Genomic DNA, 115343 nt, shown 5'->3' on the forward strand with positions numbered 1-115343 from the left:
CGGGTCGCGGTCTTCGCCAGCGCCACCGAGTCCTTCGCCAAGGCCAACCTCAACCGCACCCTCGACGAGTCGCTCGCGGTGTTCGCACCGGTGGTGCGGCGCGCCAAGGACGAGGGCGTGCACGTGCGCGGCTATGTCTCGATGTGCTTCGGCGACCCCTGGGAGGGCCCGGTCCCCGCGCACCAGGTGGTGCGGGTCTGCCGGGCGCTGCGGGACATGGGCTGCGACGAGCTGAGCCTGGGCGACACCATCGGCGTCGCCACCCCCGGCCAGGTCCGCGCGCTGCTCTCCCTGCTCGCCGAGGAGGGCGTGCCGGCCGATGTGCTCGGCGTGCACTTCCACGACACCTACGGCCAGGCCCTCGCCAACACCTACGCCGCCCTCGAACACGGCGTCACCACCGTCGACGCCTCGGCCGGCGGGCTGGGCGGCTGCCCGTACGCCAAGTCCGCCACCGGCAACCTCGCCACCGAAGATCTCGTGTGGATGCTGTCGGGCCTCGGCATCGACACCGGGATCGACCTCGGCCGTCTCGTCGCCACAAGCGCCTGGATGGCCGAACGACTGGGCCGGCCCAGCCCGTCGAGAACCGTTCGCGCACTCGGTAAAACGACACAGCCCCACAAGGACCAGTGATCAGCATGGACCACCGTCTCTCCCCCGAACTGGAAGAACTCCGCCGCACGGTCGAGCAGTTCGCCCACGACGTCGTCGCCCCCAAGATCGGCGACTTCTACGAGCGGCACGAGTTCCCCTACGAGATCGTCCGCGAGATGGGCCGGATGGGCCTGTTCGGACTGCCGTTCCCCGAGGAGTACGGCGGCATGGGCGGGGACTACCTGGCCCTCGGCATCGTGCTGGAGGAGCTGGCGCGGGTCGACTCCTCCGTGGCGATCACCCTGGAGGCGGGCGTCTCGCTGGGTGCCATGCCGATCCATCTGTTCGGGACCGAGGAGCAGAAGCGCGAGTGGCTGCCGCGGCTGTGCGCCGGCGAGATCCTGGGCGCGTTCGGTCTGACCGAGCCGGACGGCGGCAGCGACGCGGGGGCCACCCGGACGACGGCCCGGCTCGACGCGGAGACGGACGAATGGGTGATCAACGGCACCAAGTGCTTCATCACCAACTCGGGCACGGACATCACCGGCCTGGTGACGGTCACCGCGGTCACCGGCCGGGGGCCCGACGGCCGGCCGCTGATCTCCGCGATCGTGGTGCCGTCCGGCACCCCGGGGTTCACGGTCGCGCAGCCGTACTCGAAGGTCGGCTGGAACGCCTCGGACACCCGTGAGCTGTCCTTCGCGGACGTGCGGGTCCCGGCCGCGAACCTGCTGGGCGAACAGGGCCGCGGGTACGCGCAGTTCCTGCGGATCCTCGACGAGGGCCGGATCGCGATCGCGGCGCTGGCGACCGGGCTCGCGCAGGGCTGTGTGGACGAGTCGGTGAAGTACGCGCGCGAGCGGCACGCGTTCGGGCGGCCGATCGGCGCCAACCAGGCCATCCAGTTCAAGATCGCCGACATGGAGATGAAGGCGCACACGGCCCGGCTGGCCTGGCGGGACGCGGCGAGCCGGCTGGTCGCGGGCGAGCCGTTCAAGAAGGAGGCGGCGCTCGCCAAGCTCTACTCGTCGACGATCGCCGTCGACAACGCCCGTGACGCCACCCAGGTGCACGGCGGGTACGGCTTCATGAACGAGTACCCGGTGGCCCGGATGTGGCGCGACTCCAAGATCCTGGAGATCGGCGAGGGCACGAGCGAGGTGCAGCGGATGCTGATCGCGCGGGAGTTGGGCCTGGTGGGCTGAGCCTCGCCGCCGCGCGGCCCGGGAGGGGTGGGCTCACTTCTCCCGGGTGAAGCGCACGCCGAGACCGCAGGGGACGTCGGGGTCGTTGGACGCGCACAGGGTCCTGCCGTCGTCCACGACCGCGAACTGGAGCGAGCAGTTCCAGTCCCAGTACTCGCGGGCCAGGCCGAGGCCGACCCAGGAGCCCGACTTCGCCGTCTTCGACATATGGCTTCCGTTGTCGTCACTGACGAAGAAGCCCCAGCCTCCGCCGGATTTCCCGGTGGGGCAGTCGACCGGGGCGAGCTTCTTGGAATCGAGGCCCGTCGCGGTGAATTCCCGGTCGGCGGAGAAGGAGATCCTTTCGCCGTCCGGTCCCTGCCAATTCCCCACGATGCGCTCTGCCGGGACCTTCGCCGTCTCCTCGGTGGTGGAGCACGCGGCCACCAGCAGCAGGGGAATCAGGGCGGCGGCGGCCCGGCGGCCGGTCTTCAGGGGGCTCTTGAACACGCTTGCATCCTAGGGGTGGGGTGTGACGGCCGTGGGGCCGGGGCCGGTGAGCGGCCCCGGCCCCACGGATTACCGGCGCGTGGGCGTTATTCGAGCCAATCCGAATAGTTCACGCACTCATTGACGGGCCACTTCTCCTCCCACGAGAAGTCCTCCGTCACGGCCGCGCCGAAGGTGTCCTCGAAGGCGGGGTTCCAGGACCGCGGAATGGCATGGGTCGCGGACCGCCAGTCGGAGATGTTGGTCGCGGTGAACTTCAGCGTGACCGTCTGCTCCTTCTTGTTGATCGACTTGATCCGGCCGGTGGCCGAGTAGGTGCCGAGGAACGCGTCCGCCTGGTTCTCCGTCCCGAGGCCGCCGTTGGTCAGGACGCCGAGGATGTCGTTCCCCGCCCCGCGCAGGGTGTTGAACTTGTACCAGGGGCTGCCCGGCTCGGGGCCCTTGTCCTGGTAGGAGAACTCCACGGCCTCCTTGGCCGCCGGGGCCTTCATCCCCTTGTCCCGGGCCTGGCCCACCAGCGTGGACCGCCACTCGCCGAACGTGTCGTCCTGCGCCAGGATCGAGGTGAACGCGTCGCCGCCCCGGAAGTCCTGGTGCTCGCGCAGCGGATAGCCGCCGCCCCACAGCCAGCCGAAGAACAGCCCCCGTGAGGACTCCCAGCGGTTGGCCGCCTTCGGATCGCTGACGATGCCCCAGTCGGGCAGCGTGGCGAGGAACTCCTCCCAGCTCTGGGAGGGCGGGTTGAACGGCAGGTCCCAGGACTTGGTGATGAAGTTGTACGTCGCGCCGGGCTTCCACTGGTTGAGGGGCTGGCCGGTCGCGCCGGACGAGGAGGTCGGGGCGCTGCCGCCGCCCGCGCCGATCGCGCTGATGGCCGCTCCGGCGATGCCGAGGATCGCGCCCACGGCACCGCCGATGATCGCGCCGATGGCCCCGATGATGCCGCCGAGACCGTCGGACATACCGGTCGGGTCGGAGTTGGTGACGGGGCTGTTGCTCGCGTAGGCGTAGCCGTTGAGGCTCTGCGGCTTGTCCGGTTCGAGCAGCGGGTCGACGCTCAGGAAGCGGCCGGTGGCCGGGTCGTACTGGCGGGCACCGAGCTGGGTCAGGCCGGTGGTCGTGTCGGACGGCTTGCCGAGGAAGCCCTTGTCGTCGGGCCAGCTGCCGCCCGCCGCGCCGCGCGAGGCACCGAACGGCTTGGTGTAGCGCTTGACGAAGACCAGGGTGTCCGAGGCGATCGCCAGACTGGCGGTGCCCTGGTGGTTGCCGGCCAGGAAGGTCAGCTTGGTGCCGGTCTCCCCGGCGGCGGAGGTGCGCACCGCGAGGGTCGTGGCGCCCGCCGTGTAGGTGCGGGCCCCCGAGAGGGCCTTGGTGGCGCCGCTGACCTTGAGCCGGACCTCGGTCACGCCCAGGTAGAGGACGGTCTCGCCGTCGGTGGTGGTGGGCCGCTTGATGAGCAGCTCACCGCCGGCGTCGTACAGGTAGCCGGTGCCGGTGGCGGGCTTGCCGGCCGCCGCCGGTTCGCTCGCGGTGGCGAGCTTGCCCTCGGTGTCCCAGGTCAGTGTCTGGGTGGCCTGGGTGCCGGGCCGGGTCCGGGTGTTGCCGTTCTCGTCGTAGGTATAGGCGGTGGTGGTCGAGCCGCTGACCGTGGAGGACAGCGCGTGCGGCTGACCCTTGTCGGTGCCGTACTTGTATTCGGTGGTGACGTCGGCGGCGGCGCTGTGCTCCACCTGCTGGGAGCGCAGGCCGGAGTCGTTGTACTGGTAGCTGGTCCAGTACGGCGCGGCCCCGCCCAGGTTGGCGGTGGTGCGGCCGGAGGCGGCGCAGTCGGCGGTCTTCGGGGTCCAGGCCTCGCTCAGGCGGCGGTAGCCGTCGTAGGCGAAGCACTGGTGGTCCTCCTTGCCGGCCCCGCCGAGGGTGGTGCCGTCGTGGACCGAGGTGATGTTGCCGGCGTCGTCCTGGGCGTACTTCAGCTCCTGGAGCATGTAGCCGTGCACGTCGTCGGTGACGTACGACCGGGTGAGGCGGCGGGTGCCGGCCTCGTAGTCGTGGTTGACGTACACCTTCTTCGCGGCGCTCGGGTCGGTGGCGAGCGTCAGCTGACGCAGGTCGCCGAGCGGGGAGTAGGCGACGCCCTGGAGGTAGCCGGTGGTGCCCTTGGCGGTCAGCACCTGGCCGAGCGTGTCATGGGTGTACGACACGGTCTCCGAGGGGAGTCCGGCCACGGCGGGCGCGCCGGCCTGCTTCACCGTGCCGTCGAGGTTGTAACCGGTGGAGAACGACAGGGTGCCGGGCACGCCGGCCGTGACCAGCGGGTCGTCGGAGGGCAGGATCAGCTGGTTGCCGGTGACCTTGTAGAGCGGGTCGTAGGCGGTGACCTTCTGGGTGTAGGCCTTGCCCGCCACTCCGCCGTCGTAGCGGACGGCCGTGTCCTGCTGGCCCTTGGCGAGGGTGTCGAAGGTCCAGGCCGCCAGCTTGTTGCCGTCGGTCTTGGACGTCTGCCACATCCCGGTCTTGCGGCCGAGGACGTCGTACTCGAAGAGCAGCACCTTGCCCGGCCGGCTGTCGGTGGACTTGACGGCCTGGTCCAGGTTGTTGTGCTCGGTCGTGGTGGTGCCCTTGTCGGGGTCGGTCACCGTCACCTGACGGCCGAAGAGGTCGTAGGTGTACGACCAGGTGGACTTGTCGTGGGCGGTGATGGTCTCCTGCCGGTCGGCGTCGTCGAAGGTGTAGCGGGTGGTCATGTAGTCCGTGCCGGTCGGCTTGTCGCCGGCGTAGTCACGGCGTTCCACGGTCTGGCCGAGCGCGTTGGTGACCACCGCGTTGGCCGTGCCGCCGGCCGGGGCGCTGGTGAGGACCGTGTCGCCCTGGTAGGTGGTGTCGACCGACCACTTGGCGACGCCGTAGGCCTTGGTGGTCGCCTTGGTGACACGGGCCATGCCGTCGTAGACGCTGTCGGTCTGCTTGGGCGCCTGGCCGCCGTCGATCTGCACGATCGTGCCGGACGGCGCGCTCGTGCTGTCCCAGATGTCGGCCTGGGCGGTCACGGCCAAGCCACGGCCGTCGTACAGGGTCTGGGCGATGATCCGCCCGCCCGCGGCCGAGGGTGCCTGCACCTGGCGGGTGCGCAGCAGCGAGTCGTAGATCTCGTAGGTGGTGTTGTACCCGGAGCCGTCGCCCTTGAGGGAGGCGCTGGAGACCCAGGGCAGGGCGTCGGACCTGACGCTGTACGCGTACACGTAGTTGGCGGTCTTGCCGAGTGCGCGGGAGCGGTTGGGCAGCCAGACGGAGGTGACCCGGCCGAGGCTGTCGTACACCGTCTCCGTCACCCGGCTGTTGGGGTCGGTGACCTTGAGGTCCGTGCCCAGGGCGAAGTCCTTGAGGGTGACGGTCCTGTACCCCTTGGCGTTGCCGACGGTCGTCTGGGTCAGCGGACCGGCGGCGACCGGGAGGTACTCGGTGGTCGACGTGGTGACGTTGTCGGTGTTCTTCAGCAGGGTGGGGCGGCCGAGCGTGTCGTACTCGGTGACGGCGTTCTGCTGCCACAGCGGCGCGTCGTCGCTGCCGTACCCCTTGGCGCGGCCGGTCCACCGGGCGTCGCCCTTGGTCGGCTTCTGGGTCGCGGACCAGGTGGTGGAATCGTACGAGGTCGCCGTGTCGGAGATGACGTCGCCGGGGCGGGTGTGGTCGGCCGGCAGGTCCAGGGCGGAGTCGGCGACGGAGCACGCCCGGCCGACGATCCGGGTCCGGGAGACCGTCGCGGTCAGGCCGGTCGCGTCGTTGCGGGCGTACCAGGTGCGGGTGCACTTCTCGTCGCCGGTGACGGCGTCGTCGCCGAGATCCTCGACGGTGGCGGCCATGCCGTACGCGTCGTAGGTGGTCCTCGTGGTGCGCACCCGGTCGGCCGGGGTGAGCTTGCTGGTGACGCGCGTGCGGGCGTGCGAGGCGCCGACCCGGACGAAGTACGCCTCGGTGTCGGCGTACGACTTGTGCTGGGTGGCCGTCCGCTGCGACCAGGGGTCGTTGACGGTGCCGGAGACCTCGGCGGCGCCGTCGTAGGAGACGCTCTCCCGGGTGAAGCCGGCGAACTGTTCGGAGTCGGTGATCTCGGCGGCCGCGATGCCGGTGACCTTGACGGTCCTGCGGGCGTCCGGGTCCAGGGTCTTGCCGTCGGCGGCGAGGACGCGGTCGCCGTTCATGCCGCGCAGGTAGACGGTGACCGTCTTGGTCCGGGTGCCGTTCGACGGGCCGGTGAGGTGGGTGACCTTCTCGTAGCCGCGCCACTCGGACCAGGTGCGCTCCTTGGCGGGGGTCAGCGGGTCCTCGTTGTAGTGCCAGGCGCCACCGCCGGAGTACTGGTAGGTGTGCTGCACCGCTTCGGAGCCGCCGAGCGGGTCGGTGGTGCGCACCGCGCTGACCGGGTACTTCTGGAACCAGTCGAGGATCGGCTCGTCCTGGCCGTAGGGCGACCAGTAGACCGGGAAGCAGCGCTTGGTGTTCTCGTCGGGGTCGGGCATGGTCTGCCCGGCCACGCAGTCGGCCGCGAGGTAGTCGACGACGGTCTGCGCGCCGGTCTCGGAGACGACCGTCTTCAGGCGCGGCCGCTCGAAGGACAGGATGTCGTCGCTCGGGCTGTCCACCCGGTTGGGCAGGAAGACGTGCGAGAACTTCACCGGGTCGAGCGCGAGGTCGGTGCCGCGCTTGCCGATGTGCTTGATCTGGTCGAGCCAGAGCGACTGATCGGTGGAGTCACCGGTGTCGCCGGGGTCGAGGTAGAGGTGCTTCAGCTCCCAGGTGTCGACCGGGGAGAAGGCGGGGGTGGCGGCGGCCGCGTCCCAGGCGTAGGTGGTGACGGAGGTCAGCCGCTTACGGGTGAAGAAGGACGGGCTGTCGAGGTAGGGGCACTTGTCGCCGTCCTTGCAGATCCGGTCGAAGGGCACGTCGGGCCAGTTGTCCCGGGTGTCCTCGGTGAGCGAGTCGCAGCCCGTGCCCGAGGCCACGCAGCGCTCCGCGTAGGAGAGGGCGACCTTGTGCGAGGCGGCCGGGGTCGCGCTGAACAGGGCGTCGGCACGCTGTCCGTAGCGGATCTCCTTGAGGTAGCCGCCGCGAATGTAGGAGGTGCCGGTGTCGTCGTCGCCGAGCTTGTCGTAGTTGTTGGTCTCGTCCTCGTACCAGTAGCTCTGCGCGTTGCCGTGGGTGTCCTCGACGTAGTCGAGGTTCCACCGCCAGGCCTGCTTCTTGGAGCGGTCGGCGAAGGCGCTGCCGGAGGAGTGGCCGGGCTCGCCCTCGTCGTCGCCGAAGACCGGTACGGTCCACACCGACTTGGTGCGTACGCCGTCGGCGGCGCCGTCGAGCTTGTTCAGGCCGAAGACGAACTTGGTGCCGTCGCCGGTGACGACGGTCCAGTACTCGCCGTTGTCGTCACCGTTGTCGGCGTCGGTGGAGCGGGTGACCTTGGAGGCGTCGTCGTTCTTCAGCCGCCACTCGCCGCTGGTGTCGTCCTTGACCAGTTCGGTGGCCTTGCCGTTGAGCACCAGGGAGGCGTTGTCGTATTTCCAGCACAGGTCGTCCTTGCCGTCCTGGCCGTCGTCGTCGCAGGAGCCGTACTTGCGCTCGATGTACGACGAGGTGATCTCGAAGCCCTCGCCGACCTGGGTTCCCTGGTTGTTGGTGGTGGAGGTACGGCCGTCCACGCTGCCGGAGTCGTAGGAGATCGCCAGCTCGACGCCCGGGCCGGCGGCCGGCTGGGGCGCCTTGAGCGGGTAGGTCCAGGTGAAGGTGCCGGAGCTGCCGCCGGCCTCCCAGGTGGAGGAGGCGGAGAGCGGGGTGGCCTTGTAGTCGCCGTCGGCGGAGGCGGTGCCGGCGACCAGGGCGAGCGTCATGGCCTGGCCGGACGCGGCGGCCGTCGCCGCCGGCTTCCCGGTGGCGGCCCCCGGCTTCTTCGCGAACGACAGGTCGGCCGTGATCCGTTCCTCGCCGCGGGAGTTGACGAAGCCGACCGGCGTCGCGGCGCGGCACTTCGCGCTCGCCGCGTCCTTCGCCGCGCAGTCTGGCAGGCGCAGCACCTGGAGCCGGCCGGCCCAGTCGCCGCCGTAGGCCGCGGCGAACGCCGAGTAGTCGATGCCGAGGCGGGCCCCGCCGCCGGCCGCGGGGCCGGTCACCTTCAGGACCACGCCCTTGACGCCGAGGCGCTCGGCGGCCCGCTGGTCCAGCACGTCGACCTGGACCGACCGGGCGCGCGGGGTGTTCTTCGCGGCCGGCGCGGCCAGGGTGACGGGGAGAGTGCCGGGTGCGGCCTTCGCCGTGCCGGACGCGGGCAGGGTGAGGCGGGCCGAGCCGCCCTTCGGCCAGGTGGTCCCGCGGGACTGGTCGGCTACCGCGCGGGCGGCGGCCGTCCGGTCGGCGTGGGCCGCGGTGCGCATGGCCTCGGCGGTCCCGGCGTCCTTCCTCGCCTTGAACGGCACGACCTTCTGGGCGCGTGGTGCGGACAGTTCGGGTCTGCCCAGCGGGTCGAGGTCGTCGGCCATCGCCGCCGCGGGGGCGAGCAGTCCGGGCAGCAGCCCGAGGCTCACGAGGGTGCTGACGCGCCGCAGCCAGGGCGCGTGGGCGGACGGTCTCCGGTCCGGCGCGGGCCGGGCCGGGGGTTGGGGTCGCATGAAGGATGAAGTCCCTTCGTCCGTGGGGGGATCCGGGAGGATCCCGGGAGGGATCTGAGCAGGAGCACGGGACGGGCACGGGCCGCCGGAACCGGTGGGAGCGCACGCGGCGGCCGCGTGTCGCGGGGCACGCCCGGGGGCGTGCGGCAAGGCCGAGGCGGCCCGGGGGCGGGAGTTCCCGCGGCCCCCGGGCCGGTCACTCGGTGTGCGGGTGGGTCGGCCGGGTCAGCCGCCGAGGACCTGGGAGCGGACCTGGTCGGCGCTCATCGCGCCGGTCCACACCCGCAGTTCCTCCAGGGCGCCGGGCAGGTGGTTACCGGTGCTGCCGCTCTTGCTGCCGCGGCCCGCGGAGAGGGTGCCGGTGCCCAGCTGGGCGGCGGTGAACCCGGAGGCGGTCTCGGCGGGCTGGTCGAACTCGCCGACGAAGAGGTGGAGCCGGCCGTAGCGGGTCTCGGTCTTCGTGACGTCGGCCGGGTCGGTCCACTCCCAGGACTCCTGGGCGTCGAAGACCCCGGTGACCTGGACCCAGGTGTCGGTCTCGGCGATGTCGCCGCCGGGCACCTCGGCGCTCTGGGTGACCTTGCCGTCGCTGCCGAGGGCGGTCCGGGTGAACTTCCACTGGTAGACGCCGTCGGCGGGCTTGACGACCCACAGCGCCCAGGAGGACTCACCGGCGGACGCCTGCTGGGCGGCGACCACGGCCTGGTAGCCCACCGGCTTGGCCGCCAGTTTCGCGGAGTCCAGCTGGACCCGGGCTGAGACGGTGAACGCCCCGCTCTCGTCGATCACCGGTCCGGTGGCCGTGGCGTGGCCGGCGGTGCCGTCCAGGACCAGGGCGTTGTTCTCGGCGTCCAGGGTCGCGCCGGAAGCCGACAGGGACAGGCTCCCCACCGGGTACCCGGTGAGCTCCTTGACCTGGGTGCCGGTGGAGGATCCGGCGTCCCAGTGGGCGACCAGCTCGTTGGCGGCGACGCCGTCCTCGAGGAGCTGCGCCTGCTGGGTGATCTCGTCGTGGGTCAGGACGCGCTGCCAGACGTTCACCTCGTCGAGGCGGCCGCGGAAGTGCTCGCCGTACGCGGCGCCGACCAGCGAGCGGCCGAACTGGAGGCCGCCGGAGGAGACCCACGGGGTGTAGGCGGTCGACAGGGAGTTGAGGACCACGGGCTGGCCCTGCGGACGGCCGTTGACGAACAGCTGGATGGTGTCGTTCGTCTTGTCGGCGTCGTTCTTGGAGTCGAACACACCGGCCAGGTGCGTCCAGACCTTCAGCGGCGGGTTGGCGGTGTCGGCGACCGACCGCAGATACGTCTGGCCTTCCTTGACGTCGGCCGCGGTGCGGTTGAACACCCACTTCTTGAGCGACGCCGAGTAGTACAGGGTGAACGCCGAGGCGTTGGTGCCCGGGGCCGCCATCACCACGTGCGTGGACGCGTTGTCCGTGAGGTACGCCCAGGTGGAGACGGTGAAGGAGTCCTTGGTGTTCACCGCGGGGGCCGCGGTGGCCGCGTACGCCTGCTGGTTGGCCGGGTCGGAGCTGTCGAGGAACAGCGAGTAGTCGGTGTCGCCGCGGCGGGCCAGGGAGGACCAGCCGGCGCCCGCGGTGTAGAGCGTGGCGTCGTGCCGGGTGCCCTCGGTGGCGGTGTCCTTGGCGACGGTCACGCCCGAGCCGGGCGCGGCATCGTCGAAGTGCCAGCTGCCCGAGGCGCCGGCCGCCGGAGCGACCTTGAAGCTGAGCTCGGCGGGGGTGCCCCAGCGGTTGCGGACGTCCTTGGCCTCCACGGAGAGCACCTGGGTACCGGAGAGGGAGGGCGTGACATTGGGCACGGTGACCGTGGTGCCGGTGACCGGCTTGGCCTCCTTGGCCGAGGTGGTCAGCAGCCGCCAGCGGTAGCCGGTGATGTCCTTGTCCACGGCGTTGGGCTTGAAGGTGAAGTTGCCCGGGACGCCCGGACCTCCCTTGCCCTCGCAGAGGTTGGTGGTGCACTCGGTGTACGGGGCGTTGGTGGTGATCGTCGGCGCCTTGGGCGCGGTCGAGTCGATCTTGAAGTAGCACCAGGAGGAGTACGAGGAGAACAGATCGCCGGACTTGCCGCCGTACGACCAGTGCGACTGGGTGCGCGAGCGCAGCCGGTACAGGCCGCCGTCGGCCCGGTTGGAGGTGCGCATCTTCTCCAGGGTGCCGTCCGGGTCCCAGCCGGAGTCGGGCCGGTAGCCCGTCCAGACCCCGTGCCAGGCGGCGTCGTCACCGCGCTCGACGACGTACTCGGCCTGGAGGGAGCCCTCTTCGTCGCCCATGTTGTGCTCGACCTTGGTCTGCACCCGGGCCTGCACCATCGGGTCGACGCGGGTGACGACCAGCGGGTCGGAGGAGGACGTCTTGCAGTAGGCGGTGGTGCCGTCGCCGGGGATCAGGCCGACGTCGGTGGGCACGCCCGGCTTGAAGGCGTAGTTGACCTTGAGCTCGGCGTTGTCGTCGAACCTCTTCCAGGCCTCCGGGTCGCCCTCGTCCTTGGCCCGCAGCATGAACGTCAGCCGGCTGATGCCGCCGTCGGCGAACTTGCGCACGGTGGAGGTGAGGTTCTCGTCGGTCTCGTCCGGGTTGTCGTTGAACTCGACCCACTGGTCGGGCTGTTCGGGGCTGCACTGAGAGCCGCGGCCGGCCGAGACGAGCCGGTCGCCCATCTGGTCGAGCTGCGTCGGCCCGGGCCACTTGGTGCCCTCGGAGATGTTGTTGGTGCGCTCCAGGTCGACCCACTTGGGGTCGCAAGCGAACGACCAGGTCTCGTAGGCCCGGAAGGTGGCGTCGAGGACGTACTTGCCCGCCAGCTTCGAGGGCGAGAACTCGAAGTACATGCGGTTGGTGTAGTTGCTGCCGCAGTAGTACGGGCCGGAGACGCTGCACCGTCCGACACCGTAGTCCCCGTTGAACATCCAGAACTTGTCGCCGTCCGAGGACAGCACGGTCCGCTCGGACACCCCGAGGCCCACCGACGGGTCGATGTAGACGGGGTAGACGGTGTCCTCGCCGCGCAGCAGGCCGAGGTCGGGCGTGACCGCGACGGTGTCGCTGTCGACCTGGACCGGCATCACCGCGCTGGCGTCGCCGGAGTGCGGCTGGGTGCCGTGTTCGACGGGGTCGGGGACCTCGGCCGGGGCGTCGGCGGCGGCGGTCATCAGCTGGGTGCTCGCGCCACCGGTGTCGTCGGTTCGGCTCGCGGAGTCCCACATCTGGCCGGCCGGGCCCTTGAAGACGGTGTTGCCGTCCGCGTCGACCGCGCGCAGTCCGCCGCCCGCGCCGGGGAGCACGTCCAGATCGGTGGCGGAGGCGGTGAGCGCGATGTGTTCCAGGGCCGGATCGGCGGCCGCTTGCGCGGACTTGACGACGAGCACCTCGCGGTAGCCCTCGGCGGTGGCGGTGAGTTCCAGGTCGACGCCGTCCAGGACGTCGGCGTAGACGGCCTTGTCGCCGTCGAGGCGCGGCTCGGGCAGTCGGCCGGGCCAGTCGAGGCGAAGGCTGCCCTGCTCGTTGCCGAGGCGGATCAGACCGGCGCCGCTGCCGCCGCCCGAGAAGGAGAGGTCGACGACGGCGCCCTTGGGGCCGACGGTTCCGTCGGGGCGGCGCTCCAGGGTGGTGTCCACGGCGTCCCAGGAGCCGTCGTCGCCCCGGACGCGCTGCGGGACCGCGGACTGAACGAGCGTGAAGCTGCCGTCCGGGTTGGCCATGGTGGTGGAGTACTCGGTGCGTTCACCGGTGACCTCGACCTGCTTCCCGCTGGCCGCCGCGCGTTCGGCGGCGGTGCGGTGGGTGGTGGCGGAGGAGGCGCTCGGCGCCTCGGCCGGTGCGGCCGAGGCGGTTGCTGCAAACGTCGGCAACGACGCGAGCAGGGCCATCGAGGTGATTCCGGTGGTGAACGCGGTGAGTGTGCCGAGTCTTCTTCTCCGGTGGCCCCGGGCCACGTTGCGCGATTCTTGGCGCACCTATCCCCCGCTTTCCTCATCCGATCTTCATATTTGCGGGGACAGTTAAGAGTGTTTGCGTTCCGTGATTCAAGTGTGCGGATGATCACGTTCGGACGAGCGCCCTCTTTGTGGGGCGAAAGGCGTGATTCGACCCCGCAACGAAAGGCGCGCGAAGGGCGAATGAAAGACGGGGGTGCACTCTCGTCCAGACAGGGGACAATTGCCCGCCAACTCCCCTTTTGCTTCAGCCGAATTCACCAAAGAGGGGGGCGGCACAGGCATCTCACAGGTTGTGGCTCACAGCATCCCGGGCCTGGACAAGATCTGAGGTTAGGCTAACCTACCTTCGACTTGTCCTGCGGTGATCCCGCACGTCCGAAAGCAGCCACCCTCATGTCCAACGCCAGAGCCAACCACCTCACCCGCCGCGGCATCCTCGCCGCCGGTGGCGCCCTCGGCCTCGGTGCCGTCCTCGCGGCCTGCGGGGACGACGACGCCAGCGGCAGTGGCTCGGAGTCGTCGGCGAGCGCCTCCGCCAAGTCCGGCCCCTGGACGTTCAAGGACGACCGCGGCACCACCGTGAAGCTCGACAAGATCCCGGCGAACATCGTCGCGTTCACCGGTGTCGGCGCCGCGCTCCACGACTACGGCATCCAGGTCAAGGGCGTCTTCGGCCCTACCAAGACCGCCGACGGCAAGGCCGACGTCCAGGCCGGCGACATGGACGTCACCAAGGTCGAGGTCATCGGCAACGTCTGGGACGAGTTCAACGTCGAGAAGTACGCCGCCCTCGCGCCCGACGTCCTCATCTCCACCATGTTCGACGGCGCCGGCACCCTCTGGTACGTCCCCGAGGCGTCCAAGGCCAAGATCGCCAAGCTCGCCCCGAGCGTCGGCGTCTCCGTCTACGACCGTCAGCTCACCGCCCCGCTGGAGCGGATGTGGGAGCTGGCCGAGTCCCTCGGCGCGGACATGAAGGCGGCCGCGGTCACCGACGCCAAGAAGCGCTTCGAGGAGGCCGCCACCCGGCTGCGCGCCGCGGCCAAGGCCAAGCCCGAGATCAAGGTGATGGCCGGCTCCGCGAGCGCCGAGCTGTTCTACGTCTCCGGCACCAACCTCTCCATCGACCTGGAGTACTTCAAGGCCCTCGGCGTGAACTTCGTCGAGCCGCCGGAGAGCGCCAAGGCCGAGGGCGGCGGCTGGTACGAGGCGCTGAGCTGGGAGAACGTCGACAAGTACGCGGCCGACATCATCATGATGGACGACCGTTCCTCGACCATCCAGCCGGCCGACATCACCGAGGCGACCTGGAAGAAGCTGCCCGCGGTGAAGGCCGGCCAGATCATCGCGCGCTCGCCCGAGCCGATCCTGTCGTACGACAAGTGCGTGCCGCTTCTGGAGAACCTCGCCGAGGCGCTCGAGAACGCGAAGAAGGTCGCCTGATCCAGGCGGCTCGTCGTCGTGGGGGAACCGCGCGCGGCCACCGGCCGGTCGCGCGGTTCCCCGCGCCCCCGAGTGAGCTGTCCCCCACGTCTTCTGGAGCCCCCGCATGGCCACCGCCGTCGCCGCGCCGTTCCGGTTCTTCTCCCTCCACGTCGCGCGGACCCTGCGGCTCTCGCCGTCGCTGGTCCGGGTCTCCTTCGCCGGGGAGGATCTGCGGCACTTCTTCTCCGACGGGCACGACCAGTCCCTGTCGCTGTTCCTGCCGCACCCGGGGCAGCACGAGCCGCGGGTGCCGGTGGAGCTGGGGGACGGCTGGTGGCAGGGCTGGCGTGAACTCCCCGACGACGTACGGGCGGTGATGCGCTCGTACACCCTGCGCGGTCTGCGGCGCGATCCCGACGAGATCGACATCGACTTCGTGCTGCACACCCCCGCGGGTCCCGCCTCGCGGTGGGCCGCGCGGGCCGGCGCCGGGGACCGCGTGCTGCTGCTCGGCCCGGCGATCGCCGACAACCGGGCCATCCGGTTCCGGCCGCCCGAGGACACCGATCTGGTGCTGCTGTGGGGCGACGCGACCGCGCTCCCGGCGATCGCGTCGGTCCTGGAGTCGCTCCCCGCCGGCCTGCGGGTCCGGGCCTGGCTCGAGGTGCACGACGCGCAGGACGTCCAGGAGTTGACGACCGCGGCGGACGCCCAGGTCACCTGGCTCGTCCGGCGGTCCGCCCTGGATCTGCTGCCCGGACTCCCCCTCCCGCCCGCCGCGCACCCGTACGTCTGGATCGCGGGCGAGTCCGGGTCCGTGAAGGCGCTGCGCCGGCACTTCGTCGGCGAGCGCGGTATCGACCGGCGACAGGTCACCTTCGTCGGCTACTGGCGGGAGGGCCTGACCGAGGAGCAACTCCGCGAACAGGAGTAACTCCCTTCCGCCCCAGGCATGTTGTCGACGTGATCACCGTCACGGCAGAGCCATGATTTGCTCCATGCAAATTAGGTTAGGCTAACCTAAGTTGAAGCCGAGGTTCCGCCCCTCGCCCGTCCCCGCACCGGACCGTCCCCACCGGAGGACCCCCACCATGCGCTCGCACCTGCTCAATGACACGACCGCGGAGCACTACCGCCGCTCCGTGACCGAAGGAGTCGAGCGGGTGGCGGCCAAACTCGCCGCCACCGACCGTCCGTTCACCGGCGTCACGGTCGACGCCCTCGCCCCCCGCATCGAACGGATCGACCTCGACAAGCCGCTGCACGACACCGCGGCGGTCCTCGACGAGCTGGAGGACGTCTACCTCCGCGACGCGATCTACTTCCACCACCCCCGCTACCTGGCCCACCTCAACTGCCCGGTCGTCATACCGGCGGTGCTCGGCGAGGCCGTCCTGTCCGCCGTCAACTCCTCCCTGGACACCTGGGACCAGTCGGCCGGCGGCACCCTCATCGAGCGCAAACTGGTCGACTGGACCACCGCCCGCATCGGCCTCGGCCCCGCCGCCGACGGCGTGTTCACCTCCGGCGGCACCCAGTCCAACCTCCAGGCGCTGCTGCTGGCCCGCGAGGAGGCGAAGGCCGAATCCCTGGCGGACCTGCGCATCTTCGCCTCCGAGGTCAGCCACTTCAGCGTGAAGAAGTCCGCGAAACTGCTCGGCCTGGGCCAGGACTCCGTGGTCTCCGTCCCCGTGGACCACGACAAGCGCATGCAGACCGTCGCGCTCGCCCGTGAGCTGGAGCGCTGCCGCGAGGCCGGTCTGACCCCGATGGCCGTCGTCGCCACCGCCGGCACCACCGACTTCGGCTCCATCGACCCGCTGCCCGAGATCGCCGAGCTGTGCTCCCAGTACGGCACCTGGATGCACGTGGACGCCGCCTACGGCTGCGGGCTGCTCGCCTCCGTGAAGTACCGGGACCGCATCGACGGCATCGAGCGAGCCGACTCCGTCACCGTCGACTACCACAAGTCCTTCTTCCAGCCGGTGAGTTCCTCCGCCGTGCTGGTCCGGGACGCGGCCACCCTGCGGCACGCCACCTACCACGCCGAGTACCTCAACCCGCGCCGGATGGTGCAGGAGCGCATCCCCAACCAGGTGGACAAGTCCCTTCAGACCACCCGCCGCTTCGACGCCCTCAAGCTCTGGATGACCCTGCGCACCATGGGCGCCGACGGCATCGGGCAGCTCTTCGACGAGGTCTGCGACCTGGCCGTCGAGGGCTGGCAGCTGCTGGCCGCCGACCCCCGCTTCGACGTCGTCGTCCAGCCGTCGCTCTCCACCCTGGTCTTCCGCTACATCCCGCCGGCCGTCACCGACCCGGCCGAGATCGACCGCGCCAACCTCTACGCCCGCAAGGCCCTGTTCGCCTCCGGCGACGCGGTGGTCGCGGGCACCAAGGTGGCCGGCCGCCACTACCTGAAGTTCACCCTGCTCAACCCCGAGACGACCCCGGCCGACATCGCCGCCGTCCTCGACCTGATCGCCGGCCACGCCGAGCAGTACCTGGGAGACTCCCTTGACCGCGCTTCCTGAGCCCCGCAGCAAGGCCTACGACTTCGTGGGCATCGGGCTCGGCCCCTTCAACCTCGGCCTCGCCTGCCTCACCGAGCCGATCGACGCGCTCGACGGCGTCTTCCTGGAGTCCAAGCCGGACTTCGAGTGGCACGCCGGCATGTTCCTCGACGGCGCCCACCTCCAGACGCCGTTCATGTCGGACCTGGTCACCCTCGCCGACCCGACCTCGCCGTACTCCTTCCTCAACTACCTGAAGGAGAAGGGCCGGCTGTACTCGTTCTACATCCGCGAGAACTTCTACCCGCTGCGGGTCGAGTACGACGACTACTGCCGCTGGGCGGCCGGCAAGCTGAGCAGCGTGCGCTTCTCGACGACGGTCGCGGAGGTGACGTACGACGAGACCGACGCGCTGTACGCCGTACGGACCACGGGCGGCGACGTCTACCGCGCCCGCCGGCTGGTCCTCGGCACCGGTACCAGCCCGTACGTCCCGGCGGCCTGCGCGGACCTCGGCGGGGACGTCCTGCACAACTCCCGCTACATGCAGCACCGGGCGGAGCTCCAGAAGAAGGACTCGATCACGATCGTCGGCTCCGGGCAGTCCGCCGCCGAGATCTACCTCGACCTCCTCGGCGAGATCGACGTCCGCGGCTACCGGCTGAACTGGGTCACCCGCTCCCCGCGCTTCTTCCCGCTGGAGTACACCAAGCTCACGCTGGAGATGACCTCGCCGGAGTACATCGACTACTTCCGCGCGCTGCCCGAGGACACCCGCTACCGGCTCACGGCCCAGCAGAAAGGCCTGTTCAAGGGCATCGACGGCGACCTGGTCAACGAGATCTTCGACCTGCTCTACCAGAAGAACCTCGGCGGCCCGGTGCCGACGCGGCTGCTCACCAACTCCTCGCTGAACGACGCGACGTACGACAACGGCACCTACACCCTCTCCTTCCGCCAGGAGGAGCAGGAGAAGGACTTCACCCTCGAATCCCAGGGTCTGGTGCTGGCCACCGGCTACCACTACGCCGAGCCCGCGTTCCTCGCGCCGATCCAGGACCGCCTGGTCCGTGACTCGCGGGGCAGCTTCGACGTCGCCCGCAACTACGCCATCGACGTCACGGGCCGGGGCGTCTTCCTCCAGAACGCCGGCGTGCACACGCACAGCATCACGTCCCCCGACCTCGGCATGGGCGCGTACCGCAACAGCTCCATCATCAGCGAGCTGCTCGGCAGCGAGTACTACCCGGTCGAGAAGACCATCGCGTTCCAGGAGTTCGCCGTATGACCTTCACCTTCCGCCCGCTGGACCCCCTCCAGGACGCCGAGCTGCTGCACAGCTGGGTCACGCACCCCAAAGCGGCCTACTGGATGATGCAGGGCGCCCACCTGGAGGACGTCGAGCGCGCCTACATGGAGATCGCCGCCGACGAGCACCACCACGCCCTGCTCGGGCTGCGCGACGGGGAGCCCGCCTTCCTGATGGAGTACTACGACCCCCGCCACCGCGAGCTGGTCGGTCTGTACGAGCCGCTGCCCGGTGACGTCGGCATGCACTTCCTGGTGCCGGCCACCGACACCCCCGTGCACGGATTCACCCGCTCCGTCATCACCGCGGTGATGGCCCACCTCTTCGACGACCCGGCCACCTCCCGGGTCGTCGTCGAGCCCGATGTCTCCAACAGGGCCGTCCACGCCCTGAACGAGGCCGTCGGGTTCGTGCCCGAGCGCGAGATCCAGAAGCCGGAGAAGATGGCGCTGCTCAGCTTCTGCACCCGGGAACAGTTCCTGAAGGCCGCGGGGGTGCCCGCATGAGCCTCGCCGACACCGTGGCCCACCTCTCCCCCGAGCGCTGGGAGCAGGCCAACCGGCAACTGGTCCGCAAAGCCCTCGCGGAGTTCGCCCACGAGCGCCTGATCACCCCGCAGAAGGAGGGCGAGCGGTACGTCGTCCGCAGCGACGACGGCCTGACGGCCTACCGCTTCACCGCCGTCCGCCGCGCCCTGGACCACTGGCAGGTGGACGCCGGCTCGATCACCCGTACCCGCGACGGGGCCGAACTCCCGCTCGCCGCACTGGACTTCTTCATCGAGCTGAAGCAGGCCCTCGGCCTGAGCGACGCGATCCTGCCGGTGTACCTGGAGGAGATCTCCTCCACCCTCTCCGGCACCTGCTACAAGCTCACCAAGCCGCCGATCACCTCGGCGGAGCTGGTGCGGAGCGGTTTCCAGGCCATCGAGACCGGGATGACCGAGGGCCACCCCTGCTTCGTCGCCAACAACGGCCGGCTCGGCTTCGGTGTCCACGAGTACCTGTCGTACGCCCCGGAGACGGCGAGCCCCGTCCGGCTGGTGTGGCTGGCCGCGCACCGGTCCCGGGCGGCGTTCACGGCGGGGGTCGGGATCGCGTACGAGTCCTTCGTGCGGGAGGAACTGGGCGAGGAGACGGTCGAGCGGTTCGACGCGGTCCTGCGCGGGCAGAACCTCGACCCCGCCGACTACCTCCTCATCCCCGTCCACCCCTGGCAGTGGTGGAACAAGCTCACCGTCACCTTCGCCGCCGAGATCGCGCGCAGGAACCTGGTGTGCCTGGGCGAGGGCGACGACGAGTACCTGGCCCAGCAGTCCATCCGCACCTTCTTCAACCGCTCGCACCCCGAGAAGCACTACGTGAAGACGGCCCTGTCCGTCCTCAACATGGGCTTCATGCGCGGCCTCTCGGCGGCGTACATGGAGGCGACCCCGGCGATCAACGACTGGCTGGCCCAGCTGATCGAGAACGACCCGGTGCTGAAGTCCACCGGTCTGTCGATCATCCGGGAGCGGGCGGCCGTCGGCTACCGGCACCTGGAGTACGAGGCGGCCACGGACCGCTACTCGCCGTACCGCAAGATGCTGGCCGCGCTGTGGCGGGAGAGCCCGGTCCCCTCCCTCGGGGACGGCGAGGCGCTCGCCACCATGGCCTCGCTGGTCCATGTGGACCACGAGGGGAGGTCGGTGGCCGGCGCGCTGGTCGAGCGGTCGGGCCTGGCCCCGACCGAGTGGCTGCGCACCTACCTCCAGGCCTACTACACGCCGCTGCTGCACAGCTTCTACGCCTACGACCTGGTGTTCATGCCGCACGGCGAGAACACGATCCTGGTCCTTCGGGACGGCGTGGTGCGGCGGGCGATCTACAAGGACATCGCCGAGGAGATCGCGGTCATGGACCCGGACGCGGTGCTGCCGCCCGAGGTCCGGCGGATCCGTGTCGAGGTCCCCGAGGACAAGAAGCTGCTGTCCATCTTCACGGACGTCTTCGACTGCTTCTTCCGCTTCCTCGCGGCCGCCCTGGCCGACGAGGGGATCCTGGCCGAGGACGACTTCTGGCGCACGGTCGCCGAGGTCACCCGCGCCTACCAGGAGGCGCACCCCGAGCTGGCCGAGAAGTTCCGCCAGTACGACATGTTCGCCCCCGAGTTCGCCCTGTCCTGCCTGAACCGGCTCCAGCTGCGCAACAACGAGCAGATGGTGGACCTGTCGGACCCGGCCGGCGCCCTCCAGCTGATCGGCACCCTGAAGAATCCCGTCGCAGGGTTCTGATCAAGACAGACGGGCTCCCCCGGGTACGGTCCCCGGGGGAGCCCGTCGTCGTCTTTGGAACAATCGTCCCATGGCGGAAATCCTTCAGAAGGACGGCACATGGGTCTTCGACGGGGACGCGCTGCGGCTGACACCCGGGCGGGACAAGGGCGTCGGACTGCTGCGCAGGGAACTGGGTGAACTGGTCGTCCCGCTCGGGGCGTTGGCCGGGATCTCGTTCGAACAGGGCAAGAAGACCGGGCGGCTGAGGCTGCGCCTGCGGGACGGCGCCGATCCGTTGCTGCACGCGACCGGCGGGCGGCTGACCGAGCCGCACGACCCGTACCAGCTGATCGTGGAGTCCGACCGGTACGGGGTCGCCGAGTACTTCGTGGACGAGGTGCGCCACGCGCTGATGCTGGACCAGGTGCCGGCCGGTCCGGTGGACGCGTATCTGCTGCCCGGGCCGGCCGTGCCGCTGGCCTGCTCCGCCGGGGACGGCACGGCCGGCTTCGACGGCGACCGGGTGCGCCTGGAGTGGAACTGGAAGACGGAGGACGCCAAGGCATCCGCCGGGGCCCGCACGATCGCCGTCGAGGAGATCACCGCGGTCGAGTGGCAGCCGGCCGTGGGCCTGGAGAACGGCCATCTGCGGTTCACCGTGCGGCACGCGCCCACGAAGGCCCCGCCGAAGTACGACCCGCACGCCGTGGAGCTGTGGGGCTTCAAGAAGGACCCGCTGATGGCACTGGTCGCGGCGGCCGTGCAGGCCCGGCTGCCGCACCCGGCCGCACCGCCCGAGGACGCCGTGCGGCCGCTGCCGGGTCCCGTGGCGGACGGGCCGCCGCCCGCGGCCGGCCACGACGCGCTGCTGCGGCGGCTGCGGGAGCTGGGCGAGCTGCACCGGGAGGGGATCCTGACGGACGACGAGTTCACGATGGCCAAACAGGCGGTCCTGCGACAGCTGTGAGGACCGCCTGCCCGTCACCCGCGCGCCCGCCTCCCGGGCGCGCGGTGGTGCCTACTTCGCCCTGCGCGCCACCGTGAAGTGGTCGATCCGGTCACCGGTCTCGGCGATGCCCTGGACCGTCAGGGTGGTGTGGTGGCCCTTCGGCGCGGGGGTGACGTCCACGCGCAGGAAGGAGTAGTTCAGGTAGCGGACGCGCGACCAGGTGACGGTCTCGTTCTGCTTGCCGCCCTTGAGGTTGACGAAGGAGGCCACGGACTCGACCTCGTTCTCGTGGCCCTCGTAGGAGTCCGGGGCGGTGAAGGAGTACAGGCTGCGGCCGGCCGCCCCCGCCGTCACATAGACGACCCCCTCGGTCTCCGGGTACGCCGTGCCGCCGATCGGGAGCTTCTTGGTGACCTGGCCGCCCTTGATCACGTCGGTGCGCTCGTACTGGTGGTTGTGGCCGTTGATGACCAGGTCCACCTGGTACGTGTCGAACAGCGGCACCCACTCCTGGCGCACACCGCCCTCCGAGGCGTGCGCGGTGGAGGTGCAGTAGGCGCAGTGGTGGAAGAAGACGACGACGAAGTCGATGTCCTTCGAGGCGCGGAACTTCTTCAGCTGCGCCTCGAGCCACGTGGTCTGGGTGCCGCCGGAGATGCCGAGGTTGGCCGGGATCTCGAAGGACACGTCGTTGGGGTCCAGCGAGATGATCGCCGTGTTCCCGTGGACGAAGGAGTAGACGCCCGGGAGGTTGGCCTTGTCGGGGCCGTTGTCCGGGAGGTTCCAGCGGGCCTCCTCGCCGCCGTAGCCGTTGGGCGAGTACCAGGCCTCCATGTCGTGGTTGCCGTACGACACCATCCACGGCACGGACTTGGCGACGGACTCGGTCTGGGCGAGGAACTGGTCCCAGGTGCGCGCGTCGAAGACGGTGTCGGAGGTCTTGCCCTGGCCGGCCGGGTCGGCGTAGGCGATGTCGCCGGCGTGCAGGTGGAAGGCCGGGTTCTGGCCGAGGATCAGGCTGTCGTTGGCCAGGGCGTGGTAGCTGACGCCCTGGTCGCCGAAGGCGGTGAAGGTGAAGGGCTCCTTGTGGGCGGGGGCGGTGGTGAAGGTGCCCAGGGTGCCCAGCAGGTGCGCCTCGGCCGGGTCGAAGCCCTGGTGGCCGACGCCGTAGTAGTACGTCCTGCCCGGCCGCAGGTGGGTGAGCGCGGCGTGCAGGTAGTACTGGGTGTGGTCGCCGCTCGCGCCGACACCGGCCGGGGTGTGGAGCGTGCGCACCTCCGCCTCGATCTTGCGGGAGAGGTCCCAGGGGTGGGCGCCGATCCGGATGAAGGGCTTCTGCACGGCGACCGGCACCTGCCACGAGACGGTGATCTCGGTGCGGGGGTCGTTGCCGTAGGCGAGGTGGCGGCCGAAGGGGGCGACGAACGCGCCGTCGACGCTCTCGGTGCGGGCGGCGGTGCCGGTGCCCGTGACGGTTCCGGGGACGGCCTGGGCGGTGGCGCCCGTGACGAAGGCGCCGCCCGCGACGGCGCCCAGGGTGACCGCCCCGCCCCTGATCATCGTCCGGCGGGAGAATCGTGCGCGCAGGTACTCGTGCTGCTCGGCCATGCTCATGCGCGCGGCGAGCTCGTCGGGTACGCCCATGCGAGGTGTGTCCATGACGTCTGAAACTCGTCGCCTCGGGCGACGGGGCGCAAGACGCCATATGGACGGTTCGCGAACAGGCGCTCATAACACATTCAATGTTGTCCCAAGGACCCTTAACAGGGTGCTGCCCGAAATCGGGCAGGATTCTTGCGAAACCGGCTTCGGTACCTCAGGATCTACCGGGTGCACGACGAACTCGTTGATCATCTGATGCGGTCCACGCCCCTCCAGCGGGGCGAGGCGCTGCGGGTGATCCAGGACGTGCTCGCCTATTTCGACGAGACGACCGAGGACTACGTCCGTCGCCGCCACCGCGAACTCCAGGCCCAGGGCCTGGTGAACGCGGAGATCTTCGAACGGATCGAGGCGGACCTGAAATACCGTGCGGTGGCCCCGCCCGAGCTCACGCTCCGGCAGCTGCGGCGCATCGTCTACGGGTGAATCACCCACGGGTGACCAGAAAGCTTGGGGATACGTATATATGTGCGGAATCGTCGGATACATCGGGAAGCGTGATGTGGCTCCGCTGCTGCTGGAGGGTCTCCAGCGGCTGGAGTACCGCGGCTACGACTCCGCGGGCATCGTCGTCACCTCCCCGAAGACCGCCGGCCTGAAGATGGTCAAGGCCAAGGGCCGGGTCCGTGACCTGGAGGCCAAGGTCCCGGCGCGATTCAAGGGCACCACCGGCATCGCCCACACCCGCTGGGCCACCCACGGCGCCCCCTCCGACGTGAACGCCCACCCGCACATGTCGGCCGACAACGACGTCGCCGTCGTGCACAACGGCATCATCGACAACGCCTCCGACCTGCGCCGCAAGCTGGAGGCGGACGGCGTCGAGTTCCTCTCCGAGACGGACACCGAGGTCCTCGTCCACCTCATCGCCCGCTCCCAGGCGGAGACCCTCGAGGAGAAGGTCCGCCAGGCCCTGCGGGTCGTCGAGGGCACGTACGGCATCGCCGTCATGCACGCCGACTTCTCGGACCGGATCGTCGTCGCCCGCAACGGCTCCCCGGTCGTCCTCGGCATCGGCGAGAAGGAGATGTTCGTCGCCTCGGACATCGCCGCGCTGGTCGCCCACACCCGCCAGATCGTCACGCTCGACGACGGCGAGATGGCCACCCTCAAGGCCGACGACTTCCGCACCTACACCACCGAGGGCACCCGCACGACGGCCGAGCCCACCACCGTGGAGTGGGAGGCCGCCTCGTACGACATGGGCGGCCACGACACCTACATGCACAAGGAGATCCACGAGCAGGCCGACGCCGTGGACCGCGTGCTGCGCGGCCGCATCGACGACCGCTTCTCCACCGTGCACCTCGGCGGGCTGAACCTGGACGCCCGGGAGGCCCGCCAGATCCGCCGGGTGAAGATCCTCGGCTGCGGCACCTCGTACCACGCGGGCATGATCGGCGCCCAGATGATCGAGGAGCTGGCCCGGATCCCCGCGGACGCCGAGCCGGCGTCGGAGTTCCGCTACCGCAACGCGGTCGTCGACCCCGACACCCTCTACATCGCCGTCTCCCAGTCGGGTGAGACCTACGACGTGCTGGCGGCCGTCCAGGAGCTGAAGCGCAAGGGCGCCCGGGTCCTCGGTGTCGTCAACGTGGTCGGCTCGGCGATCGCCCGCGAGGCGGACGGCGGCGTGTACGTGCACGCCGGTCCCGAGGTGTGCGTCGTCTCGACGAAGTGCTTCACCAACACCACCGTCGCCTTCGCGCTGCTCGCCCTGCACCTCGGCCGCACCCGCGACCTCTCGGTCCGCGACGGCAAGCGGATCATCGAGGGCCTGCGCAAGCTGCCCGGCCAGATCGCCGAGATCATGGAGCAGGAGGCGGAGATCCAGAAGCTGGCCGACGAGCTGGCCGAGGCCCGCTCGATGCTCTTCATCGGCCGCGTCCGGGGCTACCCGGTCGCCCGTGAGGCCTCCCTGAAGCTCAAGGAGGTCTCCTACATCCACGCCGAGGCGTACCCGGCCTCCGAACTGAAGCACGGCCCGCTGGCCCTCATCGAGCCCGCGCTGCCGACGGTCGCGATCGTCCCGAACGACGACCTGCTGGAGAAGAACCGCGCGGCCCTGGAGGAGATCAAGGCCCGCAGTGGCCGGATCATCGCGGTCGCGCACCAGGAGCAGGAGAAGGCCGACCGCACCATCCTGGTCCCGAAGAACGAGGACGAGCTGGACCCGATCCTCATGGGCATCCCGCTCCAGCTCCTCGCCTACTACACGGCGAAGGCCCTGGGCCGGGACATCGACAAGCCGCGCAACCTGGCGAAGTCGGTCACGGTCGAGTAGTTCCCCCCGGCCGGGGCACGCCCCGGCCGGCCGGACGCCAGAACGGACCCCTCGTGACGCCACCTGTCACGGGGGGTCCGCTCATGTCGCCGGGGGAGCCCAACTCCCCGGCCTCGGCTGCCGATCAGCCGGTGGCCGTCACACCCCGGCCGGCAGCCCGTCGCGGAAGTGCCGTGGGCCAGTGGGCCATCGCGGCCGTCGCCGCGTACCAGGCCGCCGCTCCCGCCGCCACGGCGAACCAGCCGCCGACCTGGGTGAGGGAGTCGCTGTCGGCGAAGCGGGCGACGGCCATCAGAACCAGCCCGACGAGGAACAACCCGTAGGTGCCGCGGGTGAGTTGGTCACCGCCGGCGGCGGTCAGGGAGAGCGCCACCAGGGCGAAGAGCAGCAGGAACAGCCCGGCCGCGTTGTCGGAGACCTGGTTCCCGGCCGAGACGGCCCAGGTGAACCAGAACGCGCCGAGGACGGTGTACGCGGTTCCGTCGGCCGTGTCGCGGTCGCGGAGGGCGAAGAGGCCGACGACGAACAGCGCGACGCCGCCGACGTAGTGGGCGATGGATACGGCGTCCGCCGCCGTCACGCCGTCGATCAGGTCGGTGTACCCGAGTCCGAACGCCAACAGGGTGATGCCCAGGGCGAGTCGGCCGACGACGGTGGTGGTGCTTCCCGCAGAGACGTCATTGTCCACGGCGGGCTCCCTTCATACGGTGATGCAGTGCGCGGTGACCGATATATGCCCTTCACAAGGGCACAAACACCTCCGCGCGCACAACGATTCGCACACCGGACCAAGGGAATTGAGGAAGCCTCAGGGAATCACGATGACGGGCCGCTTCGCCCGCTTGGCGAGCCGCCCCGCGACCGAGCCGAAGATGCGCCCCACGAGGCCGTGGGTGGAGCCGACGACGATCGCGTCGGCCTCGTACTCGCGCCCCACCTCTTCGAGCTCGTGACAGATGTCACCGCCGCGCTCGACCAGGATCCAGGGCACCTCGGCCAGGTACTCCGCGCAGGCCAGCTCCAGCCCGAGGACCTCGGTGCGGTGATCGGGCACGTCGACGAAGACCGGCGGCTCGCAGCCCGCCCACACGGTCGTGGGCAGCCGGTTGGCGACATGGACGATGATCAGGCCCGCGCGGGAACGGTGGGCCATGCCGATGGCGTACGCGAGGGCGCGCTCGCTGGAGGTGGAGCCGTCGAAACCGACGACCACGCCGTGCTTGAAGGCGGGATCGCAGGTGGGACGTGTCTCTTCCGCCGCCAGGGGCTCGGCCGCCGTGGGGTCGGCGACGGGCCGCTTGCGGCCTTCGGGTTCGAAGAATTCGTGACCGGCCATGGCTGTCTCAGCGAATCGATCCTTATGTGGGTTGAACGGCAGTGAGCGGCGGAGCTGTGTCCGGGAATTGTCTTCCCAACCCCATACCCCCAAGGGTACGGCGCCACGCCTCCACCGCCCAGATCCCGAGCATCCTCGGTGGGGGTTCCAGGGAGCATGCACGAGCGGACGCCCGTAACGCAATGGTTGCTGCCCCGTACAGGCGGTTTGCACAGGATGCCCTTACGCCGCCTCGACGGCGCCCTCGATCAGCCTCCCGGGCACCCGTGCGACCCTCCTCCCGACCCACCTCCCGCCGGCCTCCGGGCGGCGCCGCCGACCGCGCTCCCGCAATCCGGGACGACTCACCGAGTGACCGACTGCTCGAACACGCGTTGAACCCCGTGTGCCACCGCCTCGGGGAGGAGCCCGCCATATGCACACGCCCCGCACCGACCCCGAGAGCCGCCCCGGCGACGAACGGTCCACCGACCTGATCCGCTGGGCGGCCTTCAGCTGTGCGCTCGTCCCGGTGGTCCTCCTCTGGTACGGCACCTCGCCGGCCGGGGCAGCCGGCACCACCCTCGGCCTGGCCGCCGTCACGGCCGTCTGCCGGCTCCTGCTGCGCCGGTCCGAGCGGTACGCGGCCCGGTTGCTCACCGAGGCGCACGCGCCCTGCGCGGCCCACCGGGGGCGCCGTCAGAGCACCGGAACGGGGTCCCACCGTGGCGGTCGTCACTCCGGGGGAAACTCACCGGTCGGCTGACCGGTTTTCACGCACGCGCACGTTGGTTTTCAGCCAACTTCCGTTCCTTGCGCATCCCTTGCCGTAACCACCCCCCACCCCCCGTCCGACCTGCGAGGAAAGGGCCTCGGGGACCCTGCGCACCCTACGGGGATTGGCCACCGCGACGAGGCGCACTTCCCTGCACGGCCCACGAGTGCAACGCTTCGTGATCGAATGCTTCACGCCAAGTTGCCAAGTCGACAATCTGCCGGGTGCTGAACTGGCCACGCCGGCATCACGCGACACAGTAGATTCGATCTTGACTGTCTACGGCGGGGGACTCGTGCAGGACCGAGGGGAAACGTGCAGGAGCGACACAACCGAGGAGCCGCGACCACCGAGGGGGGCTTAGCAGTATGAGCCACGACTCCACTGCCGCGCCGGAAGCCGCGGCCCGGAAGCTTTCCGGGCGACGCCGCAAGGAGATCGTCGCGGTGCTGCTGTTCAGCGGCGGCCCCATCTTCGAGAGTTCCATTCCGCTGTCGGTGTTCGGGATTGACCGCCAGGACGCCGGCGTGCCGCGCTACCGCCTGTTGGTGTGCGGCGGCGAGGACGGCCCGCTGCGGACCACAGGGGGCCTGGAACTCACCGCGCCGCATGGCTTGGAAGCGATCTCGCGAGCGGGCACGGTCGTCGTACCGGCCTGGCGTTCGATCACTTCTCCGCCACCGGAGGACGCGCTCGACGCACTGCGGCGGGCGCATGAAGAGGGAGCCCGCATCGTGGGCCTGTGCACCGGCGCGTTCGTGCTGGCCGCCGCGGGTCTGCTGGACGGCCGCCCGGCCACCACCCACTGGATGTACGCACCGACGCTGGCCAAGCGCTACCCGTCGGTCCACGTGGATCCACGCGAACTGTTCGTCGACGACGGCGACGTCCTGACGTCGGCGGGCACGGCGGCCGGAATCGATCTCTGTCTCCACATCGTGCGGACGGACCACGGCAACGAGGCGGCGGGCGCACTGGCCCGGCGTCTGGTGGTCCCGCCGCGCCGGTCGGGCGGTCAGGAGCGCTACCTCGACCGGTCTTTACCCGAAGAGATCGGCGCCGACCCGCTGGCCGAGGTCGTCGCCTGGGCGCTGGAACACCTCCACGAGCAGTTCGACGTGGAGACACTGGCGGCACGCGCCTATATGAGCCGCCGTACGTTCGACCGCCGTTTCCGGTCACTCACCGGCAGCGCGCCGTTGCAGTGGCTGATCACCCAGCGGGTGCTCCAGGCGCAGCGGCTGCTGGAGACGTCCGACTACTCGGTGGACGAGGTCGCGGGGCGCTGCGGCTTCCGTTCGCCGGTGGCGCTGCGGGGGCACTTCCGGCGGCAGCTGGGCTCGTCGCCCGCGGCGTACCGGGCGGCGTACCGGGCGCGGCGTCCGCAGAGTGAGCGGACGGCGGACCCGGAGCCGTCGCCGCCGCCCGCTCCGGCGGGGCTGCATCAGGAAGCGCCGGGACCGGTGCCGCCGCAGCTGCGGCGGACCGCCGCGACGACCAGCGCGCTGGGCTCGTCGCCCGGCCTGTCGGATCACGCCCGCGAGGCGTACGCCGCCCGGGCCGGTGTGCCGGGGCAGCGCAGCGGACTGTAGGACTCCGGAAACCGGGGGCGGTGTGGGCGTCTTTTCGCCCCGCCGCCCTTTTCCGTTCCCCTCCGTCCCGGGCCCCCGGGGAGGTCCGCCCCTGCGCGGGGCACCGGAAAAGGGGACGTCAGCTTTAGGGTGGTCGCATGAACGATCGCATGGTGTGGATCGACTGCGAGATGACCGGCCTCTCGCTGTCCGACGACGCGCTCATCGAGGTGGCCGCCCTCGTCACCGACTCCGAGCTGAACATCCTCGGCGAGGGGGTGGACATCGTCATCCGGCCACCGGCCAGATCGCTGGAGACGATGCCGGACGTGGTGCGCCAGATGCACACCGCGTCCGGGCTGCTGGAGGAGCTGGCCGGCGGCACCACCCTCGCCGAGGCCGAGGAGCAGGTGCTGGCCTATGTCCGGGAGCATGTGAAGGAGCCCGGCAAGGCGCCGCTGTGCGGCAACTCCGTCGGCACGGACCGCGGCTTCCTCGCCCGGGACATGGCGTCCCTCGAGGACTACCTGCACTACCGGATCGTGGACGTCTCCTCGGTCAAGGAGCTGGCCCGCCGCTGGTACCCGCGGGCGTACTTCAACAGCCCCGAGAAGAACGGCAACCACCGCGCCCTCGCCGACATCCGCGAGTCGATCGCGGAGCTGCGCTACTACCGCGAGGCCATCTTCGTGCCGCAGCCCGGACCGGACTCCGACACCGCCCGGACCATCGCCGCGAAGCACGTCGTGACCGCCCGGTAAAAGGCGGGCGCGAGCACCCCTTCGGACCCTGTACACTTTTTCTCGGCCGGTCAGGAAGCCGCAAGGTTCCAGCGCCGGTCGTGGTGGGTGTAGCTCAGCTGGTAGAGCACCTGGTTGTGGTCCAGGATGCCGCGGGTTCGAGTCCCGTCACTCACCCTGAGTGATCAGGCGGTGACCTTCCGGAAGGAAGGTCACCGCCTGATCGTGTTTTCGGGAGCAGTCGTGCGCCTCGGACCGATCCGTACCGCCCGCCTCGACCTCCTTCCTCTGCGCGTCGAGCACGCCGAGGAGATGGCCGCGGTCCTCTCCGACCCCGCCCTGCACACCTTCGTCGGCGGCTCCCCCAGCACCCCCGACGCCCTGCGCACCCGCTACGCCCGGCTCGTCGCCGGCTCCCCCGACCCCGCCGTCTCCTGGTGCAACTGGGTGCTGCGGGCGCGGGACGACGGCCGGCTGGCCGGCACCGTCCAGGCCACCGTCGACGGACCCGGCCGGGACCGCGCCGAGATCGCCTGGGTCGTCGGTACGCCCTGGCAGGGGCGCGGTCTCGCGTCCGAGGCGGCCCGCGGGCTCGTCGCACGGCTGCGGGAGGAGGGGGTCCGGACGGTCGTCGCGCATGTGCATCCCGGACATCACGCGTCCGCCGCCGTGGCCCGGGCCGCCGGACTCGCGCCGACCGCGGAGATCCAGGACGGCGAGGTGCGGTGGCGGCTGGGGCCCGAGCAGCCCCGGTAAACGTGATGCTCGTCGTTCCTGTCCCGCTGACGGAGCCGATCGGCTTCCCTTAGGCTCTTGAGGCTGAGCGGAACGATCGCCACCGCACGACCGGCGGGGCAACCGACAGTACGCCGGTACGGTCGGTTCCGCCTGGACTGTCGAGGGGAACGGCATCAGTGATCTGCTACATACCGACCCCCGAGGACGTCGCGAGGATCCGTTTCTCGCTGTCGCCCCTCGGGGAGTGCGTGTACAGCATTCGGATGCTCTTCTCACCCGACCGCAGGCGCCGGCATCAGCACCAGCCCTGGGTCGACGACGTGTGGGCCCGGCTGAAGACCCTCGACATCCGCCCGCTGCGGGCCGTGATCCCGCCCACCGGTTACGTCCCCGACTTCCTCACCCCGGCCCCCGGCACCGGCCCGGCGAACGTCGCCGAGGAACTGGCCGTGGTGCGCGAGACCCCGCTGGAGCACTTCGTCGGGGAGGTCGCCTGGATGGCGAACGACCCCGGCACACCCGCCGACTGGCGCCGCGAGGCCGCTCCCCTGCACCGCCGGATGCTCGACGAACCGGCCTGGGCGATCGCGAAGATCACCCAACTGCTGGACGCCTACTGGAAGCTGGCCCTGGAGCCGTGCTGGCGGCATCTGCACAGCGGGCTCCAGTCCGACATCCGCTCCCGGATGCACGTCATCGAGGGCTCCGGCGCGGCCCCGATGTTCTCCTCCCTGCACGAGCGGGTCGGCTGGCGCAACGACCGGATCACCGTGCGCAGCGCCTACGACTTCCAGGAACAACTCGGCGGGGAGGGACTGGTCCTCGTGCCGAGCGTGTTCTGCGGGCCCGAGGTGCTGACCATGCTGCCGCCGCTCCAGCCGATGATCGTCTACCCCCGGCCGGAGGCGGCCGAGTTCTGGAACGGGCTGCGCTCGGACCGGCCGAGCCCGCTGGCCGCGCTGCTCGGCGGGGTCCGCGCCGCGGTGCTCCAGGCCCTGCTGGTGCCGTCCTCCACGAGCCGGCTCGCCGCCGAGGTGAACGTCACCCCGGGCGCGATCAGCCAGCACATCGCGGTGCTGCGCGACTGCAACCTCGTCACGAGCAAGCGGGTCGGGCGCAGTGTCGAGCACTCCCTGACGGAGGCCGGCGAGGGCCTCGTCCGGGGTGCCGTGGCCCCGTGGGGACGCGCGGCCTGAGCGTGGAACGCGCCCGCCGCGATCCCCGTCTTTAGCGCCAGCTAAAACCTTTGGCCTGGGCGACACCGTGTGTTTGGCTGTGCGCGCTGCGCGACGCCGTACGCCGCCACCTGCGCGTACCGCACCTCTCGACCGCGCGCTCTCCACCCCCACGATCCGGAAAGGGACCACCCTGGTGCCCGCAACACCCACCGAGGACAACCGCCCGCACGATGTCGTCGTCGTCGGAAACGGCTCGCTCGGCCTGTCCCTCGGCCTGACCCTCGCCCGCCGCGGCATACGCGTCGCCGTACTCGGCCGCCCGCACCGGCCCGGAGCCGCCTCGTCGGCCGCGGGCGCGATGATCGGCACCTTCGGCGAGGTCACCACGACCCTGCTGAAGAGCGAGTACGGCCGCACCAAGCTCGACTGGGCCTACCAGGCCAGCAAGTTGTGGCCCGAGTGGCTGGCGGGGCTCGCCCCGGACGGCGACGGCGACGGCAGCGACCTGCTGACCGCCGACGGCACCGTCGTCCTGCTCAACACCGTGGGCCTGCCGGAGATCGACACCCAGAACTACAAGGCGATCCGCACCGCGCTCGTCGAGTACGGCGAGAAGTACGAGGACGTCGACCCCGAGGACGTCGAGTGGCTGGACGCCGAGCCGACCGCCCGTCCGCTCCAGGCGATGTTCCTGCCGAACGAGCACGCGGTGAACTCCCATGAGCTGCTGGTGCGCCTGGAGCGGGCGTTCCTCGCCGCCGGCGGCACCCTGATCGCCGAACAAGCTACGCGTGTCGACCAGGGCGGCGGCCGGGTGCGCGGTGTCGAGCTGGAGTCCGGGACGGTGCTGAGCGCCGGCCAGGTGGTGCTCGCCGCCGGCGCGGCCACCCAGACGGTGCTGGACACCGTGCCCGAACTGGCCGCCCGCATCCCCCGGCTGATCAGCGGCTACGGCGTCTCGGCGCTGGTCGACACCGAGGACGGCACCTCGCCGCGCAGCGTCCTGCGCACCCCCAACCGGGCCTTCGCCTGCGGTCTGCACGTCGTGCCGCGCGGCTCCGGACAGGTCTACGTCGGCGCCACGAACATCATCTCCCCCGAACCCCGGGAGACCGCCCTCATCTCCGACGTGCTGTTCCTGCTGAACTGCGGCAACCGCCAGATCCGCCGCAACCTCGGCGAGAGCGGGCTGCGGAAGATCCAGGTCGGCAACCGGCCCGTCGCCCTGGACGGCATGCCGCTGCTCGGCGAGACCGGCCTCGACGGGCTGTGGATGATGACCGGCACCTACCGGGACGGCCTCACCCTCACCCCGCTGCTGGCCCGGGAGATGACCGCCGCCCTGCTCGGCGAGGAGACCTCCATCGACCTGGGCCTGTTCGGCCCGGTGCGCGCCCCGATCCAGCCGTTCAGCCGCGCCGAGATCGTGGAGACCACCGTCACCCACATGCTGGCGACCGGCTACGAGTCCGACTGGACCGTGCCCGTGGAGTGGCCCTTCACCATCGAGCACTACCTGCGCGTGGCGTACACCCGGATCGCGGACGAGTTCGACCCGGCCTTCACCCCGCCGCCGGAGCTGCTGGCCTCCTCGCGCATCCACCCCTCGCTGGCCCAGGCGCTGCGCGACTACTACGCGGCGAGCCACGCCGCGGCGGCCGGCTGACCTTCCGCCCGCGACTCCCCCACCCCCCACTCCCCGCACGGCACGGCGCGCACCGCACCCCGGTGCGCCCCGCGCCGCGTGTCGTTCGAAAGGACCGACCCACGGTGGTGGCACAGCCACTCGAAGAACTCCTCCTCCAGGACCTGCTCGAGGAATCGGAGCGCACCCTCACCACGAGCGGGGTGTGGAGTCCGCGGGCGGACGCCGAGGCGCTCGCCGCCCATGTCCTGGGGGTGCCCGCGGGCGCCCTCGACACGGGCCGCGCGGTGCCCGGCGACGCCGTGCGCGAGCTGCGCGCGCTGGTGGCCCGGCGGGCCGCGCGGATCCCGCTCGGGCACCTCACCGGCCGGGCCCGGCTCGGCGGCATCGAGGTCACGGTGACCGAGGACGTGTTCGTCCCGCGCTTCCCCACCGAACGCCTGCTGGCCTGGGGGCTGTCGGCGCTGGCCGGCACCCGGGCGCCGGTCGTGGTCGACCTGTGCACGGGCTCCGCGGCGCTCGCCCTGGCCCTGGCCCACGCCCGCCCCGACGCCGAGGTGCACGCCGTCGACCTGGACCCGGCGGCGCTGGCGTGCGCCCGGGGCAACGCCGCCGACCGGGCGGCGGCCGGCGACACCCCGGTCACCGTGCACGCGGGGGACGTCGGCGACCCGGGGCTGCTCGCGCACCTGGACGGCCGGGCCGACCTGGTGCTCGCCAACCCCCCGTACGTGCCGGTGGGCACCAAGCTGCTGCCGGAGTGGGGCGAGCACCACCCCCGGCAGGCGATCTTCGGCGGAACGGACGGGCTCGACGTGATCCGCAAGGTCGTCGGCCGCGCCGCCCGGCTGCTGCGGCCCGGGGGCGCCCTGGCGATCGAGCACGGCGACGCCCAGATCGACGTCCTCCCGGTCCTGCTCGCCGCGTCCGGTGCCTTCGACGACGCCGAGGGCCACCGCGACCAGGAGGACCGCCCCCGATACACCACGACATTCAGGAAGGCAGTGGCATGACGACGACCTCGACCGCCGAAGCCGGTCTGGCCGGCATGCGCGACGAACTCGACCGCACGGACCTGCGGTTGCTGGACACGCTCAGGGACCGCATCGAGATCTGCGTGCGGATCGCCGAGTACAAACGGGAGCACGCGGTACCGATGATGCAGCCGCACCGCATCGGCGTGGTCCAGGAGCGCGCGGCCCGCTTCGGTGCCGCGAACGGCATCGACGGGACGTTCCTGCGCCGGCTCTACGACCTGATCATCGAGGAGACCTGCCGCGTCGAGGACCTCGTCATCGACGGGCCGCCCACCGAGCGGCGGACGGGCGCGGACGAGCAGGCATGAGCGAGAACCCCGTACCCCACGCGGTGCGCCCCGTGCGCACGCTCCTCGTCGACAACTACGACTCCTTCACCTACAACCTCTACCAGCTGCTGGGCGAGGTGAACGGGCAGCCGCCGACCGTGGTGCGCAACGACGTCGACTGGGCCGCCCTGCACCCCGGGGACTACGACAACATCGTGATCTCCCCGGGCCCCGGACGCCCGGACCGGGAGCGGGACTTCGGCGTCAGCACCCGCGCGATCCGCGACTCCGGGCTGCCCGTGCTCGGGGTGTGCCTGGGTCACCAGGGCATCGCCGGACTGTTCGGCGGCACCGTGGAGCACGCGCCGGAGCCGATGCACGGCCGGGTCTCCCGGGTCCGCCACACCGGCCAGGACCTCTTCGCGGGGCTCCCCTCGCCGTTCTCCGTCGTGCGCTACCACTCGCTCGCGGTCACCGCGCTCTCCGACGAACTGGAGGGCGTCGCCTGGACCGAGGACGGCGTGCTGATGGGGTTGCGGCACCGCACCGAGCCGGTGTGGGGCGTGCAGTTCCACCCCGAGTCGATCTCCAGCGAGTACGGCCGCGAGCTGCTCGCCAACTTCCGCGACCTGAGCCTGTCCCGCCGCGAGCGCGCCGCGGCCCCGGCACCGGCCGCCTCCGCGCCGTACCACCTGCACGTGCGCCGGCTGGAGTGCGCGCCCGACACCGAGGCCGCCTACGGTGAGCTGTTCGCCCGGGGCCCGCACGGCTTCTGGCTGGACAGCGCCTCGCACGGCGACGGCGACGCCCGGTTCTCCGTGCTGGGCGACGGCTCGGGCCCCCACGCCGAGTACGTCACCTACCAGGTGGACACCCGCACCGTGCGGGTGGAGCGGGCCGGGCGGCCCGACGAGAGGCTGGCACAGGGCTTCTTCGACTACCTCGACGCGCAGGTGCGCGCCCGCGCCCTGCCCGTCGACGACACCCTGCCGTTCTCCTTCTCCCTCGGCTATGTCGGCTACCTGGGCTACGAGTTGAAGGCCGAGGCGGGTGCCAGCGCCGTGCACACCTCGCCCACGCCGGACGCGGCGCTGCTGTTCGCCGACCGCGCCGTCGTCGTCGACCACGCCGAGCACAGCACCTACCTGCTGGCCCTGGGCACCACGGCCGACGACCCGGACGCGGTGAAGTGGCTGGACGCCACCGCCGCCCGGCTGGAGCTGCTCCCCGCCGAGACGCCCCGGCAGCGCCGCCCGCTGACCTCCGCGCCCTCGCTCGCCGAAGCCGCGCTCACCCAGCGGCACGGCCGCGAGCAGTACCTGGAGCGCATCGGGGAGTGCCTGACGGAGATCCGCAACGGCGAGTCGTACGAGATCTGTCTCACCAACAGCTTCGCCACGGACACCGTCCTCGATCCGCTGCCCGCCTACCGGGTGCTGCGCGGCATCAGCCCCGTCCCGTACGGTGCGCTGCTCGACTTCCCCGGGGTGGCCGTGCTCAGCGCCTCCCCGGAGCGGTTCCTGACCATCGGCACCGACGGGGTCGCCGAGTCCAAGCCGATCAAGGGGACCCGGCCGCGCGGGGCGAGTGCCGAGGAGGACGCGGCGCTGCGCGAGGGGCTGCGGGCCAGCGAGAAGGACCGCGCCGAGAACCTGATGATCGTGGACCTGCTCCGCAACGACCTCAACACCGTGTGCGAGGTCGGCTCGGTCCATGTGCCGAAGCTCTTCGACGTCGAGACCTATCCGCCGGTGCACCAGCTGGTCAGCACCGTGCGCGGCACGCTGCGCCGGAACGTGTCGGCGGTGGACTGTGTGCGCGCCTGCTTCCCCGGCGGCTCGATGACCGGTGCGCCGAAGCTGCGCACCATGGAGATCATCGACCGGCTGGAGGAGGGCCCGCGCGGGGTGTACTCGGGGGCGCTGGGCTGGTTCTCGCTGAACGGCGCCGCGGACCTGAGCATCGTCATACGGACCCTGGTGGCCACCCCCGAGGGCTCGTCGTTCGGGGTCGGCGGGGCCGTGATCGCGCTGTCCGACCCGGTCGAGGAGTTCGAGGAGACCCTGGTGAAGTCCCGGGCGATGGCGGCCACGCTGACGGCCGGCGGGGCGGTGCGCGCATGAGCGGCCGTCAGGAACCGAGGCCGGCCGGCACCATCCGGCACGCCGTCGTCGCCGGGGGATCCGGTGCGGTGGGCGATCTGTTCACCGCGCTGCTCGCCGCGGCGGGCGCCGAGGTCAGGGTCGCCGACCCCCTGGCCCCGGCCGCCCTGCCGCCCGGCGCGCACTGGGTCGAGGGCGACATCACCGCACCCTCCGGCGCCCTGCGCGCCGAACTCGCCAGGACCGATCTGCTGCTGCTCGCCGTACCCGAGCCGGTGGCGCTGGGCGCGCTGCCCGCGCTGGACGGCGTGCTCGCCGAGGGCGCGCTGCTGGCGGACACGCTGTCGGTGAAGGGCCGGGTCGCGACCGCCGCCGGCCGGCTGCAGGGCCGCCGTCAGACGGTCGGGCTCAACCCGATGTTCGCGCCCTCCCTCGGGCTGCGGGGCCGGCCGGTCGCCGCCGTCGTGCTGCACGACGGCCCGCTGGTACGGGACCTGCTCGGCCTGGTCGCCGCCGGTGGCGGACGGGTGGTGGAGATGGACGCGGACCGGCACGACCGGCTGGCCGCCGCCTCCCAGGTCCTCACCCATGCCACCGTGCTCGCCTTCGGTCACGCGCTGGCCGAACTCGGCGCGGACATCGAGGAATTGGCCGCCGTCGCCCCGCCGCCGCACGCGGCACTGCTGGGGCTGCTCGCCCGGATCGCCTCCGGCACGCCCGAGGTGTACTGGGACATCCAGTCCGCCAACCCGCTCGCCGACCGGGCCCGGGAGGCTCTGGGGCACGGGGTGGACGGTCTGCGCAGGATCGTCGCCGACGGCGGCGAGGCCGACTTCGAGCGCTATCTGCACAACCTGTCCGATGTGTTCGGCACCCGGCTGCCGGACTTCCGGGACCTGTGCGCCGAGATGTTCGCGCACCTGCCGACACCCGCCGCGGCCACCGGGCCCGCCGGTCCCGCCGGGCCCACAGGCCCCGTTCCCGTTTCAGTCCCCGTTCCCGTCTCCGAGGAGAACCACGTATGACCGCCGACGCGCGAGCGGAAGCCGTCGCCCGGCCCGCCAACTGGGTCGCTGCCCGCATCGGAAAGACCACCGACTCCCTGGACCGCGCCTTCGACGAGGGGCTGACCGGGCATGTCATCACCGGGCGGGACGGCAAGGAGGTGGAGCTGGAGGACGGCAGCCGTGCCGTGGAGTTCGTCTCCTGCTCCTACCTGGGCCTGGAGCAGCACCCCGCGCTGGTCTCGGCCGCGCAGGAGGCGCTCGGCCGGTTCGGCGCGCACTTCTCCTCCTCCCGCAACCGGATGCGCCCGGTGTATCTCGGGCAGCTGGAGGAGTTGCTCGGCGAGATCTACGGCGGCCGCCCGGTCGTGCCGTTCACCTCGGTCGGCACGGTGCACCTCGGGGTGCTGCCGCTGCTCGGCACCTCGGCGCTGCCCGGCTGGCCGGTCTCCGCGCGGGGGCCGGTGTTCCTCGTCGAGAAGACCGCCCACGCCTCGATGCAGGTGCTGCGCGGCGTGCTGGAGCAGCTCGGCCCGGTGCACCGCTTCGACCTGGCCGACCCGGCGACCCTCGACGCCCGGCTCGCGGAGGCACGGGCGAGCGGCCGCACACCGATCGCCCTGGTCGACGGCGTGGGCTCGATGGGCGGTCTGATCGATGTCGTCTCCCTCGCCCGCACCCTGGCCTCGGCCGGCGGGCTGCTGTACGTCGACGACGCCCACGGCGTGTCCATCGACGGGCCGAACGGCGCCGGGTACGCCTACGAGGCGTTCGGCTCGGCCGGGCTGCCGGACAACGTGGTGCTGGTCGGCTCGCTGTCCAAGGCGTTCGGCGGCGCGGGCGGCTTCGTGGTGCTGCCCGGGCAGGACGACGTACGGGTGCTGCGCAAGTTCGCCAACCCGCTGGTCTTCGGGCACTCGATCATGCTGCCGCTGCTCGCCGCCGACGTCGCCGCCGCCCGGCTGCACCTGAGCGGCGAGGTGGCCGCGCTCCAGGAGCGGCTGTGGGCCAACGCCGAGCTGTTCGACAAGCTGACCGACGGCCGGCTCGTCAACGCCGGGCAGCGCTCCCCCATCCGCGGCGCGCTGTTCGCCACCGAGGCGTCGGCGTTCGAGGCGGCCCGGCGGCTGCGCCGGGCGGGGATCCTCGTGCTGCCCGCGTTCTTCCCGACCGTCGCCAAGGGCACCGGACTGATCCGCTTCGCGCTGTCGGCGACGCACGAACCCGCCCACCTGGAAACCGCGGTGGAGGGGCTCGGCGCCCTCGCACCGGGAGCCTGACCGCCATCAACGAACGGCGGCCCGCGCGGTTCGCGGGTCCGCGAGGAGTCTCATGATCAAGAGCCTGGTCCCCCCTCCCGGGCCCGCGCGCACGCTCGCCCTGGCCCAGCTCATCAGCCGGACCGGCGACGGCGCCTACTACGTGACCGCCGCCCTGTTCTTCACCCAGGTCGTCGGCCTGTCGGCGGCCCGGCTCGGGCTCGGGCTGACCATCGCCTGGACGGTGGCGCTGGTGCTCGGCGTGCCGCTCGGCCATGTCACCGACCGCCGGGGCGCCCGTGGCACCGCCGCCTTCTTCTTCCTCTGCGCGGCGGCGGCCGTCGGCTCGTACCTGGTCGTGCGCTCCTTCCCGCTGTTCGTGCTGGCGGCGAGCCTGTACGCGGTCGGCCAGCGCAGCGGCTCGGCGGCCCAGCAGGCGCTGCTCGCGGGCGTGGTGCCCAAGGAGCAGCTGACGAAGGTCCGCGCGTTCCTCCAGGCCTCGTACAACGCGGGCCTGTCGGTGGGCGCCGCGCTGGGTGGCATCGTGCTGCTCTTCGACACCCGCGAGGCGTATCTGGCGGCCTTCGCGCTCAACGCGTGCGGGTTCGCGGTGGCCTCCCTGGTGCTGATGCGGGCGCCCGCGGTCGCGCCCACGCCTGCGGCGCCCAAGGACGAGAAGGGCCGGTCGGTGTTCCAGGACCGTCCCTATGTCGCCGTCAGCCTGCTCAATCTGGTCCTGGTGCTGCATGTGCCGCTGATCGACGTGGCGCTGCCGCTGTGGATCGTCGGGCACACCGAGGCCCCGAAGTGGGTGCTGTCGGTGATGTTCGTGCTCAACACGCTGGCCGTGGTGGTCTTCCAGGTCCGGGTGGCCCGCGGGGTGACCGACCTGACGAGCGCCGCCCGGTACGTGGTGCGCGGCGGGCTGCTGCTCGGGGCCGGCTGTGTGGTGTTCGCCTTCTCCGGCAGCGGCGGCTCGGCGTGGTCGGCGGTGCTGCTGCTGATCGCCGCGGCCGGGGTGCAGACCGTCGGCGAGATGGCGCAGATGGCCGGCACCTGGGAGATCAGCTTCGGGCTGGCCCCCGACGGACGGCACGGCCAGTACCAGGCGTTCTTCGGGTCCGGTCTGACCGTGGCGGAGATCGTCGGCCCGCTGGCGCTGACCGGGCTCCTCGTCTACTGGGGCGCCCCCGGCTGGATCCTGCTCGGCGCGCTGTTCGCCGCCGCGGGCTTCGCGATGGTGCCGGTCGTGAAGTGGGGCGAGCGGCGGCTGGCCGCGACCACCGGGGCCGCCGGGGCGCCGGTCGCCGCCGAACAGCAGCCGGCCATGGACTGAGGGAGAGACACACGTGGGTGAGAACGTGCCCGCCCGGCCGCGAACCGTCCTGGTGATCGGCGGCCGGGTGGAGACCGTCCGCAAGGCCCGGGATCTGGGCCTGCGGGTCGTCAACGTGCAGCGGCCCGAGGAGTACCGGCCCGAGCACGCCGAACTCGTCGAGGCGGCCCTGCTCGTCGACTACACCGACTGGTCCGTGCTGGGCCCGCTGGTCACGGCCGCGCACCAGGTGTACGGCTTCGACGGCGTCGCCACCATCACCGAGCCCGGGGTCGAACCGGCCGCCCGGGTCGCCGAGGCGCTCGGCCTCGCGGGCAACAGCCCGCACTGCGCGCGGCTGATGCGCGACAAGGCCGCGATGCGCGCGCACCTGGCCGGGCGGCCCGGCGCGGTGGCGGCGGCCGTGGCCGGGGACCGCGCCGGTCTCGGCGCGTTCGGCGCCCGGCACGGCTACCCGTTCATCGTGAAGCCGGTGGACGCGGCCGCCAGCTTCGGGGTGCGCCGGGTCGACGGTCCGGACGCGATCGACGACGCCTGGGCGTCGATCGTCCGGCTGCGCGGCAGCACCGGGCATCCCTTCGCCACGTACTTCCCCGTCGGGGACTTCCTGATGGAGGAGTATCTGGAGGGGCCCGAGTACAGCGTGGAGTCGTTCACCTTCGACGGACGGCATCTGCTGCTCGCGGTCACCGAGAAGGCCACGCACACCACCTTCGTGGAGACCGGCCACGCCCTGCCGGCCCGGCTGGCCCCGGCCGACGACCACGCCGTACGCGCCTGTGCCGAGGAGTTCCTGGACACCGTCGGGCTGCGGGAGGGTGCCGCGCACACCGAGGTGAAGCTGACGCCCGGCGGGCCACGGGTGATCGAGTCCCACGGTCGGCCCGGCGGCGACCGGATCATGGAACTGGTGGACGCGGCGTACGGCTTCGACATCGAGTCGTTCACCGTCGGCTGGGCCGGCGGGGTGCTGACCGCCCCCGAGCGGGCGCCCTCGGCCCGTGCCGCCGCCGCGACCCGCTTCCTGACCTGCGAGCCGGGCCGGGTCACCGGAGTCCAGGGCGTGGACGAGGTGCGGGCGCACGAGGGCGTCATCGGGGTGGACGTCGCCGTTCCGGTGGGCGGGGCCGTCCGTCCGCTGGGCGCCAGCTGGGACCGCGTGGGCCAGGTGCTGGTCACGGCCTCCGACACCACGGCGGCGGTCACGCTGGCGGAACGGCTCGCCGAGAAGATCACGATCACGACCGGCCCGGACCCGGCCCCGGACCCCGACGGGACCTGACCCCGGATGCCGATCCCCTCCCGTCCTCCCCCCTCCCGTCCTCCCCCCTCCCACCTCCCACCTCCCACCTCCCACCTCCCTCCTCGCAGAAAGCGGCGCACCATGTCTGAACACGTCCTGGTCTTCGGCAACGGCTACGACATGCCGGGCCGGATCCGGGCCCGCGGCACGGACCGGGGCCTTGCGTTCACCACGAGCGTGCTGTGCCGGCCCGACCACCTGGCCAAGCTGGAGGAGGCCGACGGGCACGCCCGGATCGTCGCCGTCCGCGCGGACGCCCCGGTCGAGGAGTGGATCGCGCTCGCCCGGGCGATCCACGCCGCGCAGCCGGTGACCCGGATCGGCACCTTCGGCGACCAGTGCCAGGACACGGCCGCCGAGGTGGGCAAGGCGCTGGGCGTGCCCACCCACGACCCGGAGACGGTACGGCTGGTCTTCGACAAGTTCGCCATGCGGGGCCGGCTCGCCGAGGCGGGCGTGGAGAGCACCCCGGCCGCCGAGGTCGCCGACCCCGCCGCACTGTGCGCGTTCGCGGCGGCACACGGTTATCCCGTCGTCGTCAAGCCCCGCCGGGGCACGGCCAGTACGGGTGTCTCGGTGGTCCGCGCGGACGACGAGGCGCAGGCCGCGTTCGACCGCGCCCGGGGCACCGAAGCGGCCGCCGAGGTGGTGGCGGAGGTGTTCCTGACCGGCGAGCAGTACAGCGTGGAGGTGTTCTCGGAGGACGGCGCGCACGTGGTCGTCGCGATCACCCGCAAGTACTCCGACCCCGTCAGCCTGGTCGAGCTGGGCCATGTGATGCCGGCCCCGCTGGACGCCGTACGCGAGACGGAGATCCGGACGTACGTGACCTCGGCGCTCGACGCGCTGGGGGTGCGGTTCGGCCCCACGCACACGGAGGTGGTCCTGACGCCGGACGGGCCCCGGATCATCGAGACCCATCTGCGGGTCGGCGGCGACGAGATCTGGAACCTGGTGACCGACGCGACCGGCGTGGACCTGGTGGAGTACCAGCTGCGGCAGTGCGTGGGCGAGCGGGTCCTCGACGACGTCCGTGCCGTGCTGGCCGACCCCGGCCGGACCCGGCGCGCCGAGGCGATCTGGTTCGCCGCCGCGCCGGCCACCGGGGAGCTGGTCGAGATCACCGGCGCGCGGGGCCCGCACCCGGACGGGGTCACCGTCGACGTCCTCGCCCGGCCGGGCGCCGCGCTGAGCGGCCTGCACAGCTCCGACTCGCGCCCGGCCCAGGCCCGCGCCCACGCGGACACCCCTGAGAAAGCCCTCACGCTGGCCCGCGAGGCCATCGGCTCGCTGTCCTTCCTGACCCGGGTGACGGCGGAACCGGGCGAGCTGCTGTGAGGGGTGGGGCGGAACGGGCGCCGGGTGAGGGGCTGCCCGGCCTGGCCGACGGGCTCGACAGCCTGGACGACCAGATCATCGCGCTGCTGCTGCGCCGGGCCGAACTGGCCCGGGGTCACCGTTCGGCGCGCCGGACGGCGGGGCTGCCGGCCTCGGAACTGACCTGGGAGAACCGGGTCCTGGCCCGTTACGGCGCCCGGCTCGGCCGCCCCGGCACCGGCATCGGCCGCGCGGTCCTGGCCCTCACCGAACAGGACACCCCGACCGGGACGCCCGCTCCTCACTAGGGGGGAGGAACGGGAGTCCATCCCCCGGGGGGACGGGGGGTGGGGCCGCCGCGTCGCGGGAGGGGGAGACGCGGCCGCCCACCCCTCGGGGGAGGGACCGGGCGTCCATGCCTGCACAGGGGGAGGCATGGACGCCCGCTCTTCTTTCTCCGCGCATGACCGCGTGCGCCCCTGGAGGCCCTACGGGCAGACGACGCCACTGTGCGGACACGACCTAGGACGAGGTCCGGGCCACCAGTTCCGTCGCCAGGACGATCTGCCGGCGCTCCAGACCCCGGGACACCGCCGGGCGGCGGTCCGCGATCTCGGTGAGGAGGAGGTCCAGCATGCGGCGGCCCATCTCCTCGATGGGCTGGCGGACACTGGTCAGCGGCGGCTCCATGTGGCGGGCGATGGCCGAGTCGTCGTAGCCGACCAGCGCCACGTCCTCCGGGATGCGCAGGCCCGCCTCGCGCAGCGCCTGGCGGGCGCCGGCCGCCATCACGTCGGAGCCCGCGAAGACCGCGTCGAGGGACGGGTCGCGGGTGAGCAGCTCGGCCATCGCGCGCCGGCCGCCCTCCTCGGTGAAGTCACCGGGCTCGATGAGCCGCTCGTCGGCCGGGTACCCGGCGTCGCGCAGGGCGTCGCGGTAGCCGTCGACGCGGCGCTGGGCGCCGTACACGTCGAGGCGGCCGGTGATGTGCGCGATCCGCGTGCGGCCGTGGGCGAGGAGGTGCTCCACGGCCGAGCGGCCGCCGCCGTAGTTGTCGGAGTCGACCGAGGGCAGCGTCTCCGCGGCGGAGCGCGGGCCGCTGATCACCGCCGGGATCTCCAGCTGGGCCAGGAGGTCGGGCAGCGGGTCGTCGGCGTGCACGGAGACCAGCAGCACGCCGTCCACGCGGTGCGCCGCGAGGTACTGGGCCAGCCGCTGGCGTTCGCGATCGCTACCGGCGAAGATCAACAGCAACTGCATCTCGGTGTCGGCGAGTTCGGCGCCCACACCGCGCAGCATGTCCGAGAAGTACGGTTCCGCGAAGAACCGGGTCTCCGGCTCGGGGACGACGAGGGCGATCGCGTCGGTGCGGTTGGCGGCGAGCGCGCGGGCGGCGGTGTTGGGCACGTATCCGAGTTCCGCGACCGCCGCCTCCACGGCCGCGCGGGTCGCGTCGCTGACCCGGGGCGAGCCGTTGATCACGCGGGAGACCGTGCCGCGGCCTACACCGGCGCGGGCGGCCACCTCTTCGAGGGTGGGCCGGCCGCCGCTGCGGCCCCGCGCTCCGTGGGTTGCCATGGGCCCCGCCTTCCCGCCGTCGTCTTACTCTGGCCTGGAATCTAACAGTCCTCGCAGTTCGGGTGGCCGCCACCGACCACTGCTGTACCCGGCCCCGCCCGAGCGACCGTTCCCTACCGGATTGGGTCATATGTCGTTCGTGGGTCCGGGTTAGCTAACAGCCGGATAACTGAACGCGTCTCCTCGCGTCCCCACCCTTGACACCCCCGCCGGAACCGACGACTCTTCAACACATCACCTGTGGGAGCGCTCCCACGGTACCTGACACATACACATCCCGCACGTTCCCCGCCCGAGCCGCAGCGAGAAACTAACGGGCCCAACAATGCAGTTGGCCGGGGGGTCGGCACGTCAGGGCAACAGGAGGACGCAATGCGAGCACGTACCCGAACCGCCCGCCGGGTGGTGGTCCTGGCGGCCGTCGCGTCGCTGGGCGCCGGGCTGCTGGCCGGCTGTGCCGACGATGGCGGCGACGACGCTTCCGACGGCTCGTCGTCGGGCAGCGGCAAGGGCAAGACCACGATCACGCTCGGCCTTTTCGGTACGTTCGGCTTCAAGGAGGCCGGACTCTACGCCGAGTACGAGAAGCTCAACCCCAACATCAAGATCGCCGAGAACGTCACCGAGCGGAACGAGAACTACTACCCGGCGCTGGTCAACCACCTGACGACCAACAGCGGGCTCCAGGACATCCAGGCCGTCGAGGTCGGCAACATCGCCGAGGTCGTGACCACCCAGGCCGCCAAGCTCCAGGACCTGTCCAAGGTTTCGGGAGTGAACAAGAGCGACTGGCTGGACTCGAAGTGGGCGCAGGCCACCACCCAGGACGGCAAGACGATCGGTTTCGGCACCGACGTCGGCCCGATGGCCGTCTGCTACCGCAAGGACCTCTTCGAGGCGGCCGGCCTGCCCACCGACCGCGCCGAGGTCGCCAAGCTGTGGGCGGGCGACTGGAACAAGTTCGTCTCCGTCGGCGAGCGGTACAAGGCGAAGGCGCCCAAGGGCACCACCTTCATGGACTCCCCCGGCGGTCTGATCAACGCCATCCTCAGCAGTGAGGAGGAGAAGTTCTACGACTCCTCCGGCGAGGTCATCTACAAGACCAACCCGGCCGTGAAGGCCGCCTTCGACCTGACCGCGAAGGCCGCCGAGGAGGGGCTGGTCGGCGCGCAGACCCAGTTCCAGCCCGCCTGGGACACGACGATCGCGAACAGCAAGTTCGCCGCGATGGCGTGCCCGCCGTGGATGCTCGGCTACATCAAGGGCAAGTCGAAGCCGGACGCGGCCGGCAAGTGGGACGTGGCCGTCCCGCCGAAGTCCGGCAACTGGGGCGGCTCCTTCCTCGCCGTTCCCTCCAGCGGCAAGAACGTGAAGGAGGCCGAGAAGCTCGCGGCCTGGCTGACCGCTCCCGCGCAGCAGGCGAAGCTGTTCAAGGTGCAGGGTTCCTTCCCGAGCGCGCCGAGCACCTACACCCAGGCCGAGGTCACCGGCGCCAAGAACGAGATGACCGGTGACGCCCCGATCGGCACGATCTTCGCCGAGGCCGCCAAGTCCAGCCCCGTCCAGGTGATCGGCCCGAAGGACCAGATCATCCAGCAGGGCCTGACCGACAACGGCGTCATCCTCGTGACGAAGGGCAAGTCCGCGAAGGAAGCCTGGGAGACGGCCACCAAGACCATCGACAACAACCTGGACAAGTGACCCGTATGTCCACCCGTCACGACACCGCCGCGCCCCCCGCCAAGGAGGGGGGCGCGGCCCCGGGCCGCCCGCCCGCGGCCGCCGCGGAGGCGGACGCGCGGCGCCGGGCCCGGCTCTCGCGCCGCTGGCAGCGGGACATCCGCTGGAGCCCGTACGCCTTCGTCTCGCCGTTCTTCCTGCTCTTCCTCGCCTTCGGCCTGTTCCCGCTGGTCTACACCGGCTGGGCCTCGCTGCACCAGGTGGAGATGACCGCGCCCACCGACATGACGTGGGTCGGGATGCGCAACTACACGCGGATCTTCGACGACGACTTCTTCTGGAACGCGGCGAAGAACACGCTGACGATCGGGATCATCTCGACCGTGCCGCAGCTGCTGATGGCGATGGGCCTGGCGCACATCCTCAACTACAAGCTGCGTGCGTCGACCTTCTACCGGGTCGCGATGCTCGCGCCGTACGCGACGTCGATCGCCGCCGCCTCGCTCGTGTTCGTGCTGCTCTTCGGGCGCGACTACGGCATGATCAACTGGGCGCTGGACACGGTCGGGATCAGCCCGGTCGACTGGCAGAACGACAAGTGGCCTTCGCAGATCGCGGTGTCGTCGATCATCATCTGGCGGTGGACCGGCTACAACGCGCTGATCTATCTGGCGGCGATGCAGGCGATCCCGCAGGACCTGTACGAGTCGGCGGCGCTGGACGGCGCCAGCCGCTGGCAGCAGTTCCTCCATGTGACCCTGCCGTCGCTGCGGCCGACGATCCTCTTCACGGTCGTCGTCTCCACGATCGGCGCCAGCCAGGTCTTCGGCGAGCCGCTCCTCTTCGACGCCAACAAGGGCGCGTCGGGCGGCGCGGAGCACCAGTTCCAGACGCTGGGCCTGTACCTGTACGAGCAGGGCTGGGTGAACCAGCACCTGGGCCGGGCTTCCGCCATCGCCTGGACGATGTTCCTGATCCTGATCGTGATCGGCATCGTCAACTACGTCATCTCGCGCCGGCTGCGCGCCAGCAGTTAAGGAGGAGCAGCCGTGACGACGACGACTGTGACCAAGTCCGAGCCCCAGGACACGGTGCCGGCGGCCCGCAGGGTGCGCCGCCCGAAGTCCGAGCGCGCCGGCGGTCAGCTGCACGCCGGGCCGATCGCGTACGTGATCCTCGCCGTGTTCACCCTCGGCTCGCTGTTCCCGCTGGTGTGGACGGCGATCGCCGCGTCCCGCGACAACAACCGGCTGGCGCAGACGCCACCGCCGTTCTGGTTCGGCTCGAACCTCTTCAAGAACCTGGACATCGCCTGGAACGACGCCAATCTGGGCAAGGCCTTCGTCAACACGACGATCGTGGCCGGGACCTCGGCGGCGACGATCGTCTTCCTGTCCACGATCGCCGGGTTCGCCTTCGCCAAGCTGCGGTTCCGGGGCCGGGGCGCGGCGATGCTGATCGTGATCGGCACGATGATGGTGCCGCCGCAGCTGAGCATCATCCCGCTGTACATGATGGTGGCGAAGCTGGAGTGGACCGACCAGCTCCAGGCGGTGATCCTGCCTTCACTGGTGAGCGCGTTCGGTGTGTTCTTCATGCGGCAGTACCTGATCCAGGCGCTGCCGGACGAGATCATCGAGGCGGCCCGGGTGGACGGCGCGAGCAGCTGGCGCGTGGTGTGGCACGTGGTGTTCCCCACGGCGCGCCCCGCGATGGCGGTGCTCGGCATGCTGATGTTCGTGCAGACGTGGAACGACTTCCTGTGGCCGTTCCTGGTGCTGAGCCAGACCGGCAACCCGACGGTGCAGGTCGCGGTCGCGGGCCTCGGCCGCGGGTACACGCCCGACCAGTCGCTGATCATGGCGGGTGCGCTGCTGGGCACGCTGCCGCTGCTGCTGGTCTTCGCGATCTTCGGCAAGCAGATCGTGGGCGGCATCATGCAGGGCGCGGTGAAGGGCTGACGTCCCCGCCCCCGTGTCCTCGGGGGCCGGGCCACCGCCGCCCCGGCCCCCTTCCCGCACCTCCGCACTTCTTCCCCCCAACCTCGTCGGTCGGTCTCGACGACCTCGACGACCTTCCATGGGAGCGCTTCCATGTCTGAGTCCGCACAGCCGGCCACCCCGGTGACCTTTCCTCCCGCCTTCCTCTGGGGCGCCGCGACATCCGCGTACCAGATCGAGGGGGCGGTGCGGGAGGACGGCCGTACGCCCTCCATCTGGGACACCTTCAGTCATACGCCGGGCAAGACGGCCGGTGGCGAGACCGGTGACATCGCTGTCGACCACTACCACCGCTACCGCGACGACGTGGCGCTGATGGCGGAGCTGGGCCTGTCGGCGTACCGCTTCTCGATCTCCTGGTCCCGGGTGCAGCCGACGGGCCGCGGTCCCGCGGTGCAGGTGGGCCTGGACTTCTACCGCCGGCTGGTGGACGAGCTGCTGGCGAAGGGCATCAAGCCGGCCGTCACCCTCTACCACTGGGACCTCCCGCAGGAGCTGGAGGACGCGGGCGGCTGGCCGGAGCGGGACACGGCGTTCCGGTTCGCCGAGTACGCGCAGATCGTCGGCGAGGCGCTCGGCGACCGCGTGGAGAACTGGATCACGCTGAACGAGCCGTGGTGCAGCGCGTTCCTGGGCTACGCCTCCGGGGTGCACGCGCCCGGACGCACGGACCCGGTGGCGTCCCTGCGCGCGGCCCACCACCTCAACCTGGCGCACGGCCTGGGCACCACGGCGCTGCGCTCGGTGATGCCGGCCCGCAACACGGTGGCGATCAGCCTCAACTCGTCGGTGGTGCGGCCGCTCTCGCAGACGCCGGCGGACCTGGCGGCGGCCCAGAAGATCGACGACCTGGCGAACGGCGTCTTCCACGGCCCGCTGCTGAAGGGCGCCTACCCGCAGACGCTGCTGGACGCGACCTCGTCGCTGACGGACTGGTCGTTCGTCGAGGAGGGCGACCTCCGGACGATCCACCAGCCGCTGGACGCCCTGGGCCTGAACTACTACACGCCGACGCTGGTCTCGGCGGCCGACGAGACGGTGCAGGGCCCGCGCTCGGACGGCCACGGCGCGAGCGCCCACTCGCCCTGGCCGGGCGCGGACGACGTCGCCTTCCACCAGACACCGGGCGAGCGCACGGAGATGGGCTGGACGATCGACCCGACCGGCCTGCACGAGCTGATCATGCGGTACACGAAGGAAGCCCCGGGGCTGCCCCTCTACATCACCGAGAACGGCGCCGCCTACGACGACAAGCCCGACCCGGACGGCCGCGTCCACGACCCGGAGCGGGTCGCCTACCTGCACGGCCACCTCTCGGCGGTCCGCCGCGCGATCGCGGACGGCGCGGACGTGCGGGGCTACTACCTGTGGTCCCTGCTGGACAACTTCGAGTGGGCGTACGGCTACGAGAAGCGGTTCGGCGCCGTGTACGTCGACTACGCGACGCTCGCCCGCACCCCGAAGTCGAGCGCCCTCTGGTACGGCCGCGCGGCCCGCTCGGGGACCCTGCCGGACATCGACACGGCGTGACCCCGACACACACGACCAACTGACCGGGGGCAGGGGAAGGGGCGCGGCGGGCTGGGGGCCTGCCGCGCCCCGCTGTTTCTCACGCCTCGGCGAACAGTTCCTCGGCACTCGTCGCGGTCAGGGACCGGTCGAGCCACGTCCCCAGCACCTCCAGATCGGCGCAGGCGGTGATCCGCTCCCGCACCGCCTCGGAGACCTCGACGCCACGACGGTCGAGGATACGAAGGATGTCCTCGGCCCGGCCCTCGGCCCGGCCCTCGGCCCGGCCCTTGGCCTCGCCCTCGATGAGGGTTTCCTCGATGAGGGTGCCACTGCCGGGGAAACGGGGAGTGTACGTGGCCATCAGATTCCTCCACAGTGCACGGGCCGGGGTCTCACCCAGGCCGACTTCGGTGAATTCCGCCCATCGCTTCGCGGTCTCGCCGCCGGTGTTGGCCACCGCCGCCGCCAGCGCGTCCAGTATCGCAGGGAGCCCCGGATCCTTGGCGTGGGCGAGCGCGCAGAAGACGGCGAGCGCGAGGTCATCGGCCGCCTCGTCCGGGTCGATGACCGCAGGGACGTTCCCCGGGCCCAGCACGAGCGGGAACACCGCCATGCTGGTGTGGAAGGGCGGGCCGACCCGGACGGGTTCCGCCGCCCAGGACGCGGTGGCCTTGTCCCGGCAGACCACCAGCAGGATCGGGGGCAGCCGGTACCTGGCGTACAGATGCGCCAGGTAGTACGTCCAACTGTTCGGCTTGTCCGGGACCGGTTTGCTCTGGGCCTCGACGGCGAGCAGGAAGGCGCCGTCGTTCGCCGTGTCGACCCGGAACAGGGTGTCCACACGGCGCGCCAGCGGCCGGATCTCGGTGAGATCCGTGTCCATGGGCTGGATCGCCGTGGGCTCGGGGAAGGTGATGCCTGCCCGGGGGAGGGCTCGGGCGAACAGCCCTGGATCCTCCCGGAAGATCTGATGCATCGCCTCGTGCGCTGAACTGACCATGTGACGGAATGTAGTTGGACAAGCGCGCTTCGTGCGCATGAACGAGGGCACGTTCAGCTGTAAGAGTGAATTTGCCTCTGGCCTATGACAGCCATGCCTGGGCGCCCCGCCGTTCGAGCTCGAACCAGGTCGCCTTGCCCGGTCCCGGACCATGTGTGCAGACGCCCCAGGCGTCGGCGCCGCACGAGATGAGCTGTATGCCGCGCCCCCCTTCGTCGTCCCGGCCGGGAGTGCGGGCCGCGGGCAGGCCGGGGGCCTCGTCATGGACGAGGACGCGCAGCCGCCGCGCGTCCGTCCAGGCGGCACGGAGGGTGACCGGTGCCGCGCAGCCCTTGCCCTCGCAGGCGTTGATGGCGTTCGTGACGGCTTCGGAGGTCAACAGCGTCGCGGTGTCGGCGAGTTCGGGGCACCCGGAGGCGACGAGGAGGGTCCGGACGGTCTCCCTGGCGGTGCGGACCCAGGCGGGGTGGGGCGGGAAGACGAGGGAGACGCTGGGCGGGTCTTCCACGGGGCTCCTTTGATCGTGGGGGGGGTTCCGTGTCCACGCGGTGACCAGGTCCGGGCCTCGGCAAGTGGGTTGAGGGCGGGGGTACTTCCTCGTGGTGGCTGGTGTCGACGGTAGGGAAATGTTTTCCCTTGCAGCAAGCTTCTCCCGCGTCTGTCACCTAAGTGGGTGATCAGCCGACGCCACCGCGCCCCGGGATGGCCGAGGTCGTCAGACTGCTGGCCAGGAGGTCGACATGGCACCCAGGAACAATCCGAGCGAACGCCAGCGCAGGCTCGGCGCGGAGCTGCGCAAACTCCGTGTTCGCGCCGGGCTCACCGGCGAACAGGCGGCTGCGTTCCTGGACGCGGACCGCGCCCGCGTCAGCAACATCGAGACCGGGCGCATCGACGTGTCCCGCAACCGCCTCTACAAGGTGCTCCAGGACTACGGCTGCCCGCCGGGCACCTACTTCGACGCCCTCATGGCCATGGCTCAGGAGAACGGGAAAGGCTGGTGGGGTGAGTTCAGCGAGACGATCGGCCCGGCGGCCCGTGACCTGGCCGAGCTCGAATCCCGTTCGACGATTCTGCGCACCCACAACCCGTTGGTGATTCCCGGCATGCTCCAGACCGAGGAGTACGCCCGTGCCGTCCTCGCGGCCACGGAGGCCGAGCCCCACCGAGCCGGCCGTTACGCCGAGTTCCGCGTGTGTCGGCAGCATGTTCTGACCGGCGGATCCCCCGCGACGTACCACGCGATCATCCACGAAGCGGCTCTCCACACCCGGGTGGGAAGCCCGGAGATCATGCGGAGGCAGCTGCTACGACTGATGGAGGTGTCGCGACAGGCCAACGTGACCGTGCAGGTGTACCCCTTCGAGGCGGGTGTCTATGCCGCCCACAGCCGGTCGTTCGTCCTCTTCGGCACCGGCGTCCCCGAGCTGGACACGGTCTATCTCGAGCATCCGACGAACTCGCTCTTCCTGTGGGATGGAGCCCAACTGGACGAGTACGCCAAAATGTTCGAGCGGCTCTCGGAACTGGCTCTGGCACCCGTGGACCCGGAATCGGCACCCGAGTCCCACGCGTCGCGCGACTCCCTGAGCCTCATCCAACATGTGATGTACACCCTCTGAAAGGACCCAGCCGTGCCTCAACTCGCCTGGCAGAAGTCGTCGTTCAGCACAGGCGGCGAAGGCGAGTGCGTCGAAGTGGCCGCATCACCCCCCTCCCACCTCCACCTCCGCGAGAGCGACCGCCCCCACGTGACGGCCACCGTCGAACCCCGCGCCCTGGCGCAGCTCCTGCACGCCGTGAAGTCCGGGGGGCTCAGGCCCTGAGGTCCAGGTGGGCGAAGACGGCGTTCCGGATGCGTAGGACCGCCGTGGGGTCGGTGTCGGCGAGGACCGGGACCGCGTGGTGCCAGCCGTCGGGGGTGAGGGCCTCCGCCAGGAGGGCGCGGGCCGTGGGAAGGTCCGGGCCGGACGCCGGCGGGAACAGGAACGCGGCCAGGCGCCGCACCACCGAGGGGCTGCGGGTCGTGAGGAGTTGAGCACCCGCCCGGTCCCCGGGAACACAGGCGACGAACGCGGCCAGCGCCGAGAGCGTCTCCGAACGCTCCTCCTCGGTCGACCGCCGCCGGGCGAGCGCGCACGCCGTGGTCAGATCGCCGAGCGCGGCGGAGACGACGGCCATCGTGTTGCCGCCTCCCGAGTGGAGCGTCGTCTCGCAGTCCGCCACCACGTCGTGCAGAAGCCGGCGCGCCTCGCACGGGTCGGCCGTCGCGGTCAGCAGGGCGAGCAGGGCCCTCGGGGCGAACCCGAGACTGCGGGAGGGGTCCGCGGCCATGCCGAGCAGGATCTTCACGATCTGGGCGCCGCGCTCGCCGTCATGGGGCCCCACGGCGGTGAGCATCCTGGCGTACCCCGACACGGACGTGTCGCGCATCTCCCGGAGCAGACCGTCCAGCCACTCGCCCGCCGTCCCCGGGGCGTGCGGCCACAGGCTCGCCACCGCCTCCATGAGGGCACGCTCGCGGTGGATCCACGCCACCGCGGGATCCGGCGCGATGGCGCCGAGCATCTGGAGGACCTCCGCGACCCGGTCCGCCGCGCCCGTGGCGGCAAGGGCCTGGACGGCGACGGTCAGGGCGTTCTCCTTCACGAGCCACTGGTCGACCGTGGACGCGGTCCCGACCGCCTGCTCGGCGAGGCGCAGTGCCTCACCGGTGTCGTCCGGTGCGACGGCCAGGGACACGACCGCGTATCCCATGGCCCGCGCCTCGGGCCGGGCGATCGCCCCGGCCAGGCGCTCGGCGTCCTGGGCCCGGCCGGCCGTGGCGAGCGCCCCCGCGAGGGCGGCGAGGCGTTCGTCGCGCGCGAGATAGACCGATCCGCCGGTCGCCTGGTATCTGCGCTCGGCCTGGTGGAGAAGCCGCCACGACCGGTCGGGGTCGGTGGTGACCCAGTGGGCGGCGAGGGCGGTCAGGGCCTCGGCGACGAACCACTGGAGGGGACCCGAGGCGTCGAGCAGCACCCGCTCCAGGGCGTCGGCGGCGCCGGCCGCCACCAGCAGCTCCGTCAGGCGTGCCGAGGAACGGTTGTCCTCTTCGAGGGGTTCGTCGTTGGCCTCCCAGAACGCCTCCAGGCACGCCCACGCCTCGTCGGCCCGGCCCTGTCCGGCCCGGCCTTCGGCGAGGGCCAGCCAAGCCTCCGGCACGGCCCCCCACCGCTCCGCCCGGGCCGGCTCCCACAGACCCTCCGCCAGCCGGTGGGCGTCGTCGACCCGGCCCACCGCCACCAGCGCGCGCACCGCCGGGGACGCCTCGGCGTCACTGCGGGTATCGGGATGCTCCATGACCCGTCGCGCGTGTGCCACGGCGAGTTCCGTCATCCGCTCCGCCTCGCGCGGGCGGACCGGGTGCAGGACCTCGGCGACGAACGCGGGAAGGTTCGGCGGGCGCCCGGCCCGCTCCCGCCCGAGGGCCGCGATCGCGTCGTACAGTCGCGCCGCTCGTGCGGGGTCGGGGCCCGCCCCCCATGCCGCGGCGACGGACGCGAGGGCGCGGACGCGGGTGGCCGGGTAGGAGATCACGCCGGCCGTCTGCTCCGCCCGGCTCAGCAGGTCGGCCCGGCGTTCCGGGTCCCGCAGCACGGCGGCCGTCGCGATGAACGCCTCGACCACCGTCGCGACGCCCGAGTCGTAGTGCGGCAGGGGCAGTTCGTCCAGCCGGCGCAGTGCCTCGTCCTGGCGGCCCGCCGTCGCCAGGATCGTGGCCCGCCTGCCCTGAGCGAGAACGACGTAGGAGTCCCCGTAGATCTCGTAGGGGTCCGCGACCGCCTCCTCGGTCAGCCGGACCATCTCCTCGGCCAGCCCGCCCGCCCGGCGGTCGCCCGACTCGGCCAGCACCTGGGCGACCCCCGCCAGTGCCTGGGCGCGGTCCATCGGGCGGAAGACGGTCCGTGCCAGGCCGATCGCCTGGCGGACGCGGCCGTGGCGGGCGTACACCGCCGGAATGTCCGGGTGCAGGGACTCGTTGCGGCGGCTCACCAGATCGGCGGTCGCGGCCAGGACGGCGAGGGAGCCCAGGTCGTCGGGGGTCGTGTCGCGGACGAGCCGGCGGGCGGCCGCGATCTCCGCCAGGCAGGCCGCGTCGCTGCCCGTCGCCTCGCGGAGCCGGTCGCGGCGGCGGACGTCCATGGCCAGGGTCGTCGCCCTATCGGTCTCGTCCAGCGACGCGAGGAGGCGGCCGTACGGCTGGAGGAGGTAGAGCGGGGTGCCCTCCGGCCAGCCCAGGCGCTCGTAGGTCGCCGCCCAGGCGTGCACGCGTTCCCGGTAGGTCCCGATGTCCGGCCCGAACTCCTCCAGCGCGGCCGTCAGCAGGGTCTCGTGGGCGAAGAGGTAGCCCCGGGTGGAGGCGTACAGGGTGACGTCACCGCTGTGGCCGCCGTAGCCGTCGGGGCCGCCGCTGTCGGGGCCGACGGCTCCGCGCAGCCGCAGGATCCGGCCGAACGAGCTGGCCAGCCGCCCGCGCAGCTCGTAGTGGGGTTCGCCGGTGAGTTCGCGCAGGTCGTCGACGGTCAGGGTGCCGCGGGCGGCGGCGAGGAGGCCGACCAGGTCGCGCTGGAGGCGGTCTCCGGCGAGGGCCTGGCGGAGTTCGAAGGTGGCCTCGTGCTCGGTGTGCCGGGACGCCCGGGTGGCGGACAGCCGGACCACCCGGCAGGAGCGCAGCGGATGGTCGCCCCTGAGGTGGTCGGGCAGGGCGGGGCCGGTACGGCTCGTCACCAGGACGCGGACGTTCGGCGGGAGCCGCTGCGGCAGCAGCGAGGCGATGCTCGTGCCCGTGGCACCCGGGAGCAGCGCCTGGTCCTCGTCCAGGCCGTCCACGATCAGCAGCAGTGTGCCGCCGTCCTGCGCGACCCGCTCCGCCGCCTGCCGGAGCAGCAGCCGGCGTTCGCCGTCGCGGGCCGTCGGCGAGGCCAGGGCGGTGGGCTCACGGCCGGCGACGGTGGCGAGCTGGTCGATGAGCGCCGAGGTGTAGGCCTCGCCGTCCTGCTGGCCCGCGTTCCGGGCGGTGACGAAGAACCAAACGGGGACCACACCGCGCGGCGGACGCAGGGCGAACGACGACGTCAGCGCCGTCTTGCCGGCCCAGGGCCGGCCCTGGAGCCACAGATACGGCTCCGGGCCGCCGCAGAAGGACACCAGGTCCGTGAGTTCCGCCCGCCGCTCCTCCAGCCGCTCGGGCGCGATGTCGGCGAGCTGGGCGCGGTAGATCTCCTGGATCAGGTCGAGTCCGGTGACGGGGACGGCGGAGGGCAGGGTGTGCCCGAGGCGGCAGCCCAGCAGCTCTTCCAGGGCGGTCAGCCCAGGCCTGTCCAGCAGCTCGGCCCAGCGGTCCACGCGGACCGCCGCGATCCGGCCGGGGCCGTCGTTGCGGTGGTGGCGGCTGACGACCCCGATCAGCCGGCCTCCGCTGAACACGGCCGCGCCGGACATGCCCTCCCACGCGTCGTGCTCCGGGTCCGGGTCCGCCGCCGGGGCCGGGGCGACCCCCAGGTCGAGCGTGCCCTCCCGCCGGTTCGACAGCACCGCGCAGGTGGCGTGCACGTGCTCGGCGTCCCGGAAGCGTGAACCGTCGCCGTCCGTACGGAGTTTGAAGCGGGGGAAGCCCATCGCCGTACAGCGCAGCACCGCGTCCGACTCGCCGGCCCGGCCGAAGGCGACGGGCGGGGCGTCCTCGAAGGCCCGGACGGTCAGTACGGCCACGTCGATGCCCGCGTGCGCCCACGCCGTCGTCGCCGTGAGCGTCCGCTCCCCCGGCCGGTCCGCCTGGAAGCGGACCGTGACGTCCGTCGCGCCCTCGACCACGTGGGCGGCCGTCAGCACGGTCCCCGGCGCGACGAGATATCCCGAGCCCCGCCGGCCCGGGGCGATGATCTCCGCGACCCGTTCCGGCCGCAGCCCGCGTTCAGCGTTCGCCGTCAACCTCGTCGCCCGTGATCAGTACCGTGCCCGTCGGGCGCCCGTCCGCCGTGACGGCCCTGGGGGTGAGGGTGAGGGTGACCCGTTGGGTCTCCGCGTGCCCGTACTTGCCGTTGGCGCCCGCGTCCACCACCCACAGCCGCACCTTGGCGTCCCCGCCCGCCTCGCGGGTCACCGCGACGGACGCCTCGATCTCCACGGGGCCGAGCTCGAAGCGGAGGGCCTCGCCCTCGCCGTCGGCCAGTGCGGTGCTCAGCTGCTGCCTCAACTCGCGGATCATGTCGGCCAGTTCGATCACGGTTCCCCCTCGCGGCGCGGTCGTGACCAGATGGTACAAGTCACCGCCACACCGTCAGGAGCAGGACGACGATCAGGACGAGCAGCACACCGAGGGACCAGGCGAGACCGGTGACGCTCTCCCGGCTGGGGCGGTGGACGACCACGACGCCGGTGCGTCCGGGAAAGGCGTAGTAGATGCTGTCCGGCGCGGCGGCGAACACCACGCGGACGAGCGGGAGATGACGCAGGGTCACCCGGCGGCGCACCTCGCCCTCCCTGCGGGCCAGGAGCGGCTCGACCTGCTCGCGGTGGACGTCCTCCAGGAAGTCGGGGAGCTTGTCGGTGGCGCGGGTCAGCTCCGCGGCGTGCCAGCGGCCCTTTCGCAGCCTGCTGAGGAAGGGATAGCGGGCGGCCTTCACCTGGTCGGTGTCGGGGGTGTGGGTGACGACCCCCTGGGTCCATTCGGTGAAGACCCCGGTGCCCCCGCACTCCTGGTGCCGCAGGCGCCGGGCGCCCCGGCACGTGCCGCAGGTGACGGCTCCCGTGCCCCGACAGGCCGGGCACGGCACCCGCCGCTCCCCCAGGCATCCGGGACAGGCCACCTCGGGGCGCTCGCAGCGTCTGCACGCGGACCGCTCCGGTGCGCCCTCGGGACGCGGGGCGGTCCGCCGGGCCCGGTGGGTGGTCGGACGGCCGGTGCCCTCGCACTCCCAGCACGCGTCGGGGCCGCCCCGGCAGACCGCGCACTCGACATGGCGGGGGCAGGACCGCCTGCCGCTCCCTTCGCAGGCCGCGCAGTCCCGTTTCCCGCGGACGCAGTCACCGCACTCCACCTCGGCCGGCGACCCCTCCCGCACGAGCACGACCTCCTGCCGGGTCCCGGGGTCGAGGGGCGGCGTGACGGGGTGGGCGGCGAGGTCGGTGTACGTCGGCGCGCCCGGTCTCTTCCGCCCCTTCGCCCTGACCTGGCGTTCCTCGCGCCGTTCGATCGACCGGACGATCCGGCACTCGAACACCGACTGCCAGGTCAGGGAGGCCGTGCCCATGACGGCACCGCGGCGGGACGCGTACCGTTCGACGGCCTGGAGCAGCTCTTCCTCGGACGGTGCCGTCGCCAACGCCGTTCTCCCTCAGGCCGGGTGACACACGCGGGAAGGAGCAGGGTAGGAGCACCCCGGGCACGCGACAAGAGGGCCGGTCGGCCGTCCGTTCCTCGACCCCTCGATCACTTGTGGGCGGCGAAGGCCTTCGAGAACGCGGCGTCGCCCTGGAGGATCGAGCTGCACGTGGCGTCCGCCTGGTTCTTGACGCCGCCCGGGCACTGCCTGTCCCGCGTGACCGACCACATCGACAGCCAGCCGAGCCCCTTGGCCTTGGCGAACGCGACCAACTGGGTGGCGTCCTCGACCGTGAAGATCTCGGTGGTGACGTCGTTCACACCGATCATCGGGGTCACCGCGACGGTCTTCCAGGCCGCGCTCTCGCTCAGCCCGAGCACACTCTTGACCTGTGCCTGCGTGGCGGTGGCGGCCTGTTCCGCGTACGTACCCATGTCACCGCTGTACGCCGGACCGTAGTCCATCGCCATGATGTTGACCGTGGCGATCTTCACGCCGCCCGCCTTCGCGTCGGCAAGCAGGCTCACGCCGTCCTGGGTCAGCCCCTCGGGCATGACCGGCAGGGTGTAGGAGACGTCCAGGTCCGGGTGGCTCCGCTGGAGCTGGGCGATCGCCTGGGCGCGGCGGGTGTTGGCGGCCGTGTTCGGCAGCGCGCCACCCTCGACGTCGAAGTCGACCTTGGTCAGCCGGTAGGCGTCGACGACCTTCGTGTACGCCGCCGCCAGCGCGTCCGCCGAGGAGCAGGTGGTGGCCAGCTCGGAGCCGGCGGCACCGCCGAAGGAGACCCGGACGTCGCCGCCCTCGGCCCTGAGCGCCCCGATCTGGGAGGCCACCTTGTCGCTCGCGAGGTCGGTCACCCCGCCCCACTTCGGCGTACAGCCGCCGCCGTCGGTGACGAAGGCGAGGTTGTAGTCCTTCACGCCGGTCGCCGCCGTGTGGGCGAGCAGGTCGAACGCCGGGTAGAGGGAGGTGTCGACGAAGGGCGCGAAGCCGGCGGAGGTGGTCGTGCCGGTGCCGCCGGCGGGACTGCCGCTCGGGCTCGGGCTCGCGCTCGGGCCGCCGCTCGGGGAGGCGGAGGCCGTCGCGGACGGTGCCGTCGTGGGCGTCGCGGACTGCGTCGGCCGCCCGCTCGGCTCGGGCGTGGCCCCGCCGTCCGCCGAGCAGGTGGCGCCGTCGACCAGACAACCGACCGGGTCCCCGCCGCCGTTGACGACGAACCCGACGGTGACCGACTCGCCGGCGGCCAGCCCGTCGGTGTCCCACTTCGGCGGGGTCACGGTGACATGCCGGCCGCTGACGCTCGACTCCCCGTTCCACAGCGAGCCGAGTTTCGCCCCGGCCGGCAGGTCGAACTCCAGCGTCCAGGCCGACTTGGTCCGGCCGCTGTTGTTGGTGACGACGTACTGCGCGGTGTACCCGGTCGACCAGTCGCTGGTCTTCGTGTACGCCGCCCCGACCCCGGCCGCCTGCGCGGTCCCGGTGACGAACACGATCCCGCCGCCGACCACCGCCGCGGCGACCGCCCCGCCGATCACCTTGCTGCGACCACTGATCCTGCGCCGATGCGTACTCATCGCGTGCCTGCCTTCGTCGTTCACGGGGTGGGGTGCGGCAGCACGCTAGCGATCCCGAAACGGGCAAAACGCCCGACAGGGACGGGGGTCGGCGTCCTTAGGGTGCGCTTAAGGAGCACATCGGGGACGGTTAAAGGTCGAGACCACTTCGGGGTCCCGATCGGGTTTCCGGCGTCACCGGGCGGCCGTCCGTCTGCGCTTGCGCATCGCTCCGCGGTGGCCCCTGCGGACGGGTTCCCGGCCGTCCAGCTGGATCCAGAGACGTATCTCGGTGCCGCCGAGCACCGAGGAGCCGATGCGTACGTCGCCGCCGGTGGACTCGGCGAGGCGGCGGACGATGTCCAGGCCCAGGCCGGTGGAGCCGGCGGCGCCCGAGCCCCGGCCGCGGGCCATGGCGGCCTCCGGATCGGGGATGCCGGGGCCCGCGTCGGAGACCAGGACGATCACCGCGTCGTCGCCGTTGTGGACGTCGACCGCGAAGGCGGTGCCCTCCGGGGTGTGCCGGAAGACATTGCCGAGCAGGGCGTCCAGGGCGGCGGCGAGGTCGGCGCGGGCCACGGGGATGCGGACCGGACGCTCGACGCCGGCCGTGCGCACCTTGCGGCCCTCGTCCTCCGCGAGCGCCGACCAGAACGCCATCCGCTCCCGGACCACCTCGGCCGCGTCGCACCCGGCGCCGGGGCCGGCCGCCGCGGTCTGCGGCTTGGCCTCCCGGGCCGTGCGGATGATCGTGTCGACCTCACGCTCCAGCTGCGCGACCGCGGTCCGGGTCTGTTCGGCGGCCGGGGAGTCGCCGAGGGAGGCCGCGTTCAGCCGGAGCACGGTGAGGGGGGTGCGCAGGCGGTGGGAGAGGTCGGCGGCCAGCTCTCGCTCGTTCGCCAGGAGTTGCACCACCTGGTCGGCCATCGAGTTGAACGCCACGGCCGCCAGGCGCAGTTCGTTCGGGCCCTCCTCGGGGACCCGCGCCCCCAGCTTCCCCTCGCCCAGTTCGTGCGCGCCCTCGACCAGGCGCTGGGCCGGCTGCACCATCCGGACGCCCAGCCGGTCGGCGACCGCGACCGAGCCGACCACCAGGGCCGCTCCGACCGCCGCGAGCACCGCCCACGCCGTGGCCACGCCGTTGCTCACCTCGGACTCGGGGACGTACACCTCGACCACCACGGTCCCCAGGCCGAGCGCGACCGGCTGGAGCAGCGCGGAGCCGCCCGGCACCTCGGCGGTGGAGGCGCGGCCCAGCTTCCGCACGGCGGCGATGTCCGTGTCGGCGGCGCGCTGCCGGCCCAGGTCGACGGCGGCCCGGCCGTCGCCCGCCGGGATGTGCACCGCCATCCCGTCGTCCGAGCCGGCCGAGGCGACGACCCGCTCCAGCTGGTCCCGGTCGGTGGTGATGGACAGCGCGGGGACGACGACCGCGGCCTCCCGCTCGGCGTTGGAGAACGCGCGGTCGCGGGCCATCTCCTTGATGACCAGACCGAGCGGCACCGCGAAGGCGACCACGACCATGGCGGTGACCGCCAGGCAGACCTTGACCAGGGCCCATCTCATCCCGCCCACCCCGCTTCCGCCGGCGGCTCCAGCTTCACGCCGACGCCGCGCAGGGTGTGCAGATAGCGCGGCCGGGCCGCCGTCTCGCCCAGTTTCCGCCGCAGCCAGGACAGATGGACGTCGATGGTCTGGTCGTCGCCGTAGGACTGCTGCCACACCTCGGCCAGCAGTTCCCTGCGCGGTACGACCACCCCGGGCCGGCCGGCCAGGAAGGCCAGCAGGTCGAACTCGCGGCGGGTGAGGTCGAGTCGCGTGCCGTCCAGCTCCGCCTGGCGGCGCAGCGGGTCGACCGTGAGGCCGCCGACCCGGATGACCGAGGAGGGCGGGGCCTCCCCGGCGCCGGAGCGGGACCGCCGCAGGACGGCCGCCATCCGGGCCGACAGATGCTCCACGGAGAACGGCTTGGTCAGATAGTCGTCCGCGCCCGCGTTCAGCAGCCGGACGATCTCCGTCTCGTCGTCGCGCGCGGTCGCGATGATGACCGGGACGTCCGTGATGCCCCGCAGCATCTTCAGGGCCTCGGAGCCGTCCAGGTCCGGCAGTCCGAGGTCCAGGACGACCACGTCGAAACGGAAATGGGCGACCTCGCGCAGCGCCTCCAGTGCCGTGCCGACGCTGCGCACGGTGTGCGAGGCGTCGGTCAGCTGCCGGATGAGCGCCGAGCGTACGAACTGGTCGTCCTCGACCACGAGCACACTTGCCATGCGCCGCACCGTACGCCATGCCGACGAGGCCGGTCCGAGCCTGTGGACAACTCCCGCCCTGTGGACAACCCGTGGACCGTCCGGGCGACACCCGTGGGGCGGGTGGGGCAAGATGGCCCGCGATGCGCAGAGGACTCGTACACGTACTGGCCTGGACGCTCGCCACGGGCGCGGCGGTCACGCTGTCGTGGTGGGGCGTCCACACCGTGATGGCCGGCACCGCCTACGATCCTCCGCGCGCCCTTCCGCTGACCGCGAGCGAGGCGACGTCGACCGCCCAGGAGTCGCGGCCGCTGCCCTCCGACGACGTCGGCGTCTCCCCGTCCGCCGCCCCGTCGCGGAGCCCGTCCGCGAAGGCCACGGCACCGAGCCGCACGCCCACCGCGTCCGTGTCGCCCTCGCCCTCCGCCCCCTCCTCCCCCGCCGCCTCCGGCAGGGTCAAGAGCTACGACACCGACGGCGGCCGGGTCGTCTTCGACCTCGGGAAGACCTCCGCGGCCCTCGTCTCGGCGACGCCGGGCGCGGGCTGGTCGATGCAGGTGTGGAAGACGGAGGCGTGGATCCGGGTGGAGTTCGCCTCGGGCGCGGACCGGGTGTCGGTCTTCTGCACCTGGCACGACGGCCCGCCGCGGGTCGAGGTGGGCACGTACTGACCCGAGGGGTCAGCGGAACACCGAGGGCGGCGGCGCCGGGGAGGCGACCGCCGACGCGTCCGTCACCGGCGTCGCCCCACCCGTGAAGTCGGTCAGCGCCCTGCCGTGCTCGACCCGGCCGGGGTGCGGGTCGGAGGCGGCCCTGCGGGTCAGTTCGGCGATCGGCAGGGGCAGGTCGGAGGCGACGAGTACGGCGTTGCCGAACCGTTTGCCCCGCAGCACCGTCGGATCGGCGACCAGGGCCAGTTCGGCGAAGCGGGCGGCGGCGGTGGCGATCTGGCCGCGCAGATGGGCGAGCGGCGGGCCGTCGGCGAGGTTGGCGGCGTAGCAACCGCCCGGCTTCAGCGCCCTGCGGACCTCGTCGAGGAACTCGGCGGAGGTGAGGTGGGCGGGGGTGCGGGCGCCGCTGAACACATCGGATATGACGAGGTCGGCCCAGCCGTCCGGGACCTTGCCGAGCCCCTCGCGCGCGTCCACGGACCGCACCCTGATCCGCGCGCCCGGGTCCAGCGGCAGCTCCCTGCGCACGAGTTGGACGAGGGCCGCGTCCCGCTCGACGACCTGCTGGGTGGAGCGGGGGCGGGTGGCGGCGACATAGCGGGCGAGGGTGAAGGCGCCGCCGCCGAGGTGGACCACGTGCAGCGGCCGGCCGGGCGGTGCGGTGAGGTCGACGACATGGCCGAGGCGGCGCTGGTACTCGAAGGAGAGGTACGCCGGGTCGTCGAGGTCGACGTGCGACTGCGGGGCTCCGTCGAGGAGCAGTGTCCAGGCCCGCGCCCGGTCCCGGTCGGGCACCAGCTGCGCCAGCCCGCCGTCGACGCCCTCCACGACGGCCGCGTCGGCGTCCCGCTCACGCCGGGTGTTCCTGGACTTTCCCATGGGTGCATTTTCGCAGCCGCCGGGGCCGCCGTGCGCGCTCGGCCCGAGGCGGGGCGCACCGGACGCGCCCGCGGCCGGACCGGGCCACCCGCCGGACACCGCCTCGGCCGGGCACGGTCACCGGCGGCCGTGCCGACCGGACACGGTCACCGGCAGCTGTCCGCCGCCTCGATCATCCGGGCCGCCTCGCCGAGCGCCCGGCGCAGTACCGCCGGATCCGTCGCGAGGTCCGCCTCACCGGGCGGCACCAGCCAGTCCGAGCCCCGTACCCGCGGCTCGGGGTCGCGTCTCAGCCCGCGGCCGTCGGTCCGGGTGCAGGTGCTGCCCGGGACGTCCCAGGCGGCCGCGGTGCCGGGCGGCACGAGGAAGGCGAGCGTGTCGTCCCCGTCGTCGTGCAGGACGGGCCCCACCACCTCCCCGGCCCCCCGCCGCAGGATGTCGACCGCCTCCAGCCCCTGCCGGGTCGGCACCGTCACAAGGTCGCACGCCGTCACCGACGACGTACAAGGATCGTTGCTCTGGCTGGTCTCCATCCCGGCCTCCACCGCGCAGCCCGCCTGTAGTCCACAGCATTCAACGCGTCGCGCCGTCAACGGCTACGGCGGAAGTCCGCCGCAAAGGATGGCAGTTCATGGCAGATCCCGGATGAGATATCCGGTTTGTAGCCAAACACCGCATGGCGGCCCGATCGCAGCAGGTACGTTCTTGCCCGCCGGACATCAGGGTGATCACCTCAGAAATCGGTCGACTCATCACGATCCCGGCATGGTTCGACGGTTCGCACGAGAGGACCCGGCCATGGCGTCGTCAACGGTGACCCCACCCAGGCCCAACCGGCCATCACGGCCCAACCTCGCCTTCCGGCACCTGCGCGGACAGCGCTCGCCGGCCGAGTTCGCCGCACTGGTGCGGCGGGCCGCGCGCGAGATCGGCGAGCGGGTCAGCTGCGACGCGCGCTACATCGGGCGGGTCGAGGCGGGGGAGATCCGCTGTCCCAACTACGCGTACGAGCGGGTGTTCCTGCACATGTTCCCCGGCCGCACGCTCACCGATCTGGGGTTCGCGCCCCGCGCCTCCGTACGCGGACGCGGGGCGCGCGCCGCGGAGAACGCGCCCTGCGTCCACACCACGATCTCCGCGCACACCACGGGTGAGGCGCGGGGGGCGGGTGAGACGCGCGGGGCGTACGAGCCGTATGACACGCAGGACCCGTACGACACGCACCACAACGACGAGGAGAGCGACGTGCTGCGTCGCGCATTCATGACGGGCGGAGGCGCCACGGTGGCCGCCGCCTCGCTGGGCCCGCTGGGACTCACCACCGACGCCACCGCCGCGGAGCGCCGGGTGCGCCATGTCGGGACGCGGGAGGCGGGCGCCCTCGAAGAGGCGGTCCGCAGGATCCGGCTGCTGGACGACCGGCACGGCGCCGACGGCCTCTACCGGCGGGCCGCCGCACCTTTGCGGGCCGCGTACGCGCTGCTGGACGCCGGGGCGACCCGGCAGGCGACCGCCGACCGGCTGCACTCGGGCGCCGGGGAGCTGGCGATCTCCGTGGGCTGGCTGGCCCACGACTCGGGCCGCTTCGAGGACGCGCGCTCGCACTACGCGGAGGCCCTCGCCACCGCTCGGATGACCGGGGACCAGGCGCTGGAGGCGCACGCCTTCTGCAACACGGCGTTCCTCGCGCGCGACGCGGGGCGCCCCCGCGAGGCCGTGCGCGCCGCGCAGGCCGCCCAGCGCGTCGCGCGCCCCCTGGGATCGCCCCGTCTGATGTCCCTGCTGGCGCTGCGCGAGGCGGGCGGCTGGGCCGGGCTCGCCGACCGTGCGGGCTGCGAACAGGCCCTGGTCCGCGCCCAGACCCTCTACGGGCGGGGCGCCCGCGACAACGACCCCGAGTGGATGAGCTTCTACGGCGAGGCCGAACTGGAGGGCCTCGAAGCGCAGTGCTGGTCGACGCTGGGCGACTGGGGGCGGGCGGCGTGGCACGCGGGGCGCGCCGCCGAGCTCCAGGATCCGCACTTCACCCGGAACATCGCGCTGTACACGGCCGAGCTGGCGGACGACCTCGCGCGCGGGGGGCGTCCCGACGAGGCGGCGGTGGCGGGGCTGCGGGTGCTGGACCTGCTGGACCAGGTCCAGTCGTCGCGGGTCCAGGGGATGCTGGCCGGGACGGCGCGGGTCCTGGCGCCGCACCGGAGGGCGCGCGGTGTCTCGGCGTTCCTGGAGCGGCACGCCGGTTCGCCGCGGGCCGTGTGAACCAGGGCGCGTCCGCGCCGCGCGGCAGGATCGCGACGACCGGCCCCGGGGTCTATGCCAGGTGCCCCAGGTCGTTCCAGCTCTCGATCGCGGGCTCGCCGTACGCCCACCCCAGTACCGACAGCGACGTCGGGTTCAGCCGGATCCGTGCCGCGAAGTCGAGGGGCAGGCCCAGCCACCGGGCCCCGATCGACCGGAGGATGTGCCCGTGGGCGAAGACCAGCACGTCGCGGTCGGCGGACCGGGCCCAGGAGACGACCTCGTCCGCGCGGGCGGTGACCTCGGCGAGCGACTCGCCCCCGGGGACACCGTCGCGCCAGATGAGCCAGCCGGGGCGGACCGCCTGGATCTCGGCAGGGGTCATGCCCTCGTAGGCGCCGTAGTCCCACTCCATGAGCGTGTCCCAGCGGGTGGCGCGGTCACCGAAGCCGGCGAGTTCGCACGTCTCGCGCGCGCGTGCCAGCGGGCTGGTGCGTATCTCGACGTCGGTGAGGCCGTCGAACGGCGCCCGGTGCAGCCGTTCGCCGAGCAGCTTGGCGCCCTGGCGGCCCTCCTCCAGGAGCGGCACGTCGGTCCTGCCGGTGTGCTTTCCGGACAGCGACCACTCGGTCTGTCCGTGCCGGGCCAGCAGGATGCGCGGTGCCATGGGGGACCTTTCCGGGACATCCCCGAGGTGAGCCCGGGGAAAAGCGGGGGCGGAACCCCTCCATCATCGCTCACCCTGGACAGGGGCAACCCGGTGGGCGATCTCAGCGTCTTTGAGGGCCGGGGGCGCTCGGTGAGGGCGCGTTCGTACGCCGTAAAGTGGCACGTCCGCGCCACCGGCGCAGCGCGACATGAGGGGGAGGCGATCGGATGCCGAAGACCGAGACACCGGGCACCGAGGCGGCCCCGCGGACCCGGCTGCGCTGGTGGACCGAGCTGCCGCTGATCCTGCTGGTGTACGCCTGCTACTCGGCGGGCCGACTGCTCGCACGGGGCGACGTCACGACCGCCGTCGACCACGGCCTGGGGATCCTGCGGATCGAGAAGGCCCTGTACCTCAACGCCGAGCACCCGCTGAACCGCCTGTTCACGCGCGAGGCGTGGCTCGGCGTGCCGGCCGACTTCTGGTACGCGTCGCTGCACTACGTGGTCACGCCCGCGATCCTGGTCTGGCTGTTCCGCTCGCGTTCCCAGGTCTACCGGGCCGCCCGGACCTGGCTGATGACGTCCACCTTCATCGGTCTGATCGGCTTCACGCTGATGCCGACCTGCCCGCCCCGGCTGCTGTCGGCGGGCCACGGCTTCGTGGACACGATGGCCCAGTACAGCTCGTACGGCTGGTGGGGCGGTGAGGCGAGCGCCCCGCGCGGGATGGGCGGCATGACCAACCAGTACGCGGCGATGCCGAGTCTGCACGTGGGCTGGGCGCTGTGGTGCGGTGTGATGCTGTGGCGCTACGGCGGCACGCGTACGGCGAAGGCGGCCGCGGTCGTCTACCCGCTCGTGACGACGATCGTGGTGATGGGCACCGCCAACCACTACTTCCTCGACGCGGCGGCGGGCGCGGCCGCGATGGGTGCCGGTCTGCTGCTGGCACCGTTCGTGACACGCGCGGTGGACCGGATCAAGGTGGCGGCCGCCACCCGTGTCCCGGCGGTCCCGGCGGACTCCCCGGGCGCAGCGGCCTCGATTGTCAGTGGCGGATGCCAGACTTCCACGGGTGAGCGAATTCCACGGCAGCGCGAGTCACGGTTCGGGTCGGGAACCGAACCGGGTGCCTCCCCCTCGGACGCGGGGGACGGCGCTCCGGCAGCGGCTCGCTGAGCTGCGCGGCCCCGACGTCCAGGCCAAGGCGCTGGACGCCCGCGCCCTCGCGGCGCTCGCCGCGAACCCCGGGTGCAGACGGCGCGCGATCCTCGACGGCGCGGGGGTGAACAAGGCGGCCCTCGCGGGCGCGCTGGGTTCACCGTCGGCCTTCGGACAGTCGCAGTTCGCCCTCACGCGCGGCAACGCCTTCGAGGCGAAGGTGAAGGCGGACGGCGGCGCGGAGCTGCTGCGGCTGGTGCACGAACGGCTCGACCCCGGCGCCGAGCCGCCGAACTCCGCGAGCGTCCCCGACCTGACCGCGTCCGGCCCCGAGGGCCGTACCGCGCGTACGGCCCTGGCGCTGCGCGAGGCCACCGAGCAGGGGCGCGGCACCTGGACCCTGCTCGACCACCCGATGCTCGCGCTGGACGTGGCCGGCTCCCCCGCGTTCCTGGAGCCGGACGCGGTGGTGGTGCACCCGGACGGCGGGTGGACGGTCGTGGAGATCAAGTCCTTCCCGATGCTGGACGGTTCGGCGGACCCGGCGAAGGTCGGCGCGGCCGCCCGCCAGGCCGCCGTGTACGTGCTGGCGCTGGAGGAGGTCGCCGCCCGGCTGGACCCCGCGCCGAGGGTCCGCCACCGCGTGCTCCTGGTCTGCCCCAAGGACTTCTCCAACCTGCCGACCGCGTCCGCCGTGGACGTCCGCAAGCAGCGCGCGGTCACCAGCCGTCAGCTGGCCCGGCTGACCCGGATCCAGGACATCGCAGACGCCCTCCCCGAGGGCGTCTGCTTCTCCCCCGAGCTGCCCGCCGAGCAGCTCACGGCGTCCGTGGAGGCCGTCCCGGCGGTCTACGCGCCCGAGTGCCTGGCCGCGTGCGAGCTGGCGTTCCACTGCCGCGACCGCGCCCGCGCGGACGGCGCGGTGACCGCCCTGGGCCGCTCGGTCCGCGCCGAACTGGGCGGGCTGACCACGGTCGAAGGGGTCCTGGCGGCCGCGCGCGGCGAGGCCGGGGACCCCGAGGACCCGGCCGTCGCCGCCCTGCGCCGGGCCGCCCTGCTGCGCACCGAGGCCCTGGGGGCGATGTGTCGCTGATCGCCACCCTCGCCCGCCTCGAGGCCGTCACCACCGGCCGCGCCCAGCCCGCCGCCACGGTCCGGCACCGGCGGCTGTCCGACCGGCCGCTGGTCTTCGTGCCGCTGACCACCGCCGGTGAGGCGGGCGCCCCGCTCGGCGCGCTGGTCGGCACCGACCGGGACGCGCCGCGCCTGCTGGTCGTACCGCAGCCGCGCGACCGCGACCTCAGGTTCGCGTTCCTGGCGGAGCTGGCCGATGTGGTCCTGCCGTACATCGACTCCTACGCGGACGTGGTGGAGGCCGCCGAGCGGGGCGAGACCGACCCCGGGACGGGCAGGCGCGTCAAGGTCGAGGTCGAGCTGTGCGCCGACGCACCCCAGCTGATCGTGCCGAGCCGCGCGGGCGTCGACTTCGTCCGCCTGCTCGGCCGCTCCATGCGCTTCAGGCGTACGGCGGAGCAGGACCCGGAGACGCCGTATCCCGCGCCCCCGCGCGTGCCGCTGCTGGGCAGGTGGCTGACGCACTTCGGGGAGCGGGCCCGGGTGCCGGGATCCTCGCTGCTGCTGGCGCTGACGGAGGTGCTCGGCCGGCACTGGGCGACCGGGCAGTCCGGTCTGGAGGACCAGCATCTGGGGGCGCTGCTCGCCTGGATCGCCCCGCCGGACGGTGCGACGGGCGCCGAGGCGGCCCTGCGCGCGGAGCTGGCGCGGGACGCCGACGGGCAGCTGTGGTGCCCGCCGGCCGGTCCGGCCACCGACCCGGCCTTCGACAACAAGCTGCTCGCCCCGGCCATCGAGCGCTACAACGGCGCGCGTACCGCCCTCGCGGCCGCCGAGGACGGCCTGGAGGCCGACGACCGGCTGGGCGCGCTGACCACCGCCGAGCGGGAGATCCACGAGCTGGTGCGCAGCCGGACGCTGCCGACCTGGCAGCGGGTGTGGGAGGGCCTCGATCTGCTGCGGGCGCTGCCCGAGGGGGCGCATGTCGAGGAGCGGTGGACACGCGACCGCTGGTCGTTCACCGGCCACCGGGACCGGGTCGTGGCCGGTGAGCCCCCGCAGCCGCGCCGGGACGACGCGGTGACCGCCGCGAACAAGCTGGCCACGCGCGAGCGGGAGCAGGCCCGGCTGGACGCGCAGGAGGCGCTGGACGATCCGCTGGTGATGGCGGGGCGGCGGCTGGCCGGGGAGGCGTTCACGGGCGAGGTCGTCGATGTGGTGATGACGTACAGCGAGGGCAAGCGGCCGAGTCCGCGCCCGCTGGTCACCGTCCGTACGGACGACCGGCCGTATCTCGGGGAGCGGGCGAAGGTGTTCCGGTCCCTGGGCGGGAAGCCGCAGGCGGCCGAGTTCGCCGGGCGGGACGGCACGGAGGACGAGGGTCTGCTGGTGCTGCGGATCGTCGACAGGATGGGCCGCGGCAAGGAGCCCGAGCGGGGGTCCGTACCCGAGAAGGGCGACCTGCTGTGCTTCACGCTGTTCGAGCACGAGCAGCGCGGCGGCGCGAAGCTGCCGGACCCGGAGGAGACGCCGTGGACCCACGGCGGGCCGCCCGGGGAGCGGACGCCCGAAGCCCCCGACTCCCTCACCCAGGAGGACGTCCTGTGACCACCGAGGCCGTCTTCGACCCCGGTACCGCCGCCGGCCGCGCGACCGACGCCATCCTGCGGGACACCTTGCACGGCACCGCGCGCGGGGTGGTCGTCGACTCCCCGCCCGGCGCCGGGAAGTCCACGCTGGTCGTCCGCGCGGCGCTGGAGCTCGCCGACGCCGGGCGTTCCCTGATGGTGGTCGCGCAGACCAACGCGCAGGTCGACGATCTGGTGCTGCGGCTCGCCGAGAAGAACCCCGGGCTGCCGGTGGGCCGGCTGCACAGCAGTGACACCGACCCGTACGACAAGGCGCTGGAGTCGCTGGCGAACGTGAAGAAGTCGGCGAAGGCGGCCGAGCTGGCCGGGCTGCCGGTGGTCATCTCCACGGCGGCCAAATGGGCGCACGTGAAGGTCGACGAGCCGTGGCGGCACGCGATCGTGGACGAGGCGTACCAGATGCGCTCGGATGGGCTGCTGGCCGTGGCCGGGCTGTTCGAGCGGGCGCTGTTCGTGGGCGACCCGGGGCAGCTGGACCCGTTCGCGATCGTGGGCAGCGAGCAGTGGGCGGGGCTGTCGTACGACCCGTCGGCCTCGGCGGTGACGACGCTGCTGGCGCACAATCCCGAGCTGCCGCAGCACCGGCTGCCGGTCTCCTGGCGGCTCCCGGCGTCGGCGGCCCCGCTGGTCTCCGACGCCTTCTACCCGTACACCCCGTTCCGCAGCGGCACGGACCACGGCGACCGCCGGCTGTCCTTCGCCGTCCCCTCGGACGGTTCCGGTCCGGACCGGGTGATCGACGAGGCGGCCGAGTCCGGCTGGGGTCTGCTGGAGCTGCCCGCCCGGCACACGCCCCGTACCGACCCGGAGGCGGTCCGGGCGGTCGCGACCGTCGTCCGGCGGCTGCTGGACCGGGGCGGCGCGGCGACGTCCGAGCGTTCCCCGGATCCGAGCCCGCTGACCGCCGACCGGGTCGCCGTCGGTACCGCGCACCGCGACCAGGCGGCGGCGGTGCGGGCGGCGCTGGCCGAGCTGGGGGTGACGGACGTGACCGTGGACACCGCGAACCGGCTCCAGGGCATGGAGTTCGACGTCACGGTGATCCTCCACCCGCTGTCCGGCCGCCCCGACGCCACCGCCTTCCACCTGGAGACCGGGCGGCTCTGCGTCCTCGCCTCCCGGCACCGGCACGCGTGCGTGGTGGTGTGCCGGGCGGGCGTCGGGGACCTCCTCGACGACTACCCGTCGACCGAGCCGGTCCAGCTGGGAACGCTGGTGAAGTTCCCGGACGGCTGGGAGGCGAACCACGCGGTGCTGGCGCATCTCGGGGAACATCGGGTGCCCTGGAAGCCTTGAGACTGCGGGGCGCAGGGGGTGTCTCGCCTGATCGACGAGACACTCCCGAGGGCCTCTTGCGCCACCGGGGGACAATGGAGGGTGGTCCGCAACCGAACCGTACGAGGAGGAGAAGACATGGCGGAGCCCGCGCCGCGTCGGAACGAACCGCGGCTACGCCCCGCGCCCCTGCTCTTCGAGCCGGCGGAGGCAGCCGGTGACCCGGAGCATTTCTTCGATCTGGAGTCGATCGACGACCCCGGGGCGCTGCTGACCCGCGCCACCGAGCTGACGGTGGCGTTCCGGGCGGCGGCCGACCGGGCGGTGGAGTTCCAGGCCATGGCGGCGGCGCAGCTCGCCGACCCGCGCCGGTTCGACCGGCTGACGCCGGCGGACATCGCCGAGCGGGCCGAGTGGACCGAGGACTACGCGAAGAAGATGGTCGAGTTCGGCCGGGATCTGCTGCGAGGGGACACCGAGGGCCGGCGCAGCGTCGACCCGGTGTAGGCCGGCACGACCCCCGTGGCATATGCCGGGCGGGCAAGATACCCGTTCGGCGGCGCCCTGTCCCGGTTTTCCGCGACTCTGGGGAATCGCCTGCTCACGGCCGGTACACCTGTCCGTCATGAGCAGTGCATGTGTCACCGCGGACGGGGCCGCCTGGCTGGCCTCCGCCGGAACGTACCCGCGCAGCACCCTCGCCCTGTGGGACGAGCGGCCGGACGCCCCGGTGGTGCTGCCGTGCGGTTCCGTCTTCGACGTGGTCAGCGCGCCGGCGGTGTTCGGGCGGCTGATGCTGGACCGGCTGTGGGGCGAGGGGCCGGGCTCCGGGCCGGTGGCCGCGTTCCGGGGCCGGACCCTGCTGTTCACCGCGCCGGGCACGGCCCAGCGGCTGCCGTCGCTGCTGCGCTGGGAGGAGTACGACCGCAAGGGCGCGATCCCGCCACTGCTGTGCCACGGCACCGGGGACGCGGTGACCGTCCCTGCGGTGCTCGACAGCGCCTCCCCGACCTCGTCGGGCACCCGCTGGCTGGTGGCCCCGGACACCCGCCTGCCCTGGCTCCCGGGCCCCGAGATCCTGCTCTGGGCGGCCGTCCGGGCGGCCCGCGCGACCGTGCGGATATCGATTTTTCCTCCCCAGGATCAGGATGCTAAGGTCTACGACGTCAGCAGGCGCCGCTAGCTCAGTTGGTTAGAGCAGCTGACTCTTAATCAGCGGGTCCGGGGTTCGAGTCCCTGGCGGCGCACGACGGTGAAAGGCCCCTCGCGAAAGCGGGGGGCCTTTCGCGTACGTCGTCGGCCACGGCCTCACACATGGGCCGGCGTGATCCGTACCGTCCAGGCCCCCGAGGCCGTGCGGCCCTCCACCTCCACGCGGACGCCGTCCGCGTCCGGGACCGTGAAGGTCTCACCGGCGGCGACCGGGGCGTCGGCGAGCGGCGGGTAGACGGAGGACTCCCAGCAGGCCTCGGTGCGGGGGTGGGCGTCGACCACCTCGACCGGGCCGCGCCCGGACTGGGCGTCGCTGCCGACCCGGTAGACGAGGATGCCGGCGCGGCAGACTCCCCGGTCGTTGCCGACGGGTCCGCGCGCCTCGAAGGCCAGCACGCTCTCCGGGCCGGTGCGCACCACGGCCAGCTTGGTGCCGCGGCCGAGACCGAAGGCGGGTGAGCCGGCGGCACGGGTGAGCGGCACGCCCGGCCCGGCGCCCAGCGGCTCCAGGGTCAGCCGGGTCGGACCGGGACCCCGTACGCACACCACCTGGCGGGGTTCCAGCCAGCCCAGCTTCCACTTGTGCCAGCCGAACAGATCCGGCGCGAGTCCGAACTGGCTGCCCATCAGGTCCCAGTCACCGACATGGGTGTCCCAGTCGCCCTTGCCGTCCTCCGGACGGCGGTAGAGGTCGGGCAGGTCGAAGACATGGCCGGTCTCGTGGGCGAGGACCAGCCGGTCCGGGGGGTGCTTCTCGAAGACGGTGACGACCCGGCGGATGTCCGTGCCGTCGGCGTGCAGCGGGACGTCCATGTTCACGACCTTCGTGGCGTCCGAGTCGACACCGGGCGCGTCGGGGTCGGCGACGAGGTAGACGATGTCGTAGCGGGAGAAGTCGACCAGCGGGTCGGCGGCGGCGAGGGCGTCGCGGAGGTAGGCCGCGCGGCTCCCGGGGCTCCAGTCGCGCTGTATGGCGTAGGCGGTGGACGGCTTCGGCATCCGGATCCAGCGCTTCAGCGGGTGCGCGCGCAGGGTGAACCTGCCGTAGGACGCCTGCCGGAAGAAGTCGCTGGTGGCGGGGAAGTGGTCGGCGGCCAGCTCGGCGGGGGAGGCCATCGGGACCCAGTCGGGGAACGACAGGAAGACCATGACGGCGTCGAGGGTGCGGGTGGGCCGGGGGTAGGCGGTGTTCCAGGTGTCGAGGCCCTCGGAGTGGTGGGCGTGGGTGCGCGTCAGGGCGCAGGGGGCGGTCGCGAAGGGTTCGGCGACCGAGGGGCCGCTGACCAGGGAGGTCGCGACGAGTGCCGACAGGGTGGTGGCCATGGCCGCGGTGCTGCGCAGTCGAGGGCGCGGGAAGAGTCGCGGCACTTCGGACCTCCGGGAGCGGTTCACGGGACACCGCCACCCAGCCTGTGCGAATTTGTCGTACTACGCCCTGTTTGCCTGCCCCAGAAGAGTGAGGAGGGAGAAAGCGGGCATCACTTCCGACACCCCCGGAATTCTCACGGAACGTCACATGCGGTCACCCGCCCGCAGAACCGGTCCACCTGCGGGCAGAAACGATCTGTCAGAACAGTGGGTTGTTCCGGGACACTGGGCAGTGGCTGCGCGGGTCCGGGGGCAGCCTCTATGATCGGCACACTTTCCTGCACGGACAGAGATCGAGTGCACTGCGGGAGCGAGCGGTGAGCGGAACGTCCGAAGGGCCGACGCCCGCGGCAGACCTCGATCGGTCAGCCGTCACAGAGAGTGACAATCAGACAGCTACCGGTGCGGGAGGGCCGGCGGGAGCAGACCCCCCGTTCTACCGGTCGGTCTTCGCGACCGCCCCGCTCGCCATGGCGCTCGTCGACCGCGATGGCGTGGTCGTCGACGCCAACGAGGCGCTCGGCGAAGTACTCGGCGGCGCGGCCGAAAGCCTGGTCGGACGGGGCGCCGCCGACCTGCTGGACCTCGCCTCCGACGCCCGCACCTGGCACGCCTACCGCGAGGTGCTGCGCGGCCGGCAGGCGAAACTGCGCTGCACCAGGCGCCTGAAACACCCCGACGGGCGCACGCTCTGGGCCCAGGTCACCGTCTCGCCGCTCGACGAGCACACCCCCGGGGTGCTGCTCTCCGTGGCCGACATCAGCGCCCGCCGCGACCTCCAGGCACGGCTGCGCCACCTCCAGATGCACGACCCGGTCACCCGGCTGCCCAACCGCACCCTGTTCTTCGAGCGGGTGACGGCCGCGCTGGAGGCGGAGTCGTACGAGCAGAGCGGGACCGGCCGGATCGGCCTGTGCTACCTGGACCTGGACGGGTTCAAGGCGGTCAACGACACGCTCGGCCACCGGGTCGGCGACCGGCTGCTGGCCGCCGTCGCCGAGCGGCTGACGGAGTGCGCCAAGGAGGCCGGGCGCACCCGGCCCGGCGTGCCGCTGGTGGCCAGACTCGGGGGCGACGAGTTCGCGCTGCTGGTGGAGGACTCCACCGGCACCGAACAGCTCGCCGACCTCGCCGAGTGCGTGCTGAAGGCGCTCCAGGCGCCGTTCGACCTGGCCGGGCAGCGGATGAACGTCTCCGCCTCGATCGGGGTCGTCGAACGGCACGCGGCCGGCACCACCGCGACGGGTCTGATGCAGGCCGCCGACACCACGCTGTACTGGGCGAAGGTGGACGGCAAGGACCGCTGGACCCTGTTCGACCCGGAGCGCAACGCCCATCTGATGACCCGCCAGGCCCTCGCCTCCACCCTGCGGCCCGCCATCGAGCGCGGCGAGTTCCGGCTCGACTACCAGCCGCTGGTCGGCATGGCGGACGGCCGGCTGCGCGGGGTCGAGGCGCTGGTGCGCTGGGACCACCCCCGGTTCGGGCTGCTGCCGCCGAATCGGTTCGTCGCACTGGCCGAGGAGGACGGCTCGATCGTGCCGCTCGGGCGATGGGTTCTGGCCACCGCGTGCCGTCAGGCCCGGCGCTGGCAGCTGGAGAACCCCGACGAGCCGCCGCTGTTCGTCAGCGTCAACGTGGCGGTCCGTCAGGTGTGGGACTCCGACCTGGTGGCGGACGTGGCGGAGATCCTCGAGGAGACCGGGCTGCCGCCGCGTCTGCTCCAGCTGGAACTCACCGAGTCGGCCGTCATGGGCTCGGCGGGCCGCCCGCTCCAGGCCCTCCAGGCGCTCAGCGACATGGGGGTGCACATCGCCATCGACGACTTCGGGACCGGCTACTCCAACCTCGCCTACCTCAGCCGGCTGCCCGTGTCGGTGCTGAAGCTCGACGGGTCGTTCGTGCGCGGCTTCCAGTACGAGGGCACGGGCGCCGCGCCGAACCCGGCCGACGAGGTGGTCGTCGAGGCGATGATCGACCTCGCCCACCGGCTCGGGCTGACCGTCACCGCCGAGTGCGTGGAGACCTCCGCGCAGGCCACCCGGCTGCGCAGCATCGGCTGTGACACCGGACAGGGGTGGCTGTACTCCCGCCCGGTGCCGCCGGATCGTATCTCCGAACTGCTGGTGGGAACCGCGCCCTACGCCGTCGGCAACCCGTAGGCGTCGGCGACCAGTTCGTAGGAGCGCAGGCGCAGCTCGCCCCGGTGGGCGTGGCTGGTGAGCATCAGCTCGTCGGCGCCGGTGCGCTTGTGGAGGTCGTCGAGTCCGGTGCGGACCTCGTCGGCGGTGCCGTGGACGATGTTCGCCGCCCAGGAGTCGACGAACTCCCGCTCCAGCTCGGTGAAGACATGCGCCTCCGTCTCCTCCGGGGAGGGGAAGAGTCCCGGGCGGCCGGTGCGCAGCCGGACCATGTTGAGACCGGTGGCCAGCACCTGCCGGCGGGCCTCGCGCTCGTCGTCGGTGGCCAGCACCGAGACGCCGATCAGCGCGTACGGCTCGGCGAGCACCTCGGACGGCCGGAAGGACTGCCGGTACAGGTCGAGGGCCGGGACGGTGTTCTGCGCGGAGAAGTGGTGCGCGAAGGCGAACGGCAGCCCGAGCAGGCCGGCGAGGCGGGCGCTGAAGCCGGAGGAGCCGAGCAGCCAGATCGGCGGGCGGTGCCGGGACTGCACACCGCCCGGGGAGGTCGCCTGGATCGGGCCCGGCACGGCATGGATCCGCCGGTAGGGGTGGCCGTCGGGGAAGTCGTCGTCCAGGAAACGGGTCAGCTCGGCGAGCTGCTCGGGGAAGTCGTCGGCGCCGTCGGGCAGGCCGTCGGAGCGGCGCAGGGCGGCGGCGGTGGCGCCGTCGGTGCCGGGGGCGCGGCCGAGGCCCAGGTCGACGCGGTGCGGGGCGAGCGCCTCCAGGGTGCCGAACTGCTCGGCGATGACCAGGGGCGCGTGGTTGGGCAGCATCACGCCGCCCGAGCCGAGCCGGATGCGGTCGGTGTGGGCGGCGAGGTGGGCGAGGATCACCGCGGGCGAGGAGGAGGCGACGCCGGGCATCGAGTGGTGCTCGGCGATCCAGTAGCGGTGGAAGCCGCGGGACTCGGTGAACCGGGCGAGGTCGACACTGGTCCGCAGGGCGTCGGTGGCGGTGCGGCCGGAGCCCACGGTGACCAGGTCGAGGACGGAGAGCGGGGTGGGGGCCGTGCCGTACGCGGTGCCTCGGATCTCGTCCGTCGCCGTCTCGTCTGCCGCCACGGGTTCCTCCTGTCATCGGGCTTACGGTGTCCTCCGCGGCCTAACAGGAGGGAGTCCCCGTTTATTCCCGTGGGGCCCCGCGGATCACATCTGCACGATCGGCTCCTGCGCGAACAGCGCTCCCAGCCCCGGCGCGTTCACCCGTCGGCCGGTGAGCCGCAGCGCCTCCCATACGGCGACCTGGGCGGCGGTGAGGACCGGCTTGCCCAGCGCCTCCTCCAGGGCGGGCAGGTGGGCGGCCGTGTGGAGGTCGGGGTCGGGCAGCAGGACCGCCTCGGCGCGGGGGTCGTCGGCCGCCCGGGCGAGGGCGAGCACCTCGGCCTCCCCGGCGTTCCCGGCCGCCGCCGCGTCCGGGTGCTCGCCCGCCCCGGTGCTCCCCACGACCTCCAGTCCGCCCGCGCGCAGGAACTCCACGAGACGGCCCGCCGCCTCGTCCGGGCCCGCCACGCCCACCGCGACCCGTGCCGCCCCGATCTCCCGGGCCGCGTGCAGGAAGGCGAAGGGGGTCGCAGAGGCCGGCGTCCCGGCGGTCATGGCCAGCCCCCGCACCTGTTGCCGGACGCCCTCCCCGCCCAGCGCGAACCCCTCCCGCGCGCAGACCCACACCACCGCCTCCGCGCCCGCCAGCCGCAGCTGCTCCACGCCTTTCGCCAGCCCCTCGGGCGCGTCCTCGCCGACGTCCGTGTGAACCAGATCCAGCCGGATGTCGCTGCCCAGGAGCTGCTCGATACGGGGGTAGTCGTCCTCGGCCGAGTGGCCCGGGTAGAGAAATCCGAGTGTGGTCATGTCCGGCCTTCCTGCCGCTGCTCTTCTTCCGGCAGTACCCGGGTACCCAGCGGACGCGGCCCACCGCCCGCGGCGTCACCTGGTTGGCGGTCAGGCCGTGTTGACGGCCGTGGGTCCGGGTGCGACCGTGGGCGGCCCTCGGTCAGGAAGGGGCATCGGATGGCCGCCGTTCCCACGCTCCTCGTCCTCGACGCCGATCCCCTTCCCCGTCTCGGCCGTCTCATGGGCCGGGTCCGGGTGCTGCACGCCGACGAGGCCTCGCTCGCCGCCCGGCTGCCGGAGGCGGACGTGCTGCTGGTGTGGGACACCACCTCGCACGCGGTGCGCGCGGCCTGGCCGGGCGAGGGGCCGCGGCCGCGCTGGGTGCACACGGCGGGCGTGGGCGTGGACCATCTGCTGTGCCCGGAGCTGGTCGCGTCCGACACGGTGGTGACGACGGCACGCGGGCTCTTCGACCAGCCGGTCGCCGAGTACGTGGCCGCGCTGGTCCTGGCGATGGCGAAGGACCTGCCGCGGACCTGGGACCTCCAGCGGCGGGGCGAGTGGCGGCCCCGGGAGAGCCGGCGGGTGGCCGGGACCCGGGCGGTGGTGGTCGGCTCGGGTCCGGTCGGCCGGGCGGTCGCCCGTACCCTCAAGGCACTCGGGGTGACCGCCGCCGTCGTCGGCCGGGTCCCGCGCACCGGCATCCACGGCCCCCAGGACCTGGACCGGCTGCTGGCCCGCGCCGACTGGGTGGTCGCGGCCGCCCCGCTCACCGAGCGGACCGACGGCATGTTCGACCTGCGGCGGTTCGGTGTGATGCAGCCGTCGGCGCGGTTCGTGAACGTGGGCCGGGGCCGGCTGGTCGTCGAGGACGCCCTCGTGCACGCGCTGACCCGGCGCTGGATCGCGGGCGCCGCCCTGGACGTGCTCGGCACCGAGCCCCTCCCCGTCGACAGCCCGCTGTGGCACGTCCCGGGGCTGATCGTGTCCCCGCACATGGGCGGCGACACGGTCGGCCGGCGGGACGAACTGGGCGAGCAGTTCGTGGAGCTGTTCCAGCGGTGGGCGGCGGGCCGGACCCTGCGGAACGTGGTCGACAAGCGGCGCGGATACGTGCCGGGCCACTGACCGCCCGCACACTCCCCTCACAGGAGGCCCCCGCATAACCCGTCCGGACCCGGGTAGCCGCGCCGCCATGGCTCGACCCACCGGACACTCCGGAAACAGGCAACCCCTCCTTCAGGCATCCACCAGCCGCCGATCGCTGCTCGCGGGGGTGGCGGCGCTCGGCACGCTGGGCGCGGCGGGCTGCTCGCGCGTGGCCACGGCCTCCACCACCGAGGGCGGTGATCTGCTCGACCGGCTCAGAGCCGCCGGCGTCGTCCGGCTCGGGATCGCCGGGGAGATCCCCTTCGGGTACATCGACCGGGACGGCCGGCTCACCGGCGAGGCGCCCGAGCTGGGCCGGGCGATATTCAAGCGGCTCGGGGTGGACCGGGTGCAGCCCGTGCCCACCGAGTTCGGGTCGCTGATACCCGGGCTGAACTCCCAGCAGTTCGACGTCGTGGCCGCCGGGATGTACGTCAATCCCGACCGCTGCGAGCAGGTGATCTTCGCCGACCCGGACTACCAGATGCTGGACGCGTTCATCGTCCGCAAGGGCAATCCGAAGGGGCTGCACGACTACCGCGACGTCGTGGCGAAGAAGGCCCGGTTCGCGACCGGCACCGGGTACGCCGAGATCCAGTACGCCGTCGACGCGGGGTATCCGCAGGACGACATCCTGATCGTGCCGGACCAGGTCGCCGGGCTGAACGCCGTGGAGGCGGGGCGGGTCGACGTGTTCGCCGGTACGGCCCTCACCGCCCGGGAGGTCGTGAAGAAGTCGGCGAAGGCCGAGGCGACGAAGCCGTTCGCGCCGCTGGTCGACGGGAAACCGCATGTCGACGGGGGCGCGTTCGCGTTCCGGCCGACCGAGACCCGGCTGCGGGACGCCTTCAGCGCCGAGCTGCGCGCGCTGAAGAAGAGCGGCGAGCTGCTGCGGATCCTGCGGCCCTTCGGGTTCACCCGGGCCGAGATGACGGACCTGACCGCGAAGGAGCTCTGCGGCGGATGACCACAGGACTCTGGGAACTGGTTCTCCGGGGGGTGTGGACGACCGTCCAGCTCCTCGTGCTCAGCGCCCTGCTCGGCGCGGTGGTGGCCTTCGTGGCCGGCGTCGCGCGCACTCACCGGCGGTGGCCGGTCCGCTTCCTCGCGGGCTTCTACACCGAGGTGTTCCGCGGGACCTCGGCCCTCGTGATGATCTTCTGGGTGTTCTTCGTGCTGCCGCCCGCCTTCGGCTGGCAGCTGGTGCCGCTGTGGGCGGGCACCCTCGCCCTCGGCCTGACCTACGGGGCGTACGGCGCGGAGATCGTGCGCGGCGCGCTGCTCGCCGTCGACCCGGCGCAGAACGAGGGCGGCATCGCCCTCGGCTTCACGCCCGGCCAGCGGACGCGGAAGATCCTGCTGCCGCAGGCGGTGCCGGAGATGATCCCGCCGTTCTCCAACCTGCTGGTCGAGCTGCTCAAGGGCACCGCCCTGGTGTCGGTGATGGGCATGGGCGACCTGGCCTTCAGCGGCAACCTGGTGCGCCTCGCGCTCCAGGAGAGCGCGGAGATCTACACGTACGTCCTGCTCATCTACTTCGTGATGGCGTTCGCGCTGACCCGGCTGATGCGGGGTCTCGAAGGCCGGCTGAAGGCGGGTGTCCGATGAACTGGGACTGGGACGCCGTACGCGACTTCATGCCGCTGTTCCTGGACGGTCTCGCCGTCACGCTCCAGGCGCTGGCCCTCGGGTCGCTGATCTCCTTCACGCTGGGGCTGGTCTGGGCGCTGCTGATGCGGACGCCGACCCGGTGGGTGCGGTGGCCGGTGGGGATCGTCACCGAGTTCGTCCGGGACACCCCGCTGCTGGTGCAGCTGTTCTTCCTCTTCTACGTGCTGCCGGAGTGGGGGCTGACCCTGTCGGCGATGGCCACCGGGGTCGTGGCCATCGGGCTGCACTACTCGACGTACACGATGCAGGTCTACCGGGCCGGCATCGAGGCGGTGCCGGCCGGGCAGTGGGAGGCGGCGACCGCGCTGAACCTGCCCAGGGCGCGGACCTGGCGTGCGGTGATCCTGCCGCAGGCCGTCCGCCGGGTGGTGCCCGCGCTCGGCAACTACGTCATCGCGATGCTCAAGGACACGCCGATGCTGATGGCGATCACCGTGCTGGAGATGCTCGGCCGGGCGCGGCTCTTCTCCCAGCAGCACTTCCAGTTCACCGAGCCCCTCACGGTGATCGGCGTGGCCTTCGTCGTCATCTCCTCCCTCGCCTCCCTTCTCCTGCGCACCCTGGAGCGTCGCCTTGTCCGTTGAGTTCAGCAATGTCACGAAGCGGTTCGGGGACAACACGGTCCTCGATCATCTGGACTTCTCCGTGAAGCCGGGGAAGCACGTCACCCTCATCGGGCCGTCCGGGTCCGGGAAGACGACCATCCTGCGGATGCTGATGACCCTCACCGAGCCGGACGAGGGGACGATCACCGTGGACGGGGAGCGGCTGTTCCCGGCGTCGGAGCGGCAGGTCCGTGCCGTGCGCCGGAAGATCGGGATGGTGTTCCAGCAGTTCAACCTGTTCCCGAACATGAGCGTGCTCAGGAACATCGCCGAGGCGCCGGTGACGGTGCTCGGGCTGTCGAAGGACGAGGCGGAGGCGCGGGCGCGCGAGTTGCTGGAGCTGGTGGGGCTGGCGGACAAGTGCGACGCGCGGCCGTCGCGGCTGTCGGGCGGGCAGCAGCAGCGGGTGGCGATCGCACGGGCGCTGGCGATGCGGCCGCAGGTGCTGCTGCTCGACGAGGTGACCTCGGCGCTCGACCCCGAACTGGTCGCGGGGGTGCTGGATCTGCTCCGGGACATCGCCCGCAGCACCGACATCACGATGCTCTGTGTGACCCACGAGATGAATTTCGCCAGAGACATATCCGATCAAGTACTGATGTTCGACGCCGGGCGGATCGTGGAGTCGGGTTCACCGGAGAAGATCTTCAACGATCCGGAGCAGGAGCGGACGCGGGAGTTTCTCGGCGCCGTGCTGTGAGAGTCCCCAGCTCTCGACGACGGGGCATGACCTTGGCATATGCCAGGGTGCCAGTACCGCAGTTGGGGGGTCCGTAAGAAGAACGGATTCTCGTCGACAACCCCTCCCCCGAGCCCCCCTGGCCGTTATCGTGGAGGTGATTCGCTGCCCGGATCACGGCCAGAAAGCGACCAGGGGGGAACCGTGGCGCTCAAGCACGAGCCGACCGTGCCGTACCACTCGGCCCAGGACGCCCTGCGCGTCCTGGAGACGGTGGCGCGGCACTCCACCGGTGTCACCGACGCCGAACTGGCGCGCCAGACCGGCCTGGGCGGGGAGCGGCTGAGCGCCCTCGTGCGCATGCTGCGCCGCGAGGGGTACGTCGAGCAGGTCGCCGACGGGGCCTACGTCACCGGTGACGTCCTCGCCCGGCTGGGCTCCGCCGAGGGCCGTCGCGCGGCCCTGCGCGACAAGATCCAGCAGACCCTGGACCGGCTGCGCGACTCGATCGGCGCCGCCGTCTACGTCAGCCGGTACGTCGACGGCGAGGTCACCATCGACCAGTACGCCGACGGCCCCGGCACCCCGGCCGTCAACGAGTGGTTCGACTTCCGCTCCTCCGCGCACGCCACCGCCCTCGGCAAGAGCCTTCTCGGCCAGCTCGACCACAACGGCCGGCGCGACCACCTGTCCCGGCACAAGATGGCCCGCCTCACCTCGCGCACCATCACCAGCGACAAGCTGCTGCTCTCCCGGCTGGAGGCACAGCCGCCCACGGTCCCGGTGCTCGACCTCCAGGAGTACGCGGTGGGCACGGTCTGTGCGGCCGTCCCGATCACCGCCGGCTCCTCGGTGGGCTGCCTGGCCCTCTCCCTGCCCGTCGCCCACGCCCACCGCCTGCGCCAGGCCGCCGACGCCCTGAACAGGAACGCGGCACCCGTCCTGCTCTCCCTCGCCATCTAGGACAGGCTCCGAAGGAGCAGCGGGGCGGCCGGGGCGGGCCTCCGTCGGCCGGCTTCGGCGTGGTCGGAAGCATGCCCGCGGACCGGGTACTATTTTCTCTGTCGCCGGCCGCACCAAGCGGAAGGCGAGAGTCATGCGCCGCTAGCTCAGTTGGTTAGAGCAGCTGACTCTTAATCAGCGGGTCCGGGGTTCGAGTCCCTGGCGGCGCACCGATGAAGGGCCTCTCGTGGAAACGAGGGGCCCTTCGGCGTCCTCCGCGGTCAGTCTGCGGTACGCCCGCTCCCCCGGCGGCCGCCACCACACCGGATCGGCGCACCGCACCCCCTCCCCGCGCAGCAGCGCCCGGTGGATCTTGTTGGTGGCCGTGACCGGCATCCGCTCCACCACCCGCACGAAACGGGGCGCCATCTTCGTCCCCAGGTCCGGCTGGGCGCGCAGGAACGCCGCGAAGGACTCCGGCGCGAAGTCCCCGGCCAGCGCCGCCATCACCTGGTCCCCGGTCACCGGGTCCGGCACCGCGTAGACGGCGACGGCGGCCGTCCCCTCGTACCGGGCGAGGATGTTCTCGATCATCGCGGCGGCCAGGTTCTCACCGTCGACGCGGAGCCGGTCGTCGGCGCGGCCCGCGAAGTAGAGATGGCCGGCCCGGTCCCGGCAGAAGAGGTCGCCCGTCCAGTACCAGCCCTCCCGTGTGCGCTCGGCCTCCGCCGCGGGGTTGCGCCAGTAGCCCTCGAACGGGTTCGGCGCCCGGTTCACCAGCTCCCCGATCGCCGTGTCCCCGTTCAGCAGCCGTCCCGCCGCGTCGAACTCGGCCGGCGGGCACTCGGCCCCGGACTCCGGGTCCAGGACGACAAGACCGGGGGCCGCCCGGCCCACCGCCCCCGCCGGCGTGCCCGGCGTCCACTGCACGGCCGCGCCGCCCTCCGACGAGCCGTACCCCTCCACCAGCCGCACCCCGAACCGCCGCTCGAAGGCCGCCGCGTCCATCACCCCCGCCTCGGTCCCGAAGCCGAGCCGCAGCACATGGTCCCGGTCGTCCGGGCCCGGCTCGGTGGCGAGGACGTACTGGATCGCCCGGCCCACATAGGTGAAGTACGTCGCCCGGTAGCGCCGTACGTCCGCGAGGAACCCGGAGGCGGAGAACCGCCGGCGCAGCGCCACCCCGGCACCGGCCGCGAGGGCGGGCGCCCAGTCGGCGATCACGGCGTTGCCGTGGAACATCGGCATGCAGACGTAGTGCACGTCGTCGGGGCGGACGGAGAACTGCCCGGCCAGCGAGCGGCCCGCGGCGGCCAGCCGGCCCTGGGTGCAGATCGCGGCCTTGGGGGCGCCGGTCGAACCGGAGGTGAAGTAGAGGAGGAACCGGTCGGCGGACCGGGCCCGGGACGGGTCCGGGCGGGCGTCCGCATACGGGGCGAGGAGCGCGTCGTACTCCTCGGTGCCGATGGTGAGCAGGCGCACGCCGGGCAGGTCCAGGCCCCGCAGGAGCGGGAGGTGGGCGGGCTCGGCGATCAGGAGGCGGCACTCGGTGTGCAGGATGTCCCGGGCCAGTTCGGGGCCCCGGCGGGTGGGGTTGACGCCGACGACCGCCGCGCCCGCGAGCGCGGCGGCGGACAACCACAGCGGGAACTCCGGGGTGTTGTCGAGCAGCACCCCGAGATGGGGTGGCCCTTGCGGGGGCAGCAGGTCGGCCAGCAGGGCCGCGCGGGCGGCGGCCCCGGCCGCGATCTCGTGGTGGCTGAGGACCAGGTCCTCGCACCACAGCCCCGGGCGGTGGTCGTCCCACCGCGCTGCCACCAGTTCCGCGACGGACTCCATGGCAGCGCACGGTAGTTGACGGACCGTCAGATAGGGAGGGTTACGGCATGAAGCCGTCGGACTCGGCGAAGATCCAGTGGGCGGTGACCATGAAGAAGACGCAGAAGGTGATGCCCGCGCCGAGGAAGACCAGCAGGCAGCCCTGCTCGGCGAGGAGCCTGCCGCGGGCCGGCGGCTTGGCCGTGGCCTGCTCGGGGCGGTCCGCCGCGTAGTGCACGGTGACGATGTCGCCTTCGAGGATCGTCCCCGGCCCGTTCGCCTCCTCGAAGCGGACGGTGCGGCCGTCGCGGGTGGCGAACTCGTAGACGTGGTGCAGGGTGGTCGACACCATGGTGTCGCCGCCGCCGCTGGTCGTCGTGTACGTCCGCAGACAGCGCGCCTCGGCCGTGAGACCGCTGTCCCAGGCCCGGCTGACCCGCTGCGCGCGGCCGACGACCGTGAACGCGGCCAGCAGCAGGCCCGCGATCATGATCGACGGCACGATGTAGAAGAGGACTTCCACGGCTTCCCCCCGAGGTCGGCGCCGGTGCGTTCGACCGGCGTGGAGGGAACGTACCCGCCCGGCCTTCGGGTCTGACTCAAGGGAAGCTCAGAAGTCGCGCCCCGGCGATCCACGGCCGGCGGATCGCCGCCCGCGGAGCCGAAGTCGCGCCCCCGCGTGCGGGATCCGCGTCCGGAATCCGCGTGCGCCGACGCTCGGGCGGTGGCCCGGGGCCGGCGCACGCGGAGGTCACCCGCGCGGGGTCAGAACGTGACGTCCGAGCAGGCGTAGAACGCGTTGGTCGTGTCGGCGACCGTCCACACCGCGACGATCACGTGACGTCCGCTGAGCCCGGACGGCAGCGTGCCGCTGTGCGAGAGGGTGGACGGGGGCCGCTGACCGCCGTAGGGCACGGTCAGGAACGGGGTGAGGTTGAGGTCGGAGCGGGCCAGGTTGTGGTTCTGGTTCCAGCCCTGCTTGGTGACGTAGTACTTGAAGTCGGTGGTGGCGTGCATGGCGGTGAACTGCCAGCGGAAGGTGTAGCTCTGACCGCCGGTCACCCGGGTGGCCGGCCACGCCCCGCCCCCGGGGGTCTTCGGGCTGTCGAGCTGGGCGAAGCGGGTGTTGTTCGCGGAACAGATCCGTCCGTCGGCCGCCCCGGACGCCGGGAAGCCCTTGGGGCCCTCGACGCTCTGCGGCTCCCACTGGATGTCGCCGCAGTTGGTGACGGTGCCGTTCTGGCAGAGCTTCTGCCGGCTGATGGGCAGGTCGGTGTAGCCGTGGCCGCTCGCGCCCCCGGCGGTGAGCACAAAGGCTCCCGCCGTGGTGAGCCCGAGCGCGGCGGCGTACCACTTGGTCTTTTTGAGCATGCTGCCGCTCCTGGAGAACGTGGGGAGTTCAGTGAGGAGTTCAGTGAGCTGTGCTTGCAGGTCTAGACCAAGTCTGAGGTTATGGGCGTTTCTTGAACATGTCCATACCAATCACGGACCGTGTTCGAGGGACCGTCACGGCCCCTGTTCCCCGCGCCCCGCGCAGAAGGCGACGGTCAGGTCCTTCACCAGCGCCTTGCGCTCGTAGTCGTCCAGTTCCACGAGCCCGCGCATGGTCAGCCGGGTCACCGTGTCCTCCACCGAGTCGACGACCGAGGTCAGCACGGTCGCCCGGTGCTGGGCGTCGAGCGCGGCGATCCGGCGGCGGTGCATCGCGCCGGCCACCTCCGGGGCGTACTCGACCCGCAGCGGCTGCACCGAGTACACCTCGATGCCGATCGCGCCGGCGTCCCGCGCGACCCGCCGGGTCAGCGCCTCTCCCGCCGCCTCGACCGAGCCCCGCCCCGAACCCGGGGCCTCCACCGGGATCCGGGCCAGCGCCGCCTCCACGCACTCCCGCAGATACGTCTCGTGGTCCTCGACGCCGAGCGTGGCCCGCACGGTGTCCCGCACCCGCCACACCACCAGGACGACGACCCGCAGCGCGACCCCGCTGCCGTCCGCCGCCGCCATCGGCTCGCTGCGCCAGTGCCGCAGCCGGACGTCGACCCGGCGGCGCAGCAGCAGCGGGTTGACCCACAGCAGGCCGGTGCGGCGCACGGTCCCCCGGTAGCGGCCGAACAGGCCGAGCACCCAGGCCCGTCCGGTCCGGCCGCGCGCCAGCCCGCCGAAGCCGAACATGCCGAGGGCGCCGGCGCCCGCGTACGCCGCCCACTGCGCCGGGCCGAGTCCCGCGCCGACCCAGTCCGGGAGCATCAGCGCCTCCACCGCCGGCGGGGGCAGCACGCCGGCCCACCACGAGGTGGCCAGACAGCCCGCCGCCCCACAGGTCCCGGCCAGCACGCCCACCGCACCGGGCAGCACCCGCGCCCGCCGCTCCACCAGACCGGGGTCGACCTCCGCGACGGGCCTCGCCTTCACCGGCCCCGGCCGCCGCAGCCTCGGCTGCTCCCCCGTCCCGGCCCGACTCCCCACCACGGCGGACCCCAGCGCCACCGGCCGCGGCTCGACCTCGTCCCGGAACAGCAGATGGACGGGGATCTCGGTGGTCGCCTCGTTCTGGATGAGCCGGGGGGTGGGGCGGGGCGCCGCGAATTCGGGGGCGGGGTGTTCAGGGGCGGGGTGTTCAGGGGCGGGGTGTTCAGGGGCGGGGTGTTCAGGGGCGGGGTGTTCAGGGGCGGGGTGTTCAGGGGCGGTGCCGGACGGCCGGCCGAGCGGGGTGTCCGGGGCAGCCGCCTCCACCAGGGCAGGCACCTCCGGGGCAGGCACCTCCGCAGCCGCCTCCGTCGAGGCAGGCACCTCCGTCGGGGCAGGCACCTCCGTCGTCGTGCCCTCGACCGGGTGCGTCCCGTCGGACACGTCCGGCCCGTCAGGGGTGCCCGGGGCCGCGGGGCGGACTCCCGTTCCCTCCGGCTCGGGCGTGTGTGAAGTGGTCGTGTTCATTGCGTGCCTCCAGCCTCCGCGCCAGATACGCCATGACAGTGAAGTGAGTGGGGGATGTCCCGGGCACCCGGGAGGGGGCCGCCCGGGAGGTCGCCCGGCGGGTCGTCTAGGAGAAGAGGCGCCGCCAGGTCTCCGGCCCCGGGTGGCCGTCCGCCGCGCCGCCCCGCCAGCCCTGGGCGCGCTGGAACGCCTCGACGGCACGCCGGTCCGCCTCGCCCCAGCGCGGCCCGGGACCCTTCGCGTAGAACCTGCCGAATCCTTTCTTCACCAGCTGCCTCCCCAACCGGGTGACGTGCGCGTTCTGCGCCCCGGGCCGGAACAGGGCCCGGCCCGGGTAGGCGGGGACGAGCGGCGCCGGGGTGGAGGCGGGCGGACCGCCCGTCCCGGGCAGCGTCGTGGGCGGCGTGGCCGGCGGCGTCGTTCCCTGTGCCGCCGGGATGTCCCTGCCCCTGCCGGTGACCAGCAGGGACCAGGTCAGCGGGCCCGGCAGCCCGTCGGCGTCGGCGCCGCGCCAGCCCTGCGCCTGCTGGAACGCCTGGGTGGCCCGCAGATCGGCGTTCGACCAGCGCGGGCCGGGCCCCGTGGTGTAGAAGCGGGCGCCGCCGCGCTCGACGAGGAGCCGGCCGAGCTGGGTGACGTACGCGTTGCCGGCCCCCGGGCCGAAGTACGCCCGCCCGGGGTACGGCGTCGCCGCGGCCGCGCCCGGCTTGGCCCCGTCGTCCCCGGTCGGCTGCGGGGCCCCCGCCGCCCCGCCGGTGGCGCCGTCGGCGGCCGTGACGCCCTTGTAGCGGTAGGGGACATAGCCCTCGGACTGGCTCCAGTAGGCATAGGGCGTGGCCTGCCGGCGGGTGGCCGGGCGGGTCTGTTCATAGGCGAGGTAGTAGGTGTGGGTGTAGTCCGTCCAGCCGCCGAAAATGACGACGTGCGAGCCTTTCTGCGGGTCGGTCGGATTGTGGAACAGCAGAATGTCGCCGGGCTGGAGTTCCTCCTGGGAAATACGCGTCCCGTACTGCCCGAGACTGCCCGTCCACTCGTTCCCCGGCAGGTTCCAGGCCATCGAGACGAACCCCGAACAGTCCTGCCGGTAACCGTCGGACCAGTACGCGGTCATGCTGTACGGCACCTGCCGCGCGACCCATTCCTTGGCCCGCCGGATGATCTCCGCCCGGGTCGTCGCGGGCGTCTTCACCGGCCCCGCCGGAGGGGCCGACTGGGCCGGCCGTCCGCTCGGACCGTGCAGCGGGGCCTTGGCCCCCTGCGGGGTATCAGGCTCTTCACCTGCGGGAACGCCGGGCCGGGCGGGTGCGTGCGGGGCGGCGAGGGCCGGTACGGCGTGACCCGCGCCGAGGGCCGCGGCGGTCGCCGTGGCGACGACGAGGGTGCGATGCGCGGCCGGGTGGCCGACGAATCCGCACCCCCCGCCGCGCGGACCCACCCGCCGCCAGTGGACGCAGCCGGGGCAGTCGCAGTCACTCGCGGGATCGAATTCCTCGAATACCGGAGTATCCATGCGATTCCCCTCACACTCCAGATGGAAATGTCCGCACCTGCGCATGTTCGTCAGTTTCTCAACTGTCCTCCCGCCGCGCATGCTGACGGTCCGAATGATGTACGCCACCGCCGGCGCCGTCCGTACCCGCCCGGCCCCGCGCTCCGGTGGTCGGGCGCACCCCTCGAGGTCATGTAGAGTTGTCGACGTCAGCAGGCGCCGCTAGCTCAGTTGGTTAGAGCAGCTGACTCTTAATCAGCGGGTCCGGGGTTCGAGTCCCTGGCGGCGCACAGACAGCAGAGGCCCTTCGCGGAAGCGGAGGGCCTTTCGCATGCCCCCCGGCAGCCCACGGGCCGCCGCCCAAGCGGGCCCGTCACGGGGCGAGTTGCTCCGAGAGGCCCTCTAGGCCAGGGGGTTCCTCCCGTTCTAGAGTCGGCTCGAACGGCCCTGACCGCCTCGGCGACTCCCCGTCGCCGCACGGTGCGCAGCCGCTTCACAGCCTCCCGCGCCGGTCGCCGGGCCACTCCCGCAGCCCGAGCGCGCGCGGTCGAGGACCGGCCCGGTCGGCGGTTTCGAGGGAGCGGGCCGCCGCCCGGGCCAGGTGAGCGGACGGGTCACCGAAGCGGGCCCGGCCGCGCATCAGCGGGCACCGGCCCCGGCGGGCACGTGACGGGCACCGCCGCCCCGGCGGTCACACGCCCGTACCCGTCAGATACGCCGACACGATCACGTTGGCGGTGTAGCTGCGGCTGACCCGGTCGAAGGTGCCGCCGCAGGTGATCAGCCGCAGCTCGGCGCGGCCCGACTCACGGGTTCCGTACGCCTGCCGCGCGTCGAAGCCGTCGCGCTGGACGACGTCGACGTCGTCCACGGTGAACTCGGCGATCTTCCCGTCGTCCCGGGCCACCCGGATCGTCTCGCCGGCCCGCATGGTGCTGAGCTTGTAGAACACGGCGGGCCGGGTCTCGGTGTCGACGTGCCCCACCATCAGCGCGGTGCCCGGCGCACCGGGTTTCGCACCGGCCGCGTACCAGCCGACGACGCCCGCCTGGTCGAAGGGCGGCGGGTCGATCCCGCCCTCGGTGTCCAGGCCGCGGGCGACCACCGGCGCCTGCACACCCAGCTCGGGTATGTCGATGCGCTGGGGCAGCGCCTGCGCCAGGGGTGCGGCGGCGGGCGGCAGGTCGACGTCGCCCGGACGGCCCACCGCGGCCACGTCACCCGTGGTCGCGGCGGATCGGCCCGGCCGTACATCCGTCACCTCGCGCCCCCACAGCCACAGCCCGAACAGCAGCACGGCCCAGGCCACACAGGTGAGGAGGCGACCGGAGGAGCGTTCGCGGTCGTCGGACACGGCTCAGCCCGCCCTGCGGCCCCGGCGGACGCTCCGGAACGTCACGACGGCCGCGGCGACGGCCGCCAGGGCCAGACCGGTGACCGCCTGTGCGGTCCCGGGACCGTGCGCGGCCGGCGCCTCGTCGGCGGCGACGGCGAGCGGTGCGGCACCGCCGCCGCCCGCGCGCACGGGAGCGACCGGGATGTCGGGGGACGTCGGCTCGTAGGGCAGCGCCGGGTCGACCGGCCGCGGCGGGTCGTACGGCAGCGCCGCCGCGACGACCTTGATCCGGCCCTTCACCTCGAAGTCGACGCAGGTGATCTTCACGTCGTAGGTGCCGGCCTCGACCGAGGAGCGGACCTGGGTCTCGCCGACGAGCGTGCCGCCGGTGCCGACGAGACGGGCGTCCGCGACGAACGCCTCCGACACCGCGAGCGCCGATCTGCCCGCGCAGCCGGTGACCCGCAGGGCGACCTCGGCGCCCGCGACGGGGGCCGTGGGCGTCAGCGTGACGCTTCCGCCACCGTCGTCGCCCTCGCCCATCGCGTAGGCGGTCGGAATGAGCACCGCGGCGACGGCCGCGACACCCGCACACAGAGTGACCTTGAGAGAACTCATCGTGAACCTCCAGCTATCTGGAGGCTCCCCCGGAAGGACCCGCGGCGCATCCTCGAGCGGGGTCTCACTACTCCGTACGGGTAACGTCCCGCTCCCGCCGGGTTTCGACGCACGGCGGCCCGACGGGGTCGGATCCCGGGGCCGGAAGGAGCCGGATCCCGGGGCCCGACGGGGTCAGGTCCCGGGGTCGGACGGGGTCGGGTCCCAGGGCCCGACGGGGTCAGGTCCCGGGGTCGGACGGGGTCAGGTCCCGGGGTCGGACGGGGTCAGGTCCCGGGGGTCAGACGAGGTCCACCAGGTCCGCGATCGAGTCGACGATGTTGGTCGGGCGGTACGGGTAGCGGTCGATGTCCGCCCGGCCGGTCAGCCCGGTGAGGACGAGGAAGGTCTCCATCCCGGCTTCGAGCCCGGCGAGCACGTCCGTGTCCATCCGGTCGCCGATCATGGCCGAGGTCTCCGAGTGGGCGCCGATCGCGTTGAGGCCGGTCCGCATCATCAGCGGGTTGGGCTTGCCGACGAAGTACGGCTCCTTGCCGGTCGCCTTGGTGATGAGCGCGGCCACGGCTCCCGTCGCCGGCAGCGCGCCCTCGGCCGAGGGCCCGGTCTCGTCGGGGTTCGTCGCGATGAAGCGGGCACCCCCGTTGATCAGCCGGACGGCCCGTGTCATCGCCTCGAACGAATAGGTACGCGTTTCGCCCAGAATGACGAAATCGGGCTCCGAGTCCGTCAGGACGTACCCGATGTCGTGCAGGGCCGTGGTCAGGCCCGCCTCGCCGATCACGTACGCGGTACCGCCGGGGTGCTGCTTGTCGAGGAACTGCGCCGTCGCCAGGGCGGACGTCCAGATGTTCTCGGCCGGCACGTGCAGGCCCATGCGGGTGAGGCGGGCGTGCAGGTCCCGCGCGGTGTAGATCGAGTTGTTCGTCAGGACGAGGAACGGCTTGCCGGAGTCACGCAGTTTCTTCAGGAAGGCGTCGGCGCCGGGGATCGGAACGCCCTCGTGGATGAGCACGCCGTCCATGTCGGTGAGCCACGACTCGATGGGCCTGCGGTCTGCCATGTGCGGGATCTCCTGCCGTACGCATGTACGCGGTGCTGCGTCGGCTCCAGACTAGCCACGGCCCGATCTTGAGGGAATGGCCCGATTCAGGGCGTCCACCCACTGGACTCAGGGGCGTCTGCGGGCCCGGGCGAGGACCGCGCCCGCGGCGAGGAGGAGAGTGGCGCCCACGACGAGGGCGGCGGCGGACAGGGGGCCGGTGCTGGCGAGTTCCTCGATCGTGCCGGTCACGTCGGTGGACTCGGCGGGCCCGGGTGTCCCGACAGCCTGCACACCGGGTTTCTCGGCCGGGGCGGAGGTGCGGCCGGGGGGCGGGGAGGCGGCGGCCGAGGTGGCGGGGGCGGGATCGGAGCCGGAGTCCGCGTCGGGGATGGTCTCCGGGGCGGTCTCGGGGGTGCGGCCGGACTCGGGGTCGGTGGCGGCGTCCGTCTCGGCGTCCGTCTCGGGGTCGGGGTCGGGGGCGGCCTCGCGCTCGTGCTCCGGCTCGGTGCCGGGCTCGGTCTCGGGCTCGGGCTCGGTCCTGACCGCGAAGCGGTAGTCGTTCGACTGCCCGACCCAGTCGCCGTCGTCGCCGTGCCGCTGGACGACGGCCGCGTTGACGGTGATCTCGTCGGGCGGGGTGTCGGAGGTGAGCGCCAGGCGCAGCCGGACGGTGAGGGTGCGGCCGGGGCCGACCGTGAACCCGGAGAAGCCGCCGGCGGACCCCTGGGGATCGTCGGCGAACGCTCCGACGAGTTCGTCCTCGTCGGTGGGCTCGAAGCGGACGGGGTGGGCGCGGCCGGCGGCGTAGAACTCCAGGCGGGGCTGGGAGGGCTTCAGCGCGCGCTGTTCGTCGACCAGGACGACGACCGGGTGGATCCCGGTGCAGGTGCCGCGGGTGGTGTTGGTGAGGTCGAGGTACCAGGTGCCGGGGCGGCCGCCGGCCCGGTAGGTGCCGGGGCCGCCGTGCAGGCGAGTGGTGAGGGGGAAGGCGCCGTTGTCCGCGCCGGCGCAGCGCGGACCGCCGCCGTCGGCCGCGCCGGCCGTCGCGGGCACGGCGAGCAGGGCGGCGGCTGCGGCGAGGCAGAGGGGGACGGGCTTGCACAGTCGCATGGACACATGAGCCTGTGGGAAGCGGGGCCCGTCGGGGCGACGCCATTCCGTATGACCATACGATTCCGCCCGATCGGCGTACGCGCCGTCGCCTCCCCGGCCGTGCCCTCCCCGGCCGGCCCCTGCCTCGGGCGCCCAGGCCTTCCGTCGGTCGCCCCGACCTGAAGCGCCCCCGCCCTCACCCCACCCCCCACCCGAACACCGGCGCCAGCAGTAGTTGGGCCGCGCCCTCCGCGACGCCCCGTGCCCCGCCGGTGGCGAGGCGGACCGGTACCGGGCCCTCGTGGGCGCCCTCGCGGCGGGCGCGTGCGGCAAGGACGTCGGCGACGCCGTGGACGAAGGGCTCGGGGGCGGCCGTGATCGTACGGCCACCGAGCAGCACGAGGTCGATGTCGAGCAGCCCGGCCAGGTTCGCCGCGCTCTCGCCGAGCACACGGGCCGCCTCGCCGACGTCTCCCCGTTCCATGGCGGCCAGGCACAGCACCTCGACGCAGCCCCGGTTCCCGCACGGGCAGGGCGGCCCGTCCAGCTGGATGACCTGGTGGCCGAACTCCCCGGCCCCGGTCCTGGCCCCCCGGTGCACGGTTCCGCCGAGCACCAGGCCGGCACCGAGTCCCGTACCGAGGTGGAGGTAGGCGAAGGAGCCCCGCTCGCCGGCCACGGCGAGGCCGAGGGCGGCGGCGTTGGTGTCCTTGTCGACGACGACGGGCAGGCCGAGCCGCGCGGCGAGGGCGTCCCGCAGGGGGAAGCCGTCCCACTCGGGGAATCCGGTGACCCGGTGCAGTACGCCGTGGATGTGGTCCAGGGGGCCGGGCAGGGCCACGCCGACGCCGAGCAGGGAGGTGCCCGCGCCCCGGCCCAGCGTCCCGGCCTCCCGCACCACCGCGTCCAGGACGGCCTCCGCCCCCGCGCCCAGGTCCAGCGGCACGCGCCGCTCGCCCACCACGGTCCCGTCGAGGTCGGCCAGCACCGCCCGCAGCTCGTCGCGGTCCAGGTGGACGCCGACCGCGTGTCCGGCCTCGGGGACCAGCCGCAGCACCGTGCGCGGCTTGCCGCCGGTGGACGCGCGGTGGCCCGCCTCCGCGGCGAAGCCCTCCTCCCGCAGCCGTGCGGTGATCTTGCTGACGGCCTGCGGGGTCAGCCGGGTGCGCTCGGCGAGTTCGAGACGGCTGATGCCGTCCGGTCCGGCCGACCGCAGCAGGTCCAGCACCAGCGCGGCGTTGTGGCTGCGCAGGGCCGGCAGGTTCACACCGGTCGGGCCGCCGCCTCCGTTCGTCCTGTTCACCCTCTCATTCTCTCCTCCGCTTGCACTTTGGCAACAGCGTTGCGAAAGTGGATCCCATGACTGGTACTCCCCTCCGCGTGGGCCTGGTGGGTTACGGCCTCGCCGGCTCCGTCTTCCACGCCCCGCTGATCGCCGCCACCGACGGCCTCGCTCTCGACACGGTGGTCACCTCGAACCCCGAGCGGCAGGAGCAGGCCCGCGCCGGGTTCCCGGAGGTGACCGTCACCGCGACCGCCGACGACCTCCTCGCCCGCGCCGACGAGCTGGACCTCGTCGTCATCGCCTCCCCGAACAAGACGCACGTCCCGCTGGCGACCGCCGCCCTCGAGGCCGGCCTGCCGGTCGTCGTCGACAAGCCGGTGGCGGGCACGGCGGCCGAGGCCCGCGAGCTGGCGGCGCTCGCCGAGAAGCGCGGCCTGCTCCTCTCCGTCTTCCAGAACCGCCGCTGGGACAACGACTTCCTGACCCTGCGCCGGCTCGTGGCCGACGGCGAGCTGGGTGACGTATGGCGCTTCGAGTCCCGCTTCGAGCGGTGGCGTCCGCAGCCGAAGGGCGGCTGGCGGGAGTCCGGCGACCCCGCAGAGATCGGAGGTCTGCTGTACGACCTCGGCAGCCACCTCGTCGACCAGGCGCTGGTGCTGTTCGGCCCCGCCGTCTCCGTGTACGCCGAGGCGGACGTCCGCCGGCCGGGCGCGGAGACCGACGACGACACCTTCATCGCGGTCACGCACGCGAACGGCGTCCGCTCCCACCTCTACGCCTCCGCGACGACGTCCCAGCTCGGCCCGCGCTTCCGGGTGCTGGGCTCGAAGGCCGGATTCGTGAAGTACGGCCTCGACCCCCAGGAGGCGGAGCTGCGCGAGGGCGGGCGTCCGGGCCCCGGCTGGGGCGAGGAGCCGGAGGAGCTGTGGGGCCGCCTCGGCGCCGGGGAGTCCCCGCTGACCGGCGGCGGAAGCCCCGTTCGGACCCTCCCCGGCGACTACCCGGCCTACTACGCTGCGGTGTCCAAGGCACTGATCGACGGCGGCCCGAACCCGGTGACCGCCGTCGAGGCGGCCGCCGCCCTCGATGTCCTGGAGGCGGCCCGCCGTTCGGCACGAGACGGAGTGGCGGTGACGCTGTAATGGGCACCCACGAGCTGACCCCGAAGTTCACCCCGGAGATCACCCCGACCCTGGAGGAGCTTCAGGCCCAGGAACGGCGGCTGGTCTTCCGCCAGTTCACCCACGACGACGCGTGGGAGCTCGGCTCCCTGCTGGTGGAGCTGGCGCGGGAGCGGCAGGCGCCGGTCGCGATCGACATCCACCGCGCCGGCCAGCAGCTCTTCCACGCGGCGCTGCCGGGTTCCGCCCCCGACAACGACGCGTGGATCGCCCGCAAGCGCCGGGTGGTGGAGCGTTTCGGCGCCTCCTCGTACCTGGTGGGCGCCCGCTGCCGTGCGAAGGGCACGACGTTCGAGGAGTCCTCCCGGCTGGACCCCGACACGTACGCGGCCCACGGCGGCTCCTTCCCCGTCAACGTCGACGGCGTCGGCATCATCGGCGCGGTGACGGTGTCGGGCCTGCCCCAGCTGGAGGACCACCGGTTCGTGGTGGGGGCGCTGGAGCAGTTCCTGGAGAAGTACCTGGGCTGAAGCGCCCGTAAGGGGCGCGGGGAACCGCGCGCCCGGCCACGGACGGCCCACGGCCGACCGACCGGCGCGGTTCCCCGACCCCCGAGCGCGGAGCGCCTACGCGTCCTTGAACTCCTGCCGCTGGCGCCCCAGCCCCGTGATCTCCAGCTCCACCACGTCCCCCGCCCGCAGGAACGGCTTCGGCTCGGGCGCGCCCAGGGCCACCCCGGCCGGCGTCCCGGTGTTGATGACGTCCCCGGGGTAGAGCGTCATGAAGTGGCTGACGTACCGCACGACCTCCCCCACGGGAAAGATCTGTTCCGCCGTCGTCCCGTCCTGCTTGCGCTCACCGTTCACCCACAGCCTCAGGGACAGGTCCTGCGGGTCGGCGACCTCGTCCGCCGTCACCAGCCACGGCCCCAGCGGGTTGAACGTCTCGCAGTTCTTGCCCTTGTCCCAGGTCCCGCCCCGCTCGATCTGGAACTCCCGCTCGGACACGTCGTGCGCGACGGCGTACCCGGCGACATGGGCGAGCGCCTCCTCGGCCGACTCCAGGTAGCGGGCCGTACGCCCGATGACGACCGCCAGCTCCACCTCCCAGTCGGTCTTGGTGGAACCGCGCGGGACGAGCACGGTGTCGTTCGGTCCGACGACCGTGTCCGCCGCCTTGAAGAAGATGACGGGCTCGGCGGGCGGCTCGGCCCCGGTCTCCCGGGCGTGGTCGTGGTAGTTCAGCCCGATGCACACGATCTTGCCGATCCGGCCCAGTGGCGGTCCGATCCGCAGACCGGTCGCGTCGAGCACGGGCAGCTCACCGGATTCCGCCGCCGAGCGGACCCGGTCGAGCGCCGCGTCGTCCGCGAGCAGCGTGCCGTCGATGTCGTCCACGACACCGGACAGGTCCCGCAGGGTTGCGTCGGCGTCGAGCAGCGCGGGCCGCTCCGCTCCCGCCGTACCGACTCGCAGCAGCTTCATGATCACAGTCTCCCTAGATCGCGGGGCGCCCGCCGACGGGTGCAGCCATCGGAGGACTGGTCGATCCTCCAAGCTCGGCGTCCACTCCGCAATACCCGGTTCACGTACTGGACCGTCACTTGTAGAGGACCGCGCGTTCGATCGCGGCCCATGTGGAGCTGGTGACCACGTACAGCGCGGCGGCCAGCGGTACGACGGCCACGGTGACCAGTGTGAAGAAGGACATGAACGGCATGACCTTGGTGAGGGCGCCGATCCCGGGCACGTCCTGGCCGCCGGTCTCGGGCTGCGGCATCCGCCTGGCACGCGTGTAGTTGAAGGAGGCGACGGCGGCGACCAGGGCGAACAGCGCGAGGTAGACCAGCCCGGCCCCGCCGAGGAGGCCGCCCCCGGCGAGGGCGTCCGTCCAGCGGCCGCCGAGGGGCGCGGCGAACAGCCGGTGGCCGAGCAGCTCGTTGGTCGTGCCGCCGATCGAGGAGCTGGAGAAGAGGTGGTAGAGCACGAAGAACGCGGGCAGCTGGAGCAGGCTGGGCAGACAGCCGGACACCGGCGACACCTTCTCCTCGGCGTGCAGGTCCAGCACGGCCTTCTGGAGCCGTTCGGGGTTCTTCGCGTGCTTTTTGCGCAGCTCGGCGATCCTCGGCTGCAACGCCGTACGGGCCTTCTGGCCGCGGGCGGCCGCCCGGGAGAGGGGGTGGACGAGGAGTCGTACGAGCGCGGTGAACAGGACGATCGCGGCGGCCGCCGCGGCCGCGCCGAACAGCGGGTGGAGCAGGTCGGCGAGGTGGCCGACCAGGTCAGCGAAGACGGACATGGGTGAGGAGCCCTCCGGGGGTCTCGTCGTGCCGGGGTGGGTGCCGGGGTGTTCCGGGCATGGCGGCAGGACGACCCGCGCGGGGCCGGGAGCGAGAAGAAGGCCCTACGCGGTGGTCGTCGCGAGGGCGTGGCCGGGTGCCCGGGGGCGGGGCCGGCCGGAGGCGTCCGGATCGCGTTGCGGCAGGAAGGCCGTACGGCGGGCGCGGTCCCTGATGGCCGTGCGCACCCGGGTGGGCGGGACGGCGGGGGCGCTGCGCGCGGCGAGGAGGGCGCAGACCGCGAGGGCGGAGGAGGCCGCGGCGGTGGCGGCGAGGGCGACGGCGGCGGAGAGACTGCCGGAGTCCAGGAGCAGCACGTCGAAGGCGAGGAGGACGAGGGCGACAAGGAAGGGCGGGGCGGCGCGGCGCGCGGCGAACCGGCTGTGCGTCGTCACTGCTCCTCCTTCCGCCGGGAGTTCCCGGACGTCCCGGACGTCCCGGACGTCCTCCACCGGTTATACCTGACCCGTGTCGATCGGCTCCAGGAGGCGCTTGGGTCGCAGCAGGGCCCGGCTCACGGGGTCGGCCGGGTCGGGGTCGAGTCCCGGCCCCGGCACCATGAGGACGTCCGGGGCGGGCACAAAGGTTCCGCAGGCGGGGCACTCGCCGTACGCGCCGAGTTCGGTGCCGCAGCCGGTGTGCCGGAAGATCCGCAGCTGTTCCTCGCCGAAGTGCTCGCGGCCCCACCGGCCGAGTGAGCGCAGGGTGGGCCACAGGGCGATGCCGCGCTCGGTGACGACGTACTCGTCGCGGGGCGGGGACTGCTGGTAGCGGCGCTTCTCCAGGATGCCCTCGGCGGTGAGCGCCTGGAGGCGGGCGGCCAGCACGGCGCGCGGAATGCCGAGGTGGACGAGGAAGTCGTTGTAGCGCCGGACGCCGTAGAGCGCGTCGCGTACGACGAGCAGGGTCCAGCGTTCGCCGACGACCTCCAGTGCCCGGGCGATCGAGCACTCCTGTGTCGCGTAGTCCTTGCCGAGTGCCATGCGGTCCACTGTAACCACTTTCGCCTGGTCGGTTCAATCAATGAACCAAGGGTGCTACCGTCGGAGGCATGAGCAGGTTCATTGAACGAACTGAGAGTCCGGCCGGGAAGACCGCACAGGTGGCCGCCCCAGCGGTCCGCCCCGGCGCCACCCTCGCCGTGACCAGCGCCGCCACCGCCCTCGCGCTGATGACGTACACCGCGCCGATGGTCACGCTCGCCGGCACCGCGGCCGAGCTGCACACCCCGCTGTCCGCCCAGGCCTGGCTGCTCAACGGCACCCCGCTCGGCCTGGCCGCCGTCCTGCTGGTGGCCGGCAGCCTGGCCGACGACCACGGCCGGCGCCGCGTCTTCGTCTGGGGCACCCTCGCCCTCGCCCTCACCACCCTGCTCGGCGGACTCGCGACGACGACCCTGGCGTTCACCCTGGCCCGGGTCGCGCAGGGAGCGTCCAGCGCGGCACTGCTCGCCAGCAGCCTGGGACTGCTCGTGCACGCCTTCCCCACCCCGCACGGCCGGCTGCGCGCGACCGGGGTGTGGGGTGCGTTCGTCAGCGCCGGCATCGCGGTGAGCCCCCCGCTCAGCGGGGCCCTGCCCGACTGGCGGCTGGTCTACGGCGTCCTCGGCGCCGCCACCCTGGTCGTCGCGGCCCTCGCGCCGCGCGTCCTCACGGAGTCCCGCTCACCCCGCGGCGGCCGCCCCGACCTGCTCGGCGCGGCGACCTTCGGGGCGGCGACCGTCGCCCTGATCGCGGCGCTCACCCTGGGCCGCGACGGCTGGCTGCGGGCGCCGGTCGGGCTGCTCCTCGTGGCGGCGATCGCCCTGCTGGCCGTCTTCGCGGCGGTGGAGCGCAGAACGGCCACCCCGATGATCGACCTCGCACTGCTGCGCCGGCCCGACTTCCTGGCGTCCTCGCTCGGCGGACTGGTGACAGGCCTCGCGGTGATCGGCCTGTTCAGCTTCCTGCCGACGGTGTTGCAGCGCACGCTCGGCCTGTCCCCCATGGACACGGCCTGGCTGTTCCTGCTCTGGTCCGGCCTCTCCTTCGTCGTCGCCCTCCAGGCCCGCCGCCTCGCCGGCCGCGTCCCGCCCCGCGCCCAGCTCGCCCTCGGCTTCGCCCTGCACGCGGCGGGCGCCCTCGCCCTGCTGGGCGCGGTGGACGCAGGGTCCTGGCAACGGATGCTGCCGGGGTTCGTCGTCTCGGGCATCGGCAGCGGTCTGCTGAACGCGGCCCTGCCGCTGCTCGCCGTGGAGTCCGTACCGGCGGCACGGGCGGCCATGGGCTCGGGGGCCCAGCAGACCCTGCGGTACGTCGGTTCCTGCGCCGGGGTGGCCCTGACCATCGCCCTGGTCACGGGCACGGGCGGCGGGCTCGCCCGGGGCGCGGACCTGGCGATGGTGGTGTCGGCGGTGCTGGCGGCACTGGGGGCGGTCCTGGTGGGGGTCACCCACCGGAAGAACGGGGCGCGGGTGGCGTAGGGGTCGATGCGGGTGGCGCAGGGGTCGATGCGGGCGACGCGGAACTCGACTCGGGCGGCGCGGAACTCGGCGCGGCCGGCGCGGAATTCGGCGCGGCCGGCGCGGAACTCGGCGCGGGCGGCGCGGAACTCGGCGCACCGGCGCGGAACTCGGCGCACCGGCGCGGAACTCCCGGCTTGTACCAAGGGTTTGACACAAGAAGCCGCGGCCCGGCATCTTGTACTCACCACTTGATACAAGCATTCCACCGGGGACCGACATGATCGACACCGTCACGCCCGACAGACTCCTGGCCCGCGCCGACCTGTGTGCCCGTTGGGCCGGGCTGGCGCTCGGGGTGGCGGTCGCCCAGGGGCTGGCCACGATGGACAGCGACGACATGGCCATGCCGTTCGTGTCCGCCGTCACCGCCTTCGGACTGTGCGCGGTGGGCGGGGTGCTGCTCGGCGACTCCCTCACCCCCGCCCCGCAGGACAGGGTCCGCACCGCCGCCCTCTCCCCGCGCCGGGTCCGCAACCATGTACCGCCCCGGATGGCCCCCCTGCTCGTCTTCCAGACGGCGTGCCTCGCCGTCCTGCTGGTGATCGGGGCCGCCGCGGCCGACGCCGACGGCGCGGGCCGTACCGGCCGGGCCCTCGCCGTGACCTGCGCGATCGGCCCGACCCGCCACCTCACCCCCTGGCCGGGCCTCTACTACGCCGCCCCGGTCCTCGTCTCCCTCACCCTCGGCACCGCCGCCTGCGCCTGGTCCCTGCGCCGCATCGCCCATCGCCCCGGCGACAACCTGAGTCGCCACGACCGCAGTTGGGCGATCACCGCGGCCTGGGGACTGCTGGTCTCCAGCCAGCTGCTGCTCGTCCTGGGGATGATCGGCCGGGTGCTGTTCTACTCGCGGTGCGCCGGGATGCTGGGCAACTTCGCCGCCCTGGTGATCTACCCGCTGGGCCTGCTGAGCCTGTTCACCCTCGGCTGGTCCGTGTTCACCATCGTCGTCCCCCGGGCCGTCGACGATGAGTGAGCCCGCCGTCCACGTCGACACCACCAGCCAGGTGTCGCCGTACGAACAGATCCGCGCGCAGCTCGCCGCCCTGATCGTCTCCGGCCGGCTGACGGAGGGCGAACGGCTGCCGACCGTGCGCCAGCTCGCCGCCGACCTGGGTCTCGCGCCGGGCACGGTGGCCCGCGCCTACCGCGAGCTGGAGGCGGCCGAACTGATCCGCACCCGCCGCGGCGCGGGCACCCGGGTCGCGGCGCCCCCGCCCGGACCGACCCGCCCCGACCCGGGCCAACTCGCCACCCTGGCCCGCGACTTCACCGCCTCCGCGCGAGCTCTGGGAGCGGACCCGGAGGCCGTCCTGGACGCCGTCCGGGAGGCTCTGGAGGAGCGGCCGTAGCCGTGGCGCGGGTTCGCGCTCACTCCCGGGGCCGGGCGGCGGTCAGCTTCCCCCACACCACCAGCCGGTACCGGGAGGTGTACTCCGGCGTGCAGGTGGTGAGCGTGAGGTAGCGGCCGGGGGCGTCGTAGCCGTACGACGGCCTGGTCAGGGAGCGGGGTACCGGCCGGATGACACCGACGTCGCGGGGCGAGGTCCGCGGGAGGACCGCGTCGACGGTGTACGTGTAGCGCATGCTCCTGGTCTCCACGGTGATCGTGTCGCCCTTCCTCAGCCGGTTGAGGTACCGGAAGGGCTCGCCATGGGTGTTGCGGTGCCCGGCGAGGGCGAAGTTGCCGGTCCGGCCCGGCTGTTGGGTGTGCGGGTAGTGACCGACGTACCCCTTGTTGAGGACTTTCTGCTTACTGGTGCCCTCGGCGACGGGGACGCGCAGGCCGAGGCGGGGGACGGTGAGGACGGCGTACGTGGCGGAGGAGGCGGGGGCGCCGCCGGACTGTACGGAACCGGAGCCGAATTCGGAGCCGGATTCCGCGGTGCCGCCACCGGATCCACCGGCACCGCCGGCCTCCCCGGTCCCGGTCCCGGTCCCGGCGTCACTACCACTGGTGTCCCACTCCCGCTCCAGGGCCTCCACCCTCCGTTCGGCGCCCTCCTTGGCCTCCCGGTTGGTCCACCACAGCTGGTGGGCGACGAGCAGCAGAACCAACAGCCCTGCGGTGATGAGGAGTTCGGCACCGCCGAAGAGCACGCGCCGGATCCGGGCGCGCCGCCGGCGGGTGCTGTGCTGCACGAGGGGAATCCGCACGCGGGGCACCATAGGCGGCCGGGGACGAGGTCTCCAGACCCGTACCGCCACGACTCCCTTGCGCGGCCCGGCCGTTCGCCCCATCGAACCGTTGCGGCGCCTTCCTCCATAGGTTGGAGAAAGGGCTGTCAGAACCCTCGACAACCCCACGCGCCACACCCGATGCTTCGTTGCGGCCGAACGGGACCGGCCACGACTCGGAGCGGAGTAGTCATGATCCGACGCAGGACACTGCTGGCCGCCACCGGCGGCGCGCTCTTCGGAACCGCGCTCGCGACGGGCACCGCCCACGCCGACGCGACGATCGCCGTCAACCCCTCCACGACCTACGGCACCTGGGAGGGCTGGGGCACCTCGCTCGCCTGGTGGGCCAACGTCTTCGGCACCCGCAACGACTTCGCCGACATCTTCTTCACGACGAACTCGGTGACGTACAACGGCACGACACTCCCCGGCCTCGGCCTGAACATCGCCCGCTACAACCTCGGCGGATGCAGTACGAACACCGTGAACGGCGAGAGCATGGTCGCCTCCCCGAACATCCCCGCGTACAAGCAGATCGAGGGCTACTGGCAGGACTGGAACAACGAGGACCCCACGTCCTCGGCGTGGAAGTGGACCGCGGACGCGACCCAGCGCGCGATGCTGCTGAAAGCGGTCGCCCGGGGCGCGACGACGGAGCTGTTCGCCAACTCCCCCATGTGGTGGATGTGCCTGAACCACAACCCCTCCGGCGCCACCGGCGGCGGCAACAACCTCCAGTCCTGGAACTACCGCCAGCACGCCTCCCACCTCGCGGCCGTCGCCCTCTACGCCAAGAACAACTGGGGCGTGAACTTCGCGACGGTCGACCCCTTCAACGAGCCCTCCTCGTCCTGGTGGACGGCGACGGGCACGCAGGAGGGCTGCCACATGGACGCGACGGTCCAGTCGGCCGTCCTGCCCTATCTGCGCAGCGAACTGGACCAGCGCGGCCTGACGTCGACGAGGATCTCGGCGAGCGACGAGACGAGCTACGACCTGGCCCGTACGACCTGGAACTCCTTCTCGTCGACGACGAAGGGGTACGTGAACCAGGTCAACGTGCACGGCTACCAGGGCTCGGGAGGCCGCCGCGACCTGCTCTACACGGACGTGGTGACGACGTCCGGCAAGAGGCTGTGGAACTCGGAGACCGGCGACAACGACGGCACCGGCATGACCATGGCCGGCAACCTGCTCTACGACTTCCGCTGGCTGCACCCCACGGCCTGGGTCTACTGGCAGGTCATGGACCCGACGGCGGCCTGGGCGATGATCGCCTACGACGCGAGCACGCTCCAGGCGGGCGCGGTGCAGACGAAGTACTACGTCATGGCGCAGTTCAGCCGCCACATCCGCCCCGGGATGACGATCCTGGACACGGGCGTGAGCTACGCGGTCGCGGCCCTGGACCGGACGGCGAAGCGGCTGGTGATCGTGGCCGCGAACACGTCGTCGTCGGCCCAGACCCTGACCTTCGACCTGTCCGGCTTCACGACGGTGACGGGCGGCACGAACGGCCTGGCCCCGCGCTGGAACACGGTCACCACGGGCGGGGACCAGTACAAGTCGTACTCGGACACCTTCCTCAGCGGGAAAACGGTGAGCGTGCCGTTCGCGGCGAAGTCGGTGCAGACGATCCAGGTGGACGGGGTGACGGTGTAGGGCCTTCCGGCCCTGGCCTGCACGTATCTCACCAATGTCACCGGCGGGCAGTACGGTGTCGTGCATGCGCCCCGACACGCCTGCCGAAAACGTCGACCACACCGCCGAGGCGGCACGCCTGGAGCGGACCGCCGGCCTGTATCCCGAGGACGCGGAAGCCCTGCTGTTGCAGGCCGCGGCCCACCGGGAACTGGCCGGCGACCGCGCCGGCGCGACCGCGTTGTACGACAGCCTCCTGTCGTCCGTGGAGAGCCTGGACACCCCCCACCTGGTCCGCGCCCTGAAGGCCTCGAACCTCTGGGAGTACGGCCACGAGGCCGAGGCCCGCGCGATCATCGACGGCATCCGCGCGGCCGCCCCGCGCGATCCGGCCCCCTGGGTGATCGTCGCGGAGTCCCTGGAGTCCCACGACGAGCTGGAACAGGCGGAGAAGACGTTCACGGAGGGCACCCGGCTGCTCCTGACGGACGTCCCGGAGCCCCCCTACGCCACGCACCCGCTCCTCTTCGGCCGCCACCGCGTCCGGCGGATGCTGGGCGCGGCCCACGACGAGTGGGACGTACTGGCGGACGCCCTCCACGCCTCCCCGGTCTCCCTGGACGAACTCCACGACCCCAAGCGGGTGTGGTCCCTCGGCTCGGACAACCCGGCGGAACTGGAGGCGGAGATCTCCCGCCTGCGGGCGGAGCTCGGCACCTACCGCGAGGCCCTCTCCCGCCCCTTCCCGGTCGCGGTCCTGCACTGGCCGACGGGCGAGCTGACGGAACTGGTCGCCGCGTATCCCGCACTGGGCGCCGAGTACCCCTCCCACGAGGAGCACCTCTCGGTCATAGAGGCCTCCCTGCGCGAACTGTCCGCCTCCGGCACGGCGAACCTCGGCATCGTCACCGGCACGGTCCCGTCGTACGAGGCCTTCGCCGCCTCGGAGGGCGCGTCACCGGGAGACTCCGACCTGCTGCCCCAGTACGCGACGACACTGGCGGCCCGGGGGAGGGCGGTGGCTTGGCCGCCGCAGCGGGGGGTTGGTTGTTGGTGTGGGTCGGGTGGGGTTTATGAGGGGTGTCACGGGGCGGAGTAAGAGTCCAGCCCCGACACGATCGGCTCGCTAGAAGGCGCATCCCGACTTACGCCCCGTCGCGGTGCGCCTTCAGTGCGTCTCCACGCTCCATAGCGCGATGAAGCTTGCGCGCTACGGCCAACAGGCTCTTCTGCAAGACCAGCCTGCCTTTCCCTCGCGTCTTGAGAGCATGGCAGTTCGGGCAAAGCGCGATCATGAATTCCGGAGTGTCTTGCCCAGTACGGGCAAGACCATTGACGTGATCGACTTCCAAGATGGGCTGGCCAGTGTCAGTGCGGTCGAGGGGATGCCCGAGGCAGGAAGGATTCTCACATCGACCGCCACTCCGAATGATCACCGCTTCCCGAGCAGCAGGTGAACGCATATACCGCTCCACGAGGGCTACGTTGGATCGTTTCGTGCGCTTGCCCTCCGTGCGACCCGCGGCAGCGGACAGCCGCCGGTACCGCTCGTTTGCAGAGAGCTGCCTCGACTCCGTCCCCGTTGCCACCTCGGCGGGGATGACATCCTGAGAGTCGTCATGGATGGTGTTGTCATCCTGAGCAAGCGCATCTATGACCTCAGACGGCCATGTCTCCGGCATCGGAGAGGGAACAGGGGCGAGTACCCACACGTACTCTCGGCGCTGCTTCTTGTCCTGCCCTCGCCCCCAGCGACGGCGGCACTGGACGACAACGGCCCACGTCTCGAAGGTCCAGTGCCCGTTGTACGGCTTGTGCCAATACCGCAGAGCCTTCTGCTGCTTCTGGTACTCCCGCATGGATTTATTTCCACCGGTCATGGCCTGGTCGCCAGATAGGCCATCGCCCGTGTAGGCGATCCATCCCGTCTCCGGGATGTGATGGTCTGCATACGGCCCCTTGTCGTCTGAGTACGCAGCGAGGATTCCATCTGCAATCGGAGTAATCCCCATCACACGGTTGCCGCCATAAACTTCGGCAATCGCAGTGCGGTTGACATAGGGCTCTCCGACGAGGGGATGCAGAGAAGCGCCGATCTGACCGAGCGCGAACCCCTGCAACCCGACGGAATCCACCACGGCCGCGGCCGTACCCGCGAAGAAGCGCACCAACAAGGTGTTGATGGCCTGTGCCGCCAACTCAGGGTCGTCTACCAGTTGGTCGTAATCCTGCTCCGGCAGCCCGGCAAGCGGGTCTACCTGCTCGAGGGTGGAAAACGTCGGTCGCCTCCCGTCACTCGTCAAAGGAAGCTGAGCAGATTCGGCAACCTCCCACAGCCCGTCCCGCTCGAGGGCCCAGAACGGGTACACCGCGTCCCGTTCGCCACGCCGCGCCCCGTCGAACTGCGTGAGCAGTGGTCCTAGCTCGCCCTTCACGACCGACCAGGGCTGTTGACGGGGGCGCCCGTGGACGGCTTGAGCGATGGCCCACAGAAGGAGGAGCGGACGATGCAGCGGCTGACCCGTCGGTCGCATGGCCGGGCGCAGCTTCCCTATCCGCTCCATCAAGTCCTGCACGTCAGCCACTTCGCCACTCCAGTCCCGAGTACTAGTAGGACTATCTGACCAGATGGCACTGACAATGCCGTCGACCGGACCTCGGCACCGGGCTGAGCTGAGGCATCGGGAAGCCCTCGGTCAGCGGTGACTGTTAGAACTGGTCGCGGCGCAACGAGCGATCGAGGGGGCCAGCGTGGTTCAGCCAGGGGATCTGTCACAGCCTGTCGCGGGTGTGTACGAGGAGCTCATCACCGAAGGGATGCAGGCGCAGATCGACCAGCTGAACTCGGCCGGCTGGAAGCCGATTCACACAGAAGTCAGCGCCGAGTCCTCGCCGCATGTGCTGGCGCGATACATCGGGGAGGCCGTTGGGCATCGGTTGGCTCAGTTGCCCCATGACAAGCGGGTTGCCGCAGCCAACCAGCTCATGGAGTCCCTGATCAACACCGTGCCGGATGCGGATGCAGACGGAACGATGACCACCCTCGTCGACGGTCCGCGGCAGCTCTTGGCTCTGGCTGAGCACGAAGCCCCTGGCGTCTACGCCATCAGGCCCTTGACTCCACTCTCAGAGACAGCACTCATCACCAACGCGCCGGATGACCCAAGTTTGGGCGCGGAACTGCGAGCGGAGCTCGCCACCGCTGACCGCATCGACCTGCTCTGCGCGTTCGTCAAGTGGTACGGGATAAGGGTTCTTGAGAATGCGCTCCGTGCAGCCAAGGAACGTGGTGTGCGCATCCGGGTTATCACCACCACATACATCGGCGCCACAGACCGCCGCGCCCTGGACCGGCTGGTGCGCGAATTCGGCGCCGAGGTGAAGGTCAACTACGAGATCCGGTCGACGCGTCTGCATGCCAAGGCCTGGCTGTTCCGCCGTAACACCGGCTTCGATACGGCGTACGTGGGCAGCTCCAACCTGTCGAAGGCTGCGCTACTCGACGGTCTGGAGTGGAACGTACGGCTGTCCTCTGTAGCCACCCCTCGAGTGATCGACAAGTTCGAGGCGACATTCGATGCCTACTGGGCCGACACGGCGTTCGAGTCGTATGACCCTGACCGTGATGGCGAGCGACTGGCTGAAGCTCTTGCCCGAGCTAGCGGCTCCAGCACGACGGACGAGCTCAAGATCAGTCTCTCTGGCCTGGAGGTGCATCCCCTCCCACACCAGAAGGACATGCTGGAGCGCCTCCGAGTCGAGCGTGAGATTCGCAGCCGCCACCAGAACCTTCTCGTCGCAGCGACTGGTACAGGCAAGACCGTCATGGCCGCCCTCGACTACCGGGCCATGCGCGACGAGCGCCGCGGTGAGCTCCCTCGTCTACTCTTCGTCGCTCATCGCAGAGAGATCCTGAAGCAGTCGCTGCGCACCTATCGAGAGGTGCTCGACAACGCCTCCTTCGGTGAGCTCCTACACAGCGGCCAAGAACCCCACGACTGGACGCACGTCTTCGCCAGTGTTCAGTCGCTCACGCTTCAGCGGCTGGAGGAGCGCGATCCCGGGCACTTCGATGTCATCGTCATCGACGAGTTCCACCACGCCACGGCTGAGACGTACAGACGCGTCATCGAGCACTTCAAGCCGGCTCAGTTGCTTGGGCTCACCGCGACGCCCGAGCGGATGGATGGGCGCAATGTGCAGGATGAGTTCTTTCGCGGTCGTATCGCTGCCGAGCTGCGACTCTGGGAAGCCCTGGAGAACGATCTGCTGTGTCCGTTCCACTACTTTGGGCTTCCGGACGGCACAGATCTGACGCGCCTCAACTGGCGTTCCGGCACCTACGACCGAGGGCAACTCGGGCATCTCTACACAGGTGACGAGGCTCGGGCACGCATTGTCATCAAGCAGATCGAGGACAAAATCTCCGACCCCGCAGCGATGCGAGCTCTCGGCTTCTGCGTGAGCAAGGCACACGCACGCTTCATGGCGAAGTGCTTCCAGCGGGCGGGCTTGCAAGCAGCGGCTCTCGACAGTGACTCCAGGCCCGAGGTCCGGGAGCAGACACTCGCCGATCTGAAGGCCGGCCGCCTTCAGGTGATCTTCTCCGTTGATCTGTTCAACGAGGGGCTGGACATCCCCGATGTCGATACCCTGCTGCTTCTGCGCCCCACCAATAGTGCGACCGTCTTTCTCCAGCAACTCGGGCGCGGACTACGCCGTACACCGAACAAGCCAGTGCTGACGGTGCTCGACTTCATCGGACAGCATCGGGCGGAGTTCCGCTTTGAAGAGCAGTTCCGGGCGCTGACCAACCTCTCGCGCAACCGACTCGTCGACAGCATCGAGCACGACTTCCCTCAGCTGCCCTCGGGCTGCCAGATCATCCTGGAGGGCAAGTCCAAGGACCTCGTTCTCGACAACATCCGCACCCAACTCAAAGCCACTATCACCACACTCGCGAAGGAAGCCAAGGTCTACAGCACGCCACGACTGGCGGACTACCTTCGCGAGAGTCGACGCGATATTCAGGAGCTGTACAAGAGCGACAACTCGTGGACCAAGGTCCTCCGCAAAGCCGGACTCCTCCAGGACGACGCACCGGCAGGCGAAGCAGAACTCCTCAAGCGCGTCCACGCCTTCTTGCACGTCGACGACCCGGATCGTATCCACGCGTACCTGCGCCTGCTCGCCGATGACGCTCCCGGCTACGACTCGCTGTCCGTCGAGGACCAGGCGTACGCCCGCATGCTCTTCTTCAACCTCTGGGACAACGCTGGCGGTTTCACCAGCTACCGGGAGGGCCTTGCATCACTGCGTGTGCAGCCAGTGTTCCGCGACGAACTCCAGCAGGTCCTGTCGTACGCCCTTGAGAAGGCCGACCACTTCCCGCTCCCGTTGGAGGGGGACCTCACCCAAGTCCCCTTGAAGATCCACAGCTCCTACAACCGGTCGGAGATCCTCTCGGCTTTGGGAGTGGCCCAGCTGGGTGGCCAGATGCCGCGGGACTTTGGGCAGGGGGTGCGCTGGGTGGAGGAGCTCAGGACGGACGCTCTCCTCATCACCCTGGAGAAGGACGAGCGGGACTTCTCCCCTACGGTCCGCTACAAGGACTATGCGCTCAGCCCGACCCGCTTCCACTGGGAGTCCCAGAGCACCACCCCGGAAAACTCCGCTACTGGCCTGCGCTACCAGCGCCACGCCCTACAAGGCAGCCACGTTCTCCTGTTCCTTCGCCGCTACAAGCGCAACAGCATCGGCAAGGCCGAACCGTGGATGCTTCTGGGACCGGCAACCTACGCGGAGCACACCGGCAGCAAGCCCATGGCGATCACCTGGGATCTCCATCATGAGCTTCCTGTCGATGTGAACTCGTACGCCGCAATCAAGAGTGGATGAGGTTCTCCCCTCCTCCAGTCGTGAGGGAAAGCACCAAGGCGCATAGCTGCGGCGCCCCCTCGAACGGCCTTGCCTCACCGACCGCCGCGTACCCCCAACTCTCATACAGGGCCAGCACCTTCACATGCTCCTTGTGCACGAGCAACGTCGCCCTCTGCTCTGTACGTGAGGCAAGGAGGTCGTCGTGGATCCGCCGGGCAGCACCCGTCCTGCGCCATGGTGCGCGCACCATGAGTTCGGAGAGGGCGAACGTGCGGGCCCCCGTCTCAGTAGTGAAGTCCTCAGGCGGAGACGGAGTGACCTTGCTCCACCATGTTGTGACCGGAGTAAGCGGTGCACCGTAGGCATAGCCGACGGGCAACTCACGGTCGTAGGCGACGACGCAAGCGAACTCCCGATTCGCTGCCCAGTGATCGACAAATCTGGCAAAGTCATCGCGCCCGGCAAGTGGGTCATCGCTGCCTTCGTACACCTCATCGTGAATGTCCAAGAGGAGTCCACGAATTGAGGCAGCATTCTCATGCCCGTAGTGGCGCAGATCAAGTTCGGCGTGTGTGGTCACGCATGTCCTTCCTGCATCCGGCTGGCTGTGACGACCTGTTCGAGGCGCGCTGTGATCCGACTACTAGTAACGACGTCTGCATGAATACTTGAGGCGGTGGCCAGCGCCATTTCATAATGCCTCTGCATAAGCTGGAGTTCGGCGAGCAGTACGGTGTAGTAAGCGCGGTTTCGCGCGAAGCGCTCATCGAGTAGGCCAAGGGCAGACACGGCATGCCCCTCTGCTTGTCTGTACTGACCGGCGCTGTGGTGGGCGATGGCGGCCAGGCCGGCCAGCTCGGCATGCGTGAGAAACCCTAGCCAACTGGGGGCGCCGGCGACCTCCGCACGGTCATAGGTCCGTTCAGCCGCAGCCAGATGGCGGCCCATGCCGAGGGGGTCACCGGTCTGGGCGAGGCAATCCGCGAGTCTGGAGTGCAGAAGAGACGAGAGCAGTGGCTGGTTTCGCAGGTGTCGTTCGGAGAGTGCGGAGCGATTGATCCGAGCTGCCTCGGCGGGACGTCCTGCGTGTTCCGCCTGCGCGGCGAGATCAGACCAGGCTCTGGTGACGTAGACCGGATCACGAGCCAGGAGGGCGGCCTGAAGCGCCTCACTCCGGAGCTGAGCCGCCCGCTCGTACTGGCCGCAATCGTGGGCTGACCAGCCTGCACACGCTGCGATCTCGGCCGTGGCCCGATAGAGCGCTCGTTCAACGCGTTCTCCGTACGTACATTGGTCCAGGGCCCGCTGGAGACGCAACAGGTAGTCAGTTGCAACGTCGACCAAGGCACCGCCACCGAGCCCGTTGAAGTGTGCGTCAAGCCGAGCGATCGTGCCCTGAATCCGGTTGATGTCGCTGGCACCAAGACGACCGTAGCCCGGTGTCTGGTCGATGCCCAGCGCAGTGACAAGCGCTCCAGCGATGAAGGTACGTCGCTGTAGGGGGTTCGGCATCTTGGGCCATACCGATCGCACTGGCGCGCGAAGTGGCTTCGACGACTTGCGCTGCACGAAGCCCATTGCTTCAGGACTTGTACCGAAGATCTCCTGGAGGGGGAGAAGGTACTGGGCCCACGGCCGCTGAACGTCGCCTGCGATCCACCGACGTACATGGCGGTCCGTACAGTTTGCGGGCTTGTCGAACAGTCGCTGAGCAGTCCTGTTCACCTCGTCAGCAAGCTGCTCGTGAGTGAATCCGAACTCCGCTAACAGCGCTTCAAAAGAGGTGTTCCGCCGACTGTTCACGTCAGCCCCCTCATTCCTTCTCCCTCGACGGTAGTCCTACCGGTCCGCGCCACCGGATGAAACTGTCCGGTCAGCTGGATGCAACGTCCCAAGATCTGTCCTGATGATCGACAGGGCGCTTCCGGTTTCCTCGTGTACGTGAACGGCGCACTACACAAGGGAGCAACGGTGCTGACGCCAGCAGACAAATACAGGCTGATCTCTGAGTGGCTCGCGCGGGCACACCCGGTTCCGCAGCAGGCCCACACCGAGTGGTCACGGCAAGGCGTGGCGCTACTCCCACTCGGCGAGCGATTCGCGGCGGTGCGGTTGACGGGTGAGCTCGTCCACGCTGCCATCGGCTGCACAGAGCCCAGCGCGGTGGCCGTAGCCCTACAGGAACGGCTTCCGGGACCCATCATCCACGACCACCGCAGAACCGGACCCACCTACTACGCACTCATCCCATGGCACGCCGGCCTGGTCTGGGATTACGGCGAGAGGGCACCTTGCCTGCTGGGCGAGACCTACCTCGGCGTTCCCCGTCTCGACCGTCGAGAGCCACCAGGCACCTATTGGGTACTTCGCCCACGCTACGACGGCCATCTGTGCCGCCCGCAGAGCGTGCGCGACCTTGTCGACGCCGGGTTCCGAGCACTTGTCCCAGACGACTCGGACTGACTGGCCCAGCCGACTCCACCGCGCTCGGGTCATCGCGACGCAGCTCACTACACACCACTCCCCTTTCTCCTCAAAGGAGTTCTTCCTATGACTGCTGCCAGCGTTGCCATCATCACGGCCACCGCCATCACCGCCACCGAATCCCGCACTGGCCGATCCCTCGTCACTGAGGCCGAGTTCGAGACCCTCGCTAGTTTCTGTGCCGACGAGTACGGGCTGGAGCGCTGTGTCGCTGAAGGGGTCGTCGATCAGGCGTTGGCGCTCGTCTATGTGATGGGCACCAGTGGGGAGGGCGCCCGGATGGCGCCATCGCAGCGGGTCGACCCCGGCTGGCACACGCTCATCCTGCACACCGGGTGGTACGCCGACTGGTGCGAGCGGAGTTTTGGGTACTTCCTGCACCACCAGCCGAACTCCAAGGTCCGTACCCGGGGGCTGATGGTCGACGTCGTGGGGCGGTTGCGGGCGGCGGGATTCGAGGTCGACGAACGGCTGTGGGGGACGGCCGCTGACTGCAATCCGCCCACCTGCTGCGGTGACGGCCCCTGCTGCTGATGCTCTCTCTCCCTCAGCAGAACGGACCCTATCCCCGTGTCCTTCACCGAGTTGAGCGCGACCGGTCGCGTGACCGTCTTTCCTCTCGACGGCCTCACCGTCGCCTACACCACCCGGTCCGGCGATGCACGTGGCCTCGGTGAGATCGGGCTCGTTGCCGTGGTGGACGATCAGGCTGACGGCGACGCGTTGTGGCGGCTCGCTCAGCAGCTCGGTGGCCGGGGCCACGGGCAGGACCAGGCCCGCTGGATCCTCACACAGGCGAGTCGAGCCCGTATGGTCGCCTCGTTCACCGACCTGGTGGAAGCCAAGTGGACGGCGTACATCCGCAGGCGCTTCGCTCTCGACGCGCTGTTCGCCAATCACGAGATCCTCATGACCGGTCGGATGGATCTGCCGGTGACACCCGCTCCGCTGTGAGCCACGCCACCGGAACCCCTCCCGGGCCACGGAGAGGTACATGCGTGAGTTCCAACAGCGACGGTGAGATGGACGACGACGGTGACGGGCGGCTGCGGGCGCGGGTTCGGGGTGGGGAGCGGGAGGCGTTCGGGGAGTTGTACGAGCGGTATGCCTCGGCCGTGTATCACCATGCCCTGCGGCTGACGGGGAACTGGTCGGCGGCCGAGGAGGTCATGTCGGAGACGTTCCTGGCGGCCTGGCGGGGGCGTAGGGACGTGGAGGCGGACGGGGGGTCGTTGCGGCCCTGGCTGTTCGGGATCGCCACCAACAAGGCGCGCAACGCCGAGCGGGGGCTTCGGCGGCGGCTCGCCTTTCTCGCGCGGCGGACCGAGGCCGCCACCCTGGGCGACTTCGCCGAGGAGCTCGCCGGGCGGGTCGACGACGCCCGGCGGCTCGCCGAGGTGCGGCGGGTGCTCGGGCGGCTGCGGCGGCACGAGCGGGAGGTGCTCGCCCTGTGCGTGTGGGGCGGGCTGGACTACGCCCAGGCCGCCGAGGCGCTCGGGGTGCCCGTGGGGACCGTACGGTCGCGGCTGTCGCGGGCGCGGAAGCGGCTGCGGGAGTTCGTCGAGCGGGAGGGATCCGTGGATACCTCGCAATCGCCGTCTACCTCGCTTACAGGATTTATGGAACTCCGCTCCCGTCGCGGAGAGGTGGAGAGTGAGGCCGCATTCGTGGCCCTGCCCCTTCAGGAGGAGACCCGATGAACGCCACTCCGGCCGGATCCGAGCAGGAGGAGCGCGCGGAACTGGCGCGGCTGTTGCCCGCCGGTCCCGTCGAGCGGGGGCTGCCTCCTGGGCTTCACTCCCATCACAAGGACGTACTGATGCAGCTCATCGATCGCGAGGACGACGTCAGGAGCCCGGCCGGGGCCCGTCGCTTCTCCCGGCCCGTTCTGCTCGCCGCCTCCGTCGCCGTCGCGGTGGCCGCCACACTGACCGTGGGGCTCGCCTCCGGACGGCAGGAGCCGGGCGGCCACCCGGGGGCGACCGCGCCCGCCACCGCCGGCCGCGGTGCCGTCGTCACGCTCGACCGGATCGCCGCCGTCGCCCTGCGCGGCGACGTCCAGCCGGTGAAGGACGGCCAGTTCGTGTACGTACGCACCCGGATCGCCGAGAACGAGGCCGACTGGGGGCAGCCGCTGAAGCCCGGTGCCCTGCACGACCGGGAGACCTGGTTCTCGCAGGATCAGAAGCCGCTGATCGAGTACGGCATGACCCGCGAGAACGGGGACGACTTCCCGATCAGGATCCTGGTGCCGGAGGGCTCCGCCGGGGAGCCTGCCGGGATCGACCGGCCGACCTACACCTGGCTCGCCTCCCTGCCCACGGATCCCGGCGCGCTGCTGAAGCGGCTGTACGCGGAGACCCCCGTCGAGGGCGAGGAGGACCACGACCAGGCCGTGTTCGACCGGATCGGCGAACTCGTGCAGGAGCAGATCATGCCGTCCGCCACGGCCGCCGCGATCTACCGGGCCACCGCCCGGATCCCCGGCGTGACCGAGGTCGACGACGCGGT

Annotated in this window: 98 protein-coding genes and 4 tRNA genes (2 of these 102 only partly in view); 63 read left to right on the forward strand and 39 right to left on the reverse strand. The window is 71.8% G+C overall.

The window, feature by feature from the left end; genetic code table 11:
- Positions 1–636, forward strand: the 3' portion of a protein-coding gene (locus tag IE275_RS08665; RefSeq protein WP_189709399.1) for a hydroxymethylglutaryl-CoA lyase. Its footprint begins 321 nt before the window's first position; the window shows 636 of its 957 coding nt (coding positions 322–957); its start codon lies off the left edge, out of view; it ends in the stop codon at positions 634–636.
- 5 nt (positions 637–641) lie between these two features.
- A complete protein-coding gene (locus IE275_RS08670) occupies positions 642–1802 on the forward strand; it encodes an acyl-CoA dehydrogenase family protein (protein WP_189709401.1) in 1161 nt (386 codons plus the stop codon).
- 33 nt (positions 1803–1835) lie between these two features.
- On the opposite strand, the gene IE275_RS08675 is transcribed toward IE275_RS08670, so the two are convergent.
- The 3 genes from IE275_RS08675 to IE275_RS08685 form a co-directional block, all read right to left on the reverse strand.
- Positions 1836–2291, reverse strand: coding sequence for a hypothetical protein (locus tag IE275_RS08675; RefSeq protein ID WP_189709403.1), 456 nt, complete (start codon positions 2289–2291; stop codon positions 1836–1838).
- A gap of 86 nt (positions 2292–2377) precedes the next feature.
- Positions 2378–8947: an RHS repeat domain-containing protein gene (locus tag IE275_RS08680; protein WP_189709405.1), complete on the reverse strand. Its 6570-nt coding sequence runs from the start codon at positions 8945–8947 to the stop codon at positions 2378–2380.
- A 225-nt stretch (positions 8948–9172) separates the two neighbouring features.
- Complete coding sequence (locus tag IE275_RS08685) at positions 9173–12838, reverse strand: LamG-like jellyroll fold domain-containing protein (RefSeq protein WP_189709861.1); 3666 nt, start codon at positions 12836–12838, stop codon at positions 9173–9175.
- A gap of 462 nt (positions 12839–13300) precedes the next feature.
- Between IE275_RS08685 and IE275_RS08690 the strand changes: the two genes are divergently transcribed.
- The 7 genes from IE275_RS08690 (at position 13301) to IE275_RS08720 (ending at position 21375) form a co-directional block, all read left to right on the forward strand.
- Positions 13301–14350 carry an ABC transporter substrate-binding protein gene (locus IE275_RS08690; protein WP_189709407.1) on the forward strand — a complete coding sequence of 350 codons (1050 nt, stop codon included), beginning with the start codon at positions 13301–13303 and terminating at the stop codon, positions 14348–14350.
- A 106-nt stretch (positions 14351–14456) separates the two neighbouring features.
- Entirely contained in the window at positions 14457–15266 is an 810-nt protein-coding gene (locus IE275_RS08695) for a siderophore-interacting protein (RefSeq protein WP_189709409.1), read from the forward strand.
- 157 nt (positions 15267–15423) lie between these two features.
- Positions 15424–16866: a lysine decarboxylase DesA gene (gene desA, locus IE275_RS08700; protein ID WP_189709411.1), complete on the forward strand. Its 1443-nt coding sequence runs from the start codon at positions 15424–15426 to the stop codon at positions 16864–16866.
- Complete coding sequence (locus IE275_RS08705) at positions 16850–18133, forward strand: lysine N(6)-hydroxylase/L-ornithine N(5)-oxygenase family protein (RefSeq protein WP_189709413.1); 1284 nt, start codon at positions 16850–16852, stop codon at positions 18131–18133. Before desA ends, IE275_RS08705 begins: the two co-directional genes overlap by 17 nt.
- Positions 18130–18660, forward strand: a complete 531-nt coding sequence (locus tag IE275_RS08710; protein ID WP_189709415.1) for a GNAT family N-acetyltransferase — start codon at positions 18130–18132, stop codon at positions 18658–18660. Before IE275_RS08705 ends, IE275_RS08710 begins: the two co-directional genes overlap by 4 nt.
- Positions 18657–20426 carry an IucA/IucC family protein gene (locus tag IE275_RS08715; RefSeq protein ID WP_189709417.1) on the forward strand — a complete coding sequence of 590 codons (1770 nt, stop codon included), beginning with the start codon at positions 18657–18659 and terminating at the stop codon, positions 20424–20426. The genes IE275_RS08710 and IE275_RS08715 overlap by 4 nt, the downstream gene beginning before the upstream one ends.
- A 70-nt stretch (positions 20427–20496) precedes the next feature.
- On the forward strand, positions 20497–21375 hold the full coding sequence (locus IE275_RS08720; protein WP_189709419.1) for a DUF4429 domain-containing protein: 879 nt from the start codon (positions 20497–20499) through the stop codon (positions 21373–21375).
- 51 nt (positions 21376–21426) lie between these two features.
- Here IE275_RS08720 and IE275_RS08725 read toward each other — a convergent pair whose 3' ends face one another.
- Positions 21427–23001: a purple acid phosphatase family protein gene (locus tag IE275_RS08725; RefSeq protein ID WP_189709863.1), complete on the reverse strand. Its 1575-nt coding sequence runs from the start codon at positions 22999–23001 to the stop codon at positions 21427–21429.
- Positions 23002–23187: 186 nt separating this feature from the next.
- Between IE275_RS08725 and IE275_RS08730 the strand changes: the two genes are divergently transcribed.
- Together IE275_RS08730 and glmS are read left to right on the forward strand one after the other, a co-directional pair.
- Complete coding sequence (locus tag IE275_RS08730; RefSeq protein WP_189709421.1) at positions 23188–23445, forward strand: hypothetical protein; 258 nt, start codon at positions 23188–23190, stop codon at positions 23443–23445.
- 40 nt (positions 23446–23485) lie between these two features.
- Positions 23486–25303: a glutamine--fructose-6-phosphate transaminase (isomerizing) gene (gene glmS / locus IE275_RS08735; protein WP_189709423.1), complete on the forward strand. Its 1818-nt coding sequence runs from the start codon at positions 23486–23488 to the stop codon at positions 25301–25303.
- Between the two features lie 124 nt (positions 25304–25427).
- Here glmS and IE275_RS08740 read toward each other — a convergent pair whose 3' ends face one another.
- Together IE275_RS08740 and IE275_RS08745 are read right to left on the reverse strand one after the other, a co-directional pair.
- A complete protein-coding gene (locus IE275_RS08740) occupies positions 25428–25991 on the reverse strand; it encodes a GPR1/FUN34/YaaH family transporter (RefSeq protein WP_189709425.1) in 564 nt (187 codons plus the stop codon).
- A 120-nt stretch (positions 25992–26111) separates the two neighbouring features.
- A complete protein-coding gene (locus IE275_RS08745; RefSeq protein ID WP_189709427.1) occupies positions 26112–26639 on the reverse strand; it encodes a universal stress protein in 528 nt (175 codons plus the stop codon).
- Positions 26640–27054: 415 nt separating this feature from the next.
- On the opposite strand from IE275_RS08745, the gene IE275_RS08750 reads away from it, so the two are divergent.
- The 16 genes from IE275_RS08750 (at position 27055) to IE275_RS08825 (ending at position 43200) form a co-directional block, all read left to right on the forward strand.
- On the forward strand, positions 27055–27384 hold the full coding sequence (locus tag IE275_RS08750; RefSeq protein ID WP_189709429.1) for a hypothetical protein: 330 nt from the start codon (positions 27055–27057) through the stop codon (positions 27382–27384).
- Between the two features lie 377 nt (positions 27385–27761).
- Entirely contained in the window at positions 27762–28985 is a 1224-nt protein-coding gene (locus IE275_RS08755; protein WP_189709430.1) for a helix-turn-helix domain-containing protein, read from the forward strand.
- Positions 28986–29122: 137 nt separating this feature from the next.
- Complete coding sequence (orn, locus tag IE275_RS08760) at positions 29123–29725, forward strand: oligoribonuclease (protein ID WP_189709432.1); 603 nt, start codon at positions 29123–29125, stop codon at positions 29723–29725.
- Between the two features lie 83 nt (positions 29726–29808).
- A tRNA-His gene (locus IE275_RS08765) sits at positions 29809–29881 on the forward strand.
- A gap of 66 nt (positions 29882–29947) precedes the next feature.
- On the forward strand, positions 29948–30460 hold the full coding sequence (locus IE275_RS08770) for a GNAT family N-acetyltransferase (protein ID WP_229870159.1): 513 nt from the start codon (positions 29948–29950) through the stop codon (positions 30458–30460).
- Between the two features lie 245 nt (positions 30461–30705).
- Positions 30706–31638: an ArsR/SmtB family transcription factor gene (locus IE275_RS08775; protein WP_189709436.1), complete on the forward strand. Its 933-nt coding sequence runs from the start codon at positions 30706–30708 to the stop codon at positions 31636–31638.
- 175 nt (positions 31639–31813) lie between these two features.
- Positions 31814–33286 (forward strand): NAD(P)/FAD-dependent oxidoreductase, encoded by a 1473-nt coding sequence (locus IE275_RS08780; RefSeq protein WP_189709438.1) that lies wholly within the window; start codon positions 31814–31816, stop codon positions 33284–33286.
- A 104-nt stretch (positions 33287–33390) separates the two neighbouring features.
- The gene (locus tag IE275_RS08785) at positions 33391–34278 is read left to right on the forward strand and encodes a N5-glutamine methyltransferase family protein (RefSeq protein ID WP_229870160.1); all 888 of its coding nucleotides are present in this window, start codon (positions 33391–33393) and stop codon (positions 34276–34278) included.
- Positions 34275–34610, forward strand: a complete 336-nt coding sequence (locus tag IE275_RS08790) for a chorismate mutase family protein (RefSeq protein WP_189709440.1) — start codon at positions 34275–34277, stop codon at positions 34608–34610. Before IE275_RS08785 ends, IE275_RS08790 begins: the two co-directional genes overlap by 4 nt.
- Positions 34607–36694, forward strand: coding sequence for an aminodeoxychorismate synthase component I (gene pabB / locus IE275_RS08795; RefSeq protein WP_189709442.1), 2088 nt, complete (start codon positions 34607–34609; stop codon positions 36692–36694). Before IE275_RS08790 ends, pabB begins: the two co-directional genes overlap by 4 nt.
- Positions 36691–37698, forward strand: coding sequence for a prephenate dehydrogenase dimerization domain-containing protein (locus IE275_RS08800; protein WP_189709444.1), 1008 nt, complete (start codon positions 36691–36693; stop codon positions 37696–37698). Before pabB ends, IE275_RS08800 begins: the two co-directional genes overlap by 4 nt.
- Positions 37695–38957 carry an aminotransferase class I/II-fold pyridoxal phosphate-dependent enzyme gene (locus IE275_RS08805; protein WP_189709446.1) on the forward strand — a complete coding sequence of 421 codons (1263 nt, stop codon included), beginning with the start codon at positions 37695–37697 and terminating at the stop codon, positions 38955–38957. Before IE275_RS08800 ends, IE275_RS08805 begins: the two co-directional genes overlap by 4 nt.
- Before the next feature lie 52 nt (positions 38958–39009).
- On the forward strand, positions 39010–40272 hold the full coding sequence (locus IE275_RS08810) for an MFS transporter (protein WP_189709448.1): 1263 nt from the start codon (positions 39010–39012) through the stop codon (positions 40270–40272).
- Positions 40273–40285: 13 nt separating this feature from the next.
- A complete protein-coding gene (locus IE275_RS08815) occupies positions 40286–41554 on the forward strand; it encodes an ATP-grasp domain-containing protein (protein WP_189709450.1) in 1269 nt (422 codons plus the stop codon).
- A gap of 102 nt (positions 41555–41656) precedes the next feature.
- Positions 41657–42913, forward strand: coding sequence for an ATP-grasp domain-containing protein (locus IE275_RS08820; RefSeq protein ID WP_189709452.1), 1257 nt, complete (start codon positions 41657–41659; stop codon positions 42911–42913).
- Positions 42910–43200 (forward strand): chorismate mutase family protein, encoded by a 291-nt coding sequence (locus IE275_RS08825; protein ID WP_189709454.1) that lies wholly within the window; start codon positions 42910–42912, stop codon positions 43198–43200. Before IE275_RS08820 ends, IE275_RS08825 begins: the two co-directional genes overlap by 4 nt.
- Before the next feature lie 214 nt (positions 43201–43414).
- On the opposite strand, the gene IE275_RS08830 is transcribed toward IE275_RS08825, so the two are convergent.
- Complete coding sequence (locus IE275_RS08830) at positions 43415–44470, reverse strand: LacI family DNA-binding transcriptional regulator (protein WP_189709456.1); 1056 nt, start codon at positions 44468–44470, stop codon at positions 43415–43417.
- Positions 44471–44842: 372 nt separating this feature from the next.
- On the opposite strand from IE275_RS08830, the gene IE275_RS08835 reads away from it, so the two are divergent.
- From IE275_RS08835 to IE275_RS08850, 4 genes are all read left to right on the forward strand, one after another.
- Positions 44843–46171 carry an ABC transporter substrate-binding protein gene (locus IE275_RS08835; protein ID WP_189709458.1) on the forward strand — a complete coding sequence of 443 codons (1329 nt, stop codon included), beginning with the start codon at positions 44843–44845 and terminating at the stop codon, positions 46169–46171.
- A 5-nt stretch (positions 46172–46176) separates the two neighbouring features.
- Positions 46177–47187: a carbohydrate ABC transporter permease gene (locus IE275_RS08840; protein WP_189709460.1), complete on the forward strand. Its 1011-nt coding sequence runs from the start codon at positions 46177–46179 to the stop codon at positions 47185–47187.
- A 12-nt stretch (positions 47188–47199) separates the two neighbouring features.
- Positions 47200–48111: a carbohydrate ABC transporter permease gene (locus IE275_RS08845; protein WP_189709462.1), complete on the forward strand. Its 912-nt coding sequence runs from the start codon at positions 47200–47202 to the stop codon at positions 48109–48111.
- Between the two features lie 132 nt (positions 48112–48243).
- Complete coding sequence (locus IE275_RS08850; RefSeq protein ID WP_189709464.1) at positions 48244–49680, forward strand: GH1 family beta-glucosidase; 1437 nt, start codon at positions 48244–48246, stop codon at positions 49678–49680.
- Positions 49681–49759: 79 nt separating this feature from the next.
- Here IE275_RS08850 and IE275_RS08855 read toward each other — a convergent pair whose 3' ends face one another.
- Both IE275_RS08855 and IE275_RS08860 read right to left on the reverse strand, forming a co-directional pair.
- Complete coding sequence (locus IE275_RS08855; RefSeq protein ID WP_189709466.1) at positions 49760–50662, reverse strand: RpnC/YadD family protein; 903 nt, start codon at positions 50660–50662, stop codon at positions 49760–49762.
- An 82-nt stretch (positions 50663–50744) separates the two neighbouring features.
- Positions 50745–51170 carry an ATP-binding protein gene (locus IE275_RS08860; protein WP_189709468.1) on the reverse strand — a complete coding sequence of 142 codons (426 nt, stop codon included), beginning with the start codon at positions 51168–51170 and terminating at the stop codon, positions 50745–50747.
- Between the two features lie 232 nt (positions 51171–51402).
- On the opposite strand from IE275_RS08860, the gene IE275_RS08865 reads away from it, so the two are divergent.
- A complete protein-coding gene (locus IE275_RS08865; protein ID WP_189709471.1) occupies positions 51403–52284 on the forward strand; it encodes a helix-turn-helix domain-containing protein in 882 nt (293 codons plus the stop codon).
- Positions 52285–52296: 12 nt separating this feature from the next.
- On the forward strand, positions 52297–52488 hold the full coding sequence (locus tag IE275_RS08870; RefSeq protein WP_189709473.1) for a DUF397 domain-containing protein: 192 nt from the start codon (positions 52297–52299) through the stop codon (positions 52486–52488).
- On the opposite strand, the gene IE275_RS46785 is transcribed toward IE275_RS08870, so the two are convergent.
- From IE275_RS46785 to IE275_RS08900, 6 genes are all read right to left on the reverse strand, one after another.
- Positions 52478–56635: a trypsin-like peptidase domain-containing protein gene (locus tag IE275_RS46785; RefSeq protein ID WP_189709476.1), complete on the reverse strand. Its 4158-nt coding sequence runs from the start codon at positions 56633–56635 to the stop codon at positions 52478–52480. The genes IE275_RS08870 and IE275_RS46785 overlap by 11 nt on opposite strands.
- Complete coding sequence (locus IE275_RS08880; RefSeq protein WP_189709478.1) at positions 56619–56930, reverse strand: trypco2 family protein; 312 nt, start codon at positions 56928–56930, stop codon at positions 56619–56621. The genes IE275_RS46785 and IE275_RS08880 overlap by 17 nt, the downstream gene beginning before the upstream one ends.
- A 40-nt stretch (positions 56931–56970) precedes the next feature.
- Positions 56971–58029 carry a hypothetical protein gene (locus IE275_RS08885; RefSeq protein ID WP_189709479.1) on the reverse strand — a complete coding sequence of 353 codons (1059 nt, stop codon included), beginning with the start codon at positions 58027–58029 and terminating at the stop codon, positions 56971–56973.
- A 107-nt stretch (positions 58030–58136) separates the two neighbouring features.
- Positions 58137–59603, reverse strand: coding sequence for a glycoside hydrolase family 18 protein (locus IE275_RS08890; RefSeq protein ID WP_189709481.1), 1467 nt, complete (start codon positions 59601–59603; stop codon positions 58137–58139).
- Positions 59604–59777: 174 nt separating this feature from the next.
- Positions 59778–61148: a HAMP domain-containing sensor histidine kinase gene (locus IE275_RS08895; RefSeq protein WP_189709483.1), complete on the reverse strand. Its 1371-nt coding sequence runs from the start codon at positions 61146–61148 to the stop codon at positions 59778–59780.
- Positions 61145–61852 carry a response regulator transcription factor gene (locus IE275_RS08900; RefSeq protein WP_189709486.1) on the reverse strand — a complete coding sequence of 236 codons (708 nt, stop codon included), beginning with the start codon at positions 61850–61852 and terminating at the stop codon, positions 61145–61147. The genes IE275_RS08895 and IE275_RS08900 overlap by 4 nt, the downstream gene beginning before the upstream one ends.
- A gap of 122 nt (positions 61853–61974) precedes the next feature.
- Here IE275_RS08900 and IE275_RS08905 point away from each other — a divergent pair, with 122 nt between their 5' ends.
- Positions 61975–62505 (forward strand): hypothetical protein, encoded by a 531-nt coding sequence (locus IE275_RS08905; RefSeq protein ID WP_189709488.1) that lies wholly within the window; start codon positions 61975–61977, stop codon positions 62503–62505.
- Positions 62506–62514: 9 nt separating this feature from the next.
- On the opposite strand, the gene IE275_RS08910 is transcribed toward IE275_RS08905, so the two are convergent.
- Both IE275_RS08910 and IE275_RS08915 read right to left on the reverse strand, forming a co-directional pair.
- Entirely contained in the window at positions 62515–63384 is an 870-nt protein-coding gene (locus tag IE275_RS08910) for a spermidine synthase (protein WP_189709490.1), read from the reverse strand.
- Between the two features lie 146 nt (positions 63385–63530).
- Positions 63531–63917: a hypothetical protein gene (locus tag IE275_RS08915; protein WP_189709492.1), complete on the reverse strand. Its 387-nt coding sequence runs from the start codon at positions 63915–63917 to the stop codon at positions 63531–63533.
- Between the two features lie 265 nt (positions 63918–64182).
- Here IE275_RS08915 and IE275_RS08920 point away from each other — a divergent pair, with 265 nt between their 5' ends.
- Positions 64183–65643 carry an NsdA family TPR-like regulatory protein gene (locus tag IE275_RS08920; RefSeq protein WP_189709494.1) on the forward strand — a complete coding sequence of 487 codons (1461 nt, stop codon included), beginning with the start codon at positions 64183–64185 and terminating at the stop codon, positions 65641–65643.
- A gap of 52 nt (positions 65644–65695) precedes the next feature.
- On the opposite strand, the gene IE275_RS08925 is transcribed toward IE275_RS08920, so the two are convergent.
- Positions 65696–66289 (reverse strand): histidine phosphatase family protein, encoded by a 594-nt coding sequence (locus IE275_RS08925; RefSeq protein WP_189709496.1) that lies wholly within the window; start codon positions 66287–66289, stop codon positions 65696–65698.
- 209 nt (positions 66290–66498) lie between these two features.
- On the opposite strand from IE275_RS08925, the gene IE275_RS08930 reads away from it, so the two are divergent.
- The 7 genes from IE275_RS08930 to IE275_RS08960 all read left to right on the forward strand — a co-directional run bounded on the left by IE275_RS08930 (position 66499) and on the right by IE275_RS08960 (position 72679).
- Complete coding sequence (locus tag IE275_RS08930) at positions 66499–67452, forward strand: phosphatase PAP2 family protein (RefSeq protein ID WP_189709498.1); 954 nt, start codon at positions 66499–66501, stop codon at positions 67450–67452.
- Positions 67403–68527: a hypothetical protein gene (locus IE275_RS08935; RefSeq protein ID WP_189709500.1), complete on the forward strand. Its 1125-nt coding sequence runs from the start codon at positions 67403–67405 to the stop codon at positions 68525–68527. The genes IE275_RS08930 and IE275_RS08935 overlap by 50 nt, the downstream gene beginning before the upstream one ends.
- Entirely contained in the window at positions 68518–70116 is a 1599-nt protein-coding gene (locus IE275_RS08940) for a hypothetical protein (protein WP_189709502.1), read from the forward strand. Before IE275_RS08935 ends, IE275_RS08940 begins: the two co-directional genes overlap by 10 nt.
- Complete coding sequence (locus IE275_RS08945) at positions 70113–71453, forward strand: AAA domain-containing protein (RefSeq protein ID WP_189709504.1); 1341 nt, start codon at positions 70113–70115, stop codon at positions 71451–71453. The genes IE275_RS08940 and IE275_RS08945 overlap by 4 nt, the downstream gene beginning before the upstream one ends.
- A 117-nt stretch (positions 71454–71570) precedes the next feature.
- Positions 71571–71939 carry a DUF8844 domain-containing protein gene (locus tag IE275_RS08950; RefSeq protein ID WP_189709506.1) on the forward strand — a complete coding sequence of 123 codons (369 nt, stop codon included), beginning with the start codon at positions 71571–71573 and terminating at the stop codon, positions 71937–71939.
- Positions 71940–72057: 118 nt separating this feature from the next.
- On the forward strand, positions 72058–72615 hold the full coding sequence (locus IE275_RS08955) for a bifunctional DNA primase/polymerase (RefSeq protein ID WP_189709508.1): 558 nt from the start codon (positions 72058–72060) through the stop codon (positions 72613–72615).
- Positions 72606–72679 (forward strand) — tRNA-Lys (locus IE275_RS08960). Before IE275_RS08955 ends, IE275_RS08960 begins: the two co-directional genes overlap by 10 nt.
- 61 nt (positions 72680–72740) lie before the next feature.
- Here the strand turns inward: IE275_RS08960 and IE275_RS08965 are convergent.
- A complete protein-coding gene (locus tag IE275_RS08965; protein ID WP_189709510.1) occupies positions 72741–74012 on the reverse strand; it encodes a M6 family metalloprotease domain-containing protein in 1272 nt (423 codons plus the stop codon).
- 317 nt (positions 74013–74329) lie between these two features.
- On the opposite strand from IE275_RS08965, the gene IE275_RS08970 reads away from it, so the two are divergent.
- Positions 74330–76174 (forward strand): putative bifunctional diguanylate cyclase/phosphodiesterase, encoded by a 1845-nt coding sequence (locus IE275_RS08970; protein WP_189709512.1) that lies wholly within the window; start codon positions 74330–74332, stop codon positions 76172–76174.
- Here IE275_RS08970 and IE275_RS08975 read toward each other — a convergent pair.
- Both IE275_RS08975 and IE275_RS08980 read right to left on the reverse strand, forming a co-directional pair.
- Positions 76153–77256, reverse strand: coding sequence for an LLM class flavin-dependent oxidoreductase (locus IE275_RS08975; RefSeq protein WP_189709514.1), 1104 nt, complete (start codon positions 77254–77256; stop codon positions 76153–76155). The two genes, IE275_RS08970 and IE275_RS08975, sit on opposite strands and share 22 nt — an antisense overlap.
- A gap of 84 nt (positions 77257–77340) precedes the next feature.
- Positions 77341–78042: a maleate cis-trans isomerase family protein gene (locus IE275_RS08980; protein WP_189709515.1), complete on the reverse strand. Its 702-nt coding sequence runs from the start codon at positions 78040–78042 to the stop codon at positions 77341–77343.
- Positions 78043–78201: 159 nt separating this feature from the next.
- Here IE275_RS08980 and IE275_RS08985 point away from each other — a divergent pair, with 159 nt between their 5' ends.
- The 7 genes from IE275_RS08985 to IE275_RS09015 all read left to right on the forward strand — a co-directional run bounded on the left by IE275_RS08985 (position 78202) and on the right by IE275_RS09015 (position 83300).
- The gene (locus IE275_RS08985) at positions 78202–79152 is read left to right on the forward strand and encodes a D-2-hydroxyacid dehydrogenase (RefSeq protein WP_189709517.1); all 951 of its coding nucleotides are present in this window, start codon (positions 78202–78204) and stop codon (positions 79150–79152) included.
- 67 nt (positions 79153–79219) lie between these two features.
- Positions 79220–80140, forward strand: coding sequence for an ectoine/hydroxyectoine ABC transporter substrate-binding protein EhuB (gene ehuB / locus IE275_RS08990; RefSeq protein WP_189709519.1), 921 nt, complete (start codon positions 79220–79222; stop codon positions 80138–80140).
- A complete protein-coding gene (gene ehuC, locus IE275_RS08995) occupies positions 80137–80781 on the forward strand; it encodes an ectoine/hydroxyectoine ABC transporter permease subunit EhuC (RefSeq protein WP_189709521.1) in 645 nt (214 codons plus the stop codon). Before ehuB ends, ehuC begins: the two co-directional genes overlap by 4 nt.
- On the forward strand, positions 80778–81428 hold the full coding sequence (gene ehuD, locus IE275_RS09000) for an ectoine/hydroxyectoine ABC transporter permease subunit EhuD (protein WP_189709523.1): 651 nt from the start codon (positions 80778–80780) through the stop codon (positions 81426–81428). Before ehuC ends, ehuD begins: the two co-directional genes overlap by 4 nt.
- The gene (ehuA, locus tag IE275_RS09005; protein ID WP_189709525.1) at positions 81418–82149 is read left to right on the forward strand and encodes an ectoine/hydroxyectoine ABC transporter ATP-binding protein EhuA; all 732 of its coding nucleotides are present in this window, start codon (positions 81418–81420) and stop codon (positions 82147–82149) included. The genes ehuD and ehuA overlap by 11 nt, the downstream gene beginning before the upstream one ends.
- A 183-nt stretch (positions 82150–82332) precedes the next feature.
- A complete protein-coding gene (locus IE275_RS09010) occupies positions 82333–83091 on the forward strand; it encodes an IclR family transcriptional regulator (RefSeq protein WP_189709527.1) in 759 nt (252 codons plus the stop codon).
- 135 nt (positions 83092–83226) lie between these two features.
- Positions 83227–83300, forward strand: a tRNA-Lys gene (locus tag IE275_RS09015).
- On the opposite strand, the gene IE275_RS09020 is transcribed toward IE275_RS09015, so the two are convergent.
- The 5 genes from IE275_RS09020 to IE275_RS09040 form a co-directional block, all read right to left on the reverse strand.
- Positions 83266–84909: an AMP-binding protein gene (locus IE275_RS09020; RefSeq protein WP_189709529.1), complete on the reverse strand. Its 1644-nt coding sequence runs from the start codon at positions 84907–84909 to the stop codon at positions 83266–83268. The two genes, IE275_RS09015 and IE275_RS09020, sit on opposite strands and share 35 nt — an antisense overlap.
- 40 nt (positions 84910–84949) lie before the next feature.
- Positions 84950–85411 carry a DUF3592 domain-containing protein gene (locus tag IE275_RS09025; RefSeq protein ID WP_189709531.1) on the reverse strand — a complete coding sequence of 154 codons (462 nt, stop codon included), beginning with the start codon at positions 85409–85411 and terminating at the stop codon, positions 84950–84952.
- 242 nt (positions 85412–85653) lie between these two features.
- Complete coding sequence (locus IE275_RS09030; protein ID WP_189709533.1) at positions 85654–86259, reverse strand: lytic polysaccharide monooxygenase auxiliary activity family 9 protein; 606 nt, start codon at positions 86257–86259, stop codon at positions 85654–85656.
- 135 nt (positions 86260–86394) lie between these two features.
- Complete coding sequence (locus IE275_RS09035) at positions 86395–87444, reverse strand: SPFH domain-containing protein (protein ID WP_229870171.1); 1050 nt, start codon at positions 87442–87444, stop codon at positions 86395–86397.
- A 484-nt stretch (positions 87445–87928) separates the two neighbouring features.
- The gene (locus tag IE275_RS09040) at positions 87929–89332 is read right to left on the reverse strand and encodes a peptidoglycan-binding protein (RefSeq protein ID WP_189709535.1); all 1404 of its coding nucleotides are present in this window, start codon (positions 89330–89332) and stop codon (positions 87929–87931) included.
- A gap of 195 nt (positions 89333–89527) precedes the next feature.
- On the opposite strand from IE275_RS09040, the gene IE275_RS09045 reads away from it, so the two are divergent.
- Positions 89528–89601: transfer RNA gene (locus tag IE275_RS09045), tRNA-Lys, on the forward strand.
- A 401-nt stretch (positions 89602–90002) separates the two neighbouring features.
- Here IE275_RS09045 and IE275_RS09050 read toward each other — a convergent pair.
- The 5 genes from IE275_RS09050 to IE275_RS09070 all read right to left on the reverse strand — a co-directional run bounded on the left by IE275_RS09050 (position 90003) and on the right by IE275_RS09070 (position 94702).
- Positions 90003–90665, reverse strand: a complete 663-nt coding sequence (locus IE275_RS09050) for a class F sortase (protein ID WP_189709537.1) — start codon at positions 90663–90665, stop codon at positions 90003–90005.
- Between the two features lie 3 nt (positions 90666–90668).
- The gene (locus IE275_RS09055) at positions 90669–91265 is read right to left on the reverse strand and encodes a hypothetical protein (protein ID WP_189709540.1); all 597 of its coding nucleotides are present in this window, start codon (positions 91263–91265) and stop codon (positions 90669–90671) included.
- Positions 91266–91545: 280 nt separating this feature from the next.
- The gene (locus IE275_RS09060; RefSeq protein ID WP_189709541.1) at positions 91546–92325 is read right to left on the reverse strand and encodes an HAD-IIA family hydrolase; all 780 of its coding nucleotides are present in this window, start codon (positions 92323–92325) and stop codon (positions 91546–91548) included.
- A gap of 108 nt (positions 92326–92433) precedes the next feature.
- Positions 92434–93417, reverse strand: coding sequence for a hypothetical protein (locus IE275_RS09065; RefSeq protein WP_308435639.1), 984 nt, complete (start codon positions 93415–93417; stop codon positions 92434–92436).
- Between the two features lie 178 nt (positions 93418–93595).
- The gene (locus tag IE275_RS09070) at positions 93596–94702 is read right to left on the reverse strand and encodes an ROK family transcriptional regulator (protein WP_189709545.1); all 1107 of its coding nucleotides are present in this window, start codon (positions 94700–94702) and stop codon (positions 93596–93598) included.
- Positions 94703–94758: 56 nt separating this feature from the next.
- Between IE275_RS09070 and IE275_RS09075 the strand changes: the two genes are divergently transcribed.
- On the forward strand, positions 94759–95826 hold the full coding sequence (locus IE275_RS09075; protein WP_189709547.1) for a Gfo/Idh/MocA family protein: 1068 nt from the start codon (positions 94759–94761) through the stop codon (positions 95824–95826).
- A complete protein-coding gene (locus tag IE275_RS09080) occupies positions 95826–96335 on the forward strand; it encodes a heme-degrading domain-containing protein (RefSeq protein ID WP_189709549.1) in 510 nt (169 codons plus the stop codon). The genes IE275_RS09075 and IE275_RS09080 overlap by 1 nt, the downstream gene beginning before the upstream one ends.
- 96 nt (positions 96336–96431) lie before the next feature.
- Here the strand turns inward: IE275_RS09080 and IE275_RS09085 are convergent, their stop codons facing one another.
- The 4 genes from IE275_RS09085 to IE275_RS09100 all read right to left on the reverse strand — a co-directional run bounded on the left by IE275_RS09085 (position 96432) and on the right by IE275_RS09100 (position 99126).
- Entirely contained in the window at positions 96432–97289 is an 858-nt protein-coding gene (locus IE275_RS09085) for a fumarylacetoacetate hydrolase family protein (protein ID WP_189709551.1), read from the reverse strand.
- A 115-nt stretch (positions 97290–97404) separates the two neighbouring features.
- Complete coding sequence (locus IE275_RS09090; protein ID WP_189709553.1) at positions 97405–98103, reverse strand: YidC/Oxa1 family membrane protein insertase; 699 nt, start codon at positions 98101–98103, stop codon at positions 97405–97407.
- Between the two features lie 105 nt (positions 98104–98208).
- Positions 98209–98538 carry a DUF6412 domain-containing protein gene (locus IE275_RS09095; protein ID WP_189709555.1) on the reverse strand — a complete coding sequence of 110 codons (330 nt, stop codon included), beginning with the start codon at positions 98536–98538 and terminating at the stop codon, positions 98209–98211.
- A gap of 60 nt (positions 98539–98598) precedes the next feature.
- A complete protein-coding gene (locus tag IE275_RS09100; protein ID WP_189709557.1) occupies positions 98599–99126 on the reverse strand; it encodes a winged helix-turn-helix transcriptional regulator in 528 nt (175 codons plus the stop codon).
- A 68-nt stretch (positions 99127–99194) separates the two neighbouring features.
- Here IE275_RS09100 and IE275_RS09105 point away from each other — a divergent pair, with 68 nt between their 5' ends.
- The 3 genes from IE275_RS09105 to IE275_RS09115 all read left to right on the forward strand — a co-directional run bounded on the left by IE275_RS09105 (position 99195) and on the right by IE275_RS09115 (position 101998).
- Entirely contained in the window at positions 99195–100604 is a 1410-nt protein-coding gene (locus tag IE275_RS09105) for an MFS transporter (protein WP_189709559.1), read from the forward strand.
- Between the two features lie 259 nt (positions 100605–100863).
- The gene (locus IE275_RS09110) at positions 100864–101622 is read left to right on the forward strand and encodes a hypothetical protein (protein ID WP_189709561.1); all 759 of its coding nucleotides are present in this window, start codon (positions 100864–100866) and stop codon (positions 101620–101622) included.
- Positions 101615–101998 carry a GntR family transcriptional regulator gene (locus IE275_RS09115; protein ID WP_189709563.1) on the forward strand — a complete coding sequence of 128 codons (384 nt, stop codon included), beginning with the start codon at positions 101615–101617 and terminating at the stop codon, positions 101996–101998. The genes IE275_RS09110 and IE275_RS09115 overlap by 8 nt, the downstream gene beginning before the upstream one ends.
- A 19-nt stretch (positions 101999–102017) precedes the next feature.
- Here the strand turns inward: IE275_RS09115 and IE275_RS09120 are convergent, their stop codons facing one another.
- Positions 102018–102803 carry a class E sortase gene (locus IE275_RS09120; protein ID WP_229870161.1) on the reverse strand — a complete coding sequence of 262 codons (786 nt, stop codon included), beginning with the start codon at positions 102801–102803 and terminating at the stop codon, positions 102018–102020.
- A gap of 213 nt (positions 102804–103016) precedes the next feature.
- Between IE275_RS09120 and IE275_RS09125 the strand changes: the two genes are divergently transcribed.
- Positions 103017–104489, forward strand: coding sequence for a glycoside hydrolase (locus tag IE275_RS09125; RefSeq protein ID WP_189709567.1), 1473 nt, complete (start codon positions 103017–103019; stop codon positions 104487–104489).
- Positions 104490–104553: 64 nt separating this feature from the next.
- The gene (locus IE275_RS09130) at positions 104554–105567 is read left to right on the forward strand and encodes a hypothetical protein (protein WP_189709569.1); all 1014 of its coding nucleotides are present in this window, start codon (positions 104554–104556) and stop codon (positions 105565–105567) included.
- 46 nt (positions 105568–105613) lie between these two features.
- Here the strand turns inward: IE275_RS09130 and IE275_RS09135 are convergent, their stop codons facing one another.
- Positions 105614–107053, reverse strand: a complete 1440-nt coding sequence (locus tag IE275_RS09135; protein ID WP_189709571.1) for an HNH endonuclease — start codon at positions 107051–107053, stop codon at positions 105614–105616.
- Positions 107054–107285: 232 nt separating this feature from the next.
- On the opposite strand from IE275_RS09135, the gene IE275_RS09140 reads away from it, so the two are divergent.
- Positions 107286–110366, forward strand: coding sequence for a DEAD/DEAH box helicase (locus IE275_RS09140; protein WP_189709869.1), 3081 nt, complete (start codon positions 107286–107288; stop codon positions 110364–110366).
- Here IE275_RS09140 and IE275_RS09145 read toward each other — a convergent pair.
- Both IE275_RS09145 and IE275_RS09150 read right to left on the reverse strand, forming a co-directional pair.
- On the reverse strand, positions 110353–110928 hold the full coding sequence (locus tag IE275_RS09145; protein WP_189709573.1) for a GNAT family N-acetyltransferase: 576 nt from the start codon (positions 110926–110928) through the stop codon (positions 110353–110355). The genes IE275_RS09140 and IE275_RS09145 overlap by 14 nt on opposite strands.
- Positions 110925–112151 carry an NsdA family TPR-like regulatory protein gene (locus IE275_RS09150; RefSeq protein ID WP_189709575.1) on the reverse strand — a complete coding sequence of 409 codons (1227 nt, stop codon included), beginning with the start codon at positions 112149–112151 and terminating at the stop codon, positions 110925–110927. Before IE275_RS09150 ends, IE275_RS09145 begins: the two co-directional genes overlap by 4 nt.
- 747 nt (positions 112152–112898) lie before the next feature.
- Between IE275_RS09150 and IE275_RS09155 the strand changes: the two genes are divergently transcribed.
- The 4 genes from IE275_RS09155 to IE275_RS09170 form a co-directional block, all read left to right on the forward strand.
- Positions 112899–113366, forward strand: a complete 468-nt coding sequence (locus IE275_RS09155) for a UCP032817 domain-containing protein (RefSeq protein ID WP_189709577.1) — start codon at positions 112899–112901, stop codon at positions 113364–113366.
- A 36-nt stretch (positions 113367–113402) separates the two neighbouring features.
- Complete coding sequence (locus tag IE275_RS09160) at positions 113403–113786, forward strand: hypothetical protein (RefSeq protein ID WP_189709579.1); 384 nt, start codon at positions 113403–113405, stop codon at positions 113784–113786.
- A gap of 92 nt (positions 113787–113878) precedes the next feature.
- The gene (locus tag IE275_RS09165) at positions 113879–114532 is read left to right on the forward strand and encodes an RNA polymerase sigma factor (protein ID WP_189709871.1); all 654 of its coding nucleotides are present in this window, start codon (positions 113879–113881) and stop codon (positions 114530–114532) included.
- Positions 114529–115343 carry the 5' portion of a CU044_5270 family protein gene (locus IE275_RS09170; protein ID WP_189709581.1) on the forward strand. The gene runs 277 nt beyond the window's last position, so the window shows 815 of its 1092 coding nt (coding positions 1–815); its start codon is at positions 114529–114531; its stop codon lies off the right edge, out of view. The genes IE275_RS09165 and IE275_RS09170 overlap by 4 nt, the downstream gene beginning before the upstream one ends.

The organism is Streptomyces phaeofaciens (genome assembly GCF_014648915.1).
GTDB lineage: Bacteria > Actinomycetota > Actinomycetes > Streptomycetales > Streptomycetaceae > Streptomyces > Streptomyces phaeofaciens.

Bases quoted from the DNA above. Each gene is read 5' to 3' on its own strand.
- IE275_RS08670 (WP_189709401.1), top strand. From the start codon at position 642: ATGGACCACCGTCTCTCCCCCGAACTGGAAGAACTCCGCCGCACGGTC.
- IE275_RS08680 (WP_189709405.1), bottom strand. From the start codon at position 8,947: ATGCGACCCCAACCCCCGGCCCGGCCCGCGCCGGACCGGAGACCGTCC.
- IE275_RS08685 (WP_189709861.1), bottom strand. From the start codon at position 12,838: ATGGCCCTGCTCGCGTCGTTGCCGACGTTTGCAGCAACCGCCTCGGCC.
- IE275_RS08690 (WP_189709407.1), top strand. From the start codon at position 13,301: ATGTCCAACGCCAGAGCCAACCACCTCACCCGCCGCGGCATCCTCGCC.
- IE275_RS08695 (WP_189709409.1), top strand. From the start codon at position 14,457: ATGGCCACCGCCGTCGCCGCGCCGTTCCGGTTCTTCTCCCTCCACGTC.
- desA (WP_189709411.1), top strand. From the start codon at position 15,424: ATGCGCTCGCACCTGCTCAATGACACGACCGCGGAGCACTACCGCCGC.
- IE275_RS08710 (WP_189709415.1), top strand. From the start codon at position 18,130: ATGACCTTCACCTTCCGCCCGCTGGACCCCCTCCAGGACGCCGAGCTG.
- IE275_RS08715 (WP_189709417.1), top strand. From the start codon at position 18,657: ATGAGCCTCGCCGACACCGTGGCCCACCTCTCCCCCGAGCGCTGGGAG.
- IE275_RS08720 (WP_189709419.1), top strand. From the start codon at position 20,497: ATGGCGGAAATCCTTCAGAAGGACGGCACATGGGTCTTCGACGGGGAC.
- IE275_RS08725 (WP_189709863.1), bottom strand. From the start codon at position 23,001: ATGGGCGTACCCGACGAGCTCGCCGCGCGCATGAGCATGGCCGAGCAG.
- glmS (WP_189709423.1), top strand. From the start codon at position 23,486: ATGTGCGGAATCGTCGGATACATCGGGAAGCGTGATGTGGCTCCGCTG.
- IE275_RS08745 (WP_189709427.1), bottom strand. From the start codon at position 26,639: ATGGCCGGTCACGAATTCTTCGAACCCGAAGGCCGCAAGCGGCCCGTC.
- IE275_RS08750 (WP_189709429.1), top strand. From the start codon at position 27,055: ATGCACACGCCCCGCACCGACCCCGAGAGCCGCCCCGGCGACGAACGG.
- IE275_RS08755 (WP_189709430.1), top strand. From the start codon at position 27,762: ATGAGCCACGACTCCACTGCCGCGCCGGAAGCCGCGGCCCGGAAGCTT.
- orn (WP_189709432.1), top strand. From the start codon at position 29,123: ATGAACGATCGCATGGTGTGGATCGACTGCGAGATGACCGGCCTCTCG.
- IE275_RS08775 (WP_189709436.1), top strand. From the start codon at position 30,706: ATGCTCTTCTCACCCGACCGCAGGCGCCGGCATCAGCACCAGCCCTGG.
- IE275_RS08790 (WP_189709440.1), top strand. From the start codon at position 34,275: ATGACGACGACCTCGACCGCCGAAGCCGGTCTGGCCGGCATGCGCGAC.
- pabB (WP_189709442.1), top strand. From the start codon at position 34,607: ATGAGCGAGAACCCCGTACCCCACGCGGTGCGCCCCGTGCGCACGCTC.
- IE275_RS08800 (WP_189709444.1), top strand. From the start codon at position 36,691: ATGAGCGGCCGTCAGGAACCGAGGCCGGCCGGCACCATCCGGCACGCC.
- IE275_RS08805 (WP_189709446.1), top strand. From the start codon at position 37,695: ATGACCGCCGACGCGCGAGCGGAAGCCGTCGCCCGGCCCGCCAACTGG.
- IE275_RS08810 (WP_189709448.1), top strand. From the start codon at position 39,010: ATGATCAAGAGCCTGGTCCCCCCTCCCGGGCCCGCGCGCACGCTCGCC.
- IE275_RS08820 (WP_189709452.1), top strand. From the start codon at position 41,657: ATGTCTGAACACGTCCTGGTCTTCGGCAACGGCTACGACATGCCGGGC.
- IE275_RS08830 (WP_189709456.1), bottom strand. From the start codon at position 44,470: ATGGCAACCCACGGAGCGCGGGGCCGCAGCGGCGGCCGGCCCACCCTC.
- IE275_RS08835 (WP_189709458.1), top strand. From the start codon at position 44,843: ATGCGAGCACGTACCCGAACCGCCCGCCGGGTGGTGGTCCTGGCGGCC.
- IE275_RS08840 (WP_189709460.1), top strand. From the start codon at position 46,177: ATGTCCACCCGTCACGACACCGCCGCGCCCCCCGCCAAGGAGGGGGGC.
- IE275_RS08850 (WP_189709464.1), top strand. From the start codon at position 48,244: ATGTCTGAGTCCGCACAGCCGGCCACCCCGGTGACCTTTCCTCCCGCC.
- IE275_RS08855 (WP_189709466.1), bottom strand. From the start codon at position 50,662: ATGGTCAGTTCAGCGCACGAGGCGATGCATCAGATCTTCCGGGAGGAT.
- IE275_RS08865 (WP_189709471.1), top strand. From the start codon at position 51,403: ATGGCACCCAGGAACAATCCGAGCGAACGCCAGCGCAGGCTCGGCGCG.
- IE275_RS08890 (WP_189709481.1), bottom strand. From the start codon at position 59,603: ATGAGTACGCATCGGCGCAGGATCAGTGGTCGCAGCAAGGTGATCGGC.
- IE275_RS08895 (WP_189709483.1), bottom strand. From the start codon at position 61,148: ATGAGATGGGCCCTGGTCAAGGTCTGCCTGGCGGTCACCGCCATGGTC.
- IE275_RS08900 (WP_189709486.1), bottom strand. From the start codon at position 61,852: ATGGCAAGTGTGCTCGTGGTCGAGGACGACCAGTTCGTACGCTCGGCG.
- IE275_RS08905 (WP_189709488.1), top strand. From the start codon at position 61,975: ATGCGCAGAGGACTCGTACACGTACTGGCCTGGACGCTCGCCACGGGC.
- IE275_RS08910 (WP_189709490.1), bottom strand. From the start codon at position 63,384: ATGGGAAAGTCCAGGAACACCCGGCGTGAGCGGGACGCCGACGCGGCC.
- IE275_RS08915 (WP_189709492.1), bottom strand. From the start codon at position 63,917: ATGGAGACCAGCCAGAGCAACGATCCTTGTACGTCGTCGGTGACGGCG.
- IE275_RS08920 (WP_189709494.1), top strand. From the start codon at position 64,183: ATGGCGTCGTCAACGGTGACCCCACCCAGGCCCAACCGGCCATCACGG.
- IE275_RS08925 (WP_189709496.1), bottom strand. From the start codon at position 66,289: ATGGCACCGCGCATCCTGCTGGCCCGGCACGGACAGACCGAGTGGTCG.
- IE275_RS08930 (WP_189709498.1), top strand. From the start codon at position 66,499: ATGCCGAAGACCGAGACACCGGGCACCGAGGCGGCCCCGCGGACCCGG.
- IE275_RS08950 (WP_189709506.1), top strand. From the start codon at position 71,571: ATGGCGGAGCCCGCGCCGCGTCGGAACGAACCGCGGCTACGCCCCGCG.
- IE275_RS08955 (WP_189709508.1), top strand. From the start codon at position 72,058: ATGAGCAGTGCATGTGTCACCGCGGACGGGGCCGCCTGGCTGGCCTCC.
- IE275_RS08980 (WP_189709515.1), bottom strand. From the start codon at position 78,042: ATGACCACACTCGGATTTCTCTACCCGGGCCACTCGGCCGAGGACGAC.
- IE275_RS08985 (WP_189709517.1), top strand. From the start codon at position 78,202: ATGGCCGCCGTTCCCACGCTCCTCGTCCTCGACGCCGATCCCCTTCCC.
- ehuB (WP_189709519.1), top strand. From the start codon at position 79,220: ATGGCTCGACCCACCGGACACTCCGGAAACAGGCAACCCCTCCTTCAG.
- ehuC (WP_189709521.1), top strand. From the start codon at position 80,137: ATGACCACAGGACTCTGGGAACTGGTTCTCCGGGGGGTGTGGACGACC.
- ehuD (WP_189709523.1), top strand. From the start codon at position 80,778: ATGAACTGGGACTGGGACGCCGTACGCGACTTCATGCCGCTGTTCCTG.
- IE275_RS09020 (WP_189709529.1), bottom strand. From the start codon at position 84,909: ATGGAGTCCGTCGCGGAACTGGTGGCAGCGCGGTGGGACGACCACCGC.
- IE275_RS09030 (WP_189709533.1), bottom strand. From the start codon at position 86,259: ATGCTCAAAAAGACCAAGTGGTACGCCGCCGCGCTCGGGCTCACCACG.
- IE275_RS09040 (WP_189709535.1), bottom strand. From the start codon at position 89,332: ATGGATACTCCGGTATTCGAGGAATTCGATCCCGCGAGTGACTGCGAC.
- IE275_RS09055 (WP_189709540.1), bottom strand. From the start codon at position 91,265: ATGAGTTCTCTCAAGGTCACTCTGTGTGCGGGTGTCGCGGCCGTCGCC.
- IE275_RS09060 (WP_189709541.1), bottom strand. From the start codon at position 92,325: ATGGCAGACCGCAGGCCCATCGAGTCGTGGCTCACCGACATGGACGGC.
- IE275_RS09065 (WP_308435639.1), bottom strand. From the start codon at position 93,417: ATGCGACTGTGCAAGCCCGTCCCCCTCTGCCTCGCCGCAGCCGCCGCC.
- IE275_RS09075 (WP_189709547.1), top strand. From the start codon at position 94,759: ATGACTGGTACTCCCCTCCGCGTGGGCCTGGTGGGTTACGGCCTCGCC.
- IE275_RS09080 (WP_189709549.1), top strand. From the start codon at position 95,826: ATGGGCACCCACGAGCTGACCCCGAAGTTCACCCCGGAGATCACCCCG.
- IE275_RS09085 (WP_189709551.1), bottom strand. From the start codon at position 97,289: ATGAAGCTGCTGCGAGTCGGTACGGCGGGAGCGGAGCGGCCCGCGCTG.
- IE275_RS09090 (WP_189709553.1), bottom strand. From the start codon at position 98,103: ATGTCCGTCTTCGCTGACCTGGTCGGCCACCTCGCCGACCTGCTCCAC.
- IE275_RS09100 (WP_189709557.1), bottom strand. From the start codon at position 99,126: ATGGCACTCGGCAAGGACTACGCGACACAGGAGTGCTCGATCGCCCGG.
- IE275_RS09105 (WP_189709559.1), top strand. From the start codon at position 99,195: ATGAGCAGGTTCATTGAACGAACTGAGAGTCCGGCCGGGAAGACCGCA.
- IE275_RS09110 (WP_189709561.1), top strand. From the start codon at position 100,864: ATGATCGACACCGTCACGCCCGACAGACTCCTGGCCCGCGCCGACCTG.
- IE275_RS09115 (WP_189709563.1), top strand. From the start codon at position 101,615: ATGAGTGAGCCCGCCGTCCACGTCGACACCACCAGCCAGGTGTCGCCG.
- IE275_RS09125 (WP_189709567.1), top strand. From the start codon at position 103,017: ATGATCCGACGCAGGACACTGCTGGCCGCCACCGGCGGCGCGCTCTTC.
- IE275_RS09130 (WP_189709569.1), top strand. From the start codon at position 104,554: ATGCGCCCCGACACGCCTGCCGAAAACGTCGACCACACCGCCGAGGCG.
- IE275_RS09140 (WP_189709869.1), top strand. From the start codon at position 107,286: ATGCAGGCGCAGATCGACCAGCTGAACTCGGCCGGCTGGAAGCCGATT.
- IE275_RS09155 (WP_189709577.1), top strand. From the start codon at position 112,899: ATGACTGCTGCCAGCGTTGCCATCATCACGGCCACCGCCATCACCGCC.